Source organism: Pseudomonas sp. 86_A (assembly GCF_017491705.1).
GTDB classification, from domain to species: domain Bacteria; phylum Pseudomonadota; class Gammaproteobacteria; order Pseudomonadales; family Pseudomonadaceae; genus Aquipseudomonas; species Aquipseudomonas koreensis.
Genome location: NZ_JAFGYS010000006.1, coordinates 151,009 through 265,584 on the forward strand (window position 1 = coordinate 151,009; position 114,576 = coordinate 265,584).

Below are 114,576 nucleotides of genomic sequence, written 5' to 3' on the forward strand. Positions count from 1 at the left end.
AAACCGCGCTCAGGGCCAGCGCGAATTTTCCGCGCATCGACAGTCGGGCGCGGGCAGCGTCAATAAGGACCGTCTGCGCTTCACAATGAGCTGGCGGATTTGAGAATTGGCGCAAAGTCGGGTGGGGCAATGTGTTGCTTTGTGTTATTCCAAGGCGCGAGGATTTGAATCCATTGAGTGAGAGGCAGCCATGTTCAACGGCATTTTGATCGACAAAGACGACAGCGGTTACCACGCCAGCCTGCAGCAGATTGATGAAGCGCAGTTGCCGGAAGGCGACGTGACGGTGAAGGTTGCGTACAGCACACTGAACTTCAAGGACGGTCTGGCGATTACCGGCAGCAGCCCGGTGGTGCGCAAGTTTCCAATGGTGCCGGGGATCGACCTCGCGGGTACGGTCGAGGTCAGCTCGCATCCCGACTATAAGGTCGGTGATCAAGTGCTGCTCAATGGCTGGGGCGTGGGCGAAAGTCATTGGGGTGGGTTGGCGCAAAAGGCCCGGCTCAATGGCGACTGGCTGATTCCCCTGCCGAAAGCCTTCAGCGCCGCACAAGCAATGGCCATCGGCACTGCCGGCTACACGGCGATGCTGTGCATTCTGGCGCTGGAGCGTAACGGCGTGACTGCCGATCAAGGTGAAGTGCTGGTGACCGGCGCCAATGGCGGGGTCGGCAGCTTCGCCATCGCCTTGCTCAGCAAGCTGGGTTATCGCGTGGTGGCGTCCACCGGGCGGGTGTCCGAGCATGCGTACCTGAAGCAACTGGGCGCCAGCGAAATCATCGATCGCGCGACACTGTCAGCGCCGGGCAAGCCGCTGGCCAAGGAGCGCTGGGCAGGCGTGATCGATTCGGTCGGCAGCCACACGTTGGCCAACGCCTGCGCCAGCACCCGCGCCGAAGGTACCGTCGCCGCCTGCGGTCTGGCCCAAGGCATGGATTTCCCGGCATCGGTGGCGCCGTTCATTCTGCGTGGCGTGACCCTGGCCGGGATCAACAGCGTGACTCAGCCCAAGGCGCGGCGGATCGAGGCCTGGGAGCGTCTGGCCAGGGATCTGGACTTCGCCCTGTTGCCCTTGATCAGTCACGAAATCGCCCTGAGTGAAGCCGCCGACGCGGCGCCGAAACTGCTCGCCGGACAGCTGCGCGGCAGGGTTGTGGTCGACGTCAATCGCTGACAGAGTAGGGGTCATTGCGGCCCTGGGTGGCCGCACTTCTATGTTAGGGAGCGGCATTTTCGATGGACTTGAAACGACAGCAAATCCACGCCTTTACCGTTGCCGGCCTGCGCGTGCGAACCACCAACGCTGCAGAGCATCAACCCGAGACCGCGAAGATCGGCCCGATGTGGGGCGAGTTTTTCGACCAGGAACTGGCCGAAAACATTCCCGGCAAGTCAGCCAGTTCGCCGATTTATGGCGTGTACTCGGGCTACGAGTCGGATGTTTCGGGTGCGTTCGATGTCACTGCCGGCGTCGCCGTGAATGCTGCGGCAGAGGGCTACGAGTCGGTCCTGATCGAGGCGGGTGAGTATCTGGTGTTCGAGGCGCAGGGCGCGTTGCCTGATGCGGTCATTGCGACCTGGGGACGGATCTGGACGTTCTTTGAGGAGAATCCACAGATCAAGCGCCGCTTCGCCACCGATTTCGAGGCCTATACCGGCCCTGAATCCGTGGCGGTCTGCATCGGCATCCGCTAAGGCTGCGTTTCGCGCTCCAGCAACTGGCGCTTGCGCTCCACACCCCACCGATACCCCGAGAGATTGCCATCGCTGCGCACCACGCGATGGCAGGGAATCGCCACGGCCAGGCGGTTGGCGCCGCAAGCCTGCGCCACTGCGCGCATGGCGGTCGGCGCGCCGATGTGCTGGGCGATCTCGGCATAACTGGCGGTGCGGCCAGCGGGGATCTCCCGCAGCGCCTGCCACACGCGCTCCTGAAAGGCCGTGCCGCGCACGTCCAGTGGCAAATCGAGGCCCAGCGCGGGTGCCTCGATGAAGCCCACCACTTTGGCGATCAACTGTTCAAACCCGGCGTCGGCGCCAATCAGGTTGGCCTGGCGGAATTGATCCTGCAGGTCGCACACCAGTTGATGCGGATCGTCGCCCAGCAGAATCGCACAGACACCGCGCTCACTCTGTGCCACCAGAATCGCCCCCAGCGAGCACTCGCCGACGGCAAAGTGGATGTCGTTGTTGCGCCCGGCCGCGCGATAGTCACCGGGCTTCATGCCCAATACCTTGTCAGCCGCCTCGTAAAAGCGGCTGTTGGAGTTGTAGCCCGCGTCGTACAGCGCGGCAGTCACCGAACCGCCGGCCGCCAGCCGTTCACGTACTCTGCGCGAGCGATGCGCCGCCGCGTAACCCTTTGGCGTCAGGCCGGTAGCCGCCTTGAACACGCGGTGGAAATGGAACGGACTGAGGCCTGCAGCTTCGGCGAGTTGGTTGAGCGCGGGCACGCTGTCGCTGGTTTCGATCTGCCGGCAGGCCAGCGCCACGGTGGCGGCATGCTGCGCGGCGACGTCGGTCTGATCCTTCCGGCTGCGTTTGCTCGGGCGATAACCTGCGGCCTCGGCGGCTTCGGCGTTGTCGAAAAACTCGACGTTCTGCGGCTTGGGCAACCGCGAAAGGCTGCTGGGGCGGCAATAGATGCCGGTGGTTTTCACCGCATAGACAAACTGCCCGTCGGCCCGTGGGTCCCGTGCAACAACGGCGGCCCAGCGTGGATCGGTTTCAACGTTGATGAGGGGCGACAGCTTTTTCATGGCAAGTAGTCCGTTGACCTGTTTGATTCAGGTTAACCGGCGGCAATGGTGACAACACTCCGCGCCTTGCGGTCAAATTTTCAGATCACCCGGCGACGCGGAACGTCAGATTGATCCGCCGTTCGCCCAGCGCTGGATGCCGGCCAGGTTTGATCGGCAACACGCCGTGAAAGCGCAGGCGATCGACACCGCCCCAGACCACCATGTCGCCGTGCAGCAGGGGAATGCGCTGGCTCTTGTCGCTGCGGGCAAAACCACCGAACAGGAACATGGCCGGCAAGCCCAGCGACAGCGAAACGATCGGTGCGGCGTAGCCATGTTCGTCTTTGTCCTGGTGCAAGGACATCTTCGCACCGGGGAGATATTGGTTGATCAGGCAGGAATCTGCGTGGAAGTCGGCAAACCCGCCGCGTTGCGCGGCGGTTTGCGCCAGTTCGACCAGCAGCGGCGGCATCGCTGGCCACGGCCTGCCGCTCAACGGGTCGATGGCGCTGTAGCGATAACCGCTGCGATCGGTGATCCAGCCCAACGCTCCGCAACTGCTGGTGCCTACCGACATGCTGAAACCACCCGGAGTGACCATGTGGCGCAAGGGCGCGGCAGCGAGCAGGGTGTCCAGCGCCGGCAACACCTGATCGACCACCGGCAGGGCGAAGCCGCGCAACACCCAGGACTGTTCGCCGATCTGCTCGGCACGGGGTTCTTGCGCGGGTTCGTGGTCGGCGAACAGGTCGAAGGTGGTCGGCTGCATGATGCCCATGTTGCGTCGTCGAAGAAGATACCTGGGAGGATATTGCGTTACAGGGCTTTGCTGACGGCGATATCGCTGATCACATCTTCCGTCTGGCCGTGGATGGCGTCCAGCGCAGCCTTGGCTTCTTCCACGGTGCCATTCTCCAGTTGCGCGAACTCGAAGCGGCGCTCACCGTTGAGCTTGTATTTGATGACGTATTTGGTCGTTGGGGCCACGGGCGTAGTTACCTTTTGCGTTGGGCCGACTCAGCTGAGTTTGGAGCTGGAGCGGCGGATGATCTTGATCGAGTGGGTCAGGGTCGGTTTGCGCGTGACGCTGATGGCGCGGCGATTGACGGTGTCGATGGTGATGTTCCAGAAACCGGTGCTCGGCGCGGTGATGCGTGCAGGAAACGTGTCGAAAGCGCCGCCGTGGTAGGTGTGGCGTCCGCCGTTCTTGAAGGCGCGAAAGTTGGCGTCGTTCATCAAACGGATGTTGCAGGTCTGCGAGCATTGGATGACGACGATGTCGTCTTCATTGAGGTGCTCGCGCTGGTGAATGAATTTCATGGGCGCCTCCAAAAGGGCTTTTTCTACTAAATCAAAACGATAGCATGTGCGATTGGCGCAGTTTATCAGCCCGAACGGGTTATTATCCCGCCGTCGAGCGCCGCTTTGACAATTAAAAACAGTTATTCGCGATTCGATGCGGGTTTAATGGAGTGAGCCTCGGAGAAAAATGGCATTACTGCTGTCCGACGGTCTTTATGGGAGGTGTTTGTATGAAGTGGGGTGTGGTGTGTCTGCCGTTGATATTGGCCGTGGGTGGTTGCGCGAGTGTTTCCGAAATCAATGAAACGCTACCGACCATGAGCGTGATTTCCGGCAAGAAACCCCATGAATATGCTCAGTGCCTGGCAGAGAAGCTTGCCAGCAGCCGGGGTGCGCTGCAGATGCAGCCGCACAAGGATGGCGTTCGAGTGATCGTTCCCGGGAAATTTTCCACCGGCGCGGCCGCGGTGTTTGATATCGACGACCGTTCCGGCGGCAGCAGCATCAAGCTGCATGAGCGTATGTCCAATGTGCCGGTGCGTCCGCGTGACGTGCAAAACGCCGCCAATGCGTGTATTTCCGGCTGATAGACTACTGGTCATCAGCACCGATGCCGTCACAGCCATGCTGTGGCGGCATTTTCATTTCTGGAGTCGCGCATGAAGCGAGAGCAAGTACGGGAGCGCCACGCAGAAGGCCTGATTTCTGCCACGCATGTGATACAGAACCCGGCCAATTCGGGCGAATGGATCGTATTTTTCAAGAAGAGCGCCGGGCGCAGCTATTTTCTGGTGGACGATAACGACGAAGTCGAATCCTTCGCCCGGCTCGACGATCTGATCGAGGTCGTGCGCGGGCTCGGGATCAAATTCGCCGAGATCCACATGTAGGGTCTATTTGCAGACCACCACCACGTTGCGGTTCTTGTAGTTGCCGACATCGACCCCCAGGGTCTTGTCACTTTCCTTCGGCGCTGGCGTGCCATCGGTCCCGACAATGCGGTAGCCGGTGCCAGCGCAGGAGGCATCGGCTTTTTCGTAGCAGGTGGCCCAGGAGTTGGCCTCGCCGGAGCAGTCGATGGTCAGGCCCTGTTCGCCGTTGTTCAGGTAGGTGGTTTGCGAGGTGGCACAGCCGCCGAGGGCCAATACCGCGAGCAGCGGCAATAATCTGTTCATGTTCATAAGTGTTTCGTCTTCAGCGAGGGAGGGGCTAAACGCTCTGACAGCGCCGCGATGAAAAGGTTATAGCGATTGGCCACTTGTTTGCACTGAACTTTCGCACGATCAGAAAAAAGCCCTGCGCAAAGGCAGGGCTCAGTACGTGTCGGCGTCGATCAGTCCTGATCTTTGCCACGGCGTTTCGACGATGCCGGGGTGTCGGTGAACACCGACGCTACATCAGTCGCTAACTGCTCGCTGTCGAAAGGCCCGGCGATGTGTTCGCCATTGGTCGTGGTCAGATTCCACTTGCCGTCTTTCTTGTCGATCACATACCCGTTGATGATTTTTACCGCGGCCATCTATCTGTCTCGTTCGCTGGTTCAAAGGCGCCATGATACCGACAAATGCTCACATTGGGGGACGATGAGCGTATGGTGATGCAGCGCCTCTGCGCCTTTGAGCTACTCTGATTTCGCCGCTCGAAGACGGCAACGGAACTATCGGCGAGAATATTTCTCTATGTTGGCATCGGTTAGCCAGTGCGGGGCATTGTAAGGTGCACGCCGCCTGATTAGACTGCGCCGAAACTCGTACACACAGCCCTTTCAAGGACTTATATGATCAAGAAATGCTTGTTCCCAGCAGCCGGTTACGGTACTCGCTTCCTGCCAGCGACTAAAGCCATGCCCAAAGAAATGCTGCCGGTGGTAAACAAGCCACTGATCCAGTACGGCGTTGAAGAAGCTCTGGACGCTGGCCTGACGGAAATCTCCATCGTGACCGGTCGTGGCAAGCGCGCCCTGGAAGACCACTTCGACATCAGCTACGAGCTGGAAAACCAGATCAAGGGCACCGACAAGGAAAAATACCTGGTCGGTATCCGCAAGCTGCTGGATGAGTGCTCGTTCTCCTACACCCGTCAGACCGAAATGAAAGGCCTGGGCCACGCGATCCTGACCGGTCGCCCGCTGATCGGTGACGAACCGTTCGCCGTGGTGCTGGCGGACGACTTGTGCGTCAACCTCGAAGGCGACGGCGTACTGACCCAGATGGTCAAGCTGTACAAGCAGTTCCGCTGCTCGATCATCGCCATTCAGGAAGTCGATCCGCAGGAAACCAGCAAGTACGGTGTGATCGCCGGCGAGATGATCCGCGACGATATCTATCGCGTTCACAGCATGGTCGAGAAGCCAAAGCCGGAAGACGCGCCGTCGAACCTGGCGATCATCGGTCGCTACATCCTGACCCCGGACATCTTCGACCTGATCGAGCAGACCGAGCCAGGCAAGGGCGGTGAAATCCAGATCACCGACGCGCTGATGAAGCAGGCCCAGAACGGCTGCGTCATGGCCTACAAGTTCAAAGGCAAGCGTTTTGACTGCGGTGGTGCTGAAGGCTACATCGAAGCGACCAACTTCTGCTTCGAGAACTTCTACAAGACCGGCAAAGCTTACTGATACCGTCGATCTGCAGCGCCACGGGTGTGAGAACACTCAGGCGCTTGCACCCACAAACGCCCCGACCTGTTCGGGGCGTTTGTTTTTGTGCTGGAAAAACCCTGGAGTCCGGCAGCGCGTTTTACTGGCGGTGGCTCTGAGCGCGCTGGCTGCTTTTTCGAGGGGGAGGGATGCGGCAGCGTGATTCCTGTCCCGATTGCCTTCAGGCCGCGCATCAGAGGCCCGCAAGAGCGAACAACCTATTCGCCCTGAACGAAAAAAGCTCCGTATCTTGCGATACGGAGCTTTTTCTTTATGCGCTACGTCGATTGCGATCTCTCGAAACCGGCGCCTTCTATACGTTTACTGCTGCACGACATTCGCTGCGGCAGGGTCGACCTTCTTCGGCTTCATCAGGCTGAAATCGATCAAGGCCCGTTGCTCGCGCTCGTACGGGTTACCGATCATCAGCGGACGCGGCTTGAAGCTGTCGCTGACCAGACTCTTGCTGCGGTCAAGTTCATCGAAACTCAAACCGGCCATGTCCGCCCAGGTGTGAATCAGGTGCGAGCTGCTGTACGGACGCTGCAGGTCGGCGGCGAAGTTCCAGTCATGGGTCTCGCGCCATTTCGGCGAAGCCCAGGCCATGAACGGGATGGTGTACATCGGCGCGGTGGGTTTGTTCTCGTTACGGCCCAAGGTGTTGTGGCCAACTGAGTCGAATACGTCTTCACCGTGGTCGGAGAGGTACAGCAGGAAACCGTTCGGATCGGACTTGGCGTAGTCCTTGATCAGGCTCGAGACCACGAAGTCGTTGTACAGCACTGCGTTGTCGTAGCTGTTGTAGGTCGGAACCTGATCGTCACGCACGCCGGCCGGGACGCCTTCGCGATCCTGGAACTTGTCGAACGTTGGCGGATAACGGTACTGGTAGCTCATGTGCGTGCCGAGCAGGTGCACGACGATCAGCTTGCGCTGAGCCGGGTCGGTCAAGGCTTTATTGAACGGCTCGATCACGTCACCGTCGTATTGCGCGGCATTCTGGTTGCGGTTGTTGTTCAGGTAAACCTGCTCGTCGGCCTGTTCGGAGAACGTCGTGAGCATGGTGTTGCGCTTGGTCATGGTCTGCTGATTGGTGATCCAGAACGTCTTGTAACCGGCCTGTTTCATCATGCTGACCAGCGACGGCGTGGACAGGTATAGATCCGGGTTTTCTTCGTCGGCGAAGGTCAGGACCTGCTGCAGCGCCTCAATGGTGTAAGGGCGCGGAGTGATGACGTTATCGAACACCGCCAGCTGGTCCTTGAGCTTGTCCAGTTCCGGCGTGGTCTTGCGACCGTAACCATACAGACTCATGCGCTGACGGTTGGTCGACTCGCCGATCACCAGCACCAGGGTCGACGGTTTATCGGCATCGGCAGCCTTGAGGTTGTGCAGTGGCGGGACCTTGCTCGTGCTGTGCAGCATGTCTTGCATGCCGGCCAGGGTGTCGAGGTAACGGTGGTAAGCCACGGCCATTTGCCAAGGCACTGCCGGCTCGATACGGTCTTCGAACTTCTCGAAGCCACCGGCGAAACTGCCGGTGCGTTGGGTCTGCTTGATCAGCGGGTAGCCGACAACCGCGATCAGAATCGCCATCGCGGCGACAAACGCGCGGCCACGCGGCATGTACACCGGGCGCAGGCGGGTCCACAGGAAGTAGGCAAACGCGGTATGGGCGAGGAACGCCGGAATCATCCACCAGGCAAAGTACTGGGTCATGTACTCGCCGGCTTCAGACACGTTCGACTCGAACATGATGAAGATGACGCTTTGCGAAAATTCCTGCTGATAAATGAAGAAGTAGCCCAGGCTGGCCATCGAGCAGGCCCAGAGCACGATACCGATCAATGCGGCCAGCAGTTTGGTGCGTTTGGGGAACAGCAGCATCGGTGCGAGCCAGACCGCGCTCATCACGAAGGCCTGACGGAATCCGCTGAAACCGGAGGTGCCGGTCAGCTGGATCAGCAGTTGGGTGATGCCCGAGAAATACCAGAAGAACGCGAACAGCCAGAGAACACCGGCCCAGTCGAAACCTGTCGCAGTCGTTTTGCTGCGTTTGAACAATGCCATTCAGCACTCCAGCTCATCGTCACTAACCACCGCCGGGACGCTACATCAAACCGACGAACGGAAGCCGCGCGCAAACGCACGGCCAGAATGGGTCGGAGTATCACGAAGGCTGTGTGAAAAGTTCGTTAGTTGCTGATCAGGAGCAGGGGCGCATGATGTCGGGAACGACGGGCGCCGTTCCCGAAGCTGGCGGGGCAGGTCAGGCGTGCGGGTTGCGCTGGACAACCGGCAGAGGTTTGGGCTGAGCGCCCTGGGTCAGCGAGCGCAGCTGCGCCAGCTCCTGTTTCAATTGGTCGCGCTCGTCTTTCAACTGGCGCAATTCATCGCGACGGATCGTGACGTACAGGGTTTGTGGCGGCATTGCTGTGTGTACTGTGCCCATTGCTCACCTCGCAAATGGCTGTCTCAACTGCAAATCGTCCCCGGTTCAGGGCTACTGACTTGCTATCGGCGCCAATTTTGATTTCTTTTGTCCATGAATGGAACTTTTTTATTTTTCATGGTCGGTGTGTCTTCGGCACGTTTCCCGACGTTATCAGTCTGGATCGGGCACAATGCCCGGAAACTTCATCGCAACGCTCTGGACTAACCTCCATCAGTCGCGTTGGGCTATAACCAATGACACACATTTATCTGTAGTAAGGAGCATCAGCACATGCAACTCGGGATTATTGGACTGGGCCGCATGGGCGGCAATATTGCGCGGCGTCTGATGCTCAACGGGCATACCACCGTTGTTTACGACCGCAATACCGCCTTTGTCGACACCCTGGCCGCCGAGGGCGCCACCGGCGTTGCCGACCTGCCTGCGCTGGTCGCCGGCCTGGCCAAGCCACGCGCCGTATGGGTCATGCTGCCGGCCGGCGCGCCGACCGAAGACACCATCAACACCCTGAGCGACTTGCTTGAAGCCGGCGATACCATCATCGACGGCGGCAACACCAACTATAAGGATGACATTCGCCGGGCCAAGACCCTGGCCGAGAAGGGCCTGCACTACATCGACGTCGGCACCTCCGGCGGCGTCTGGGGCCTGGAGCGCGGCTACTGCATGATGATCGGCGGCGATGCCGAGACCGTTACCCGTCTGGACCCGCTGTTCGCTGCATTGGCGCCGGGCATGGGCGAGATTCCGCGCACCAAGGATCGCAAGTCCGATGATCACCGCGCCGAGCACGGCTACATCCACGCCGGTCCTGCCGGTGCCGGGCACTTCGTGAAGATGATTCACAACGGCATCGAGTACGGCATGATGGCCGCGTTCGCCGAGGGCTTCGACATCCTCAAGACCAAGTCCAGCGAGCGTCTGCCGGAAGATCAGCGTTTCGACTTGAACGTGGCCGACATCGCCGAAGTCTGGCGTCGTGGCAGCGTCGTGTCGTCCTGGCTGCTCGACCTGACCGCCGACGCGCTGGCGAGCGATCCGAAGCTCGACGGTTTCTCCGGTTCGGTGGCTGACAGCGGCGAAGGCCAATGGACCATCGAGGCGGCCATGGAGCAAGCGGTGCCGGTACCGGTGCTGTCGAACTCGCTGTTCTCGCGCTACCGTTCGCGTGGTCAGGGCACCTTTGGCGACAAGATTCTTTCGGCCCAGCGCTTCGGCTTCGGCGGCCATGTGGAGATACCGAAGAAATGACCCATACGATCCGCAGAAAATCCAAGGCAGAACCCGCTCCACCGACCACGCTGTTTTTGTTCGGTGCCCACGGCGACCTGGTCAAGCGCTTGCTGATGCCGGCGCTGTACAACCTCAGTCGCGACGGCTTGCTTGATGATGGTCTGCGGATCGTCGGCGTTGACCACAACGCCATCTCCGATGAAGCCTTCGCGCAAAAACTCGAAGACTTCATCCGTACCGAAGTGGCGGCGAAGGTCGGCAAGGGCGATCAGATGCTGGATCCGGCCTTGTGGGCCAAGCTCGCCAAAGGTATCAGCTACGTCCAGGGCGACTTCCTGGACGACAGCACTTATTCCGCGCTGGCGGCGAAAATCGCCGACAGCGGCACCGGCAATGCGGTGTTCTACCTGGCCACCGCGCCGCGTTTCTTCAGTGAAGTGGTGCGCCGTCTCGGCGCCGCCAGACTGCTGGAGGAAACCCCCGAAGCGTTCAGAAGGGTGGTGATCGAGAAGCCGTTCGGCTCCGACCTGCAAACCGCCGAGGCGTTGAACGCCTGTTTGCTCAAGGTCATGTCCGAGAAGCAGATCTATCGGATCGACCATTATCTGGGCAAGGAAACCGTGCAGAACATTCTGGTCAGCCGGTTCTCCAACAGCCTGTTCGAAGCGTTCTGGAACAACCATTACATCGACCACGTGCAGATCACCGCCGCCGAAACCGTTGGCGTTGAAACCCGTGGCAGTTTTTACGAGCACACTGGTGCGCTGCGCGACATGGTGCCCAATCACCTGTTTCAGTTGCTGGCAATGGTCGCCATGGAGCCACCGGCCGCGTTCGGCGCCGATGCCGTGCGTGGCGAGAAGGCCAAAGTGGTCGGCGCGATCCGCCCGTGGACCGTCGAAGAGGCGCGGGCCAATTCGGTTCGCGGCCAGTACAGCGCCGGCGAAGTCGATGGCAAGGCGTTGAACGGCTATCGCCAGGAAGCCAACGTGTCGCCCGACAGCAACACCGAAACCTACGTCGCGCTGAAAGTCATGATCGACAACTGGCGCTGGGTCGGCGTGCCGTTCTACCTGCGCACCGGCAAGCGCATGAGCGTGCGCGACACCGAGATTGTCATCTGCTTCAAACCGGCGCCGTACGCGCAGTTCCGTGACACCGAAGTCGACGAGCTGCAGCCGACTTATCTGCGCATCCAGATCCAGCCCAACGAAGGCATGTGGTTCGACCTGCTGGCCAAGCGGCCGGGGCCGGCGCTGAACATGGCCAACATCGAACTGGGCTTCGCCTACAAGGATTTCTTCGAGATGCAGCCGTCCACCGGCTATGAAACGCTGATCTACGACTGCCTGACCGGCGACCAGACGCTGTTCCAGCGCGCCGACAACATCGAGAACGGCTGGCGCGCGGTGCAACCGTTCCTGGACGCCTGGCAGCAGGACGCCAGCGTGCAGACCTACGCCGCCGGCGAAGACGGCCCGCAAGCCGCCAATGATCTGCTGACTCGCGATGGTCGCGTCTGGCATGGTCTGGGATGAGTCAGTCGATCCGTTTTGTGCTCAGTGACATGGACGGCACCCTGTTGCTGCCCGATCATAGCCTGAGTCAGCGCACTATCGATGCCGTTCGTTCGTTGCGAGAGGCCGGCGTGTTGTTCAGCCTGGCGACCGGGCGCCCGCCCAAAGCCATGCTGCAGCAGATCGAAGCCTTGGGCGTCGATCTGCCAACCGCAGCGTTCAATGGCGGCACCATCGTCAATCCGGACGGCAGTCTGCTGGTGGCGCATTACCTGCCGGCGACGACGGCGCTGACTGCCCTGTCGTTGTTTGCTGATCAACCGGATGTCGAAATCTGGGTGTTCAGTGGTGGCGACTGGTTGCTCAAGGATCCGCACGGGCCGATGGTGCCGCGCGAACAGCACGGCCTCGGTTATCCGCCAGTGGTGGTCGAAAGTTTCGAGCCGTACCTGGAACGCATCGACAAGATCGTCGCCACCAGCAACAACACCGATTTGCTGATCGAGCTCGAGGCGCGCCTGTTGGCCAAGGTCAGCGGCATGGCCCAGGTCTCGCGTTCGCAACCGGTGTATCTGGATGTGACGGCGCTGGAAGCGAACAAGGGCACTGCGCTGGCGACCATTGCCGCGCACCTCGGTATCGCACTGGAACAGACCGCAGCGATTGGCGATGGCGGCAACGACCCGGCGATGTTCAAGTGTGCGGGCTTGTCGATTGCCATGGGGCAGGCGGATGAGACAGTGAAGCGTCAGGCCGACGTCGTGACCGCGCCGAACACGGAAGACGGCGTGGCCCAAGCGATCGAAAAGTACATCCTTCCTGACTGAAAGCACGCAAAACCAAATGTGGGAGCGAGCCTGCTCGCGAAAGCGGTGTGTCATTCAACGAATCTGTTGTCTGACACTCCCTCTTCGCGAGCAGGCTCGCTCCCACAGGTTTATTCAGTGCTTGTCAGAGCCAGTAGCTCACGGCATACCAGCCCAACAAGCCCATCACAAAGGTGTACGGCAACGCCATCCACACCATTCGCCCGTACGACAAGCGTATCAGCGGGGCAATCGCCGACGTCAGTAGGAACAGGAACGCGGCCTGACCATTGGGTGTCGCCACGCTCGGCAAGTTGGTGCCGGTGTTGATCGCGATTGCCAGGGTTTCGAAGTGCTCGCGGCTCATGTGCCCGGAGAGGAATGCCTGTTTCACTTCGGTAATGTAGATCGTGGCGACGAACACGTTGTCGCTGATCGCCGAGAGCAGGCCGTTGGCGATAAACAGCATGCCCGGCTGTTGCTCCGCCGGCAGCGCCAGCACCCACTGGATCAGCGGCGCGAACAACTGCTGATCGTGAATCACCGCGACCACGGCGAAGAACACCACCAACAAAGCAGTGAACGGCATGGCGTCCCTGAACGCATTGCCCAGGCGATGTTCGTCGGTGATGCCGGTGAAGGCCGTGATCAACACGATGACCATCAGGCCGATCAGGCCGACCTCAGCGACGTGAAACGCCAGGCAACCAATCAGGATCAACGCAGCAGCCCCTTGCACCAGCAGGGCGGCACGCTGGCGTGCGGTGCGTTCGGCGTTGTCTTCAGCGGCATAGTTGGCCAGCACTGCGCGCACGTTGTCCGGCAGCAGGGTGCCGTAGCCAAACCAGCGCAGTTTTTCCAGCAACACGCAGGTCACCAGGCCTGCGGCCAGCACCGGCAGGGAGACTGGCGCGACTTTCTGGAAGAACTCGGCGAAGTGCCAGCCCATTTCATGACCGATCAACAGGTTCTGCGGCTCGCCGACCAGGGTGCAGACCCCGCCCAGTGCCGTGCCGACCGCGCCATGCATCAGCAGGCTGCGCAGGAACGCACGAAACTGTTCCAGATCATCATGGTGCAGCGCCGGCAGGTGTCGATCGTCACTGAACTGGCTGTCCTGGCGCGGATCGTTGCCCGAGGCCACGCGGTGGTAAACCGAATAGAAGCCAACGGCCGCGCTGATGATCACGGCGGTGACGGTCAAGGCATCGAGAAACGCCGAGAGAAACGCCGACAGGAAGCAGAACATCAACGCCAGAATCGCTTTCGAGCGCACGCCCAGCAGCAGCCGCGAGAACAGAAACAGCAGCAGATCCTTCATGAAATAGATGCCGGCGACCATGAACATCAGCAGCAGGATCACCGGGAAATTGTGCACGAGCTCGTCGTACAGCGCCTGCGGGGTGGTCATCTTCAGCAGCAAGGCTTCGATCAGCAGTAGGCCGCCGGGCATCAGCGGATAGCACTTGAGCGCCATCGCCAGGGTGAAAATGAATTCGATCACCAGCAGCCAGCCGGCAGCGACCGGGCCGACCGTGAACAACACCACGGCATTGAGGATCAGGAACCCGACGATGCACGCCTTGTACCAGCGGGGCGAATGCCCGAGGAAATTGTGCGCGAACGCCTGGGCCAGTGAACCGGACATCGGTTGCTCCTTGTATTAAGAAGCGCGCAAGTTGCCGCAAGAGCCAGGCAAGTTCAAGTGTTGCGGGGTTATTGATTCAGATAACGCGCGACCACGGCCCGGTAGTTGCCGTCCAGCGAGTAGCCGCCCACCAGAATGTGACCGTCGGCCTGCACTGCGAGCGAGTTGGCGGTGTCCAGGCTACGGCCCAAGCGCGTGCGTTGCCAGCCGTGGCCATTGCCGAACTGCGTGTCCAGGCGGCCGTCGGGCAGGTAACGCGCCACGATGAAGTCCGCCTCGATACCGCCAATCGTTGCGCCCGCCGCTATGATTCGGCCATCCGCCATGCACTGGGCGGCGCTCCACTGGCAGCCACTGGGGCCGATTTCCAGAAGGTGTGGGTGGCCAGCGTAGTTATGCGACGCCGGGCGACCGTTGGAATGCAGGCTCAACGCCATACAGCGGATCGGATCGCGACTGCTGCCAAAACAGTGCAGATGCTCCATTGAATAAAGCACCTGACTGACCATCGCGCTTTGCCCCTGGGCCTTGAAGGCGAGAAAGCCATCCACGGCAAAGCGCTCATCCAGACGCCCGTCAGGCAGATAACGCGCCACCAGGCCTTCCTGGGGGAAATCAATGGAGCCTGCGACAATGATGCGCCCATCCTCCTGTAGCAGGAGGCTGTTGAGCCAAGTATTGAGCAGCAGGTGACGGATCATCACGAAGCCGCGCTTATTGAAATCCGGATCGAGTGCGCCGTTTGCGGTCAGGCGAATCAGCATGCCGGCGTGATCGGCCAGTTCGAAGTGGTGATTGGCGATCAGCAGAATTTTCCCGTCGTCTTGCACGGCGATGTCGCAGGCTTCGGCGCCCGGCACGCCGGGTGGCAGCCAGGGGTCACGCGAACCGATGGACAGATCGCCGGGCAGGCACACGACTTGCCGGCCGTTGTCGCCAAATGTCGGATCAGGTGCGCCGTGGGCGTCGAACAGGGCGAGGGCGGGCAGCGTGCGATGGGCGTTTTCATAGTGCAGACCCCCCAGCAGGATTCGTCCGTCCGCCAAGACCTGCACCTTGGCGCCCATGGCTTCGAAGCCGGGGGCGAACTCGCCGATCACGCTGCCTTGAACACCGAAGCTCAGATCGGCAGAGCCGTCGGCGAGCATTCGCGCCAGCCCGAAACGGCTGCCGTCCGCGGTGCCGACCTTGGCGGCCACCAGCAGCCGGCCTTGAGCATCCAGCGCCAGCCCTTGGGTCATGCTGGACCGGCTCCCGGCAAAATACACCTGGGCGATGCCTGTGTGGGCAAAACGTCTGTCGAGTTGTCCGGCGTTATTCAGCGGCGTCAGGAGCGCAAAGGCGTTCTGGGTGGTCATGCATGCCTCTCCTTGCAAGTTGACCAGGCCCGAGGGGGCGGGTAACTGCATGAGCGAAACATTCAATCCCTGAATACGCCGAAGTACAACTGAGATAACTAACAGGTGGAGGGTCGCACTGTGCCAGAACAGTGTCTTTTTGAACCAAATGAAAGCGAGACAAGCAATGGCGCCTGACGCTTTAAAAGAAGTTGTACAAAAGTACCGGGAGATAAAACCTGGCAAATAACTAACGAAGAACGGGGCGGATGACCTTACAGTCACCCGCGTTGCCCTCTGATTAGTTTGGCATCGACCACGATTTCAGCGAATAACCTTCGTTCTTCAGTTCGGCACGTGCCTGTTGCAGCAGTTGCTCAAGTTGCGCAGGATCGGAGTAAGCACTGCTCGGAATCTGCTTGCGGCCGATGTGCGAGTTGGTCCGGTCGATAACGGTCAGGTTCAGTTCGCCGTTACCGTCTTGTTGGGCCCAGGCCACGCACTGGAAGGGTTTGAACGCGTGGTTGGCAATCAAAAGAGCTTCGTTGATACGGAGCGGGGCGGTCATGGGGTCTTCTCTCTGTCGTGCCCAATCAAGTGATGTGCCGTCGGTTGGGCTTACCGTTCGGCTGGTTACTTGTACTGATGCACGCAACCCGGTGGCAGGTCACACACGACACAAAGAAATTTCAACTTTATTTCGCCGGCTCAGGATTCCGACAGTTTTTGAAAGCTGGGTGAAAGATTCAACTCGATAGCTAACTAATAAACTCGTTTCTTATAACTCGTTAGCTTGTACATCTATAAGCAATCGATACAAGGCTCCGTCAATTTCTTGCTAATGTTACAGTCGGGTCTGCCAAATGACTGTTTTTACAATAATTTCCTTAAATTTGGCGCCAAGGAACAGTCATGATCGAAGCGCCTGCGTTACGACGTTTATTGGTGGTCGACCCGTGCGACGACTGTCACCGGCTGTTGCCCGGTTTGCGCGCGGTGGGGTGGGATGTTGACAGCTGTACCCTGGAAAATGCCGGCGACCGCAGTTGCGATGTCGGATTGCTGCGATTGCAGCCTTTTCATCTGGAACGACCCGAAGCGGTCAAGGAACTGATCAGCCGCAGCGGCACCGAGTGGATCGCCGTGTTGAATCAGGAAGTCCTGCGCCTGCAGAACGTCGGCGACTTCGTCTGCGAATGGTTTTTCGACTTCCACACCTTGCCGTTCGATGTTTCGCGGGTCCAGGTGACTCTGGGGCGGGCGTTTGGCATGGCGCGTTTGCGCGGGCAGGGGACGATTCACATCGATCAGCCTGAACACGAATTGCTCGGCGATAGCAAACCGATCCGCGAGCTGCGCAAATTATTGAGCAAACTGGCGCCGACCGAATCCCCGGTACTGATTCGTGGTGAAAGCGGCACCGGCAAAGAACTGGTCGCGCGCACCTTGCATCGCCAGTCACAACGCCATAACAAGCCTTTTGTCGCGATCAATTGCGGGGCAATTCCCGAGCACTTGATTCAGTCCGAACTGTTCGGCCATGAAAAAGGCGCTTTCACCGGTGCGCACCAGCGCAAGGTCGGACGTATCGAGGCGGCCAACGGTGGCACCTTGTTTCTCGATGAAATCGGCGATCTGCCCCTGGAACTGCAGGCCAATCTGTTGCGCTTTCTCCAGGAAAAACACATCGAGCGCGTCGGTGGCAGTCAGCCGATCCCGGTTGATGTTCGCGTGCTGGCGGCCACTCACGTCGACCTCGAAGCGGCTATCGAGAAAAAGCGTTTTCGCGAAGACCTGTATTACCGGCTCAATGTGCTGCAAGTAGTGACTGCGCCGTTGCGCGAACGCCACGGTGATCTGTCGATGCTGGCCAACCACTTTTCCCACTTCTACAGCCACGAAACCGGGCGCCGTCCACGCAGCTTCAGCGAGGATGCGTTGATCGCCATGGGCAAACACGACTGGCCGGGCAATGTGCGCGAACTGGCCAACCGAGTACGACGGGGCTTGGTATTGGCGGAAGGGCGGCAGATCGAAGCCCGGGATCTGGGATTGATCAGCCAGCATTCGATCAGCACACCGATGGGCACGCTCGAAGACTACAAGACCCGGGCCGAGCGCCAGGCATTGTGTGATGTATTGAATCGGCACAGCGATAATCTGAGTGTGGCGGCGAAGGTGCTGGGGGTGTCGCGGCCGACGTTTTATCGCTTGCTGCACAAGCACCAGATTCGCTAAAAGCAAAAGATCGCAGCCTGCGGCAGCTCCTACAGGTGTAATACCTGTTGAAGTTGCCGCAGGCTGCGATCTTTTCTGATCTGCTGCTTAGAAGTAGTACGGGAATTTCAGGCTGAAGGAAAAGTCGGGGGCATCCGGGGTCATGCCGATCGACAGGTTGGGCACGATAGTCAGGTTAGGCGTGGCGGCAATGGTCATGCCGACGTTGAAGTAACCCGCGTTGGCGTCACTGGACACCACCGATTGCCAATCCCCGCCATCGGGTTTGAGTTTGCTCCTGCGTTGCACCAGATCAGACATCGAAAACGACATACTCATCTTTTCGTTCAGTGCAAACGCAATACCGGCGCCGATCTGGAAGCTGTCGCCGATGCTGACCTTGCCCGGGGTTTTCTGGTTGACGGTCGAACTGATGTCGTCGAACGACTCCTCCAGGTTGTGGGTGTAGGACAAGCTGCCGAACAGCACTGCCGGGTCGAACGTCTTGACCAGCGAGACCCCGGGTGTGATCGACCAGACACCGTTACCGGTAGGCAGCGTGTCAGGCACGAACAGGTTGGAGTTGGCGTCGGTCTGGCGCAGCTTGATCCCGAACGGATCCTTGCCGGTTGGCGCCTTGACCCGCAGGGTCACCACGGCGTCCGGGGTGTTGACCGACTCGTCGAGGAACTTGTAAGCGATGCCGAAGTTGACGTCGCCGATGGTCGGGTCGCGCGAAACATCCTGCTCCGTCGTGACGTTCGACGCACCACCGTTACCCCCGCCGGACTGGTAGGTCGATTCGCGGTAAACCACCGGCACGTTCACGTCGAACTGCCAACGGTTGTCGAAGTTGTAGCGACCGGTCAGGTCCAGCGTCCAGGTATCGGCCTTGATCCGGTCGAGGTTGATGTTGCCCAGAAAGATCGAGTCCAGGGCCAGAAAGCCGTTGAGGATCAGTTGACGAGTGTCGTAGCGCGAGTAAGTCACGCCGGTCTCAAAGCTGAACTTGCCGCCGCCGAAGAAGCCGCTGGCCTCGTCGTAGAGGTTGGACACACTCTGTGCCGGTTGTGAATCGTCTGCCAGCGACTGGCCGTACGAAGCGCCACTCCCTCCGGCCGCGCCCCCCGACGCTGCCGCCGCGCCAGTCCCGGGAGCCCCGGTACTGGTGGCGACTTTCGGATTGCCTTTCATGTCAGACGGCGACTTGGCCAGCCGTTTGGGCTGCGGCGCCGCCGGTTGGTCTTCGACCTGACGGACCCGTTGTTCGAGCACCGCCAGGGCCTTCTGTTGTACTTCGTATCGTTGCTTCAGCTCCAGAAGCTCCTGTTTCAGGGTCTCCACATCTGCGTCGGGTGCTGCTTGCAGCATCGCCGCGGGTAGAAGAGTACTCAAACATACAGCGGCACGCAGTGATACTGATCGATACATGAATAAGCCGTCCCTTTAAGCCCAATGATCGAGAGTCAGCGTAGTTCAATATCCGATATTGCGTAGGGCCCTGAGTTGAGTCAGGTTGCAGTCCAGTGCGCCGGGGCTGATGCCGTTATTGTTAAGCACAACATTGAGTTGGGTCATGTTGTTGACCACGTTGGCGCTGCCCAGCAGGCGCGTGTTCTGCAGCAGGCCACCCTGGGCTACTTGTTGCAGGGCCGTGCCCTGATTCCCCGAGGCCTGGATCGCCATCTGCACGCCGCTGCCGGTGGCCGAAACGGCGACGCTGCCTGCAGCGTTATTGGCGCCGATGGTCTGCCCGGCCATCAGGGCCTGGCCTTGTGCGGGGGCCAGTGGAGGCGGCGTGTTGGCTTCTTTGACGTTGATTGCCACGTTGTTGTTGGCGGTGTTGCCGTCACCGGCGGCGCGTACGCTCTGGGTCACGCCCTGACTGCTGTTGAGTGCCGCGCCACCCACGACGCTGCCAGTGCCCTGAGTCGGGGTACTGCCATTGCCCTGTTCCTTGATGGTCGAGACGTAGAATTCCGGTTTGATCGTGGCGGCCTGGATTTGCATCGACGTCGCAGCGCCGATCAGATCACCGCTGGCGTTGCGCCAGGTACTGCTCATGACAATGCCGAAGCTGATGATCCGCCCCGGCATGACGTAACGACCGCGTAGCTCGGAGAGCTCATGATCATTGATTTCGATAGGTTTGAACCCTGCATTGGCATAGCCTGACGCGCTCGCTGCCAGGCAGGCGGCGGCCAGCCAGTATGAGGTTTTCATCTGCTGCTCCCGGGACATCCAGCCCCATTCTTTATAATCGGCGATTAAAAGAAGTCGCTCTGTATGAACCCGAAGTCCATCAATTCGGCATCTCTGACAGGGTTGAAGTTATCCAGATTGTTCTTTGCGGTCAGCGGCGTCGGTGGACTGCGTAATGCATTGGTTTTGTCATAACCGGGGCCGACGATAGCGAAGACAATGCCGTTCCAACCTTTGACAAAGTCATCATGGGCGTAGCGTTTGTGGCCTAGAACCGGATCTCCGATGTAAACCCAATCCTTGTCCGAACGCTGCAGCACCACAAAATGCTTGTAGCCGCGAATTTCCATCAGTACCACCACCGGGATTGTTACGTCGTCGAGTTTTTCCGGCGGGATCTTGTAGCCCCTGGCGCGCATGCCGATGCTTTCTACGTAGCGCTTCATGTCCAGCATGGAAAACCCTTGAGTACGAACAAGGTCCTGGTCAGCGTTGACCAGCATGCCTTTGATGATGTGCTCTTCATCGACGTCGAGCCAATAAGCCTGGCGCAGTACCGTGGCCAGTGCGGCGGCGCCGCAGCTGAAATCGGTTTTTTGTTCGACGATGTCGGCAAACTTGCGTTCACGGATGCTTTGCACGTGCTTGTAGACGAGTACGCCGCCGGGCAGGGCAGCGATAGGCATCTGGGCAGCCTGGGTCAGGCCGGACAGGCAAAGCAGGGCGATAAAGGCAGTCTTACGCATGATCGATACGCCTTTGCGGACTGAGGAAAAGCCCCGTTTCCGGGGCTTTCGTTTCGATCGCGATTACATGCAGGCTTTGCAACCTGCAGCGATGGACAGCGAGTTGCTTTGTTGGTTGCCAACACCAGCGGCGTTGTTGAAGCCACCGTTGCCGGACCAGTTGTTGCCGACGTTGGTCATGTTGGCGTTGTTGGTAACTGGGTTTTTCCAGCCGTCTGGAGTCAGCACTTGTTGAGTGGTGACGCCAGCCAGGCCGAAGGCACCCACGGCTTCGAAGGTAGCTTTCTGATCTTTGCTGCCGCCGCTACCGCCATGGCCTTTGTCGTTGCTGCCATAACCGCCACCGCCGTGGCTGTCACCCTTGATGGTAGCTTCGCCCACGGCGCCGAATACGCCGACGGCGGCGACAGTGCCAGTGAGGGTGTCTTTTTTGTAGGTCTGAGTGCCGTTGTTGCCGACTTGCAGACCGGTGGTGCTTTGGTTGGCGGCAGCAGCGGCTTGCGCTACACGACCACCGGACACAGCGATTGCCAGGTTGTTTTTCTGTTGGTTGAAGTTGCCGGCAGCGTTGTTCACGCCGATGTTACCTGAGCCATTGTTGCCGACGTTGTTCAGGCTGGCGTTGTTAGTGGTGGAGTAGTTGCCAACGGTGTTATTGCTGTTGACTTGAGTAGCGCTGGAAGCGGACACCGCAGAGCCGAAGATGAAACTTTCGTCGGCGGTTGCCAGGGCAGCGGCGTTGTCTTGCTGGTTGCCGTCACCGGCCACATTGTTTGCGCCGATGTTGCCGTTGGCGCCGTTCAGCGAGCCGCTGACGTTGGCGTTGTTCTGGGTGCCCTGGTTCAGGACGGTGTTGTCGGCGTTGTTTTGCACATCGAGCACTGCGGCACCGGCACCTGCACCGATTTGCAGCAGTTCTTCCAGGGTTGGGCCTTTTGGTGGAGGAGGGTTGTGACCATGACCGCCGTTGTTACCATGATCGTTGCCGCCTGCTTGAGCCGCCATTGCCATTACTGCTGCAAGAGCGAAAACCAGTGGTTTGAGAGCCATTGTAGTTTTCATGGTGTTACTCCGTCGTGCTTATTAGTTGGTTAAGTGTTGGTACTTTCTAATTGCACTGCTTTTTATATGGGTCAGTCTGCGACCCGGATGCTCAGGGTGTTAGCCATGCGGTTCCCCACCCCGGCACTCTGGTTCACCTGGATTACCCCTCGGCTGCCGGTGAAGGCCTGATCACTTGTCGTGACCTGGCGACTGCCGGGTGAGGTACCAGTTGCTCCTGAGCTTGGTAAAAGCGCCACGTTCTGCTGCGACAGGGCGCTGTCGTCAACGCTCTGCGGGGCAGCACTGATGCTGACGCGCGTCACGTTGGCCATCTGGTTGTTGGCACCGGCGCCCTGGTTCACACCGAGGATCCCGTTGCCATTACTGAACGAGTTGCCGCCAATGGTGGCGCTGGCGTTCATCGACGGGTTGGCAGGGGTATCGAGCTTCTGCCTGACGATGGTCGTGGCGCTGGCGTTAGTGCCGATGGCGATTGCTTTGGTATTGGTCTGTTGCATCTGGTCGCCGGCGGCCTGGTTGACGTTGAAGTTGCCGCGGTACTGCAGGCCGGTGTCCTGGATGTCGGCGTTGTTCACGGAACTCGGATCGGCCATCACGCTGGCGCAGCCGAAGAGGGCAAGCAGCAGAAGGGAACGATTCATCTCATTGGCCTCCAGCCATGCGGGTCAGCGGTGCCAGACCGGTGCTCAACGAGCGATTGATCGTGTTGGAAATCGTGCCGCCACCGCCGCCGCCGTGACCGGCACTCATGCCTGGCAGGCCGTTGGGATTGGTCAGGACATTCATGCCGGGCATGTTCGAATTCGGCGTGATCATGTTGCTGCGAATCGAACTGCCGCTGGCGACACTGGCAAAATCGCCATCGTTGAGTTCGGTGCTGGTCATGGCCTGATCGATGCGAGCAGAAGGGTTGGCATTGACCGTGGTTGGGTAGGGGTCTTTGCCGCCGCTGCGTCCGATGGCAATCGGTTGGACGTCGCGGTTGAGAACGATCACGCCATTGCCTTCGGCCTGAACGTTGAAACTGATGAATGTGCTGGCCGCTGATCCAATCAGCAGAAGGCAGGTCAGGCCTTTATTGATATTCCCCACGGCGGCAATTCCTTCTTCAGTGGGCTGGCTCTTGTCAGCGTTGGGAAGGAGAGAGCGAAAGCTGTGCCGCTTTTGAGTTGTCCTTGATTTTCAATGGGTTGGCGCTGGCGCGTGCAGCGTTGATACATCATCTGTCTCAGCGCTGAAACAGTCGCGCGGGCACTGGCGGGGTCAGGGGCGGCGCAATGCTCTGGAACAAGGGTTTGCCGAAGGCTGTTTCACCGGCGTAACAGATGGGCTGACAAAACGATGAAGGCCATTGAAATGGCTGCTTTGCGCAGGGGAGGGTGTATCAGGAATGGACACTTTGGCCCTGAGAGGGGCCATTCGAGTGGTCAGTCGGCCAACAAACGCGCCACGGCGGCGAAGGCTTGGGCACGGCGTTCATCCCAGTTGCCCTGAATGATCTGCAGCGGTTGCCCGTGTTGTACCAGCCAGTCGCGAGTGGCCTGATAGAACGCCATCCGCTCGATCAATTGCGGCTGGCAGCGCTGGCCATCGTCGGTCCAGTCGATCTGCTCCGGGGACAATAACAGGTGCAGGTCGTAATGCCGCGCCAGCAGCTCAGGTTCCAGCCACGCCGGGCAGGCGCCAAACAGGGTCTGGCTCCAGAGGATATTGCTCAGCAGGTGGGTGTCGAGAATCAGCAGCTCGGGCTGCTGCGCCCGCGCCTGGTCTTCCCATTGCAGCTGCCCGCGAGCGATCTGCGGGATGTCGTTGAGGCACGTATCGCGCGGGTTCTGCTCGATGAACCGGCGTACGTATTCATCCACCCGCACGCCGCCAAAGTGTGCCTGAAGGCCGGCAGCCAGCCAGCTCTTGCCGGTGGATTCCGGACCGGTGAGGACAACGACTTTCATCGCTGAAACGCCGGATCGGCGCGCCACTCACGCCAGCCTTGCACGGCAATCAGGGTGAACAGGGCATACAGTGCAGCGGTCAGGTACAAGCCCTTGTAAAGGAACAGGCCGACGAAAATCACATCCAGCACAAACCACAGCGCCCAGCATTGCAGGCGCTTCTGCGCCATCCACAACTGCGCAACCAGACTGAACGCCGTCAGCGCCGCATCGAGCCAGGGTTGCGCGGCATCGGTCCAGTGCGCCATGGCTGCGCCCAGCAGCAGGCTGCCGAGGGCGCCCACGCCCAGGCCGAGCAGGAGCGAGCGCCGGTCCAGACGCGTGACGTCGCGCCCGTCGTGCATCGTCCCGGCGCGGGTCCATTGCCACCAGCCGTAGACCTGCAGCGCGGCGTAGATCACTTGCAACAACATGTCCGAGTACAGCTTCACGTCATAGAAGATCCAGCTGTACAGCAACACCATGACCAGGCCGATCGGCCAGCACCACGGGTTCTGTTTGACCGTCAGCCAGACGGCGATCACGCCGAGGGCGGCGGCAAACAGTTCAAGCCCGGACATGGGGGTTCCTTGGGGGAATTGAGGAGGGAGCGGATTGTACCCAAAAACCTGTAGGAGTGAGCCTGTTCGCGATGGCGGTGGTTCAGCCACTCTGTGGTTGACTGATACGACGCTAACGCGAGCAGGCTCACTCCTACAGGGGAGCGGTGTTAGACGCGGAACTGGCGCAGCAACTGGTTGAGTTGTTCGCTCAATTGGCCAAGCTTCACGCTCGCCGCGCTCGACTGTTCCGCCGCCAGCGCCGTGCTGTGGGACAGCCCGGCCGCTTGGGTCACGTTCTGGTTAATGTCCTCGACCACATGCGCCTGTTGCAGCGTGGCACTGGCAATCGAAGCGTTCAGACCATTGAGATTGCGCAGCGCCTGGCCGATGGCGTTGAGGCTGGCACCGGCGAGGCCGGCCTGTTCGATGGTCAGTTGCGACGCCTTGCTGCTGTCGCCGATGACCTTGACCGCCGCCTCCGAGTGATTCTGCAGACGTTCGATCATGGCCTGGATTTCTGCCGTCGATTTCTGCGTGCGCTGGGCCAGCAGACGCACTTCATCGGCCACCACCGCAAAGCCTCGGCCCTGCTCACCGGCGCGGGCGGCTTCAATGGCCGCATTGAGCGCCAGCAGGTTGGTCTGCTCGGCAATCGAACGGATCACCTCCAGCACGCTGCCGATCTGCGTGCTTTCCGCCGCCAGCGTACGAATCACTTCGACCGCCTGATCAATGGTCCCGGACAGCTTGTCGATCTGTTGCAGGCTGCCATCGATGTTGATCTGGCCCTGTTGCGCCTGGGCTTCGGCGTCGCGCATTTCCGCGGCGGCGTGCTCGGCATTTTTTGCCACGTCCTGCACGCCGTAGGTCACTTCGTTGATCGCGGTCGCCACCAACTCCATCTGCTGCGATTGCTGCTGGCTGCGTTGCTGGGCCTGGGTGGCATCGTTGCCCAGTTCGCTGGACGACTGGCCCAGCGCACTGGCCGACACCTGCAAGTCACCGATGACCCGGCGCAACTTGGCGGTAAAGGCATTGAAGTGATGCGCCAGTTGCGTGACTTCGTCCTGGCCGTGGGTGTCGAGGCTGCGGGTCAGGTCGCTTTCGCCGCTGGCGATGTTGGCCATGGCGTTCACCGATTCCTGCAACGGGCGCACGATGCTGCGGGCAATCAGAATCACCAGCAGGGCCATGATCACGGCAATCACCAAGCCGATTACCGAAGCCTTGATCACCTGGCCCTGGAACTCGCTCTGCACGTCATCGATATAGACGCCGGAGCCGAGCACCCAGCCCCACGGCTCGAACAGTTTGACGTAAGAAGTTTTCGCCACCGGCTCGCTGGCGCCGGGCTTGGGCCAGCGGTAATTGACCATGCCCGCGCCCTTGCTTCTGGCGATCGCGACCATCTCGTTGAACACCGCAAAACCGTCCGGGTCGCGGATCGCCGAGAGATTCTGGCCTTCAAGCTTGGGGTTGGTCGGGTGCATGACCATCACCGGTGTGAGGTCGTTGATCCAAAAGTAGTCGCTTTGGTCGTAGCGCAGGCCGCGAATGGCGGTCAGCGCCTGTTTCTGCGCGGCGTCGCGGGTGAGGGTGCCGGCGGTTTCCAGGTCGTGATAGTAGGTCAGCAGGCCGCTGGCGGTCTGCACTACATGCTGGGTTTTCTGGGCCTTGGCGTGGTACAGGTCATCGTGGATCTGCTTGAGCATCAACACGCCCAAGGTCAACAACATGACCACCGCCACAATCAAAATGAGCCACAAGCGTCGGCTGATCGACACACTGCGCAAGCTGTTCATAACGCTGTCACTCCATTTCTTTTTCTTGTAATAAATCAACGCCAGCATCCAACCACGTTTGAGTGGTCGGGCATACGCGACCCAAGTCGTATAACGCCGCAGCACTATTAAGGCTTGTCTGTTAGGATTTCGGCCCCGCGCGCGAAAACCTGAATCCAAGTTGATATTTCACGGAATTTTGACCGTTTCGTGTGGATCCTGTGTGCGCGGAATCGGTACAGCAACAAACCGCTACGCTGAACGCAGTGAACGTAAAAAAATTATCGGAGCATGCCCGCGTGCATCGCTCTTTGGGGGATTGATGGATCTTTGGACCGCCTTGCAGGCACTGATTCTTGGAGTTGTAGAGGGGCTGACGGAGTTTTTGCCCATTTCCAGTACCGGACACCAGATCATTGTCGCCGACCTGCTCGACTTCGGCGGCGAACGGGCCATGGCGTTCAACATCATCATTCAGCTCGGCGCGATCCTCGCGGTGGTCTGGGAGTTTCGCCGCAAGATTCTCGATGTAGTGATCGGCTTGCCGACCCAGCCGAGTGCGCGGCGTTTCACCGCCAATCTGCTGATCGCGTTTCTGCCGGCAGTGGTGTTGGGGGTGATTTTTGCTGATCTGATTCATCAATACCTGTTCAACCCGATCACCGTTGCCACCGCGCTGGTGGTGGGTGGCGTGATCATGTTGTGGGCCGAGCGTCGGCAACATGCAGTGCACGCCGAAACCGTGGACGAGATCACCTGGAAAGACGCGCTGAAAGTCGGTTTCGCACAGTGCCTGGCAATGATTCCCGGCACCTCGCGTTCCGGTTCGACGATTATCGGTGGCCTGCTGTTCGGCCTATCGCGCAAGACCGCGACCGAATTCTCGTTTTTCCTGGCGATGCCGACCATGGTCGGTGCAGCGGTGTACTCGGGCTACAAGTATCGCCATCTGTTCGTACCGGCGGACTTCCCGGTGTTCGCCATTGGCTTCGTCACCGCGTTCATCTTCGCCATGATCGCCGTGCGCGGTCTGCTCAAGTTCATCGCCAGCCACAGCTACGCGGCGTTCGCCTGGTATCGGATTGTCTTTGGTCTGGTGATTCTCGCGACCTGGCAGTTCGGCTGGGTGGACTGGTCGGCGGCCAAGCCATGAGTGACTCCCGCGCACGTCGCCCGTCCGGCGGCGGTATTCAGCATCTGAAATTGAAACTGGCGGTGCTGCTGATCGTCTGCGCATTGCCGCTGTTCGGCGCGCTGTCGATGTGGCTGCAGGGAATTTCGCTGGTACCGCTGGCCGCCTATGGCGTGGTCAGCGTATTGACGTTTTTCATGTACTGGGCGGACAAGCGCAAGGCCCGCGTCGACGCCTGGCGCACCCCGGAAAACATCCTGCATGCATTGGAGCTGGCCGGCGGCTGGCCCGGTGCGCTGCTTGCCCAGCAGGTGTTCCGGCACAAGACGCGCAAGGTGTCGTTTCAGATTCTGTTCTGGGCGATCGTGGCGCTGCATCAGGTGTTCTGGATCGACCAGTTGTTTCTCGGTTCGAACCTGCTTTCATTGTTCTAAATCACCACAAATCCCGTGTAGGAGTGAGCCTGCTCGCGATGGCGTCGCATCAGTCAAAGAGATGTCGACTGATACACCGCTATCGCGAGCAGGCTCACTCCTACAAGGATCGGGTTTAGAGCAGTAATCCGATTCGGTTTTTCTTCGGCAACTTGCTCACCACCAACTGATGCGAGCGCGTCAGCAACCCGCGCAATTCTTCCGCGCCCAGCGGGTAGGGCGGGTGCATGATGATCCACTGCGCCCGCGCCAGATAAGGCGCCGGGTGAATGCCCGGGCGGTCGCAATGGCCGAGAAACAGATCCTTGTCGACCTTGAATGCCAGGGAATCCCCGCGCAGCCCCTGCAAGGCGAACATCTTGTTGCCGGCAATCGAGAACACCCGCACGCCGCCCCATTTGTAATCCTCCCGCGCGCCCGGCAAGGCGAGGCAGAAGGCGGCAACATCCGCTTCGTTCATCTTTCCTTTTGTCATAACAGTCGCTCCCCACACGCATTGAACGATTCGACCAAGTGATCGATCCACGCCCGCACCGCCGGCATTACCCCGCGCCGATGCGGATACACCGCCTGCAACCAGCCGGCAGGCAACGACCACTCGGGCAGCAGTTGCACCAGCGCGCCGCTCTCAAGGTCGGCCTCGCAATACATCATCGGCAGCAGGGTAAAGCCCTGGCCGGCCAGCACGCAGGCCTTGCGTACGATGAAATCATCGATGCCCAGCCGCGCTTCCATGTTCAATTCGACGCTGTTGCCCTGTTGATCGAGCAAACGCACGTGGACCATGCGGTCCGCTTCCAGCGCGCCGAGCACCGGCAGCGACTTCAGGTCTTGCGGGTGGCGGATTGTCTTGCCCTGGACAAAGGCCGGGCTGGCCACCACGACCATTTGTGCCTGGCGCAGACGACGGGTGACCAGCAGCGGATCTTCATCGCCCAGTTCACGCACGCGCAGGGCGACGTCGAAGCCTTCGGCGACCAGGTCAACGCGTCGATTGAGCAGCACCACCTCCAGTTGTACCTGGGGGAACTTGCCAAGGAATTCACTGATCACCCACGGCAGCATTTCCCGGGCCAGCCCGGTGGGACACGACACACGCAGGCGTCCTTTGGGCTCGCTGGACATGCTGGCGACGGCTTCATCGGCCATTTCCGCTTCGAGCAACATGGCTTGGCAATGGCGCAAATAACGCTCGCCGACGGCGGTCAGGTTCAACTGGCGGGTGGTGCGTTGCAGCAGGCGGGCGCCGAGACGTTCTTCGAGTTCGGCAATACGTCGCGACAGTCGCGACTTGGGGATGCCCAGCAAACGCCCGGCCGCCGCGAAACCACCGGCCTCAACCACCTTTGCGAAATAGTAGAGATCGTTGAGATCCTGCATGAAAAATCCACCGTTCTATCAGTGGGACGAACTATCGCATTGTCGGCGGCTAATCAGCTATTGGTTTCTTCCGTAGGATTGTCTCCATTCCGTCGCCACCGGCGATTCTTTCCAGGAGATTCCACATGAAACTGCTGCACATCGATTCGAGCATTCTGGGCGACAACTCGGCTTCCCGTCAGTTGAGCAGTCAAGTCGTCAAAGCCTGGCAAGCCGCCGAGCCTACCGCCGTGGTGACCTACCGCGACCTGGCCGCCGACGCCATCAGCCACTTCTCGTCGACCACCCTGGTGGCCGCCGGCACCACCGCTGAACTGCGCGACGCTGCGCAACAGCACGAAGCCGAGCTGAGCGCCTCGACCCTGGCCGAGTTCATCGCTGCCGACGCCATCGTGATCGCCGCGCCGATGTACAACTTCACCGTGCCGACCCAGCTCAAGGCCTGGATCGACCGTGTCGCCGTTGCCGGCCAGACCTTCCGTTACACCGAAGCGGGTCCTGAAGGCCTGTGCGGTGGCAAGAAAGTCGTGATCGTTTCCACCTCCGGCGGCATTCATGCTGGTCAGGCGAGCGGCATCGCTCACGAAGAATATCTGAAGCTGGTACTGGGCTTCCTCGGCATCACCGACATCGAAATCGTCCGTGCCGAAGGTCTGGCCTACGGTGAAGAAGTACGCAACAACGCGATGAGCGCTGCTCAGGCGAAGATCAGCGAGCAATTGTTCGCCGCTGCGTAAGCATTGCGTAAAGACCAGCTGCGGTTCAGGTAGCGCCTCAAAAAACTCTGTATTCTGGTTCTGCAAGGGCCAGATGCGGAGTTTTTTGTTTCTGACTGTTGCATAATCTGGCCCGGGTTATGCAGTCAAACGATCAACGTCTGAGTGCAACGCCGCGCCGGATTACCGAACCTCAGGGTTTCGGGCGTGTCGGAACACAAAGGATCTTTCGATTGAGTAACACAGGGTGGGCCATCCCATGATGCGTCTTTGTGCAACGTTACTGATTTGCCTGCTTGGCAGCCTCGGTTCAGTGCATGCCGCGCCCGGGCGACACCCCGTGTGGAGTGTCGGTTACCACGAAATGACATTCCTCGATCCGCTGGACCTGCAACCGATGCGCGCCATCGCTTTCTATCCTTCCAGCGACCGCGAGCACACCAGCCTGCTTGAAGGCTACAAGGTCGAGGCCGGCGAAGACACCAAGGTCGCCATCGGCCGCTTTCCGATGCTGATGTTGTCCCACGGCAACACCGGCACGCCCATCGCCCTGCATGACCTCGCCACCTCGCTGGCCCGCAAGGGTTTTGTCGTGGTCGCGGTGATTCATCCCGGCGACAACTCCAAAGACCACAGCCGACTTGGCACGCTGAGCAATCTGTACGGGCGGCCGATCCAGATTTCCGAAGCGATCACCGCCACCCTCGGCGACTCGATGCTTTCGCCGTTCGTCAACGCCGATCAGGTGGGGGTGATTGGTTATTCGGCCGGTGGCGAGACTGCGTTGATTCTCTCCGGCGCCCAGCCGGATCTGGATCGCCTGCGCCGTTACTGCCAGGAGCGCCCGGACGACCGCGATGCCTGCAACACTCAGGGCGAATTGATCGTCGATCGCGATGACTTGCAGCCGGTCGCCGATCCGCGTGTGCATGCGCTGCTGTTGATGGCGCCGCTGAGCCTGAAGTTTGGTCGTCACACCCTGGCCGACGTGCATGTGCCGGTGCTGCTGTACAGCGGCGACGGCGACAAACTGGTGGCCTTCGACAAGAACGCCGCGGCCCTGGCGCGCAAACTGCCGACCGCGCCGGACTTCAAATTGCTCGCCGGGGCAGGGCACTTCGTGTTCATGGCGCCGTGCAACGAAGAGCAGATCCGCGCCATGCCGGCGCTGTGCACGGACGCCGACGGCGTGGACCGCGAAGACATCCACCGCAACCTGATCTCCGAAGCCGGACAGTTCTTCTCGCGCACGCTGGGCCGGCCGAGCCGGGCGGGAATGCAGACCGCGGATCAATAACCCGATTCCACAAACACCGCTGATCCAATGTAGGAGTGAGCCTGCTCGCGATAGCGGAGTGTCAGTGAAGGAGATGTCGACTGACCCTCCGCTATCGCGAGCAGGCTCACTCCTACAAAGTATTTCGCCAGACCTTAGGTCTTGGCGCGGCGCCTGAGCAGCAAAGTCAATCCCAGCCCGGTCACCGACAGCATCGCGGCGCTGAAGAAAATCCACGAATACCCCAGGTTCAGCGCCACCGCGCCCATTAGCGGCCCGGCAATCGCCAGCGCCAGATCGAAAAACACCGCATACGCCCCCAGCCCCGAACCCCGGCTGGAATTGGGCACCTGTTTGATCGCCTCAACCCCCAGCGCCGGATACACCAGCGACAAGCCGACGCCGGCCAGCCCTGCGCCGATCAACGCGAACACGGTGGAAGGCGCCAGCCACAGCATCACCAGCCCGACGATTTCGATGCTCATGCAGGCAATCGCCGAATTGAATCCGCCAAAACGGCTGATGGCCGAAATGAACAGCAGCCGCGACAGGATGAAACACGCGCCGAAGACTGTCAGGCAATACGCCGCGCCACTCCAGCCCCGGTTAAGGTAATAGAGGGTGATGAACGTGGTCAGCGTGCCGTAACCGATGGACGCCAGGCTCAAACTGGCGCCAAACGGTGCAATGCGTCCGAACACCGCCCAAAAAGGCAGCCGTTCGCCGCGTACCACCGGCACCGAGGGTTTATTGCGGATCAACACCAGGGCGCCCGCCGCCAGTACCGACAGGGCGATGCCCAGGCTGATAAAACCGTAATCGGCGACCATGACCACACCCAGCGGCGCGCCAATCGCAATCGCGCCGTAGGAGGCGATGCCGTTCCAGCCGATCGACCTTGCGGTGTGCTCGGTGCCGAGCTGGCCCATGCACCAGCTGATGGTGCCGACCCCGATCAAGCCCTGTGCGATGCCGAGCAACAGCCGTCCGACGATCAGAATCAGCAGGCTGGGCAGCGGGAAGTCCTGCAGCAACGTCGAGATCAGGGTCAGCAACCCGCTGAGCACAATTCCTGACAAACCATAAACAATCGCGCGTTTGGTGCCGATGGTGTCGGACATGCGCCCGGCCATTGGCCGGCTGAGCAGGGTGGCCAGGTACTGCGAGCCGATCACCAGGCCCGCAATAACGGCGCTGAAACCCAGCTGTTCATGGACATAACCGGGCAGCACCGCAATCGGCAGGCCGATGCACAGGAAAGCGACGAAGGTGTAGAACACGATGGAGACGATCTGCAGGGTGATCGCCATGGAGCTTTGCGGGGGCAGTTGCTGCGCAGACATGAGGACTCGTTCGCGGGCGGCGGTAGGAGAGTCGGCATCATGGCGTGGCGCTGATATAAAAGGAAGCAGGCTAACTATTTTTCCTGGTCCGGGAGTGATGTGGTGCGGATGGCCTCATCGCGAGCAGGCTCACTCCTACAGTTGAAATGCGTCCCCCTGTAGGAGTGAGCCTGCTCGCGATGGTGTCGGTACCCTTATAGCTACTGGCTCTGGAATGCAAAAAGCCCCGTCACAAGGACAGGGCTTTTTATCTTGCAGCTAGCAACTCAGCACTTGACGCTGCTCTTAGAACACCACGCCCTGACTACGCAGGTAGTCATCGTAAGTGCCGCTGAAGTCAGTCACGCCATTCGGGCTCAGCTCGATGATGCGCGTGGCCAGGGACGATACGAACTCACGGTCGTGGCTGACGAAGATCAGCGTGCCCGGGTAGTTTTCCAGCGCCAGGTTCAGCGCCTCGATCGATTCCATGTCCAAGTGGTTGGTCGGTTCGTCCATGATCAGCACGTTCGGCTTTTGCAGGATCAGCTTGCCGAACAGCATGCGACCCTGCTCACCACCGGAAATCACTTTGACCGACTTGAGGATCTCATCGTTGGAGAACAGCATGCGCCCCAAAGTCCCGCGAATCATCTGCTCGCCCTGGGTCCACTGACCCATCCAGTCGAACAGGGTGACATCGTCTTCGAAGTCGTGCGCGTGGTCCTGCGCGTAGTAGCCCAGTTCCGCGGCGTCGGTCCACTTGACGCTACCGGCATCCGGAGTCAGTTCGTTGACCAGGGTGCGCAGCAGGGTGGTTTTGCCGATACCGTTCGGGCCGATGATCGCTACGCGCTCGCCAGCTTCAATCTGGAAGCTGAAGTCCTTGAACAGTGGCTTGCCGTCGAAGCCTTTGGCCATTTTTTCGACCATGACCGCCTGGCGGTGCAGCTTTTTGTTCTGCTCGAAGCGGATGAACGGGCTGACACGGCTGGAAGGCTTGACCTCGGCCAGCTGGATCTTGTCGATCGCCTTGGCGCGGGAAGTGGCCTGCTTGGCTTTCGAGGCGTTGGCCGAGAAGCGGCTGACGAACGATTGCAGCTCGGAAATCTGCGCTTTCTTCTTGGCGTTGTCCGACAGCAGCTGCTCGCGGGACTGGGTCGCCACGGTCATGTACTCATCGTAGTTGCCCGGGAACAGGCGCAGCTCGCCGTAATCCAGGTCAGCCATGTGCGTGCACACGCTGTTCAGGAAGTGACGGTCGTGAGAGATGATGATCATCAGGCTGTTACGCTGGGTCAGGATGTTTTCCAGCCAGCGAATGGTGTTGATGTCCAGGTGGTTGGTCGGTTCGTCGAGCAACAGCACTTCCGGATCGGAGAACAGCGCCTGAGCCAGCAATACGCGCAGTTTCCAGCCTGGCGAAACTTCGCTCATCGGGCCGAAATGCTGTTCCAGCGGAATGCCCAGACCCAACAACAGCTCGCCCGCACGGGATTCGGCGGTGTAGCCGTCCATTTCGGCGAACTCGGTTTCCAGCTCGGCCACGGCCATGCCGTCTTCTTCGCTCATTTCCGCCAGCGAGTAGATGCGATCGCGCTCGGCCTTGACCTTCCACAGCTCTTCGTGACCCATGATCACGGTGTCGATCACGGTGAATTCTTCGTAGGCGAACTGATCCTGACGCAGCTTACCCAGGCGTACATTCGGCTCGAGCATGACCTGACCGCCGGACGGATCAAGATCGCCGCCGAGGATTTTCATGAAGGTCGACTTGCCGCAACCGTTGGCGCCGATCAGACCGTAACGGTTGCCGCCGTTGAATTTGACCGAAACGTTTTCGAAGAGCGGCTTGGCGCCGAACTGCATCGTGATGTTAGCTGTAGAAATCAAGAGTTTTTCCTGCGAAGCATTCTTAAATAGCGAGGGTGCGGCCGGAGCGCTGGGCCCGAGTAGAAGTGCGCTGATGCGGGACAGTCCCGTCATCAACCAAGGGGGGCGCGTAAAGTTTGGCGGCGATTGTACTGGTCTGGCTCTTTAAACGATAGGGCGATGATGCCGCGCCTGCTGATTGGCGGATTCAGCGGACAGTTTTTCACAGATGCGGTTCACCATTGGTTACAAAGTATGGCTAAAATGCCATCCGATTATCCAATAGCCGCCAACGGCATGGGCTCAAGGAAGTGCCACCGGGATAGTATTTGTATTCATGCCACTGCATCAGACCCTGGGCCACCGGCCGGCAGGCGCGCAGTTTGTTCACTTTTGACGTGTGACGATTTCCGTGAAACTCATCATTGCCGCTATTTATGTCATTTCGATTGCATACGTTCACTTGCGTGGGCGTGTGCGTCACAAACTGGGCCGTCAACTGAGCGATCACTCGACGTTTCTGGCCCCGATCAACTGCTTCCTCTACCTGTTCTCGAAGAAGCCGAACAAGCCGTATCTTGATCCTGCCGAATTTCCCGACTTGAGCCCGTTGCAGGCGCACTGGGAAGAAATCCGTCAGGAAGGGCAGGACCTGCTGCGCGCTGGCGAGATCAAGCGCTCGAATCAGTACGATGACGTCGGTTTCAACTCGTTCTTCAAAAGTGGCTGGAAACGTTTCTACCTCAAGTGGTACGGCGAGAGCCATCCGTCGGCGATGAAACTGTGCCCGCGCACCACCGAACTGGTGCAGAGCATCGGCTCGATCAAGGCCGCGATGTTCGCCGAGCTGCCGCCGGGTTCGAAACTGGTCCGTCACCGTGATCCGTATGCCGGTTCCTATCGCTACCACTTGGGGCTGGACACGCCGAACGATGCGGGTTGCTACATCAATGTCGACGGTGAAAGCTACCACTGGCGTGACGGAGAAGCGGTGATGTTCGATGAGACCTACATCCACTACGCCGAAAACACCACCGACAAAAACCGCATCATTCTGTTCTGCGACATCGAGCGCCCGATGAAATATCGCTGGGCGGCGGCGTTCAACGCCTGGTTCAGCCGCACCGTGATGTCGGCGGCGGGTGCACCGAACGATGCGGGCGACCGCACCGGTGGGATCAACCGCCTGTTTACCAGGATCTACAAGGTTCGCCTGCGTGGTAAAGAACTGAAAAAGCGTAATCGCGCGCGTTATTACCTGGAAAAGTGGGCGATCTTCGGCGGTTTGCTGGCGATCTTCATTCTGATCTGAACGCCGCAATTCGCCTTTGCTGCTGATGAGTCTCTCAAATCCAACCTGTCAGCTTGCTGACAGGAACCGGTTCTGACTATTCCCCAGAAGCCTTTTTGGTCTTCCTCGCCGGCGCAGCCTTACTGGCAGGCTTGGCTTTTGCCTTGGGCTTGGCCGGCGCTTTGCCACCCAGGCTGCGTTTGAGCAACTCGGTCAAATCGATAACATCCGCAGTTTTGCGTTCCTCTTCGCCACCCACGGTTTCAACATCCTCGATCTTGCCTTCATGAGCCTTTTTCTCGACCAGGGCCATGATCTTGTCTTCAAATTCGTCCTTGTAGTCCTCGGGGCTCCAGTCGCCGCTCATGTCCTGTACCAGGCGCTTGGCCATGTCCAGTTCGCCCTTGGCCAGTTGGGGTTTGGTCACTTCGCTGCCCAGTTCCAGCTCATCGAGGCCGCGTACTTCCTGCGGCCAGCGCAGTTTGACCAGCACCAGCGCCGACTCCAGTGGCATCAGCGCCGCCAGGTATTGGCGAGTGTGCAGGACGACGCGGGCGAGGGCGACCTTGTTGGTTTTGCTCAATGTTTCCCGCAGCAGGGCGTAGACCTTGCCGCCGCGTTTGTCCGGGGCGAGGTAATAGGGCGTGTCGATGTTCTGCAGCGGGATCTGCTCGGCATCGACGAAGGAAAAGATGTCGATGGTCTGGGTCGAGACCGGATGCGCCGAGCGAATTTCCTCCTCGCTGAGCACCACGTAGCGACCCTTCTCATAGGCCACACCTTTGACGATGTGCTCTTTGGTGACTTCCTTGCCCGTGACCTTGTTTACCCGTTTATAGCCCACCGGATCCATGCTGCGGCTGTCGAGCCAGTCAAAGTCCACGCCGTGCGAGGACGTTGCCGACACCAGCGCGACGGGGATGTGTACCAGTCCGAAGCTGATCGCGCCTTTCCAGATTGCCCGAGCCATGGTCAGTTCTCCAAGTGATGATCAGGTGACCTGCGGCGCGGGGCGAAAGTTTCCAGTGATTGCGCGGCTCTCAAGGGATCTGGTCAAGCCGTGTTACATGTTGTTTAACGGCCATGGGTTAACAAATCCGAACCCGCGGCGTAGCGTGGACTCGAAGGCTCTATCCCCTGTGCATCGAGAGGCCGCCCATGAAGCGAATTCCGTCAGGCATCATCATTCTGCTCCTAGGGGCCGGTCTGGCGCATGCTGACATCGCAGCACCGTCCGCTCCGCTGCTGCTGGCACAAAGTCCCGCTGGCACCAACAACAACCCCTACAACAGTCCGATTCGCCGGGCCAACCCCAACAGCATGCAAGGCACGCAGCCCAATGCACCGGCGATTCCCGGGCCGAACACGGCACCGGTGCAACGTTCACCCACGGTCGGCAACGGCGGCATTGGCAACGGCCAGCAGCAACGTTCGGTGCCGAGCACACCGCCGAAATTCATTCCCAACCCACCGCCACGAGACGCAGACAGCAACCGTTGAACGGCAGGCCTGAGCGCCTGTCAGCCTTTAAAACGAACAAAAGGAATCGTGCATGTTGCGTAAAACCCTTCTAGCCACGCTGTGCGCCGGCGCGCTGATCAGCACTGCAGCGCTCGCCGCCGCCCCCAAAGAGCTGCAAAGCGAGCAGGGCACCCTTGAAGTCACAACGATCACCCAAGGCCTGGAACATCCCTGGGCATTGGCGTTTCTACCGGATCGCCAGGGCATGCTGGTCACCGAGCGCCCGGGCAACCTGCGGCTGATTGGCGTCGATGGCAAGCGTTCGGAACCGATCAGTGGTGTGCCGAAAGTCTGGGCCAAGGGGCAGGGCGGGCTGCTCGACGTGGTGCTGTCGCCGACCTTCAAGCAGGATCGGCTGGTCTACCTGTCGTACGCCGAAGGCGGTGGCGCCGGGGACAAGGCCGGAACGGCGGTGGGGCGCGGGCGGCTGTCGGACGACTTGAAGACAATCAGCGATTTCAAGGTGATCTTCCGTCAGGAGCCGAAGCTTTCGACCGGCAATCACTTCGGCTCCCGGCTGGTGTTCGACCGCGACGGCTACCTGTTCATCACCTTGGGCGAAAACAACGACCGGCCGACCGCGCAGGATCTCGACAAACTGCAAGGCAAGGTCGTGCGGATTTTCCCCGACGGCAAGGTGCCGGATGACAACCCGTTCGTGGGCCAGTCCGGCGTGCGCCCGGAAATCTGGTCCTATGGCCATCGCAACCCGCAAGGCGCGGCGCTCAATCCGTGGAACGGCACTGTGTGGGAGAACGAACACGGCCCCCGTGGTGGCGATGAGGTGAACATCATCGAGCGCGGCAAGAACTACGGTTGGCCGCTCGCGACCCACGGTATCAACTACTCGCTGCAGCCGATCCCGGAAGCCAAGGGCAAGAGTGTCGAGGGCGCTGTTGATCCGCATCATGTGTGGGAGAAGTCACCGGGTGTTTCCGGAATGGCGTTCTATGACGCTGATCGCTTCAAGCCTTGGCAGCAGAACCTGTTTATCGGTGCACTGGTCAGTCAGGAGCTGATCCGCTTGCAGTTTGACGGGGACAAGGTGGTTCACGAAGAACGTTTGCTGGGCGATCTGAAACAGCGGATTCGTGATGTGCGGCAGGGGCCGGACGGGTATCTGTATGTGCTGACGGATGAGGAAGAGGGTTCGTTATACAAGGTCGGCCTGAAGTAACCTCACTTCAAATTTTCACAGATGTCCTGTGGCGAGGAAGCTGGCTCGCGTTGCGTTGCGCAGCAGCCTCAAAATCTTGTGAGCGCTACGCACTCATGCGGAAGCAAGCTCCCTCGCCACAAAAAAAGCCTTTAGAGCCTAACGATAGTGGGCGTAGCGCGGGCATACAAAACCACCGCCGCACGCAATTTCCCGCGGCCAAACCGGCTCATTTTCTCAAACTCGCCATGGCTGACCGGCACATGCTGGCAGTCCATGGGTTGCCGGTGCTGGCTGTGATCGACGTCAGGGTCGTGGAGGTACACAAAATCCTCGTCGCAGTCGGTGACCATCACCCAATGCGGCGACTTGGAGCGGGTCAGGCGATAGCTGCTGATCAGCACCAGAGGCTGGCCGCCGGCCTCCAGCAGGCGCGGCAAATCCAGATGTGTGCCGATCTTGCGTTCGATGTCGGTTTCCTCCAGTTGCGCGGTGAACTCCTCGTGCACCAGGCGCATGACGTCTTTTTTATGCGCATCGCGCACGCCATCGAGAAACAACGGCCCGGCCATACTCAATTGCAGACGCACGCGAAAGCCCCGGCGCCATGCCGCCAGCGCCAATCCCTGTGGGCTGCAACCACCGTGGCCGGAGGTCATGAACACCGTGGTCGCTTCGCGCCAAAGCTGCAGTTCCTCGCGCCGCTCCAGCAACCGTCCGGGTTGCAGCGCACCCATGGCCATCAGCAGGCACGCCGGACCACAGGTGAACTCAGTGGTTTGCGGGTAATAGGGCACCTTGATGCTGCGTGAATCATGGTGTTGAACAATGCGTTTTTCCAGGCGCAGCGCGTCGGCATGGTCTTCGTAGTAGTCGTGAATCAACGCAAAGCGCCGATAACCGTTGCGCTCGTACAAGGCAATCGCGGCGGGGTTGTCGAGGCGCACTTCCAGGCGCAGGTACGCACAATCGTGCTCGACCGCGCAAGCCTCGATGCGTTGCAACAACTGTTTGCCCAATCCGATGCCGCGCGCTTCGGCGGCAATGGCGATGGAATACAGCCGCGCCAGCGAGGTGCCGCGATGAAACAGCACCAGCGCGTAGCCAAGCAATTGCCCCTCATGTTCGGCCACCAGCAACTGCGCATGGGCGCGGGTGATCATCCATTGAAAGCTGCGGCTGGTCAGCCGGTCGGTGGTGAAACATTGCATTTCCAGGGCCAGCAGTGCCGGCAGATCTTCAACTACCGCCAAACGAAAAACAGCATTCATATGACCACCGTAAAAGTTGCGTAACGAAACGGGACTTTCGAAAAACTTCGTGCTTAATAGAAATGGTCTTGTTCTCCAACGGATCAATCTCTATGTCAGCGGTACAGGGTCATTGGCGCGAAGTATCCGAGCAAAGTTTGCCGGCGGCAACTTTTTTAAATCCAGCCATCAGAACTTCCAGTCAAGTGTTGATCATCGTCGAACGCAAGGAGGACTGGGCCTCGTACTTTCCCAGCGAGGACATCGTCACGGCCCAGGAATACCTGGAGCAAACCCGCGACAGCGAGCCGGGCAAGCGTGTGCAGGTGATCAACCTGTGCCGCAGTTACAAGTATCTGGGGCACGGTTACTACTGCTCGCTGCTGGCGGAAGCCCGCGGGCACAAGGTGATTCCATCGGTGCGCACCATCAGCGAACTGACGAAAAAATCATTGTACGGGCTGGCCTTGGACGACTTGGATAAAACCTTGGAAAAAGCCCTCAGCCATCACCTTTACAGCGATACCGAAGGCTTCACTCTGACACTTTACTTTGGCAAGACGCATATCGAGCCCCTTCAGGATCTGGCCCGTCAGTTGTTTGAAGTGTTTCCGTGCCCGATTCTGTTAGTTGAGTTCCGTCGTAATAACGGTTGGCACATCGAAGGCATTAAGTCCGGTGCCCTGCACAAGTTGCGTGACGATCAGGAAGATCAATTCGCCAATGCGCTGGACGGTTTCAGCCGTAAAGTCTGGCGGGTGCCGCGCTCGCCGCAAGTGGCGCGTTATGACCTGGCGATCCTGCACGATCCGCAGGAGGCCTTGCCGCCATCCAATGCCAAGGCACTGGAGAATTTCGTCCGGGTCGGCAAACGCATGGGCATTGATGTCGAGCTGATCGAGCGCAAGGATTATGCGCGCTTGGCCGAGTACGACGGCTTGCTGATTCGCGAGACCACCAGTGTCGACAACCACACCTATCGCTTCGCCAAGAAGGCGGAAAGCGAAGGGCTGGTGGTGATGGACGATCCGACGTCGATCCTGCGCTGCACCAACAAGGTCTACCTGACCGACCTGCTCAACAGCCATCAACTGGGCATGCCCGCCACCGAAATTCTCTACAAGGAACGACCGGAAGATTTCGAGCGGGTCGGCGAGCGCCTCGGCTTTCCGCTGGTGCTGAAGATCCCCGACGGCTGCTTCTCGCGTGGGGTGATCAAGGTCGAAAGCCAGCAAGCGCTGCTTGAAGCCACCGCCGAACTGTTCGAACACTCGGTGTTGCTGCTGGCTCAGGAGTTCTTCTACACCGAGTACGACTGGCGGATCGGCGTGCTCAACCGCAAACCGATCTTTGCCTGCCAGTACTTCATGTCCAAGGGCCACTGGCAAATCTACAACCACAAGGCCAAGGGCCAGGACATCAACGGCGAGTGCCGCACCCTGGCCGTTCACGAGGCGCCACGGGCGGTGGTGGAACTGGCGGTGAAGACCGCCAACCTGATTGGCGACGGTCTCTACGGCGTAGATTTGAAACAGGCTGGCGACAAAGTGGTGGTGATCGAAGTCAACGACAACCCGAACCTCGACGCGGGCATCGAAGACGCCTATTTGCAGGACGATCTGTATTCACTGGTACTGGAAGAGTTCGTGCGCCGGCTGGAGCTCAAACGCCGCGGCCAGGCCTGGTGAAGCGCCGATGATCAGCAGTTTTGCACTGAGTCACGGCGCGTTGCAGCGGGTCGAGCGGCTGGACGCCGAGGTGATGCTGTTCAGCAACCCGGATGCCGCCGAGCGCGACTTGCTCCAGAGTCACTACAAGGTTGACGAACACGCGCTGGCCTCGGCGCTGGACCCGGACGAAGTCTCGCGAATCGAGTTTCACCCGGACCACTTGTTTCTGATCTGGAAGCGCCCGGAAAACTACTCCGGTGGTGGCAGCCTGGCGTTTGAAGTGTCGTCCTGCGGCCTATTGTTTGCCCCCGGCCAATTGCTGGTGATCGCCACCGACGACACGCCGCTGCACGGCATCGGCACGCGTCAGCCACTGAATGCGCCGCTGGATGTGTTGCTCGATTTGCTGTTCAACAACATTCACCACTACCTCGGCCATCTGAAGGTGATCAAACTGGTGGCCCGCGAGCTGCAACAGAAGTTCAACGCCTCGATGCAGAACCAGCATCTGGTGCAGATGTTCAACCTCAGCGAAAGCCTGATCTATTACATCAACGCCTTGCACAGCAACGGCGCGGTGCTGACGCGGCTGCGCAATCATGCCGATAAACAGCATTTCGGCAGCGAAGCGATCGGATTGATCGACGACCTGATCATCGAAAACAACCAGTGCTACAAGCAGGCGGAGATTTACTCCACAGTGTTTTCCGGGCTGATCGATGCGCGCGGCAACCTGATGAACAACAGCATGAACAACCTGCTGCGCAAACTGACGTTGATCAACGTGGTGTTTTTGCCGTTGAACCTGATTGCCAGTATTGGCGGCATGTCTGAGTTCAGCATGATGACGGCCGGCACGCCGTGGTGGATTTCCTACCCGGTGTTCCTGCTGGTGATGTTATTGGGGGCAGGGGGGATGTTGTTTGGGCTGCGGCGGTTGGCCAAGTGATAAAGTGGTGACTGTACCGGCGCCATCGCGAGCAGGCTCCAGCTACACCCGAAGGTCCGGATCAACTCACTGGGTTGGCCGTCGCGACTTTCTTGCGCTCCCGAACCCCACGCACCACCAGATACAACAACGGCCCAACCGACACAAACACCGCCGTCAGCAACAGATACGGCACCACCGACCAGACCGACATCCCCCGTGCCCGCGCATCCTTGACCATCCACACCCCGGCCAGCGTCGCCAGCAGATAAAGATCAATCACCACCTGCGCCGTATCCGGACGCGACATCAGGCTGATGCCGAAGTCGATCAACGACTGTTCGGCCTGGAGCATCACCGACACGGTGTAGCCGGTAAACGCAATCAACGCAGTGAGGGGCAGGGCGACAGACATCATGCATTCCTTCCTTGGGGTGATGAGCAGAATCGCCAGCCTACCTTGGCATCCTCAAATAAGCCATTGACTCGCCGGCCGCCGCCGGGCTAATTTCAGACCCATGACTTCCACCGTATTGCGCTGCCTGCCAAGCATTATTACCGCCATTCCTCATTTGGCGGGCTAGCTCACGACTGCAGCACCCAACCCGCCCTAGAGGCGGGTTTTTACTTTCTGTCTCCGGGGTTTTAACCACAATGGCCCCCTGTAGGAGCTGCCGAAGGCTGCGATCTTTTGACTTTGTTTTGCTCAAATCAAAAAGCAAGATCAAGAGATCGCAGCCTTCGGCAGCTCCTACACAGATCGACCGGAGATGACGATGAAATACAGCCCCGACCAGCAAGCCCTGCTTGAGCAGTACGTGAAAAAGATCCTGGCCGCGCCGGTCTACGACATTGCCGTGCGCACGCCGTTGCAGTCGGCGCCGGCGCTGTCCGAGGCGCTGGGCAATCGGATCCTGCTCAAGCGCGAAGACCTGCAACCGACGTTCTCCTTCAAGATCCGTGGTGCCTACAACAAGCTGGCTCAACTGAGCGATGCGCAGAAAGCACGCGGGGTGATCACCGCTTCGGCGGGCAATCATGCCCAAGGTGTGGCACTGGCGGCGCGAGAACTGGGGATCGCGGCGACCATCGTCATGCCCTCGACCACACCTGAGCTTAAAGTGCTTGGGGTGCGCAGTCGTGGCGCCGAGGCGCTGCTGCACGGCGAGAGTTTTCCGTTTGCCTTGGCCCATGCGTTGCAACTGGCCGAGCAAACCGGACGCACCTTTGTCTCGCCTTTCGATGACCCTGACGTGATCGCCGGCCAGGGCACGGTGGCCATGGAAATCCTCCGTCAGCATCAGGGGCCGCTGGATGCGATCTTCGTTCCGGTGGGCGGTGGCGGCCTGATCGCCGGCGTCGCCGCTTACGTCAAATACCTGCGGCCGGAAGTGCGGATCATCGGGGTCGCATCGGAGCACTCGGCCTGCCTGAAGGCGGCGTTGCAAGCGGGTGCGCGCGTGGTATTGCCCAGTGTCGGGACGTTTGCCGATGGCGTGGCGGTGGCGCAGATGGGCGCTTATGGGTTCGAAGTGTGCCGGTTTTGCGTGGACGAGGTGGTCACCGTCAGCAATGACGAGCTCTGCGCCGCGATCAAAAACATCTACGACGATACCCGCTCGATCACCGAACCTTCCGGCGCATTGGCGGTGGCCGGGATCAAACAGTACGTGGCGCACAGCGGCGTTCGCGAGCAGACTTTCGTCGCGATCGACTCCGGCGCCAACATCAACTTCGACAGCCTGCGCCACGTCGCCGAGCGCGCCGCCGTATGCGGCGTCCCGGCGTGAAGGCTCAGGGCAACAGAGGGCGCAGGAAACTGCGCTCGTAGCTGATGATGAATTTTTTCTGCACCAGCGATTCCACCAGCGCCGTGCTTTCCGGGTCGGTCAGCGCGATGTGCCGGTAGCTTTCGTAATCGGCCAGCGAAGGAAAACTGAACAGGCAATAAGCGATGTTGCTCGCGCCTTCGGAGGGCAGGAAATAGCCGTGATGAGTGCCGCCCAATCGCTCGACAATGCCCAGCCAGGCCTTGGCGTAGGCCTCGAATTCGCTCAGTTGGTACGGATCGATCACGTAACGCACATGGCAGGTAATCACGTTTGACGCTCCCTGTTCAGGTCATTCTGCGATGGCGGTGCCGACCTTGTCCGACGCAGACCAGATGCGGTAGCGCACCTCGACGTCTTTGGGGGCGTAAATCACCAGTGGCAGCTTGCTGTTGTAGCGCAGCATGAAGCCGTCACCGACGACCGGGACAAAGGCGCGCTTCTTCTGGCTGCCGGGGCAAGCCATCAGGGTGCTCATCGGGCCAATGACTTTTTCCAGGCGGTAGAACGGATAGCCCCAGCCTTCGAGGTTTTTCTCGTCCAGAGCACCGCCCAGCCGCTGGCGATTGCAGTCGACTTCCAGGGTTTTGCCGGCGAGTACTTCAACCTGAAAGTTCTCCTCCTGATCCTGCTTGGGCAAATAAATGACTTGGCGGGTAAAACCGTTTTCAGCCTTGGGATACGGCGCGACGTCTTCAAGCTTGGCCGCGTGGGCGAGGGTGGACAGGCCGGCAACGAGCAGACCAATTGTCGCGCGAGCGCGTAAAGAACCCATGAAAGCCTCCTGGCGGGTGTAGGGTGAACGACGGGCATTCTTACTGTCATCAGTGGCGAATGCAAACCCGTGCCGACTTGCAAATTGCAGTGCCCAAGCGGGGCGATCTTGCATTTTGCAACTGGCCAACTACTGGCCACCACGCCAAGTGCTTGATTTCATGAGGGGCAAAACGACCTGATGAAAGGCACGCTTTATGCGTCTGTTTGGTGCAGCGCACCGCGTTCGGGCGCCTACACTCCAATGGGCATTTCGCAGTACAACCGTTTGCCGCACCAGGGAATCAGCGGGGGCACACCCGTGCAGGGGCAGCAAAAGCGGTCAACGTGAAGAGTTGATTGGCAGTTTCATCAATAAGGAGAGGTTCACCATGTTTCTGTCTGCCTTGGAACTACGCAATATCATTGAAAGCAGTTTTCTGCCTAAACGCTGCCAGTGCACGCTGTCGCCGGACCTGTCGATGACCGTCAAGGTGTTCGGCGATAACCAGACTGACCAGGTCGATCTACACGTCAGCGGCATCGACGCCAGACATTTGAATGGCAGCCGCGAGATCAACGATTTGATCGCCGGACTGCGCTCGGACCTGAATCAGCAAACGACGCAGCCGCGATACAGTCTGCGATCCAGAGTTGTTTAACTCACCGTTTCCCCCAGTTCGACCGTCACGCGCCGGGCCTGCACAAAGCCGAGGCCCAGCGCGAACTCGACCAGCACCGCGAGCAAAATCCCGGGGCCGGCATGGCCGTTGAGCCATTCGCCAAAACCCAGCACCGCCAAACCAAAACAACCGACGATAAACCCGTTGCTCAGGGCATTGCGACCCAGCGACGGCGGCGCGTTGCGCGCCAGATAAAACATCACACCCAACGCCACAAACAGCACCGCACTGCGTCGCGCAACAAAACCGGCAGCACTGGAATACTCGATACTCCAGATCGCCAGCAACACCTCCGGGAAAAAGCCCCAGACCAGCGCCAGCACAAAACACAACAAAGACGTGATGATCGACAACGTGCGAAACGACAACTGCATGGCGAGTCCTTGCGGCAGTGAGAACGGATCCCGAGCATAACCCGCGAACCCTTCACCGCCTACCGCAAAGCCGCAAATCAGAGCCTTCTGTCAGTTCTGGAAGTTACAGGCGTCAGACATTTTCCGATAGGTGATTTCCTCGGGCTTACCGGCATTGTCGATGTATTTCATGTCAGCGGTGATGACCTTGCACTGCGCAGTCTGTGGCTCGGTCATGGAGATCACTTTGTTCACCTGCAACGGCATGCCGTATTGGTAGGGAACAGGCTTGGTGGTAGCGGTGGTGTCATTGGCCTGAGCCAGCCCGGCGAACGCGGTGCAGGCGAGGGCGGAGGTGAGCAACAGCGTGCGAATGTTCATGGATCGGACTCCCGTGCGACGCAATGAGCGTTCGGCGAAATGCGGCCGAACCTGCCGCACTCGGCGCCAGCCAAGGGCTGAGGTGTGCGGTTCAGTACAGTCTTGGACTGCGGCGTTAAGCGATGGTTAACCTGGCTGAACGCCGGCTGTCAGGCAGAGGGATGATTTCTCTGGGATGCGGGGCCGATTCCTACAAGGGCAGATGCCTTGTCTGCTTTCGGCGGTTGGAGTGGGGCGGGTATGGTTTGTCGTCGCTGCAAAATCAGCGGCTCGGGTTTGGTCACCTGAGAAGAGTTCATTGCATATGTGCCATCATTTGCACTACGGACACTCATGTTCGTAAAGTGCATTGCTGTGGCGGCTGTGTGCAGGACGCCTTCGGGCGAGCTGAGTTTGAACTGTTCTCGGTTGACCAAGCCTGTACACGGCCGCCTCCCATCGTTTGGTCACGGTGCTGGCGGTTACCCTCTAATACAGTTGAGTAATCAATATGCCTACACTAAATCCACTTCCAAACCGCTATCACCCGCTCAACAGCGGCGTCACCGATAGCGCTCCAATGGTCATCGACACCCAAGCCAACCCCCAAGACATCCTCGAAGCCGCCGTCCAGCGAATTCGCGCCTGCAGCGACCTGCTCGAAACCCTGCATTGCGTGTGCTTCCGCCATGGCGATGTTCAGGACATTCCACACATCACCCATGCGCTGTACCTGCTGGCGCAGGACGGCAATGATTTGCTGCAGGTGGCGCAGCAGCAGATGCTGGATTGGAAGGCGCCGGTTTGATTCGCAAATGACAGACGTAGACACGGGTAGGGAGTGAGACTCGCCCGTGTTCAACGCACGGCTCCGGTAGTCCGATATCGGGGATCCAGCGTCGTGGATGCCCACACTAATTGAATTTGGTTATTCGGGAAGAAATAGACATGCAACGTGTCTTCTCCTGGGTTGCGCGAAGGTAAAGGCACTTGAGCTTCGTGCCTTTCGATTTCCATTCCTTGTTCTTCCTGAGTTTTAGACAGGCTCAAAATCCAAACAACTTTGGCGGAATCACCGCTGATGCTCCAACAACAGGTCACCCCTCCGTTACCGCCCCAATGATCATTCACCCAATAGCTTCCGACAGGGCGGTCTGTGTGATTGTGAGAGGTAAGGGCTGCGCCGGGCGTGCGGATATGGTTATTAACGAGATACGTCACGAAGGCACCGATCAGCACTGCCACGCTGAGCAATATTTTCATATGACGAAAATACTGAAGCTTCGAAGAGTCGAGCACTACCACTGCCCCCCTATGCTTTGCGACGTCTTGTTGGACGGTCGGGATTCAAATGGGCTGTAAAGGTCGGGACTCCATCCAAGACGAACGTGATTGCCCGGATCGAAGCGTACATGCAGGTACTGGTCACCAGGCTTACGCTTTGGAAGCGCAAGCTCAATTTCATGATGTCCCTCGATAACACCTTGTAATTGCTGCTGTCTCGTAATGTCCAGTATCCAGGTGACCTTTGCGGTGTCATCTTTGAATTGGGCACAGCACATAACTCCGCCCCCGCTTTTGGCGAAGAGGTTACCACCCCAAAAACCATTTACCCAGAAGCTGAAAATCGGGCGTTCCATGTAGTTTTCCGAAGTCATCATTGCAGCTGGCTCGCGGAAGAGCGCAAGGATTTTCGGAATGGCATAGCAAAGCAGCAAAGCCAGCACACTCAGAGTTATTCGTTTTCGTCGCCAGCTTCGCTGTCGGCGTGTATGTGCAGAAACATCTATCAAATCAATGAAGTCCGAATTCGGCGAGATTGGCGTTAGGGCCGCTATAACTCTGCCTGTGTTACGTTGATGCTCCTGACGACTCCGTTGAAGGTTTGCGCATCATCTGTTCCAAATAATCCGGGGCCATCCCTTTGGTTTTATTCAGGCTCGGCATGTCAAATTCTCGAACGCGGAAATACTTCGGTATTGGGGCACCCGTGCCTTTAGGAATCTGTTGGATCATGAATTGATCGTTTACGTAAAATTCGAGCAGATCTTCCACGTCGAAGCTGAGACCTTTTGGGACGGGAGCGAACCACTCGTCCAACAGCGCTTTTACTGGGGCGGAAGGGAAGCTGGTTTTCAATCTCCAGGCTTCCCGATCTACGTCTTCAAGCCAGCTGAGTTCGGCACGAAGGGCGGCCTTACCTTGTTGCGTTTGCTTGAGCGCTTGATCGCGTTTTGCTGCTTGCGCCTCGCTTTCGCTGCTCATCCCAAACGCACGGGCGATTGATCCTTGCTTGCCCAGAATGGGGCGTTGAAGGCGCTCTTCCTCGTCGTCGTAAGCTTTGTGCTGGCCCCGATACAATTCCCACAGACCCCGCAACCTTTGAATGTATAAACGTCGGTGAGCCAAAAAGCTTTCAGCGGAGACTTTCTTGTTACCTGCATTGCTCATGTAATTTTTGCTTGCACCAATAGCGCTGGTGCCATTGATATGATCATTGAGAACAAAATATTCTGCCGCGTCCGCGTCAGCTTCATGCAGTTCATTTAGAGAAAGAAATGGCACTCCGGCGCGATAAGCAGCTTGGTACATCTCGTGTAGGCTCACCAATTGAAGCTCGGTGCTATGAGGGACTTCTCGTTTTTTTAACCCGCCTCCAACGTCATAACTTGTGCCTGGTACCAACCGTTCTTCCCATTTCGGGGTCGAGGTACCGGTTCCGATCAGTCTAGAGCGTCGGGAGTCTTGACATTCGTGTGCAGCCACGAGGTGGAGAGCAGACTTAACTGGGCCTGCCAAACATTCTCCATCATCGACAGTATTTACGAATGGGACCAAGTATTCCAGGACGATGGAGCTTTCGCCGCTTCGATCCACAGAGTCGAACAAGCCGGCAAAAATAACTTCAAGTTTGACACCTTTAAGAGTGGTCGTGCCAGGATCGCACTCTTCAAACAGCTTATGAATAAATGCACGGGACAAGCTTGCGCCGAAATCAAACCCAAAAACTGAAATTGCCACACGCTTAACAGGGACGCCCGTCTTGGCTTTTGTTGACTCAAGAGTATCTTCAACAACTTTAAATGCAGCTTCAAGCCGTGTGTCAACACCTGTTTTCAGGTAAGTCGCTGTTATTTCGTTATCGCGCGTAATTGCGAAAATATCAAACGCTGCTGGTGCGGCAGCTTTGATCGCGCCTGTAATGATGTTGCCGACCTTGAGGTTGTTAAGTAAGGCTTCCCACCATTTTTTACCTGTCAGAACATCTTTGACAGCGTCTAATGGGCTGTTCTTTGCTGTGTCTTCAGGCGATTTGATTGCGCTATCCATAGCTTTGCTCAAGGCGCCATCCAGCCCTGCGCCGCTCAATTCGGCACCACCGCCAAGCGTGGAGTCAAACTCCGTAGCCAAGCCGGATATGTAAAACCTTCTAATTACTTCAGCCGTTTCGGTTTTTTTCTTCTTGTCATCGGGATGAGCGATGAATAATCGGGCTACGTTGCTCAGGCAGTTTTCCTTGAGGTCACTAATTAAATTTCGACCGAACCCATCAAAGAAAAAGCTTAAATGTAATGTTGTTTCGCAAGGCAAAACTGATTTTTTTTGGCCCGCTTCGCAGGCACTTGCTTTTGTACTTATTGACTGCGCGCGATCCAGGTTATTGGTGCCACTCATTTTCTGCCTCCTTGCACTGTATTGCTTTCCAAATCAGGGACTTCGTCGAATGGACTGATAAGGTTGGGGCTCCACTTTAGTTCCACGATGTTGCCAGGAAGAAAGCGGACATGAAGATAGACGTCATTTCGCTTGCGCTCAGGAAGAGGTAATGTTCGCTGATGCTCTTCTTTTTTTACTCCCTGACGGAGTTGCTCTCCGGTACGGCTCAGAATCCAGGTGACTTTAACAGTAGGACCCTCGATCCTCTGACAGCACATTACTCCGCCGCCACCCATTGCAAAAAGATTGCCTCCCCAGAAGTCGTTTATCCAAAAGCTGAGAATGGGGCGATCCATATAGTTTTCAGACGTCAACATCGCGCCTGGTGTACGAAACTGGTTATAAAGATACGAGCCTATAAATGGCATCAGTAATACGAATATCCCGATGGCAAGATTGCGGCGTCGCCAGATTTTTTGCCGCTTGGTATTCATGGCCATGGTCATTTACGAAAATCCTTCATCCAGCAATGCATCTTGAATATTCAAAAAAATGTGGGACAAACAGAGTTACTGATTTGCAGGTTCATCACCCAACTCACTCCGACAACTCTCTCATCACCACCCCAAGCGGCAGCTTCTCTCCAACCGCTCGCGCTTTGGCCTTTTCCCACATCGGCCAGTTTCCTGGGAATTCGCGATCCATCAGGTGCAGGCTGGCAAATAGGCTGACGTCCTCGGGGTCGGTCAAACCTTCTTCGCGGCCCGCGTCCAACGCTTCTTTGACCTGTTTCAGCCGTGCACCGTGGCAGGTGCTGCTGAATACTTCAGGCGCTTCTTTTTCCAGCTCGGTGGTGAGGCTGTAGGGCAGGGGATCAATCTCCATGTCCGTCCACAGCTTGCCATCCAGAAAGATCGGGTCGTATTTGCCGGGTTGTTCGAGGTTGAGTCCTTTCAGACACTCCCATTGATCCTCTTCTGTGGGCACCCACCATTCTTGCAGTGGACCAAAAAGCCACGCATGCCACGAAAGATCGTCACGGGCGTACAGCATCGGCAGGACTTCCGGTGCGTAACTGCGGATCATCAGCACTTCGCCCGCCTCATTTTTTGCCAATAACGCATCGCTCAGATGAGCGGCGAGCTTTTCGGCGGAACACTCGGTGCGAATCCAGCTGGCGATGGCGGTACAGCCGGTGAAGTATTCGTGGGCGAAAAAGGCCTCGAACTCCATGTGGCTGACGTCGACCAGCCACGGGCCGTAGTTGCGCAGTTCGGCAAACTCCGGTTGCACCATCAAGGGCCGTCGTGACGGGTCTGAACTGAGAAACTGCAACCGGGCGGGTTCTGCCAGCAGACCGATTTCAACGATGGCGAATAGCGACTGAGCTTTTTTTTGCGCTTCGCTCCAGGCGTTCGCGGCATCACTCTTCGTAATCAATTGGCCCCCGACTGCAGCGCCAGTTTTTCTCGCATGGCTTTCTTCAAGCATTCAACGCAGATGCCTTTGGGCGCTTGGAGCTTAGGCGTCGTCGCTAATGATTCAGCCTGCATCATTTGATTGATGCGGGTTTGCATCAAGCGTCCGGCGTTATCGATCGCGGCCAGCCCGGGAATGAACGGAGCGAGGATCTGGATGCCGGTACCGGCGCCCGGTCCACCACCAGAGTTCACTTTGACCTCGGCCCCACTTATGGTCACCCCACCGGCATCGACCTTCACAAAGCTCCCGCCAGCCTTGGCGGTCAGCTCCATGCCACCCTCGATCACCACTTTTTCACCCGCGTGATAGTGAATCTCGGTCCCAGCCTCGACAAACTGCGCCGTACCGACCTTCACATGCTGCGTCACGCCCACCGTCAGGTGATCATCTGCGCGCATCTCGCTGATGCGATCCAGATGGGTAATCCGGTGTTCCTCGACCTTGAATTCGCTCAGGGTGTTGGCCTCAACCGTGTCATGCCGCTCATTCCCCACGCGGATTTTCTGGTCGTGCTCGATGTTTTCATCCCAATCGCGCTGGGCGTGAATGTAGATCTGCTCCGCGCCTTTTTTGTCTTCGATACGAAACTCGTTATAACCCTTGCCGCCCGGTGAACTGAGGGTCTTGAAGGTGCTGCGGGTTTTGTTTGCCGGAAGGTCGTAGGGGACGACGTTTTCCTTGTGGTACAGGCAGCCGGTGACGAGTGGCTGGTCGGGGTCGCCTTCGAGGAAGGTGACGAGGACTTCCATGCCGATGCGCGGGATGGCGATGCCGCCGTAGGCGGCGCCGGCCCAGCCGCTGGCGACGCGCAACCAGCAGGTGGTTTTGTCGTCGGACTGGCCGTCGCGGTCCCAGTGGAACTGGACTTTGATGCGGCCGTACTGGTCGCAGTGGATTTCTTCGCCGGCCGGGCCGGTGACGACCGCGGTCTGGCTGCCGAGGACTTTGGGTTTCGGGTGTTCGAGGGCAGGGCGGTAGTGCGCGTCCCACGGGGTGGCGAGGAAGCTGTTGCGGTAGCCCTGGTGGAAATCGCTTTTGTTGTCGGTGACGTCGCTGGTGACGTTTTCACCGAGCACCTGCGGTTGTTTGCCTTCGTGGAAGACTTCCAGCAGCAGCCACAAGTCGTTCCATTCGCCGCGCGGGTGTTCGGCCAGGGTCAGGAAGTGGCCGCTGGTCAGGGTCGGTTCGTCACCTTTGCCTTCGGCGAGTTTGTAGTCGCTGCGATGACGTTCCAGGGCGCGGGTCGAGAGGAATTTGCCGCGCTCGCGGGTGGTGAAGCGGCCGGGGTAGTCATAGTCCTCAAGATCCGGGGCGAACTCGGATTTGACCGCGCCTTCGGGGAGGATCTTCGGTTTTTCGAAGTCGTAGTCGCGGCGGCTGACGCGGGTGGTGCGGGTTTCCAGGCGCAGGTTGAAGCGCTTGATCACCGGTTTGTCGGCGCTCATGCCGGAGTCTTGCTGGTAGCTCACGGCCTTGAGTTTGCGGAACACCGTCTGATCGTCGCCGAACACCAGTTTGTGCCCGCTGCTGCTGTGCTGGAAGTGGAAGTGAATGCCTTCCTCTTCGCACAGACGCTGGATGAAATGCAGGTCGGACTCGTCGTACTGCACGCAGTAGTCGCGCTGCGGGTACTCCGCGTTGAGCTGGAAGCTGTAGGCGTCGGCCAGAATGCCGCGATCTTCCAGCACCTGGGCGATGATCTTCGGCACGCTGAGATTCTGGAAAATCTGCTGGTCGTGGTTGTGCCGCAGATAGGCCAGTTGCGGCACCAGGCTGAGGCTGTAACGGGTCAGGGTCTTGCCGGAATCGCCTTGCTCGATGCGGTACACCAGGCCGTGGATCTGGCCTTCTCCGGTGGCGCCGAAGGTCAGGACGCCGGGCTTGTGCAGCAGCTCTTCGAGTTTGAGGTCGGGGCGGGCGCTGACCAGTTCGAGATCGAAACGGAAAGGCTCGTTGAGGGCTTCGCGACCGGTGAAGCTGAGCACTTGCAGGTCGGCGGAGGCGCCTTCGAGGGTAAGGGTAATGTGGGTAGCGTTGGCGTCCAGCATGCCTTGAATTCCGTCCATTGAATAAGCAGGTGACGGATGATGGAGGATTAAATCGCCTCGTTCAAGGCGCAAATGCCGTAGGGACGGGGTCCGCAGGGTATAGGGAAAACCCCTAGGACGACGTTTATACCCAATGAAACCGGGGATTTCGCGGTCGTGAGCCACTGGTCGACGCGCGGTTTGAGCCCGTCGCAGGCTGAAGAATAGCCGGTCAGTTTCAGACTAAAGTCGCCTTCAGCCTGTCAAAGCCATCTGCCATCATTGCTCTTCACCCCTGCGTGTCCACTTCTTCCCGGCTGTTTTTGACCCGGGACGGGAGCTATTTTTCTGGCTAACTGCGCCCCGGCGCAAACGCTGCACTGTTGGAGTTTTTCATGCGTCCCCCATTTCCCCTCCTCACCCCGCGCCAGTCGTTTGGCGTCGGAGCCGTCGTGCTGTGCGCCGGTTTTGCCGCACAGGTTCAGGCCAGCGGTTTTCTCGACGACACCACGGCGAAAATCGAATCGCGCACGGTGTATTTCAACCGCGATTTCCGTGATGGGCACACCTCCAGCGACCAAGGCGCTTCCAAGCGTGAAGAGTCGGCGCAGGGCTTTATTCTCAACCTGCAATCGGGCTACACCGAGGGCACGGTCGGCTTTGGTATCGATGCGCTGGGCATGCTCGGCTTGCAGCTCGATTCCAGCCCTGATCGCAGCAACAGCGGCTTGCTGCCGTCCAGCGGCGAGAACCCGCGCGGCTCGAAGGGCCAGTACGCAAAAATGGGCCTCACCGCCAAGGTCAAGGTTTCGGACACGGTGTTGAAGTACGGCGCGCTGCTGCCGGATCTGCCGCTGCTCAAGTACAACGACGGTCGTCTGCTGCCGACGATGTTCAACGGTGCGATGCTGACCTCTAAAGAAGTGAAGGATCTGACCTTCATGGCCGCGCGTCTGGACAAGTACACCGCACGGGATTCCACCGACTCGCAAGACATCCGCGTGCACTGCAAGAACAAGCGCTACGCCTGCAACACCACCGCCGATCATTTCGACATGTACGGCTTCGACTACAAGATCAACGATCGCCTGACCGCGCAGTATCACTACGCGGAACTGGAAGACATCTACCGTCAGCACTTCATTGGTTTGCTCGGCAATCAGCCGTTGGGCGACGGCGTGCTGAAGGCCGATCTGCGCGTGATCAAGAGTGCCGACAGCGGTGCGGAGCGGGCCGGTTCCATCGACAACCGCGCCTTGAGCGGCATGCTTTCGTACGGCATCAGCGGCCACACGTTCAGTGCCGGCTGGCAGCGCATGAACGGCGACAACTCGATGCCGTACCTCGATGGCAGCAATCCGTATCTAGTCAACTACGTGCAGGTCAACGACTTCGCCGCCGCGCAGGAGCGTTCCTGGCAGTTGCGTTACGACTATGACTTCAAGGCCATCGGCATCAACGGCCTGAGCTTCCTGACCCGTTATGTGAACGGTGACCACGTCAAGGTCCCGGGCAACGATCAGGAAGGCAAAGAGTGGGAACGCGACAGCGAGTTGAAGTACGTGATCCAGACGGGCACGTTCAAGGATGTGAGTCTGCGTCTGCGCAATGCGACTTACCGCACTAACTATGAAAAGTTTGCGCGGGATGTGGATGAGACGCGGGTGATAGTGAGTTACAACTTTTCGGTGTTGTAACCCATAGAACTGTGGCGCCGGGGAGACCGCAATCGCGAGCAGGCTCACTCCTACAGGGGGGGCGATGGCGAACACGCTATCCGCATCTACCAAAATCCTTTGTAGGAGTGAGCCTGCTCGCGATTGGGCCCGAAACTCAGCCCTACAACCAATGCCAGAACCGGCTCCAGAAGCCGCGATTCAGATCGTCCTTGCACCCGGCATATTGCCGTGCATACACGTCGGAGCGCGCCTGCACCTTGCGTGCGGTGGGCATCAGCCACGCTTTACTGGCGTAGGTCTTGTTGCGGAAACCGCCCCAGCCTTCGTGGTAGTTGAGGTATTGGTTGTAGGCGTCGTACTTGTACACGCCGTTGATCGAGGTGGTCTTGTCCATGTACCAGCCGACGAAGTCGATGGCGTCGTCGAAGTCTTCGCGATCGGCGCCGTGTCGGCCGGTGCTTTTCTGGTAGTCGGACCAGACTTCATCCTTGGCCTGAGCGTAGCCCGATGCTGTGGTGACCCGGCCCCACGGGATCACCCACAACAAGTATTTGCGCGGGGTCTTGGCGTCGTAGCGGTAGCCGGACTCCTGATACATGATCGCGAAGGGCACCTGGATCGGTACGCCCCAGCGCTTTTGCGTGACTTGCGCTGCGTCGTACCAATCGCTCTTCTCGCGGAAGATGGCGCACAGGTCTTCAGGTGAACGCGGCGGCGAGGTGCCGCAGCCGCTAAGTAATCCCGCCAGTATCAAAAGTCCCGCCGTCCGCCCCGAAATCAAACCGTCATCCCCTGCGCGCAAAAGGGCGACAGTCTACGCGCTCAGCTCAATTGGTGACGATAGGGCAAATCCGGACCGGTCTTGCTGCACGTCAGGGCGGCCGCCTGTACGGCAAACCTGAGCATCGTGTCGATCTGCTCGCGGTTGAGTTGTTGCACACCCTCCACCGAGTCCAGACCCTGTTCGGTCAGCCAAGTGATCAGTGCGGCCTGAAAGGTATCGCCGGCACCGACGGTATCGGCGATCTCCACTGAACAGGCCGGTACCGACCATGAACCATGGGCGCGGCTGAATACGGTGGCGCCGTCGCCGCCACGGGTCAGGAACACCAATTGGCAGCGATGCTGCAGCCAGCCTTCGATGACGCGTTGTGGATCCTGCTCGGGATACAGCAGGCTCAGGTCTTCGTCGCTGACCTTGATCATGTCGGCCAGCCGTACCAGCGTCGCCACGCGCTCGCGCCACAGATCGATGTTCGGCTCGGGGTTGAGGCGCACGTTGGGGTCGAGGGTGATCAGGCGCTTGCCGCTTTCGCGCTGCACCAGGGTCAGCAGGGTGTCGGCAATCGGCTGCACCACCAGCGAGAACGAGCCGATGTGCAGGCCACGGACGTCAGCGCCGAGCGGCGGCAGATGCGCCACGCTCAACTGGCGATCAGCGCAGCCCTCGCCGCGAAAGCTGTAATGCGGCGAGCCATTGGTGCCGACCGCCACCATTGCCAGCGTGGTCGGCGCGGCGAAGTCCAGCAGATAGTCCGGGCGCACACCTTCTTCGCGCAGCACTTGCTGCAAACGCCGGCCCAGGTAGTCCGTGGACAGCCCGGCAAACAGCGCCGAGTCCACACCCAAACGGCGCAAGCCGACCGCGACGTTGAACGGCGAGCCGCCGGCAATCGCCTTGAAATTCACTTTCGAGACCAGACCGCTGGCATCGTCTTCGCTGAAGAAATCAAACAGGGCTTCGCCACACACCAAATACATAATTGTTTGCTCTTTAAAGGGTTGCGACATGCTGTTGATAGCGTTCATAGGCCTGCTGGAACGCCGCAACATTGGCGGCGATCGGCAGGGTTTCACTGCTCAGGTCAAGCTTCACGCAGCGTTCGCACAGGGTCGAAAGGGTGTCTTCGTGGCCGTTCGACCAGGATTTGCACCACGCCGCCTGAATCGCTGCGCCGAGTGCTGCGGCTTCGCTTTGCTCGGTGCAGATCACCGGGGTGTTCATGATGTCGGCCACGATCTGTCGCCACACCGCGCTTTTCGAGCCGCCGCCGATCAGGCAAATGCTGCGGCTTTGTAAACCATTGTGGCGCAACAGATCCAGTCCATAACGCAAACCAAACGTGGTGCCTTCGACGACGGCGCGACACAGGTTGGCCTGGGTTAGGTTGCTCAGGGTCAGACCGTGCAGGCTGCCGGAGGCATGGGGCAGGGCGGGGACGCGCTCACCGTTGAGGAATGGCAACATGCTCACGCCTTCGGCGCCAATAGGCGCTTGGGCGACGAGGTCGTTGAACTGTTCGAGATCAAGGTCGAACAGCTCGCGGATCGCACCCGTGGCGTTGGTCAGGTTCATGGTGCAGATCAGCGGCAGCCAGCCGCCGCTGGACGAGCAAAACGTCGCAACCGACGCATCCGCGCTGACCTTCGGCGCCTCGGCGTAGGCGTACACCGTGCCGGAGGAGCCGAGGCTCATGGTGATCGCCCCGGGCTGGATGTTGCCGGTGCCGATGGCGCCCATCATGTTGTCGCCACCGCCGCTGGCGACCAGCGCATTCGGGTTGAGGCCGAGTTGTTCGGCAATCGCCGGCAGCAGTGTGCCCACCGCTTGATGCGCGTCGATCAGCTCCGGCAACGCCGCTTGCAATCGACCCGTGGCGTCGATGTCGCGCAGCAGTTGCAAGTCCCACTGACGGCTGCGCACGTTGAAATAGCCAGTGCCGGAGGCATCGCCGTATTCGCTGCAGGCGCGGCCGGTGAGCCAGAAATTCAAGTAATCGTGGGGCAGCAGGATGCGCGCAACGCGGGAGAACACCTGCGGGTGTTGTTCTTTGGTCCACAGCAGTTTCGACACGGTGTAGCCCGGCGCGATGACCACGCCGAGGCGCTCAAGCGAGCCTTTTTCGCCGCCCAGGTGTTTGAGCAAACGGTCGTTTTCGTCAGCGGTTTCGGTGTCGCACCACAGCTTGGCCGGGCGCAGCACCTGGCCCTGATCGTCGAGCAGTACCAGGCCGTGTTGCTGGCCGGAGACGCCGACGCCAAGGATCGCCTGGCCGTCGACTTCGGCCGCGAGCAAGGCGCGGCGGGTGGCGAGGGCGAAGGCGTCCAGCCACTGCTGGGTGTCCTGCTCGCGCCGGCCGTTGGCGCTGCTGATCATGGTGTGGGTGGCAGCGCCCTGGCCGAGCACCTGGCCGCTGGCGGCATCGAGGATGATCGCCTTGGTGCCCTGGGTGCCGCAGTCGATGCCGAGGAAGAGTTGTTGGGTGCTCACAGTGAGGTCCTTAGGGTGTCAGGTCTGCCAAGGTGAGGCCGACATTCGCGAGCAGGCTCGCTCCCACATTTTGAAATGCGTTCATCTGTGGGAGCGAGCCTGCTCGCGAAGGCGGCAGTAAAGTCACCGCATCACTCAAGCCAAGACCCGCTCCAACGTGCGCGTCACACCCACCTCGCGCAAGCTGTTGCAGCACCATTCAAACGCCGCAACAAACTCCGCCGAGCGCGGAATCACCGTGCCGAAGATCTCTTCGACCGCCAGCAACCGTTGAGTGATCAACGCATCATCGGCCACCAGCCCCTGACAGAACGCCGCGCGCGGATCGGGAATCGAATAGCGGTCGCCGTTCTCGTCCACGCCCTTCAAGTACAGCGCCCAGGCGGCTACTACCAGCGCTGCACGCTTGGTTTCACGCCCGTCGGCAATCAAGCGATTGATCGTCGGAATGGTGAACTTGGGAAACTTCGACGAGCCGTCCGAACACACCCGTTCCAGTTGATCGGCGATTGCCTGATTGGAAAATCGCGCCACCAGCGTGTCTTTGTAGTCGGACAGATCGATGCCCGGCACCGGCGCCAGTTGCGGGGTGACGTCGAGGTCCATGTAGGCGCGCATGTAACGCACGAACAGCGGGTCGTTCATGGTCTCGTGAACGAAGCGGTAGCCCTTCAGAAAACCCAGATAAGTCAGCGCCAAGTGGCTGCCGTTGAGCAGTTTGATCTTCATCTCTTCGTACGGCGAAACATCGTCGGTGAACTGCACGCCGACCTGTTCCCAGGCTGGCCGACCGTTGACGAATTTGTCTTCCAGCACCCACTGCACGAACGGCTCGCAGACCACCGGCCAGGCGTCGTCCACCGCGTGTTTGTCGGCCAGTTGCAGACGGTGGGCGGTGCTGGTCATCGGCGTGATGCGGTCGACCATGGCGTTGGGGAAACTGACGTGCTGTTCGATCCAGTCGCGCAGCCCGGCGTTACGCAGGGTGGCGAAGGCCAGCAGCGCCTTGCGGGTCACCGCGCCGTTGTGCGGCAGGTTATCGCACGACATGATCGTGAACGCCGGCGTGCCTGCGCCACGGCGTTTCTCCAGGGCCGCGCAGAGGAAGCCGAACACGGTGGTCGGTGCACCCGGGTGCGCCAGATCGTGCTGGATCTGCGGCAAGTGCGCCATGAATTCGCCGGTGCTGTCGTCGATGCAGTAACCGCCCTCGGTGATGGTCAGCGAGACGATGCGGATCTGTGGGTCGGCGAGTTTGTCGATCAACGCCTGCACGCCGTCTTCGGCCAGCAGCATGTCGCGAATCGCGCCGATCACCCGCACTTCGGTGTCGTCGCTGTCGCCAAGTTCGAACAGGGTGAACAGATAGTCCTGCTCCTTGAGGTCATCGCGGGCGCGGCGGTCTTCAGCGCGCAGGCCGACGCCGCAAATCGCCCAGTCCAGGGCCTGGCCGGTGTTCATCAGCGCATCGGTGTAATACGCCTGATGCGCGCGGTGGAAACCGCCGACGCCAATGTGCGCGATGCCCTGACGGGTATCGCCGAGGCTGTACGCCGGCAGTTGCACCTCGGGGGCGAGGCGGTGCAGGTTGTGTTTGTTCAGTTTCATCGGGCAAGTCTCGAAGTTCAGGCCGCCGCGCGCAGCGGGCGGGTCAGCGCCACGCCGTCGGCGTCGAACAGGTGGCAATGGCTGGCGTCCAGGTGCAGGTTCAGTTGCTCGCCGTAGCGGCTCGCGAGGTCACCACGCACGCGCATGGTGAGGGCTTCGCCGGCGTTGGTGGTGACGTGGCAGAAGGTGTCGCTGCCCAACCGTTCGCTGACATCGGCGGTCACTTGCAGGGTGCAGTCGCCCGGTTGCGCAAGTTCCAGATGCTCCGGGCGAATGCCCAGGGTCACGGCGCTGCCGACGCTCAGGTTGGCGGCGTTGAACGGCAGGGTGATGCGGGTGCCGGCATCCAGCGAGACTTCGCAGCCCTGGCCGTCGACGCGGGCGATCTTGCCTTTGAGGAAGCCCATTTTCGGCGTGCCGAGGAACCCGGCGACGAACAGGTTGGCCGGGTTGTGATAGAGGTCCAGCGGCGAGCCGACCTGCTCGATCTTGCCGCCATTGAGCACCACCACCTTGTCGGCCATGGTCATTGCTTCGACCTGATCGTGGGTCACGTAGATCATGGTCGCCTGCAGGTCCTTGTGCAGGCGTAGCAGCTCCAGACGCATCTGCACCCGCAGCGCGGCGTCGAGGTTGGACAGCGGTTCGTCGAACAGGAAAATCTTCGGATTGCGCACGATCGCCCGGCCGATGGCGACACGCTGGCGCTGGCCGCCGGACAGTTGTTTCGGCTTGCGCTCCAGCATCGGCCCGAGTTCGAGAATCCGCGCCGCTTCGCCGACTTTCTTCTCGACTTCAGCCTTGGGTACGCCGGCCAGATCGAGGGCGAACGACATGTTCTTTTTCACGGTCATGTGCGGATACAGCGCGTAGGTCTGGAACACCATGGCCAGATCGCGCTTGGCCGGGCTGACTTCGGTGATGTCGCGGCCATCGAGCTCGATGGTCCCGCCGCTGACTTCTTCCAGCCCGGCGATCAGCCGCAGCAGGGTGGATTTACCACAGCCGGAAGGGCCGACGAAGACCACGAATTCCTTGTCGTTCACCTCAAGATCGATGCCCTTGATGATGGAGAAACCTTCGAAACCTTTTTGCAGATTCTTGATTTTCAGGTTGGCCATGAGGATGGGCCTCCGCTTTGTTGTTATGTGTATGAGCCTTGCAGGCTTTTTTGTAGGAGTGAGCCTGCTCGCGATGCGGCCGTGTCAGTCGGCATCTTTGTTGAAAGACACTCCGCTATCGCGAGCAGGCTCACTCCTACAGAGGACGGGGTTGGGTTCGGGATGTTCATTTCACGGCGCCGAACGACAGGCCGCGCACCAATTGTTTCTGGCTGATCCAGCCGAAGATCAGGATCGGCGCACAGGCCAGGGTCGAGACCGCCGACAACTTGGCCCAGAACAAGCCTTCGGGGCTTGAGTAGGAGGCGATCAACGCCGTCAGTGGTGCGGCTTTCGACGAGGTCAGGTTCAGCGACCAGAAGGCCTCGTTCCAGCACAGGATCAGCGACAGCAGCACGGTCGAGGCCAGGCCTCCCTTGGCGATCGGCAGCAGCACGCGAACCATTTCCTGCCACAGGGTGGCGCCGTCGAGGCGGGCGGCTTCGAGGATGTCTTTGGGGATGTCCTTGAAGTAGGTGTAAATCATCCAGACCACGATCGGCAGGTTGATCAGGGTGTAGATCACGATGAGTGCGATGCGCGTGTCGAGCAGGCCGAAACTCTTCGCCAGCAAGTAGATCGGCATCAGCACGCCCACCGGTGGCAGCATCTTGGTCGAGAGCATCCACAGCAGAGTGCCCTTGGTGCGCTGGGTTTCGTAGAACGCCATTGAGTAAGCGGCGGGTACCGCGATCAGCAGGCACAGGGCCGTCGCGCTGAACGAGATCACGACCGAGTTCCAGGCAAAACTGAAGTAGTCGCTGCGCTCGTTGATGTGCAGGTAGTTCTCCAGGGTTGGCGTGAAGATGAACTGCGGCGGCGTGGCGAAGGCGTCGATTTCGGTCTTGAAACTGGTCATCACCATCCAGAAGATCGGGAAGAAAATCACGATCGCGATGGCCCAGGCCAGGGTGCCGAGCAGCAGGCTTTGCAGCCGGCGGGATTGTTGAAGAGTCATGGCGGGCCTCAGGCTTTGTCAGTCAGGTTTTTGCCGATCATCCGCACCAGAATGATCGCGGCGATGTTGGCGATGACCACGGCAATCAAGCCGCCCGCCGAAGCCATGCCGACGTCGAACTGCACCAGCGCCTGGTTGTAGATCAGGTACGCGAGGTTGGTCGAGGCGTAGCCGGGGCCGCCGTTGGTGGTGGTGAAAATCTCGGCGAACACCGACAGCAGGAAGATCGTTTCGATCATCACCACCACGGCAATCGGTCGTGCCAGGTGCGGCAGGGTCAGGTGCCAGAAGATCGCGATCGGGCCTGCACCGTCGAGGCGTGCGGCTTCTTTCTGTTCCTGGTCGAGGGACTGCATGGCGGTCATCAGGATCAGGATCGCGAAGGGCAGCCACTGCCACGAAACAATGATGATGATCGACAGCAGCGGGTAGTGCGCCAGCCAGTCCACCGGTTCGGCGCCAAACAGCCGCCAGACGTAGGCGAGGATCCCCGAGACCGGGTGGAAAATCAGGTTCTTCCAGATCAACGCTCCCACCGTGGGCATGATGAAGAACGGCGAAATCAGCATCACCCGCACGATGCCGCGACCGAGAAACTCGCTGGCCTCAAGCAACGCACTGATCAACACACCGAACACCACACTGATCAGCAGCACGCTGCCCACCAGCAACAGGGTGTTGGTGGCGCCGGGCAGGAAGCCCGAGTCGGTCAGAAAATATGTGAAGTTCTCCAGCCCGACGAATTCGTTCACCCCCGGGTCGAGCAGGTTGTAACGAATCATCGAAAAGTAAAGGGTCATGCCCAGCGGCACGATCATCCACAGCAGCAACAGGGCCACCGAAGGGCTGACCAGAAACCAGCCGGGATTGCGTACGCGGACCTTGCGCGCAGGTTGCGACAGGTCGAGGTGGGCTTTGGCAGTTGAAGTATTCATGGTGGTGGTCACTTACTTGAGATAAAGCGAGTTCTCTGTGGCGAGGGAGCTTGCTCCCGCTCGACTGCGCAGCAGTCGTAAACCCGGCAAACGCGGTGTGACGGATGTATCGCGTTGGCAGTGTTTGGGGCCGCTTCGCAGCCCAGCGGGAGCAAGCTCCCTCGCCACAATTGGACGCGGTGGCGGTTACTTGGGATAACCGGCGCGCTTCATCTCGCGTTCGGTGGTTTGCTGCGCGGCAGCCAGGGCTTGATCCACCGTGGTCTGGCCGATCAGCGCCGCCGAGAACAGCTTGCCGACCTGGGTTCCCACGCCCTGGAACTCAGGAATGGTCACCAGTTGAATGCCGATGTAAGGCACCGGTTTCAACGTCGGTTTGCTTGGGTCCGCCGCTTTCAGCGATTCCAGCGTGACCTTGGCGAACGGCGCCGCGCTCATGTACGCATCGCTGTAGGTCGAGGCGCGGGTGCCCGGTGGTACGTTGGCGATGCCGTCGGTCTTGGCCACCAGTTCGCCGTATTCCTTGGAGGTGGCCCAGGCGCTGAAGGCTTTGGCTGCATCCTTGGCCTTGGAGCTGGTCGGAATCGCCAGGGCCCAGGAGTAGAGCCACGCCGAACCCTTGTCGGTGACCTGATGCGGGGCGAAGGTAAAGCCGACGTGATCGGCGACCTTGCTCTGGGCCTTGTCAGTGACGAACGAGCCGGCGACGCTGGCGTCGACCCAGATCGCGCACTTGCCGCTGTTGAACAGCGCCAGGTTCTCATTGAAACCGTTGCTGGAGGCGCCCGGCGGGCCGGATTTCTTCATGGTGTCGACGTAGAAGTTCAGGGCGTTCTTCCATTCCGGTCCGGTGAATTCCGGCTGCCATTTCTCATCGAACCAGCGCGCGCCATAGGCGTTGGCGACGGTGGTGATCAGCGCCATGTTCTCGCCCCAGCCGGCCTTGCCGCGCAGGCAGATGCCGTACTGCTCTTTATCCTTGTTGGTGAGTTTCTCGGCGAAGCCGGCGATCTGTTCCCAGGTCGGGCGCTCGGGCATGGTCAGCCCGGCATCCTTGAACAGGTCGGTGCGGTAGTAGGTGATCGAGCTCTCGGCGTAGAACGGCAAGGCGTACAGCGAGCCCTTGACCGACAGGCCTTCGCGCACTGACGGGAACACGTCGTCGAGGGCATAACTGGCCGGCAGATCCTTCATCGGTTCCAGCCAGCCCTTGGCGCCCCAGAGCGCCGCTTCGTACATGCCGATGGTCAACACGTCGAACTGGCCACCCTGGGTGGCGATGTCGGTGGTCAGGCGCTGGCGCAGGACGTTTTCCTCCAGCACCACCCAGTTGAGCTTGATGTCCGGATGCTCGGTCTCGAAGGTTTTCGAGAGCTTTTGCATGCGAATCATGTCGCTGTTGTTGACGGTGGCGATGGTCAGGGTCTGGGCGCCAAGGCTGACGCTGCTGAGGGTCATGCAGGTGAGGGCAAGCAGAGCTTTTGCAGTGGGTTGCATCGTGCACTCCTTTTCTGCGTCTGTTGAGAAGCAGAAGGACAGTTATTGTTTTTGTGTCTTCCTGTGCAGGAAGAATGTGTGCTGATTACAGCCCTCAATCGACAGGCTGACAAATCATCCGTCGCACTCAAATCAATACTTTTTTGCACTGGGGTTTGTGGGTGTAAACGCAGGGAAGGGCTTTTCAGCGGGGCGGGGATATCGAATCAGTACAGGTTTCATACAAGACTGTAGGAGTAAACCTGCTTGCGATAGCGGTATGTCAGAACAGGCAGCGGTGAATGACATACCGCTATCGCGAGCAGGCTCACTCCTACAGGGGGGCGGGGGTGTCAGCCGTGGTTTTGTTCGGTCAGGCGTTGAACGGCGAGGCGGCGATAGTGTGACGGCGTCATGCCCTTGAGCTGCTGGAAGCGCCGGTTGAAATTGGAGATGTTGTTGAACCCTGACTCGAAACACACCTCGGTCACCGGTTTGTCGCCGTCGGCCAGCAGTTCGCAGGATTTGCTGATGCGCAGGCGATTGACGAACTCGATGAAGTTGCGCCCGGTGGCCTGTTTGAACACGCGGCTGAAATAGGTCGGTTTCATGCCCAGGTGCTCGGCGACTTCTTCCAACGTCAGCTCCCGCGCGTAATGGTCGAAGATGAAATCGACGGCGCGGTTGGTACGGTCAATGTTGTGCTCGTCGGCCAGTTGCGTGTTGGTGGCGCCGGACAGCAACTGATAGTCGTCCGTCGCCGCCAGCAGTTCCATCAGGATGAAAAAGTGCCCGAGGCGGGTGATGCCGCGAGTGTCGGCAATTCGCTGCATCAGCGTCATGGCCTGACGGATCGTATCCTTGTCACGAAACTCGATGCCGTACTGCGCGCGCTCCAGCAGGGGGGCCAGGGTCTTGAGTTCGGCGAACACCTGATGCCCGCTGTCGAACAGTTCGTCGGTGAAATTGACCAGCATGTCGCGCTTTTCCACCACCTCGTCCTCGGCCACCTGGCTGATCCAGTTGTGCGGCAGATTGGGGCCGGTGAGAAACAGCGTTTGCGGGTAGAAGTTGCCGATGTAGTCGCCGATGAACACCTTGCCGGAGCTGGCGACGATCAGGTGCAGCTCGTATTCCTTGTGAAAGTGCCAGCGCACCAGCGGGCAGGGGAAACCGTGCTGGCGGTAGATGATGGACAACCCGTCATGGTCATCCATCAACTCGTAGGAAGGGTCGGTCACACGGGCAGTTCGGGTCATGTCGGGGCACTTTTCTTGTTATCGCTCGTCGATCATGCCCCTTTCTGCGCCTGCTGTGCCAGCCCCGGTTCAGCCGGATTCGTGCAGCGACCGCCCGTACACGGCTTTCATGCTGTTGGCGACCCAGCAATATCGAACGATGTCTGACTGGTCGAAGAAATCGGTGCTGATGATGCTGCAACGGGTTACCCAGTCCCGGGTGGTATGGAACCAGTCATTGATCTTGTGCTTGATGTCCGCCGGGCCGCCCAGCAGCGAATAGCAGGTGACGGGCAATGACCAGAGGAAGGTTTCGTAGGGCGCGTCTCGCAGGGTGGTCTCGATGTGCCGTTCCAGCGTGGCCGTGTCGGTGAACACCTGACGGGTCCATTTGTGCGGGATGTATGGCCAGAAATACTGGTCGTCGAGACCTCGCGAATGTGGTGCGGCCAGCACGATCCGGCGTCTGCTGCTGGCACGCTTGAGCTCACCCACCGTGCACACCGCGTCGGCGAACGGAATCAGCTGCGAACCGAGGCGCCGCAGCAAGAAGTCGTTCAGCTGTTGGTGATCGAACGGTTTGTCGCCATCGCCGAGCTGGTGGAAATCCAGCACCACGAATTCGTCGGCGTTCTGCTCAAGGAATGCCGCCAGCGCCTCGACCAGTTCGTCGAGGTGCCGGTGCGACTCATAGCCGTTGTGGTGAAAATAAAAGGTCGGCCGTCCCGACTCTGTGGTGTAGCCCAGGCGCAGGTCGAATGCCCGGGCGCCCTTGTCCAGTTGCCAGGCAAATGAATCGTTCTGGCAGGTGATCCAGTTGCCCGGCACCAGTTTGTGATTGGGCGCCTTTTTGTCCATGCCGCTGTTATGGCTGCCGGGCCAGACGATATCGGTCAACTTGAGCTGTTCGATATCCAGTACATGACTCATCCATTTACGCGTGTTGAATGCTGCTGCAATGCTGCTCATCGTGACGTCCTGTCCATGCTCCCCCGATCCTTGGGAAAGCTATTGATATGGCCGAGGCCGCCTGGGGCGGCATCGTGATGTTCACCGATTGTCGGCGAACGCGAATCACAGCATACGAATAGCGAGAAAACTGTCCAGCAGTGGCAACATCCGCTAATGAATAGCCAATGTATGGCATCGCCTGGCGTAAATCAGAGGCGGCGGGCCTTGATCAGGTTCGCCGTACGGCAGAACGAGACCAGCTGCGATTCTTCAATGAAGTCGACATTGACGATGTTGCATTTGAGCAGCCAGTCGCTGTTGGCGGGGTCGAACCATTTGTCCAGGTGGGTATGAATGTCCACCGGGCCACCCAGTGCCGAATAACTGGTGGCCGACAGCGACCAGGGACGATAAGAGGAGGGCGGAAACTCCATGACTTTGGTGATGTATTTTTGCAGATCACTGGCGCTGGGCGTTTGTGTGCCGATCCAGGCATGTTCGATCTGGTCATTGAACCATTCAAAGTCCAAGTCGTGATGCCAGTCGGCATGCATCAGGACTCGCTGCGTACGGCTGATGTCTTTCAGTTGACGCAGGCTCGAGTAACGGTTCTTAGCCGGAATGATTCGGTCGCGCAGAAAGTGCATCATCAGCTTGTTGAACCAGGCAAAGTCAAAAGGCTGGTCGCCGCCTTTCAACTCGTGAAAGTCCAGCACAATGAACTCGTCCGGATTGTCCGAAAGAAAGCGGTTGATGTCCGTGACCAGATCGCCCAAGGTGCGCGACGACAGAAAACCATTGTGCTGAATTCGCAGCTTGTCGATGCCATCGCCCTTGCTGGTCAACACCAGACGAATATCGAGCGCTCGCGCCCCATTGTTCAATTGTTGATGAAACGATTTGTGCTGACAGGCCACCCAGTGCGCACCCGGGATCAGTGCGTAGGAAGCCTGCCAGTCGCAGCCGGCGTTGTGCGTACCGGGTAATGCCAGCTTGTATAGCGGTAGGTCTTCGATTCCCGGTGTTGTGGCCATCCAGTTATTAAGGGCGTTATTACCCAGGGTGCTTTTAATTTCCATGCTTTCCATGTCCGTTATTCCTTGAATAAATAATAAATAACCCACTACCGTTATTGGGTGAGTTATTTATTATTAATGGATAAGGCGTTGAATGGGCAAGGCGCGGATTAATGCTAGATATATGTTGTTTTTTATGACTCTTTAATGGTGTGGTCGTTGCGGTTTTTTGCCTCAATCCACTGTGACATGTATTGAGTGCTCTTGTGGTGATGATGGCGCAACATGCTGCCGGTAAAGTTGGCTTTTCTAAGTTGATTCAAGTTCTTCATGCACTGTTGTAACTTGTCGATCAGCGCCGGCCCATGAACGGTTTTGCGGTAACGCTCGGTCAATAATGTCTGACCGGCCAATTGCGCCTCGTTCCATCGCATTTCATCCTGATACAACTGCACGGCCTGATCCGCCAGCGCCTGCGCGCTGCAGGCCACCGCGCCGGGCCAGGGCAGGCCGCCGTGCATCGCTTCGGCGCCGATCGGCGTGGTGACCGACGGTGTGCCGCAGAGCATCGCATCGACGATTTTGCCTTTGATTCCGGCACCGAAACGCAACGGCGCCAGGCACACGCGCGCGGCTGACATGACTTGCAGGGCGTCTTCGGCCCAGTTCATCACGTGGAAACCCTGCGCCGGATTGTGCAGCGCGGTGGCTTTGGGCGGAGTGTAGGCGCCGTAGACGTGCAATTGCGCCTGGGGTAGACGTGCGCGAATCAACGGCCAGAGGGTGGTTTTCATCCAGAGCACGGCGTCCCAGTTCGGAGCGTGCCGGAAGTTGCCGATGCTGAGGAAGTGCGCGCGCTCCGCAAAGGACCGAGGCGCGTTTTGCGGCAGGTCGATCATCAGTGGGCATTCGTGCAGGAGGTCGCGCGGCAGGCCGAATTCCTCCACCAGCAGCTGGATTTCAACCTCGGAAATCATCAGGTTCAGATCGCAGCGATACAGCGCGGCGATTTCCCGTTTGGCCATGTCACTGTCGGCCATGAGCTCGAATTCTTCGTGCAACGCCGGTGCAAACAGCGGCGTGAAATCCTGATCATCCGGGGCGACTTTCAGACGCTCCTTGAGCCGCTGGTGGCGGGCATGTCGCAGGCTTTGCAGGTCGGACGTTTCGAGGACTCGCAGCGCGTTCGGGCACTGTTTCTCGACGCGCCAGCCGAACTGCTCTTCCATCATGAACTGGTCGAACAGCACGATGTCCGGGGCCAGTTCGCTGACGAAGGTATCAAAGCTGCTGTTGTTCAGTTCGATCGCGACTTCGCGAATGCCCAGCGCACTCAGGTCAGCCTTGTGTTCACCCGGGCCGGCCGGGCTGCTGAAGGTGATGTCCCAGCCTTGTTCGAGAAAGGTGTCGAGGATCTGCATCACGTGCCCGCTGGCCGCCGAAGAACGGGGTTCGGGCCAGACGTAGCCGATGACCAGAACTTTGGTGGCAGGGGGCTGACTCATGGCGTGGATCCTTGATGCGCGGGCACGGGGCCTGGAAAAAAGCGCAATTAAACCACACCGGGTTGCGGTGCCGCGAAAGCATCGCGGCACCGGTAATGGCTCAGACCGGGTTGAGGCGCAGCAGCACTTCCCACTCGATAGGGCGCTTGTTACTTCTTTCCAGTGCCTTTCTCATGGTGTTGATGTTCTGCAGGTACATCTCCGGCTCCTTGGTCAGTTGATTGAGCAAAGCGGTGGTCACCATAAAGGACTCGGCATTATCAAAGGGCTTCAACAACTGATGTGTGGACGGGTCCTTGATATGTCCCGACGCCAGATTGAGCAGGTCTTTGACATCCAGTCGCTGATAGTTTCCCTGGCGCCCGGAAACGGGGACATGGGCGTAGGCGTGATCAGAGGTGTCGGGCGCTCCGTGAAACAGTTCATGAATCAAGTCGTCCGCCAATACCTCATGGCTGTAACCCTCTGTGCGGAACTGTTTGTTGAAGGTATCCCTGTAAACCACCATGAATTTTTTTCTGCTGGCTTCGCCTGACGGCAGGTTTTTCCACTCTTTATACAATTCCGGACTCAAGCCGGCGATCGTGTTTTCATCCACTTTTTCGATGAAAAAGTTTTCTGGCGTGACGTTGGCGATGTCCCTTTTGACATCTTGAAGATGGCCTAACAGTTTGTTTCTGGCATGTACCGAGTTATCGCCCAAGAGCATTTTCACGACCGGCCCCGAATCTGTCGTGAAGCCCGGCTCAATCAGCGTTTTGATCGCATTGTCGATTTTTTTCCGGGAAACCGGCAGGGCATCTTTGAGCAGTTTTCGGGTGTAGCTGGCCGGCATCAGCGTATCCAGATTGAGCAGGTGCCAAAGCTTGTGCGGCTCGAAGTGCTTGAGTTTCGGTCCCCAGGGTTTGCCGTGGCGGCTGAGTGCATACCATTGTTCGTTGTGGCGAATGCCCCAGATACTGAAAAAGTCCGCCGAGGCGGGTGTCTGACGCCATTTGCCGAGACGAATCAGGTCCGGATCGACCACCGGGCGCAGACCGCCATACGGCGCGCTACCGGTCAGTTTGCGCAAGTCCGAAACGCTGTTTAGCAGTGAGCCAGCGTTTTGCAAACGCTGAGTTCCTCGGTACAGCAACCTGGCGCCACCGCGCAGTAAGTCGGGTACACCGTCAAGCGGGTTGAACAGGCCGTTGAGCAGCAGTACGCCAGCTTTCGCCATCCGGGCAGCCTTTACGGCAGTGGTTCCAGCCTTGGCCGCAACAAGCGCGATTTTCGCCGCCACGCCCACCACCAACAAGACAGTCATGGCGGCTTCGATCACGCACAATCCCAGGCCATCACGCCGACGATCACGGTCATCGGAGCCAAGGTCTTCAATGCAGGATTTGAAAGGCACGACGATGTTGAGAAACGTGTCGAATTGCTCTTCACGGTCCTGACGGCGCTTTTCGAGCCGGGTTTGTCCCCAGCATTCCTTTACCAGCTCATCGTAAGTGGCGATGGGGCGATGTTTCAGTACAAAGTTGGCAAGCCGATCGGCCTCCCCGGTGTAGAAACACTCGTAACTGCCTTTGGTTCCAAGGGCGGCAGAGCCGCGATTGGCGGGAAGTACTGCCAGCTTTTCGATAACGCCGTGGCTCGACGAAACAAGGCCGGGCGGAACACCGTGGGTATAGCTCTCGAGGTCGGTGGGCAGCGGGTAGACCGGTTGCGGCGTAAAGTTACGGGTCATGCTGTCGAAAAAATCTTCTCGCGACTGCATTTTCAAAAGACCCTTGTCCTTGATCAGTTCCGCCAGTTGCGGGTTTTCACGGCATACCCCGTGCAGCGTGAACAACTCGTAACAATAAAGCCGGTTTTCATACTCGGTACACAGCACCACGGCATAGCGGCCCGTCGCGGCATCCTTGTCTTTCTGGTTCTCCAGAAAAATCAGGTCACGCAGCTCACCAGGCGGTGAAATGATTGTCGCGATAGGGTCCAGAACACCCGGTGAGGCGACTGATGGCCGTAAAGTGAAGCAGCTCACCTTGCCCTTCAGCAGGCGCGTGCGATCAAGCAGCGGCAAGGACGACAGTGTCAGTTTCACTTGCGTCGCCATCGCCTCGGCGTGACTGACATACGCCCGGTTGAACTGCAGATGAAAGACCCCGTCCGGTGATACGAGGCGTGATCGCAGTTGCGCAAACTGTGTGAAGACGCTGTCAGCTCGTTTCAGATCCCAGTCGCCTGTCGCCAGATCGTTGGACATGTGCAGGTCAACCAGAGACATCGCCAATGGCTCGGCATTGACGTCCTGAAAGGAGAGGTTGCTTTTCTGGTAGAGCACGTCCTCGTCCAGAAAATCACAACCTGGAGCGGCAAACTCGAGAATGCTCCGGGCGACGGCTTTGCGGGTCGGTAAAGGAACGGACAGGGCCCGGGCGGTTTCGGCAGCCTGCTGCGAGTAGCGATTATAGGCAGCCAGCGCGGTTTCCAGGGCTTGCAGAGTGGATGCCTTGACCTCGTCCAGCGTGACAATTCTGTTGAGCAACGCCCAGTCGATCACGGGATCCACGGCGGCCAGTGCATTGAGCGTCTGTTGGGGTTCGCTGAATGAATCGTACTTCGTCAATTGCTGCAGTCGCAGATACGTTATGGTGCGCGATGAGCCTGGCGCGTTGATTTCCACGACACCGACGGCGCGGCACAAATCCACCCACTGCGGCGTGCCCAGCACCAGGCTGGCAGGCACATCCCGGACCAGAAATTCCGGTGCCACGCCCGCCAGCAGCAAGTGCGCAGCCAGCGCCACGTTCTGCCGGGTGAAGCGATGGTGTTCGACCAGATGCTCTTCGAACCGTGTCAGGACAGCCGCAACGGGCTGCTCGATGTGCTCGGCGGCGTAGAGGTTGAAACCCAGAATATGGTTGCGCGGCTCCGGTTCTCCAATACTCGGGTGCAGATCCAGAAGCGTGGCCGTCAGCAGCATTTGCTGCAGTTGCTCATCGTCCATCGGTTGGTCTTCACTGGCACCGTACCAGTCCAGCGCCTTGACGTAAGCTCGGGCCCAGATCACCCCGATGGGGCTCGACACGATCTTGTGTAACGCATCGTTCGCTTCCGCACGCAGGAACGCGGGACGTCCGCCAAGCACTGCGTCCGACAGAACGTCCAGCAGCAAGGCACCCCCCGTGTAGCCTTTGGTCAATGCCCGAATCTGTGTCCGTTGTGCCGGGGATAACAAGGCCGAAGAATCACTGGTGGCCGAGAGCAAGTCCCAATAATGACCACCCGCCGGACTTGCGGGGTATTCAAGTTGTAGAAAACCAAGGAGCGCCTGTGCATCGGCAACGGATTGTGGAATGGTGTAGCGATGAAACTTTAACCATTGCAATAACTCGATACGATCATCCGAAGTAATGGTGCCGCCGGTTAAAGTGGTCATTTCAACCAATACATTAATGGCCTCGTTCACATCGGTATCGGGTATGGCTGAGCCGCTGAATCTTTGGCGGCGGCCAGCAAGTTCAATAATGATCTCGCCGTGCTCGGTGATGTGTATTGCTGAATAACCGGTCAGCCGTAGTTTTGCCAGAAATGCCTGGAAGGCCGGGTGCCGTTCGAGTTTTTTCAAACTGGCAATGCCTGGCTGAAGTGCCTGGTGAAGCGTCGAGCCAATCTCCAGCGTGAGGCTCGCACCCTCCAGGTTTACAGCTGCCGAGGGCGTTGCGTAAGTTGTGCGTTGCTGAAGTTTGTAGATGATCTCTTGACGTTCACCGAAGTCGCCTGAATGACTTTTGTCGACCAAGGGCAGATCAGTGAAAGGGCGGGACAGTGGTTTTTTAAAGTTGTTGATATTCGCATCACTCATGTCAAATCCATTTGAGGTTTGGTTTAAAGTGATGCGAATCTATGGGCGATGTTTTTAGATGGCAATGTATAGAGTGTGTGGGGTTATTGCTCTCGTGGCCAAGTTGCTCTATTGGTGATTGCCTGACTTTTTAGTTGCTTGGCCATTAAGGGGGGTTAGTTATTCAAAACTTGTTTTACTTTGTCGCGCAATTGATCAATGGAGAACGGCTTTCCGATCACATGCATGTCCCCGGGTACGTCAATGCTTTCGGCATAACCGCTGGCAAACAGAATGGGCAGGTTCGGGCGCAGTTCACGCGCTTTATTGGCGAGTTCACGGCCATCCATTACAGGCAAACCTTGGTCGGTCATCATCAAGTCGATGTGCTGGTCCAGGTTGCTAAGAATCTTCAGCGCCTCAAAACCGTCTGCGGCTTGCAGGACAAGGAATTCCAGCTCCTCCAGCACATCGACGATGAGGAAGCGCACGATGTCGTCGTCTTCAACTACTAGGATGGTGGGCGCTGGAGTGGACATAGGTTAGCTCTCAAGAAATGAAATCGGAAACGGCGACCGGTCGAAAATGCCGGGCTCTTGCATGAGTAAGTGGCGCATAGCCACAAGTTCCCGAATCGGCAGAAAAAAGATTAGCTGTATTTCGGGCGGCAAGGATAACCGTTGGACGGTCTTGAGGCGTGGGTAAAAGTAGGAAATTGCTGCTAAATCTGTGAGAAAAATGGATCCATGCCGCTGTTTTGGGGCAAACTCCCCGGTTTCGACAGTTCGACAAGGCCGCCCCATGCCCACTCCGTCTTCGATTGATGAATCACGGTTTCGCAAACTTCTGACCCGCAACATCAGTCTGCCATTGGGCGTCGGCGCGATCAGTGCGGTGTTTTTCATTTCTTTGATCACGTACCTGCTGTCGGTGATCCAGTGGGTGGAGCACACCGACCGTGTGATCAACAACGCCAACGAAGCGGTGAAGCTCACCGTGGACCTGGAAACCGGCATGCGCGGCTTCCTGCTCAGCGGCGACGAGCACTTCCTCGACCCGTACGAGACCGCCAGACCGCGGATCAACGTGGCGCTCAACACCTTGCTCGAACTGACCGCCGACAACCCGATACAGACTGACCGGTTGCGGCGTCTGCAGGCATTGCAGACCGAGTGGAGCAACTACGCGCAATCGATGATCGATCTGCAGCGCTCCAGCGGTGACTACAAGGGCGCGGTCAAGGCCGGGCGTGGCAAGCGCCTGACCGACGAGATCCGCAAACAATTCGAAGACGTGATCGACATGGAGCAGCAGTTGCGTGCCTCGCGCAACGAGGACGTGCGCCGCACCACGATCTGGAGCATCACCCTGTATCTGCTGTTTATTGCCAGCATCAGCGGTTTGCTGGCTTATGTTGGTCGTCGCGACCTGGTCAACCTGTCGGACAGCTACAGCGCCACCCTCGCTGCGCAGCAAGCTAGTGCCGAACGCCTGGAGCGTCAGGCGTGGATGCGCAGCGGCCAGACCGAATTGGCGGAGCAGGTGCTGGGGCAACTGACGCTGAATCTGCTGGGGCGCAACATTCTGCAATTCTGCGCGCAGTATCTGGGCACGGCAGTCGCGGCGCTCTACGTGCGCGAAGAGCATGGCGGCCTCAAGCGCGTGGCGGCCTACGGCTTCTCGCGCGAGCAGGAAGAACAAGGTCAGGCGATCTACAGCGGTGAAGGCATTGTCGGCCAGGTGGCCCAGGAAGGGCGCCTGATTCGCCTGGATTCGGTGCCATCGGACTATTTCAAAGTCAGCTCAGGTCTCGGCGAAGGCCTGCCGCGCAGCGTGCTGGTGGTGCCGACCAGTAATGATGACCAGATCAACGGCGTGATCGAACTGGGCTTCCTGCGCCCGCTGACCCAACGCGACGTCGAATTGCTTGAGCTGATTGCCGGCAACATCGGCACCTCGATCGAGGCCGCGCGCTATCGCCAGCGTTTGCAGGAAGTACTGGCCGAAACCCAGCAGCTCAACGAAGAGTTGCAGGTACAGCAGGAAGAGCTCAAGACCGCCAACGAAGAGCTGGAAGAGCAATCGCGGATTCTCAAGGAATCTCAGGCGCACCTGGAGACCCAGCAGGTCGAACTGGAACAGACCAACGAGCAGTTGGCCGAACAGGCGCAAACCCTGGCCGAGCAACGCGACGCCATGGACCTGAAGAACACCGAACTCAATCAGGTGCAGGTGCAGCTCGAAGAGCGCGCCGAAGAACTGCAGCGTTCGAGCAAGTACAAATCCGAATTCCTCGCCAACATGTCCCACGAACTGCGCACGCCGTTGAACAGCTCGCTGATCCTCGCCAAGTTGCTCGCGGAAAACCCGCAGGACAACCTGACGGCCGAACAGGTCAAGTTTGCCGAATCGATCTATTCGGCCGGCAATGACCTGTTGAACCTGATCAACGACATTCTCGACATTTCCAAGGTCGAGGCCGGCAAGCTCGAAGTGATCCCGGAAAACACCAGCGTTGCACGTCTGGCGGACGGCCTGCGCAGCGTGTTCGAGCCATTGGCGGCGGACAAGCAGCTGACGTTCAGCGTCGATCTGCAACCGGGCGCCCCGGCGGTGCTGTACACCGACCGCCAGCGTCTGGAGCAGGTGATCAAGAACCTGCTGTCCAACGCGGTGAAGTTCACCGAGAACGGCACGGTCAGCCTGACCATCGCCGGCCAGCCGGACGAGCGCATTGCCTTTATCGTGCGCGACTCCGGGATCGGCATCGCGGCCGATCAACTGGAAAGCATTTTCGAAGCCTTCCGTCAGGCTGACGGCACCACCAACCGCAAGTACGGTGGCACCGGGCTCGGCTTGTCGATTTCGCGGGATCTGGCGGCCTTGCTCGGCGGCTCGATCAGCGTCAGCAGCGCGCCGGGGCAGGGCAGCGTGTTCACCCTGGTGTTGCCACAGCAATACCTGGAACCGGGCGAAACACCGTCCGCGCCGTTGACCTTTACGCCGCCGCCAGTCGCCGCCCCGGTACCGCTGGCGCCGTCCTCGATCGCAGTGTCGCCGATGGCGCCGGTGCACATCCCGCGTTTTGCCGACGACCGTGGCAAGGCGCCGTTTGCTACCCGCTGCATTTTGGTGGTGGAAGACGAGCCAAACTTCGCGCACATCCTTTACGACCTCGCCCATGAGTTGGGTTACCAGTGTCTGGTCGCCCACGGTGCGGACGAAGGTTACGACCTGGCCCGCGAGTTTATCCCGGACGCGATCCTGCTCGACATGCGCCTGCCGGATCATTCCGGGCTGACCGTGCTGCAGCGACTGAAAGAACACGCCGAGACCCGGCACATTCCGGTGCACGTCATTTCGGTTGAAGATCGCGTCGAAGCGGCCATGCACATGGGCGCCATCGGCTATGCGGTCAAACCGACCACCCGTGAAGAGCTCAAGGACGTGTTCGCCCGCCTGGAAGCCAAGCTGACGCAGAAGGTCAAGCGCGTGCTGTTGGTGGAAGATGACGACCTGCAACGTGAAAGCATTGCCCGCCTGATCGGTGATGACGACATCGAAATCACTGCCGTCGGCCTGGCGCAGGAGGCGCTGGAGAAACTGCGCACGACGATTTACGACTGCATGGTGATCGACCTGAAGCTGCCGGACATGCTCGGCAACGATCTGCTCAAGCGCATGTCTACCGAGGACATCTGCTCGTTCCCGCCGGTCATTGTCTACACCGGCCGCAACCTGACTCGCGATGAAGAGGCTGAGCTGCGCAAGTATTCGCGCTCGATCATCATCAAGGGCGCACGCTCGCCGGAGCGCTTGCTGGACGAGGTGACACTCTTTCTGCACAAAGTCGAATCGCAGTTGTCCCATGAACGGCAGAAGATGCTCAAGACCGCCCGCAGCCGCGACAAGGTCTTCGAAGGTCGCAAGGTGCTGCTGGTGGACGACGATGTGCGCAACATCTTCGCCCTGACCAGTGCGCTGGAGCACAAGGGCGCCGTGGTGGTGATCGGCCGGAATGGCCGTGAGGCGATTGATAGGTTGAATGAGGTCGAGGACATCGATCTGGTGTTGATGGACGTGATGATGCCGGAGATGGATGGTTTTGAAGCCACCATTGAAATCCGCAAGGATCCGCGCTGGCGCAAGCTGCCGATCATTGCGGTAACGGCCAAGGCCATGAAGGACGATCAGGAGCGCTGCCTGCAGGCGGGCGCCAACGATTACCTGGCCAAGCCCATCGATCTGGATCGTCTGTTCTCGTTGATTCGCGTGTGGTTACCGAAGATGGAACGCATTTAGTGGATAGCAGTCACTCCGCAGAGCGCAACAGCGAAATCGAATTACGCTTGCTGATCGAGGCGATTTACCTCAAGTACAGCTACGATTTTCGCGATTACTCGGGCGCTTCGATCAAGCGCCGGGTGCAGCACGCCTTGAGCCAGTTCGAGTGTGCGACCATTTCCGCGTTGCAGGAGAAAGTGCTGCACGATCCGACCGCGTTCATGCAGTTGTTGCAGTTGCTGACGATTCCGGTCAGCGAGATGTTTCGCGATCCGTCGCACTTTCTGGCGATCCGCAAGGAAGTGGTGCCGCTGCTGCGCACCTATCCATCGCTGAAGATCTGGATCGCCGGGTGCAGCACCGGCGAAGAGGTCTATTCGATGGCGATCCTGCTGCGCGAAGAAGGCCTGCTTGACCGTACGATCATCTACGCCACCGACATCAATCCGCGCTCGCTGGACAAGGCCAAGCAGGGCATCTTCTCGATGGAGAACGTGCGCGCTTACACCGCCAATTACCAGCAGGCCGGTGGTCAGCGCTCTTTCGCCGATTACTACACGGCGGCCTACGGCTACGCGATTTTCGATAAGAGCCTGTGTGAGAACGTGACCTTTGCCGATCACAGTCTGGCGACCGACAGCGTGTTCTCCGAAACTCAGTTAATTTCCTGCCGCAACGTACTGATTTACTTCAATAAGAAACTTCAGGACCGTGCCTTCGGTCTGTTTCATGAATCGCTGTGCCACCGTGGCTTTCTGGTGCTGGGCAGCAAGGAAACACTGGATTTTTCCAGTTACGCCAACCAGTTCGAGCCACTGGTCAAACAAGAACGGATTTACCGCAAACTATGAACGATGCCGTGGATTTGCCTCGCGTCGAGGCGATTGTGGTCGGGGCTTCCGCCGGTGGCGTCGAGGCGCTGCTGAGCCTGCTCGGGCCGCTGCGCCAGGGATACGTGCTGCCGATCATCGTCGTGTTGCACCTGCCGGAGGAACGCCGCAGTCATTTGGCTGAAGTGTTCTCCCGACGCCTGATGCTGCCGGTGGAAGAGGCGACCGACAAGCAAGACATCATGCCCGGCACGGTTTATTTCGCGACACCCGGTTATCACTTGTCGGTGGAGCAGGATCGCAGTCTGTCGCTGAGTCTTGAAGACCGCGTGCACCACTCCCGGCCATCGATCGACTACCTGTTTGAATCGGCCGCTGACGCCTACGGGGAGTCATTGGCCGCCGTACTGTTGACCGGCGCCAATAACGATGGCGCTCGCGGCCTGAAGCAAGTCAAACAGCGCGGCGGGCTGACCATCGTTCAGGACCCAGACGATGCACAGGTCGCCACCATGCCTCTGGCTGCGCTGAAGCTTCAGCAGCCGGACCATGTCCTACCCATTCACGGCATCGGCCGTCTGCTTGTCGAGCTGGAACGAATCGCATGCTGAGTAATATCCAGGCCAAATTGCTGATCGTCGACGATCTGCCGGAGAACCTGCTGGCTCTCGAGGCACTGATCAAACGCGAAGACCGCACCGTTTATAAGGCGCTGTCGGCGGACGAAGCCCTTTCGCTGCTGCTGCAACACGAGTTCGCCATGGCCATCCTCGACGTGCAGATGCCGGGTATGAACGGTTTCGAACTCGCCGAGTTGATGCGTGGCACCGAGAAAACCAAGAACATTCCGATCATCTTCGTCAGCGCCGCCGGCCGTGAACTGAACTACGCGTTCAAGGGCTACGAGAGCGGGGCGGTGGACTTCCTGCACAAGCCGCTGGATATCCACGCGGTGAAGAGCAAGGTCAACGTGTTTGTCGACCTGTACCGCCAGAGCAAGGCCATGAAGCAACAGGTTGAAGCCCTGGAGCAGGCCCGTCGCGAGCAGGAAGCGCTGCTGCAACAACTGCAGAGCACGCAGCTGGAGCTGGAGCAGGCGGTGCGGATGCGCGATGACTTCATGTCGATCGTCGCCCACGAAGTGCGCACGCCGCTCAACGGCCTGATACTCGAAACCCAGTTGCGCAAAATGCACCTGGCGCGGGATAACGCCGCAGCGTTCACTCTCGACAAGATGCACGCGATGGTTGACCGCGACGAGCGCCAGATCAAAAGCCTGATTCGGCTGATCGAAGACATGCTCGACGTCTCGCGGATTCGTACCGGCAAGCTGTCGATCCGCCCGAATCGTTTCGATCTGACGCAACTGGTGAGCAACCTGCTGCAGAATTTTGCCCAGCAAATGGAGGCCGCCGAAACCGAGGTGACCTTCACCGCCCCTGAACCGGTGGAGGGCTGCTGGGATGAGTTTCGCATTGAGCAGGTGGTATCGAACCTGCTGACCAATGCCTTGCGCTACGGCGGTCGCAGCCCGATTCAGGTGCGGGTTTACCGCGAAGGTGACGAGGCGCGCGTCGAGGTTCAGGACCGTGGGATCGGCATCAGCGAAGAGAACCAGAAACGTATTTTCCAGCAGTTCGAACGGGTCTCCGCCAAGACGGTAGTGGCTGGTCTCGGACTGGGTCTGTTCATTTCCGAGCAGATCGTCGCCGCCCATGGCGGTTCCATCGTCGTCGAGAGTCAAATCAACGAAGGCGCCCTGTTTCGCGTTTGTCTGCCAATCCAGGAAAACGGCACATCCGACGCAACCTCTGAGTGACCGCACGGTCGTATCAGCAGCTATTGACCGAACAAAGGCTTCCCATGAGCGTAGATGCACAAGATGTAGTACTCGTCGTCGAGGACGAACCGGTTATCTTGATGATCCTGACAGATTACTTGTCGGGGCTGGGATACCGCGTGTTGCAGGCCGAAAACGGCGAGCAGGCGTTCGAGATTCTTGCGACCAAACCTCATCTGGACATGTTGATCACCGATTTCCGTCTGCCGGGCGGAATCTCCGGCGTGCAGATCGCCGAACCGGCCGTAAAGCTGCGTCCGGACCTCAAGGTGATCTTCATCAGCGGCTATCCGCAGGAAATCCGCGAGACCGGCAGCCCGATCACCAACAAGGCGCCGATCCTGGAAAAACCGTTCGATCTGGACGTGTTGCAGGAAAAGATTCAGGAACTGCTGGCCTGATCCAAAACACCGACACGCCCCTGTAGGAGCTGCCGCAGGGTGCGATCTTTTGATCTTGTTTTCAGAATCAAACGATCGCAGCCTTTGGCCGCTCCTACAGTTGTTTTGGGCGGTCAGTTATTGATCATCTCGCGGACTTTGGCAGTCAGCAGATCAAAGGTGAACGGCTTAGTGATCATCTGCATGCCGGAGTCGAGGAAGCCGCCGCGCACGGCAGCGTGTTCGGCGTAACCGGTGATGAACAGCACCTTCAGCCCCGGGCGGTACTGCCGGCCGATTTCCGCCAGTTGTCGCCCGTTCATGCCGGGTAGACCGACGTCGCTGATCAGCAGGTCGATGCGCTGCGTCGAGTTGAGGATCGGCATGGCGCCATCGGCATCGCTCGCTTCGACAAACGCATAACCCAACTCACTGAGCACCGCGCTGACCAGCACGCGCACGGCGGGGTCGTCTTCGACGATCAGTACGGTTTCGCCATCCAGCGCATCCGGGGCTTGCTGGACATCGCAAACCGGGTGGTCGAGCTCTTCGCCGCGAAAGCGCGGCAGGTACAGTTTGACCGTGGTGCCTTGATCGATTTCGCTGTCGATCGAGACGTGACCACGGGACTGTTTGCTGAAGCCGTAAATCATCGACAGGCCCAAACCGGTGCCTTGGCCGATCGGTTTGGTGGTGAAGAACGGATCGAATGCGCGGTTGATCACGCTCTGCGGCATGCCGCTGCCGTTATCGGTGACGCTGAGCATCACATAATCGCCCGGTTCAAGGCTGGGGTAGGCCTCGGTGAACTCGGGGTGCAGGACCTGGTTGCTGGTCTCGACCACCAGCTTGCCGCCGTCGGGCATGGCGTCGCGGGCATTGAGCACCAGATTGAGCAGGGCGCTTTCCAATTGATTGGGGTCGGCTTCGGCCACCCACAGCTTGTCGTTCAGACGCATGTCCAACTGAATGCTTTCGTTGAGGCTGCGTTGCAGCAGCTCGCCCATCGATTGCACCAGCGCGTTCATCTCCACCGCTTTGGAATCCAGCGATTGCCGGCGGGAGAAGGCCAGCAGACGGTGGGTCAGGCCGGCCGCGCGGTTGGCCGAGGTCACGCCCAGGTCGATCAGGCTGTCGAGGTCGTCCAGACGGCCGCGCGCCAGGCGCCGGCGCAGCAGTTCCAAGCTGCCGATGATCCCGGTGAGCATGTTGTTGAAGTCGTGGGCGATGCCGCCGGTGAGCTGGCCGACCGCTTCCATTTTCTGCGACTGGCGCAGTGCTTCTTCGTTGTGCCGAAGTTGCGCGGTGCGTTCCTCGACCTGCTGCTCAAGGGTTTCGAGGGTCGACTGCAGGCGCCGTTCGCTTTCACTCAGGTCGATCAGACGGTCGCGAGCTTCGTATTGTCGTCGTCGCCCGCGCAGGGCGGTGGACACCAGGCTGACCAGGGTCGCCGGATGAAACGGACGCTCAAGAAAGGTGACATTGCCCAGCAGTTTGCTCAGGCGCGAGGAGGGGCCTTGTTCCGGGCCACCGTGGTGGGTCAGCAGGACGATCGGCAGATCCGACCACGCCGGCTGTTGTTCCAGATACTGCAGCAGGGTTTCCAGTTCCGGTCCGAGCAGGGCTTCGGTGGCAATCAGCAACAGCCCGGCGCCGGGCTCCAGTTCAGCGCACAGCGCGCCCAGATCAGCAGCGATGACCCCGCCGTATCCGGCCTCATTGAGGATCATCAGCGCAACCTGGCTGTCACGCCCCATGGGCGCCAGAATCAGTGCCCGTTCTGCCAGCGGTACGGTAACCGTCACAAGGTTTCTTCCTGCAACAGCGGCTTGCTCTCGCCGAAATAGGTCGGTACGCCGCGCAACACGCCCTGGAACGCTTCCAGCGGTTCACCGATGGTCATGCCTTGCGCGGAAATCCGGTATTCGCGGATGGTCGATTCATGGCTGCCAGTGCGCTTCTTGATCACCGAAATGGCCCGGCGAACCTTGCCCAAGGCTTCAAAATAACGCAACAGGATCACCGTGTCGGCCAGGTAAGTGATGTCGACCGGCGCCTGCATGTCGCCGACCAGACCGTGCTGGGCAACGGTCATGAAGGTCGCTGCGCCCTGGCGGTTCAGATACAGCAACAACTCGTGCATGTGCAGCACCAGTGCGTTCTCTTCCGGCATCGCCGCTTGATAGCCGTTGATGCTGTCGATCACCACGGTCTTGATTTTTTGCTCGTCGACGCAGCGGCGCACCCGGTGGGAAAACTCGCCAGGGGACAGTTCGGCAGCGTCCACTTGCTCGATCACCAGATTGCCGGTGGCCTGCAGCGCTTTCAGGTCGATGCCGATGTTGTTCATGCGCTCGAACAGCAAGCCCAGTTCTTCGTCGAAAATAAACAGCGCGGCCTTTTCCCCGCGTTCCACGGCGGCGGCGGCGAAGACCATCGAGATCAGCGATTTGCCGGTACCCGCCGGGCCGAGGATCAGCGTACTGGAGCCGGTTTCGACGCCGCCGCCCAGCAGCGCGTCCATTTCCTTGATGCCGCTGCGCAGTTGCAGGCGCGGGTAGTCGCTGCGGTGCTCGGCGGCCACCAGGCGCGGGAACACATGCACGCCGTCGCCCATGATGGTGAAGTCGTGGAAACCACCGCGATACTTCTGGCCGCGATACTTGACGATGCGCACGCGTCGGCGTTCGGCGCCATAGTTGGGGGTCAGTTCTTCGAGGCGGACCACTCCGTGGGCAACGCTGTGCACGGTCTTGTCGAGGGACTCGGTGGTCAAGTCGTCGAGCAGCAGGACGGTGGCGTCGTAACGTACGAAGTAATGTTTGATCGCCAGAATCTGTCGACGGTAACGCAGCGAGCTTTGCGCCAGCAGGCGAATCTCCGACAGGCTGTCGAGCACCACGCGGGTCGGTTTGAAGCGTTCGACCACTTCGAAAATCTGCTTGGTGGCTTCGCCCAATTCAAGGTCGGAGGAGTACAGCAGGCTTTGCTGATGCTCGGCGTTGAGCAGACTTTCCGGCGGGGTCAGCTCAAAGATTTCGATGTTCTCGTTCAGTTCCCAGCCGTGGGAGGCCGCGCCCTGACGCAATTCACGCTCGGTTTCCGACAGCGTGATGTACAGACAGCGTTCGCCGGCGCGGGCGCCGGCCATCAGAAAATGCAACGCGACGGTGGTCTTGCCTGTGCCGGGTTCACCCTCGAGCAAAAACACGTGGCTCCGGGACAGACCGCCGGCCAGGATGTCATCCAGGCCGGCGATGCCGGTGGCGGCTTTTGCACTGATCAACTCGTTGGACGTAGACAAAGAATGCCCTCTCATGACTAGGGGAATCGAGGCAGCAGGCTGTACCAGCCGTTGTGCTCTACCTGATTACTTGACCGCTGTCGGTCATCACGGTTCCGAGGTTTCGATATCAAAATGTCATTGAACGCAGAGGTGGCGGCTCAAAGTCCTTGTTGCAAGGCGGGGTCGTCGGGGTTCATCTGTTCCAGTTGTGCGAGCAGAATCTGTACGTTCTGCAACTGCCCGCTTTCCTTCCAGTAATTGATCAACAGCACCCGGGCCTTGCGGTCGGCGGGGTGGCGCTGCACGACTTCCTGCAACTGTTTCTGCGCCGCTTCCAGTTCTTCAGCGGCGTGCAGGGTGGTGGCGAGGTCGTAGCGGAAGTCCTTGTTGTCAGGCTCCAGTTCGACGGCTTTGGACAAGCCGAGCAGGGCGAATTCGCGTTGGCCGTGATGCAACAGCCACAAACCCAACGCGTGCTGCAGGTAAGCGGAATCCGGTTGGGCCTGTAACTGTTTGGCGAGCAATTGGCGGGCGGCATCGCTTTGGCCCTGGCGGTCGAGGACATCGATCTGCATCACCAGCGCCTGCAGGTTGCCCGGCTCCAGGCGCAGGGTGTTATCGAGTGCCTGCTGGGCCTGTTTCAGTTCGGCGTTGTGCAGATACAGTCGCGCCAGTTGCGCGTAGGTGGCGGCGCTTTCCGGTTGGCCTTTGAGCACCTGTTCCCAACCGTCAATCGCCTGTTGCAGCGGGGCGAAATACAAGCCCAGTTCATCCGGCGTCAGGCCCAGCAGGGCGTTGATCGCGGCGAAGCGCACGCTTTGGTCTTCATCGTCGAGCATCGGTCCGAGCAGCAAGCTGCGCTGGCCACCGGGCACCAGTCCCACGATGCTTTGAATCGCTGCCAGGCGCACTTCGGGCGCTTCGTTTTGCAGATGGGCGTCGGCCAGTTTCAGCGCCTGCGGGCTTGGGTAGTTGGGCACCTCGGCCAACAGCCAGACGCTGCGTTTGACTGACAGGTCCGGGCGCGCAAGCTGCTGATACAACTGCCGCGCCGCCCCCGGTTGACCGGAACGGGCCGCGGTCAGGGCTTCGCTGTAGCCACGTTGGATCGCCTCGGGCACCACCGGGGCGGTGGAGCGCAGGGATAACCAGGCAACGACGATGAGCAGCACGAGGCCAAGGCTGATGAGCAGGTAACGGCGGGACTGAGGCATGCGATTTCCGTGAACGGGTGTTCTTTAGCAGAGGGGCAAGCTTCGGTCAGACAAGGCCATCAGTCAAACCCGGGATTGCGAATTGACCGGTAGGCGCTGCCGCAGGCACAAAAAAAGCCCCGCGACCGAATGATACGCGGGGCAAAAAATTGGTTGGTTGCGGCCAACCAAAGGAGCTCTGTAGAAATGCTTACTTGCTGGCGACCGTCTCTGGCTGCCAGCCACCGCCCAAGGCCTTGTAGATCGCGACGATGCCGCGATACAGATCGACTTCGGCCTGGGCCTGGCTGTCTTCGGCATTCAACCGTTCGCGCTGGGCGTCGAGCAGCACGAGGAAATCGGTGGTGCCTTCGCGGTAGCGGATTTGCGCCAGATCAGCAGCCTTGCGGCTCGATTCACTCTGGCGAATCAGCGAGATCAAGCGTTGCTGACGTTTGCCGTAATCGCTGAAGGCGTTTTCCGATTCTTCCAGGGCCAGCAGCACTTGTTGCTCGTAGGTCGCCAGTGCGCCTTCGGCATCCGCATCGGCGCCGCGCAAGCGGGCACGCACGCTGCCAAGGTCGAACGCCGCCCAGGTGATGCTCGGGCCCAGTGCCCAGGCGTTGGCCGCCGAGGAACCGATCTGCGAACCACGCCCGGCCGTCCAGCCGAGGAACCCGCTGAGGCTGACCCGAGGGAACAGGTCGGCTTTCGCCACGCCGATCCGCGCCGTGGCCGACGCCAGTTTGCGCTCGGCACTGAGGATGTCCGGGCGCCGTTGCAGCAGCTCGCCGGGGTCACCGATCGGCAGCGCCTTGGCAATCGCCGGCAGGTCTTTCGGACTCAGGTCGACGCTCAGCTTGTCCGGACGCTCACCCAGCAGGGTGGCGATACGGTTCTTCTGCCGAACCTGTTCGGCCTGCAATTGCGGCACGCTGGCTTCGACCGAGGCCAGGCGCGCATCGGCCCGTTCGACGTCGAGCTGATCGCCCACGCCGGCATCACGCAGGCTGATGGTGATCTTGCGCGACTCCTGCTGGTTTTCCAGGTTGGCGACGGCGATTTTCTCGCGCAGTTGTGCGCCGCGCAGTTGGCCGTAGGCATCGACCAGTTCGGCAATCATGGTGACTTGCAGTTGGTACAGATCCGCCTCAACCGCTTGCTGCTCGGCGTCGGCCGATTCCAGATTGCGCTGGATACGCCCGAACAAGTCCAGTTCCCAGGCCATGTCCAGCCCCAGGTCGTAGCGTTCACTGTTGACCCGTTTGGTGGTCTGGCCAGGGATTTGCCCCTTGGCCAGATCACTGCTGGCGCGGCTGGTGATGGTCGGCATCGCATCGTTGCTGACGTCGTCGCGGATCGCCCGAGCGGCTTTCCAGCGGGCGAATGCCACGCGCAGTTCACGGTTGCCTTGCAGCGATTGAGTCACCAACTGGTTGAGGGTCGGATCGTCGAATTGCTGCCACCAGATGCCTTCGAATTTCGAACGGTCGAAGTTCTTCTGGCCGGCGGCGCCGTCGGTGGCGGACGTGATGTGCGCCGCCTCCGTCGTCGGGGTCTTGTAGTCAGGGCCGACGGCGCAGGCACTCAGGGCCAGCACCAGCAGGCTCGGCAGGAAGACTTTCAGACTCATGGGTGCGCCTCCAGTGGCTTTTGAAGATTGTGCGCCTTGGCCGCTTTGCGAGCTTCGCTGCGCTCCACGAAGTTGCGGATCAGCACATAGAACACGGGGGTCAGCAGCAGACCGAAGAAGGTCACCCCGAGCATCCCGGAGAACACCGCCACACCCATGGCGTGACGCATTTCGGCACCGGCACCGCTGGAGAACACCAGTGGCACCACACCCATGATGAACGCGAAGGAGGTCATCAGGATCGGCCGCAGACGCAGACGGCAGGCTTCCAGTACCGCAGCCAGCGGGTCGAGACCTTCCAGCTGTTTATCCTTGGCGAATTCGACGATCAGAATCGCGTTCTTACACGCCAGACCCACCAGTACGATCAGGCCGATCTGGGTGAAGATGTTGTTGTCACCACCGGAGATGATCACCCCGGTAATGGCCGACAGCAGGGTCATCGGTACGATCAGGATCACCGCCAGTGGCAGGCTCCAGCTTTCGTACTGAGCGGCGAGCACCAGGAACGCCAGCAGTACGCAGAGCGGGAACACGAACAGCGCAGTGTTGCCGGACAGAATCTGCTGGTAGGTCAGGTCGGTCCACTCGTAGGTCATGCCGTTCGGGAGTTCATCCTTGAGCAGTTTCTCGATGGCTTTTTCCGCTTGGCCCGAGCTGTAGCCGGGGGCTGCTGCACCGTTGATTTCTGCAGTGATGAAGCCGTTGTAGTGCATCACGCGATCCGGGCCCGAGGTGTCGCTGACCTTGATGAAGGTCGCCAGCGGGATCATTTCGCCCTTGTTGTTGCGCACTTTCAGCTGGCCGATCTGATCGGATTCGAGGCGGAACTGTTGTTCAGCCTGAACGTTGACCTGATAGGTGCGCCCGAAGCGGTTGAAGTCGTTGGCATACAGCGAACCCAGGTAGATCTGCAGGGTGTCGAAGATGTCGCTGACGGCCACGCCGTGGGTCTTGGCTTTTTCGCGGTCGATGGCGGCATCGACCTGCGGCACGTTCACCGTGTAGCTGGTGAACAGCCCGGCCAGTTCCGGCACGTTGTGGCTCTTGGCGATGATGTTCATGGTTTCCTTGTACAGCTCGTCGTAGCCCAGGTTGCCCCGGTCTTCGATTTGCAGGCGGAAACCACCAATGGTGCCCAGGCCTTGTACCGGCGGTGGCGGGAAGATCGCCATGTACGCTTCCTGAATATTCGCGTACTGACCGTTCAAGGCCCCGGCGATGGCACCGGCGGACATGCTTGGGTCTTTACGTTCGTCGAACGGTTTCAGGGTCACGAACACGATGCCGGCGTTCGGGCTGTTGGTGAAGCCGTTGATCGACAGGCCGGGGAACGCTACGGCGCTTTCCACGCCGGGCTGTTTCAGCGCCAGGTCGGACATGCGCTTGATCACGTCTTCGGTGCGATCCAGGCTCGCGGCGTCCGGCAGTTGCGCGAAGGCCACCAGGTATTGCTTGTCCTGGCCTGGGACGAAACCGGTCGGGGTGTTGGCGAAACCGAAGAACGTCAGCACCATCAGGCCTGCATACAGCAGCAGGGCGATGCCGCTGCTGCGGATCACACGGCGCACCGTGCCTACATAACCATGGCTGGCGCGGTCGAAGAAGCGGTTGAACGGACGGAACAGCCAGCCCCCGAAGATCTTGTCGAGCACCTTGGAGAAGCGATCTTTCGGCGCGTCATGCCCTTTTAGCAATACGGCAGCCAGTGCCGGCGACAGGGTCAGCGAGTTGAACGCCGAGATCACCGTCGAAATCGCAATGGTCAGTGCGAACTGTTTGTAGAACTGCCCGGTGAGGCCGGAGATGAACGCCGCCGGCACAAACACCGCACACAGCACCAGCGCCGTGGCAATGATCGGGCCGGTCACTTCGCCCATGGCCTTTTTGGTCGCATCGAAGGGGTTGAGCCCCAGTTCAATGTTGCGCTCGACGTTCTCCACCACCACGATGGCGTCGTCCACTACGATGCCGATGGCCAATACCAGACCGAACAGCGACAGGGCGTTGAGCGAGAAACCGAACAGGTGCATCACCGCAAACGTACCGATCAACGATACCGGCACCGCCACCAACGGAATGATCGAGGCGCGCCAGGTCTGCAGGAACAGGATCACCACCAGCACCACGAGGATCAGCGCTTCGAAGAGGGTGTGAACCACCGCTTCGATCGAGCCGCGCACGAAGATCGTCGGGTCATAGACGATGCTGTAGTCCATGCCTTGCGGGAAGCTTTTCTTCAGTTCTTCCATCTTGCCGCGAACTTCGTTCGAGATCTCGATGGCGTTCGAGCCTGGGCGCTGGAAGATCGGGATCGCTACAGCGGGCTGGTTGTTCAGCAACGAACGCAGGGCGTACTGGCTGGAACCCAGCTCGACGCGCGCGATGTCCTTGAGCCGAGTGATTTCACCGTTGTCGCCTGCGCGAATGATGATGTTCTCGAACTCTTCCTCAGAAACCAGACGGCCCTGGGTGTTGACCGACAGCTGGAAGCTCTGGGCATTCGGGGCAGGGGGCGCACCGAGTTGACCGGCAGCCACTTGACGGTTCTGCTCACGAATCGCCGTCACCACATCGGTGGCGGTCAGGTTGCGCGACGCGGTCTTGTTCGGATCAAGCCAGACCCGCAGCGAGTAGTCGCCCATGCCGAACAGCTGCACGTCACCAACACCACCCAGACGCGCCAGCTCATCCTTGATGTTGAGGATCGCGTAGTTGGACAGGTAGAGCATGTCGTAGCGCTTGTCCGGCGAGGTCAAGTGCACAACCATGGTCAGGTCGGGCGAGGCCTTGTCGACGGTGATACCGATGCGCGTCACTTCTTCGGGAAGTTTCGGTTCGGTACGGGTCACCCGGTTCTGCACCTGCACCTGCGCGTTGTCCAGGTCAGTGCCCAGAGCGAAGGTGATGGTCAGGGTTATCTTGCCGTCAGCGGTGGACTGCGAGGACATGTACAGCATGTTCTCGACGCCGGTGATGGCCTGCTCCAGCGGCGCGGCCACGGTTTCACCGATGACTTTGGGGTTGGCACCCGGGAAGTTGGCGCGCACCACCACGGTGGGCGGCACGACTTCCGGGTATTCGCTGATCGGTAGCTGGAACAGCGAAATCGCACCGGCGATCAGGATCAACAGCGAGAGCACCGCTGCGAAGATCGGCCGTGAAATGAAGAATTGGGAAAAATTCATCGGAGTTGTCGTCCCTTAACCGCGTGGGGTCGTAGCAGCCAGCTTCACAGCCGAACCCTGTGCACCTTTGGCGGGTGCGACTTTGGGCAGGTTGCTGGCTTCCAGCGCTTGACGTTGTTGAGCGAGTGCCGCGATGGTCTGTTCGCTGGCCATCGGCACCACTTCAGGGGTGACCGGGGAGCCAGGACGAACCCGTTGCAGACCCTTGACGATGATCGTGTCGTCCTTGTTCAGGCCGGTACGAACGATGCGCAGGCCTTCGATTTTCGGACCCAGTTCGACGGCGCGGTAGGCGGTCTTGTTGTCTGCATCCATCACCAGCACGAACTTCTTGCCCAGATCGGTGCCGACGGCTTCGTCATTGATCAGCATGGCGTTGTAGGTGCCGCTGCCGACCAGTTTCAGCCGTGCGTACAGGCCCGGGGTGTAGGTGCCGTCGCTGTTGTCGAACACGGCGCGACCACGGATGGTGCCGGTTTTCGGGTTGACCTGGTTGTCGACGAAGTTCATCTGACCCAGGTGCGGGTTGCCGTCTTCGTTGGACAGGCCCATGTACACCGGGGTGGTGGCGCCGCGCTGGCCGTTACGGGCAAGTTGGGTGTATTTGAGGAACACGCGCTCGTCGGCGTCGAAGTAGGCGTAGACCTTGTCGGTGGAAACCACGCTGGTCAGCGGTGTGGTGTCGGCGGTCACCAGGTTGCCGGCGGTGATCTCGGCGCGGCTGACGCGACCGCTGATCGGTGCCGTGACGCGGGTGAAGCTGAGGTTCAGTTTAGCCAGATCCAATTGCGCTTGCAGGGCACCGACGGCGGCGCGAGCCTCTTGTGCAGCGCTGGTGCGCGAGTCGGCCAGTTCGGCAGAGATGGCGTTGCTGGCACGCAGACGTTCACCGCGACCGGCTTCGTTTTCACTGCGAGTGGCGTTGGCGCGGGCCTGGGCGACCAAGGCTTCGAGGCGGCGCACCTCAGCCTGGAACGGGCGGGGGTCGATCTGGAACAGCAGGTCGCCTTTCTTGACCAGCGCGCCTTCGGTGAAGGCCACGTCGTCGATCTGGCCGGAGACCCGAGGACGGATTTCAACGGTTTCCGGCGCTTCGAGGCGCCCGGTGAATTCGTCCCACTCGTTAACCGGTTGTTCCAGCACTTTGGCCACGCTGACTTTGGCAGCGGGCATCGTGGCGGCAGTCTCCGGAGTCTTGCCGCAAGCGCTCATCACCAGCACGGCCAGCATGGCCAAGGGGAAGCGCAAATGTTTGAGTGACTGTTCCATGGAATCATCCGCCAATGTATTGAAGATGGGCGGATGATGCTCGGCGGGCTGTGATGGCACGAATCGAATGAAGCAAAGGTAACTATCATTCGGAATGATATAAGACCGATTCGAGCCCTCTAGCATGCACCTTTCGTTAGGGGGCTATCAATTGGTTTGATGACAAAGGTGTGTTGCGTCATCGACAAAGGTCAGACATAGCCGCCGGAAATTTTGCCTCAAAGGCCTCTGGCGCGGTGTTCTCTGGGCACCATTGTGCGGGTATACCTGTGCTATAACGCAACCACTGCATCAAAAAAGATGCTGCCAACTTCCTGTCCCTCCCTCAGTTTCCGATCGGGTATTCGATGATATTTGTTGATCGAAATAGAGTTTCTCCACCCCCAGGTTTGCTTGATTACCATCGACGTGAAATTGAGCGGTTGAGGCCGATCTTTGAATCGTTGCAGGGAGCGCACTCACAAAAAGTCATTGATTTGCGAATGCCTCGAGCGTTGCTGGGTCAGGTGCGTGAAAAGCTCTTTGAGCTGTTTAAGGGAAGATGTGCGTTTTGCGAAAGTTCTGGTAGCGAAATCGTACACTTTCGGCCCCTCAAACGCGCAGCCCGGCTTGATGGCAGCATCGACCCTGAGCACTACTGGTGGTTGGCAAGTGATTGGGGAAATCTGTATCTGAGCTGCCCAAGATGCAATATGAGTAAACGGAATCTGTTCCCGATTTTGGGAGAGGTTGCCGCCCCTATGAGTGATAGGCAGTCCCTGTTGTGCGAACTTCCGGTATTGATAGATCCATGCTTGGACAATCCCCAGGACCATCTGAAGTTTCTCAGCAATGGCCAAGTCATAGCCCTTACGGATCGCGGGGCGGCTACGATCAAAATATTTCAGCTCAATCAACGTGGGCTTATCGCGACGCGTAGTGAACTTGCCGTCGAAACACTCACTGTTGCTCAGGAATTAATGTCACGAGGATCCCAGGCGAGCCACGACGAAACGAGGATTCGTGGTTTTTTCTCTTCAAGCACGAGCTTTTTTGCCGTCAGACAAGCGGCGCTCGATGAGCTTTTCACCGAAGTTTCCACGCCACCCGTCACGCCACCTGCACCACCAGTCGAAGTGCCTGAGGCAATAAAGGCAATTCCCGATGCTATCTGGCTTGAAACAATCGAAATCCAGAATTTCAAGGTGATCAGTGACCTGAAATTGTCATTCCCGCCATTACAACCTGACGGTGAACACGCAGTGCAACCCTGGTTGATGGTGCTTGGCGAAAACGGTGTCGGTAAGAGCAGCTTGCTCCAGGCCATAGCCTTGACCATGATGCCTGCCAGTGAGCGCGATAAAACTGATGCAAGCAGCTGGCTTCGAAAGGGCAAGAGCATCAGTCATGGTTTTGTCCGTTTGCTGTTTTCGGATGGCAACCAGCGAGAGATGGTGCTTGAGAAGGGTAAGAAGACCTTTCACATCACGGGGGATGCACCTGATTTGCCGGTCCTCGCCTATGGTTCCACTCGACTGCTTCCTGACGACAGCACCGCTGCACCTGCCTCGCCAGACACGATCAGTGTCCGCAACCTGTTCGACCACATTTACCCGCTGGCACATGTTGAACGTTATCTCTGTGACAAGAAAAAAATCAGTGATACACAGTTCAACCTGTTGGCCACCAGCCTCAAAGAATTGCTGCCCGTCAACGCTGACGCTCTGCTCACACGCAAGAGCAAACACATGGAAAGTAAAATCGACGACAGGTCGGTGTCGCTGCGTGAATTGAGTGACGGGTACAAGTCTGTACTGGCTTTGGCGATGGACATCATGTTCCATCTGACCAACAGTTCGTTTGACATGGAGTCCGCGCAAGGCGTGGTCATGATTGATGAGCTGGAGCTGCATCTTCACCCCCGTTGGAAAATCCAGATCGTGGAGCGATTGCGTCAGCTGTTTCCACGCGTGCGTTTCATTGCAAGTACCCACGACCCGCTGTGTGTGCACGGCTTGAAAAGCGGCGAGTTATGGGTCATGGCCAAGCATCCCAAAGACCAGAGTTTCCTGCTTGAACAAATTGATGTCCCACCTGGGAGTCGAGCAGATGAAGTGCTAACCGGTCCGTGGTTCGGTCTTGAATCGACGATCGATACCGAGACCTTGTTGCTCATGTCCGAGCATAGTGAGTTGTTACAGCAGGCCCGGCCGAACGTGGAGCGCCTCGCCGAGTTGGAGGCCAGGCTGCGTCAGCGCATGGTCACTTTTGGCAGTACGCGTGCACAGCGTGCTGCAATGGCGGCGGCTGCAGTGCTCGACGTCGGTATGCCGGAGTCCCAGGCGAATCAGTTAATCAAGCATCGCCTGCAAAACATTCTGGAAGGCAAGTCAGGAAAGCGGCAGGAGCACAGCGATGCGTAAACTGCAACGACCACCGGTAGCCCCCGATTTCGATCACATAGCTTCAACTATTAGAGCCCGCGTCGCCTCGGCTGCCACGCAAGGGGCAAAACCCAACTTCTCGAGCCTGTGGTCTGACTACAAGGACGTATTCAGCGAAGCGCAAGGTGGTCGGTGTGGGTACTGTGAAGGCCAGGTGTGGGGCCTGCATTATGGGGATGTGGAGCATATTCAGCCCAAGGCAGAAATCCACACGCTCGAGGACCAACCCGAGGACTGGGGGAGGGAAGTCCCCTGGAAAGGCTCGGTGATCGGACGAAAGAGTAAAGGCGACGTCATCATGCCGGGTTACTGGTGGCGAGCCTATTCCTGGGACAACTATCTACTCAGTTGTCAGGTGTGCAATCAGCAATGGAAGGCGAACTTCTATCCGGTGAAAGGGGAGCACACGGTCGTGCCGACTTCGGCCGCAGGCAGGACTTTGCTGCTGTCGCCGTTTGATGAGCATTTCAAACCTGAAGAGCACTTTTCCTTTGGTCGCCTGGGTGAAATTTCCGCTTTAACCGAAGAGGGCAGGGCAACGATCTCAACCTGTGGCCTGGATCGCCCCAGCCTTCGACTGGCCCGCTACAAAATCGCGCACGCCACGCATGAGCATCTCGACGAGATCGCGCGCAATGTCACTGAGCGGGATGTCTTGCGCGTGCTGGAATGCGTTGCGATGGCGGGGCACGCAACCAGTCTTTACTGCGGCATGGTGAGGGTTATCTACACACAGCGCACAACGCTTGAATGGGACACATTGTCCACGTTGATCTCGGGGCTGAGGGAAAGCGCCAACGCTGATCGATCATTGTGCGACTGTTGAGCCCGAAGACCCCCCAAATCATTGGCGAGCGTCATGCGGCGGGGATTTCTAACGAAAGCAGGGCTCTATCCATGCCTTAGCGGTAATGGCACCATGCAATTACTTTCAAGGGACGGAATGACACCAGTGGCGCCAACCTATTTCACCCCAGACCAATTCCAATGCATGCGCACCTGGCATGGCAGACCTTTCGATAAAACTGATGCTTCTCACCGGCAAGCCTACCGTCAATTGCGCGAAGCCTATGACATCACCAAGCAGTGGGCGAGCGCATTGCAACAGCGTGTATTCCCCGATAGCACAGCCCCCCGAGTTATTCGCAGACCCATAGGCCAGTGGCACAAAAAATTTCTGGGCTACAACTGGGCACGTATCTACCCTCGCAAGGATGCTCCGTTGGGTCTGGCTTATACCGTAGGGATTGATGCGACCAAAGGCTTTGTTGTCAAACTCGATCTGGTCGACACAAAAATTGCAGATGCTGCCTTGCGCGAGCGTTATGAGAAGTTGCGTGGCCCTTTTGGGGCTTCACCCATTGTCGCGGTCTTGCCTGCTGAAGAAGGCCTGAAACGGGGGTTTCAGGGCATTGTCGATTGGAGCGCAGCGGCTATTACACACTTTGGATTTGGATACGATGACATGGCCGATCAACTTGGTTTGACCACTGCACCCACCGTGGCTGAAGTACTGGAGCACTTTAAAATCAGCAAGGACTTCAGAAGGCGGCAGCCAGAATGGAGCCTTGAGACAACGCAGTTGTTTGTACGGTTGGCCATTGCGATACATGAAGTGGGTTTTGATTGGTGGTCTACGAAGTCCACTAATGCCCAGTTGGTATTCGGCTCCAAGCAGAAGAATGCAATAAGGGGATCATCGGTTGGGGTGCTGTTCGTGCAAGCGAATCGTGTGTCGGTCAGGTGGGTCTCATTCGGCGATCTGAATACGATATCGGAAAACCAGGACCTGAGTGAGGAGTTGGTGGCATCGGTCGAAGCGGTAAACGCCCAAAAGACGGGCGCCTGGCCCCAGCAAATTCAACAATCCAATCGTCCAGGTTTCTGGCCGGATGATTACAGCAGCGAAGAAGAGACCTCCGTAGAGGAGGGCGAGCAGCCAGTTGGCCTCGAAACGACCGAGGGGGCTGGCGCCCCGCGCAATGAAATCTATTTTGGCCCTCCTGGCACTGGTAAAACCCGCATGTTGCAGGCATTGCTCAGTGGCAAGTACACGTCCGCCGGGGGGGCAAAGCGCTATGAGTTTGTCACCTTCCACCAGTCCTACGGTTACGAAGAATTCGTTGAAGGACTTCGCCCGGTGCTTGTCGATTCCAAGGGGGCGACGGTTGATGAAAATGCTGAATCAGCCGGTTCAAAGGATGTCCGCTACGAAATCAAAAAGGGTGCCTTTCTTCGGCTGTGCGAAAAGGCCCAGGTCGATCCACACCAGCAATACGCAATGGTGATTGACGAGATCAATCGCGGCAACATTAGCAAGATTTTCGGCGAATTGATCACGTTGATCGAAGTCGACAAGCGCAAGGGTGGCGAGTATGAGGTGACACTGACGTTGCCCTATTCAGGCAACTCATTCAGCGTCCCCTCAAATGTCGACGTCATTGGCACGATGAACACCGCTGATCGCTCGTTGGCGCTGGTTGATACGGCGTTGCGCCGACGTTTTGAATTCGTTGAATTGATGCCCGATCCGCTCGTGTTAACCGAAATCGAGGTTGTCAGAGCTGGGCATGAAATCCACCTTGATCGCTTGCTAATGGCACTTAACGCACGCATCGAGGCGTTGTATGACCGTGAACATACCATCGGGCAGGCGTATTTCACGCCCTTGAAAAACCTTGCCCCTGAGGCGCGTTTCGAAGCGCTCGCCAACATTTTTCGGACGCGCATCATTCCGCTGCTGGAAGAATACTTTTTTGAAGACTGGCAGAAAATTCGCTTGGTACTGGGCGATAACCAGCAGCCTGACGAGGCGCTTCAATTTGTCCATGAGTTGAAAGCCGACAGGGGTTCCAAAGCTCTGTTCGGCTCCAATCACGATCTGGATGAATACTCGCTGCGGCCTCAGTACCGCTTGAATAAGACGGTGTTTGATAGCCCGCAAGCCTATGTCGGCATTTATGCGACGTTTGCTGAATGACAGCGATACAGATTTTCGAGTTCGACACGCTGGTCGCCTCGGATGATGACTTCAAGGGCAAGACCGTCCCCCCGAGGGTATTCGCCTGGTTGGAGGAGCAATGCCTGACCCCTGACGCGCGCGCTCCGGTCTGGTTGAAATTGACCAGTCGGCAGGGCCGGCGCGCGATTCAGTTCAGCAATTACGTTGGCGTACTTCGTGCTCCCTGCGGTTATCAAATAGAGATTCTGCCCAAGATCGGTCGCAATATGTCTGCGGACAGGTCACGCAGAAAACTGATCGATATGCTCAAGTGCCTGCGGGGTTTTCGCCATATCCAGACATTGAACGCTGATCTTCAAATGGAGCACATGCCGCTGCTCGAGGTGTTTCTTCAACAGTTTCTTGAGGCTGTACGGCATGTCGTAAAGCGAGGCTTACGCAGCGACTACAGCACTCGGCAGGCTAACCTTTCCAGCCTGCGCGGCAAGCTGTTGATGGCCCCTCACTTGGCGCAGAATCTGCTGCGTCGTGATCGATTCTTCACCGAATTCGACGAGTTCATCCAGAATCGGGCAGAAAACAGGCTCATTCATAGCGCCCTGCGCAAAACGCTGAATATGTGCAAAGCACCCGATAATCAGCGGTTGGCGCGAGAGTTGAGTTTTGTTTTTGCCGAAGTGCCCCTGTGTAGCGATATCGCCCAAGACCTCAAGCGTATCCGGCTTGATCGAGGCATGACTTATTACGAGCCCGCACTTGATTGGGCGCGATTGATCTTGCAGGGCGACAGTCCGGTAACAGGCGCGGGCAAACACGACTCGCCTTCCTTGCTGTTTCCCATGGAGGCGCTGTTCGAAGCCTATGTGGCGAAGCATCTGAATGTTCAAGTTCGTCAGGGTTTCACTCTGCGGACCCAGACCAGCAAGCACCATCTTGTGAGCCACCAGCAACAAGACTGGTTTAGCCTCAAGCCAGATCTGCTGATCGAGCACGGCGCGCAGACTCTTATGGTGCTCGATACTAAATGGAAGATTCTGGACAGTCTCAAAGGAAACGGTCGTGAGAAATACCTGCTCAGCCAGACCGATTTTTACCAGCTACATGCTTATGCACATGCCTACCTGAACGACGCCGGGAATGTGGTGTTGATCTACCCATGGACAGATTCATTTTCTGAACCCTTGCCCGTGTTCGACTTCAGCAGCTCTGATGACCTGAAGCTCTGGGTTCTCCCGTTTTGTATCGAGAGCAACAAGTTGTTGCTCCCCGAGCAGTCTCCCCTTGATCGATGCTTTTCCCGCTGACAGCAATACGTGCCAAATCGAACATGTCCATGTGGGGACGGTGAACTTGACAGTCGTGATGGCAAAATGCAATTTTTGGGGCTGAATTGGATCCAGCCGAAAACCAACAGGGAACGATATGAGTAAGGCTCAAGATTTCTCCAGGCTTTATGTCCGCGTAGCCAGCGACATTGCCACCGCGCTGGATGATGTCTCCAGGCTGGATGTGAGTAATGACAAAGGCAATGTCCACCTTGCCAGCGTCAAGGAAAAACTCGGCGAAATGAAGTCGCGTTTTGACGGCGAGATTTCCTATCTGGAAAAACACGCCGAGTGGGACAACTTCACCATTGCTTTCTTTGGCGAAACCAACGCCGGCAAAAGCACCATCATCGAGAGCCTGCGCATCCTCTTCGAAGAGAAAAAACGTCAGGCCCTGATTCAGCGCAATCAAGCGACCGCTGCTGATATTCAAACGGTGTTCTCGCACAAAAGTGATGAGCTTATCGAGGAACTCAGTACTCGCTATGTGAGTTTCTGTGAAGACATTGCTGCGTTGGGCGACGACATCGGTGCGCTGGTCAATCAGACCCAGCGCGATCTGCAGACGACCCGCCAGCAGCTAGAACACACTCAGCAGGATTACACCTATTGCAAGGAGCGATTGAACCTTGCCGTGAGCGATCTCGATAACACTCGCCAGGCATTGCAGGGTGCCGAAACACGCCTGGCTGAAAGCCATAAGCACCACGCGCAAACTCAAAGCGAACTTCAGCAAACAGGCTTGCAACTTCAGGGCGTGCGTGGCGACCTTCAGCGCATTGAGCAACAGCTGGTGGAGAAGGGCGGTCAGTTGCAGGCCACTCAGGCACAATTGAGCGAGTGCCAGCGTCACAGTGAGGCAGCCCGTATATCGCTGGAGCAGCGGGCAAAAATGAAGCTGGTATTCGGATTGTTGGGAGGGGTTGTGATCGGGGGCATTGCAGGTGCCTTGGGCTATGTGCAGTTGCTGTGAGCCTTGGCATTGATGGCCGAGTAATCACCTTCCCTTCGTAGAATCCGGACCTACTCATGCACGAACAACATTCCTTGAGCGAGTTGGTTAGCGACAGGTTGCCAACGCTCCTCAAACTACAGAAAGAACTTGAGCGCCTGCAGCGTTGTGCAGGCCAGGTCGATGGCGAAATTGTTGGCACCGGCCAGGCAGACTTCACCCAGGACAACGTGATCTACCAGTTCTGCCATCAGGGCAAGAACTTTCACCTCATCGATGTACCCGGTATCGAGGGTAACGAGTCGAAGTACGAAACGATGGTTCAAGCGGCCATTGCCAAAGCCCATTTGGTGTTCTACGTCAACGGCACCAATAAGAAACCAGAGGCCGAGACCGCCCGAAAGATCAAGCACTACCTCAATCGTGATGCCAAGGTGTATGCCATTTGCAATTTGCGTGGCAAGGCGGACTCCTACGAATTCGACAGTGACCGCGAATCTCTTGAGCGTACTCATAAAGATGCCGTCGCGACCCGCGAACAGACCCGTGAAGTGCTGGAAGATATCTTGGGTGGTGAACTGGTCAGCGGCTGCCAAAGCCTGCAAGGATTGCTCGGTTTTACGGGTGTAGCATTCGATGAACGCGGCCTGACCAGCATTCATCCCGCTCGCACCGACCTGCTCAAGTCGCAGCGTGCCTACAAACAAGACTTTGTCAGCCAAAAAGCGATGCGTAGCTTCAGCCAGTTGGATCAGTTGCACCAGGTCATCGGCGATGGCTGCGTCAATTTTGAGCTCGACCTCGTCGAAAGCAACAAGCGTAAAGTACTGCGCCTGCTGCAAGACACCATCGCAGATCTGCAAAAGCAACGAGACGAGCATCAGGCAGTCTGTGCCAGGATCGGTGTGGAAGTTCTGGAGTGCCAGGAGGTCATTCGCAAGAGCTTCCAGGACCAGGCGACCAGCTTCAATTCCAAACGCAATAGCGCACTGGATCGCTTTTTCAATGATCTGACTTCGGCGGCGCGCGAGGCTGTCGAAGTGCACTTCAGCGACAAGGACGATGTCGAGCGTGTCATTCAGCGTCACGTTAGTGAAGGACAGGCACAACTGTCCGAAAGGCTGGAGGAGATCCAGGAGCAATTGCTTGAAGATCTGTCCCAGACAATCGAGCGGGCAGTCAAACGCCTGCAGGAAAACGCCGAACGAGTGAATTTCCAGCAGCGTTTGAGCGAGGCGGCGAACAATTCCATTTCGCTGTCCAGTGCCATGGACGCCATCAGTTTCAATTTCTCCGACGTAGGCAGCTTCTTGCTGAGTGTCGGAGGTTATGCCCTGAGTGGTTTTAGTATCGGTACGCTTTTTCCGGTGATTGGCAACATCGTCGGAGCGATTGTGGGCGGCATACTCGGCCTGTTCGCCGCAGGCATGAGTTACCTCTTCGGTGGCCGCGGCAAAAAGATTGCGGAAGCGCAGGAGCAAGTTGCCAAGGCCATCAAGGCCGAGCGTGGAAAGGTCACGAAGACCTTCAAGCGTGATACAGAAGAGATGCTGGCGAAGATCAAGGACAAAATCGAAAGCTCTGTATTGAGCCAACTAACTGACGAACGCCGCAAGATGGCCGACGTCACCTGCTTGTTCGATGAAAAGATCGCTTCAATTCAGGCACTGAAAAACGAAGTGGGAGATAGACCCTATGGAACAATTTAAACAGTTCAACGCCAGCAAGACCGAGGTGATCAAGTCGCTCGACAACCTCCAGAGACTGGTGGGCGCACTTGAAGCACTTGGACTGGACGTCTCTCAGGACATCGAAAAAATCAAGAAGGCGATTGGCGACGTACAGTCCGATGCCTTGCGTATTGCTTTGCTGGGGGCATTTTCCGACGGCAAGACCAGCGTCGTTGCCGGGTGGCTGGGTCAGGTCATGAAAGACATGAAGATCGATACCAATGAGTCCTCGGACGCCTTGGCGATCTATCGTCCCGACAATCTTCAGGACCGTTGTGAGATTGTGGACACCCCGGGTCTGTTCGGCGATAAGGAAAAGGCAGCTGAAAACGGCGCGCTGGTGCAATACGGCGATATCACCAAAAACTACATTTCCGAAGCGCATCTGATCTTCTACGTGGTCGATGCCACCAACCCGCTCAAGGAAAGCCATCAGGACATCGTCCGTTGGGTTCTGCGCGATCTCAACAAATTGAGCTCGACCATCTTCGTCATCAATAAAATGGATGAAGTTGCCGATCTGCGTGACGCCGAAGAGTTCGAGCAGCAAAGCACCATCAAAAAGAACAATCTGCTGGATAAACTGCAGCGTTTTGTCGACCTTTCTGCGGCCGAGCGCGACGCGATCAACGTGGTCTGCGTAGCCTCCAACCCTAATAGCCGTGGACTGGAATTCTGGCTGGAGCAAAAAGACCTGTATGACGAGCGTTCGCGGATCAGCGAACTCAAACTGGTTACGCAGCAGGTACTTGACGGCAGCGGCCGTGAAACCCTGATCAAGAAGACCGGCATCGATGTCGTGCGTGATGTGCTGGGCAAAAAAATCGCCCTGGCTCAGGACGAGTTGATCAAGTTCAAGCTACTGGCCGATAACCAGCAACGTGACTCGGCGCGAATCCAGGAGGACATTGCCGAGGGCAAACGAAAAATTCTTGCAACGGTGGGCAACCTGTACGAAGAGTTGAATAACCTCGAAACCGATTTGCTTAACAGCATTCGTACGTTGCCGCGCGATCAGGTTCGTGCCTTCCTCGAATCGCAGATTGGTTTCTCGAACAATGATATCGGCGAAAAACTGCGTTTTCGTATCGACCACTTGTTCAGCACCGCATTCAACCAGTCCTCAAGCATCATGAGCGGCATCAGTGCCAAGATCGAACATCAACTCGATAGCTCCTCGGACTTCGCCGACAGCATCACCGCATCGGCATTGTCAGCGTCGAGCCGTGCGCTGACAGCCGTATCGAAAATTCCTGTTGAAAGCATCAAGAACGGCGTATTCCTGGCCCGAGAGACGCTGAAAAGCCTGACCGGCTACGTCTACAAATTCAAACCTTGGGAAGCAACCAAGCTGGCCGCTAACATTAGCCGTTGGGCCGGGCCTCTTGGGGCAGGTATTCAGGTATTGACCGACGTCATCAGCGTTGCCCAGCAGCAACGTGCGGAAGCCGAGCTGAAACAATTGCAGGGTGATTTGGCCGAAGTGGTCAAAAGCTACTTTGCCGAGCCTATGAAGTTGCTCATGGATCCCGAAAAAGTCATGGACATTTTCGCGCCGCAAATCAAGGCGTTCGAGAAGATCCTGGCCGAGCAGGAAGCAAGCCTCGATGATCTGCGCAACCGTCAGATTCAACTGGCAGAGCTTGAGACACACTTGAGCCAGGCGTTTGGTTCGCAAAACGTCTTCGAAGGCGAGTACGGGGTGGTTTGATCCGGTGAGCCTGGCCAGCGGCTGTTGACCAGGCTTTATCCACGCGTCAGAGCAATCCTTCGTTGTTCAGCTTCCAGCGCGCGTAGAAGAGGGCCGCAACAGCTGGAATCAATGCCGAATAGCCCGGCTTGACCGCGCTTTTCAGATTGGTCACCGCTGCCTTGATACGTTCGGTTGGTACCAGGCTGCTGAGCGATGGCAGGAGCGACTCAGAAGTGAGTACCAATTCTTTACTGTCACTCGTCCGTGCAGAACCGGTTTTGCGATAAGCCGGTGCGGGCGATTCAGGGGCCGAGAAGTACGAGGTAACGGTCAGACTCGCTGCCAAGGCATCGACCTGTTCGAAATAACCCTTTTCTGACATGCCATGCATTTGCTGAATAATGTCCTGCATCGATGCGAGTACATGCCCTTCGCCGAAGGAGGAATGGAAGCATTTGCTGATCAACAGCGCCTCCATTTCGATCACTTGCGCACAGTCGTGCAGCTCGCTTACCAACCCGTAATGTTCAGCCAGCATGAGCAGGATTTGAACATACTTGAGACCTTTTCCTCGTGCCAGATTGACCAGGCAGTGACCACCCAGTAGCTGGAATTCTTTGGTTAGCAGATACAGCGAATGCTCTGTTTCCAACTTTGTCCATCTGCTGCTACGCAGATGCTTGACGACCTGGCTGCGAATTCCGTCGCTGGTCAGTTCGAGCAGGTCGTAGAGAAGGTGGTCGGCCACGACTGGATCGGGATTCTCGATGATCAACTCAGGTTGCATTGCAGAGGGCAGGCCACTTTTGTAGCCATGGAAGCCTGATGCCCGGAGCACTCGCTCAAGACATGGCCAATAGTCTGTATGGCCAAATCCGTGCATTGGCACGTTCTCGCAATGGTCAATCGCCTGACGGCCGGCACTGCTTTCCCCAAGATTGAACAGCAGAACCTTGTCTTCGCCCGACCAGGCATTGTAGAGCTTGCCATCGATGCGTTTGCCAATGGCTTGCGCTTCTTCCCCCGACAGCTTGCTCGCGGCAGCCATCAGAAGGACATCGCCTACTACCAGGTTGTCATCGGCAGGTTTATCTGGCAAGTCGAGCAAAGCACTGATGACGACACGTCCACCGAGCGAATGTCCGACCAGATTAACTTTCGAAACGTAGGGATGGTTTTTCAGCAGATAGGTCTCAAGCTGCGACAGCAGCGTTTTACCCATGGAAGTGGCGCGCTTGCGACTGGTGTTGAAGTGGAACGCACGATCAGCCATCGCGAGCCCTGCGCCCGCCAGAACATTGAAACGGCCGGCCGCAAGGATGCCTTTGCTCGAGAAATCATCGAACTGAGCCCAATGACCTGACGGCCAGAAGGCGAAGATATTGATGCAATTGTGCAAAGAGGACGGTATGCACTTGCGTAGCGCGCATCGATCCTCCATGTCGTGGCCGGCAGAATAGCCGTGAATGAAAACGTTCGCGACGTCTCCGGAACGGTGGGGAAGGGTCAGAAATTTGAACTTGTGGCTCACGCAACGTCCTTGGCAAAAGCTATCGGTGCGCGAATGATGGCATTTGGCTAGTCTGTTGTAAAATCAGGCGCAAGCAGGTAGTTGCGCTAGTGCAACGCGTATTTTTTGGGCTTTCCTTCTCGGGTCGGAGACTGTCCGGATCCCCAAAAAACATTCTGACTTGTTCTAGGAGGGCAGTTTCAGTTTGAAAAAATCTTGATATGCCCCCAATCCCCCCAATCACATGCCGTACACGAGCGATCACGAATGGAGATTCCTGACGAAATCCAGTATGGCTCTGGATGCGTAACCGGAACTTATCGCTAAAGAGGCGGGCATGATGCCTCTGCCAACCACTGGTTTGATGCTGATATGAATCGACTGCCCTAATCGGAGATCAGTACGAAACACTCGCGCCGTGCCCCCGTTACTTCTTCGCTATGGTCGAGCGCTTCACTGGTTCTTTACGACTCAAAATGCGCCGCGCGGCATGGACTGCGCGGTCGGAGAGCATTTCCATGCGCGGCGACTGCAACTCCCACGCGTGCCAATAGAGCTCGACATCGGTGAAATGCCCCGGTGCCACATCCACCAGTTCGCGACTTTTCAGCAAATCGCTGACCTGCATATACGGCACCATGCCGTAGCCGAGTCCACGGCGTATGGCTTTCAGGCGTGCTTCCGGAAGTGACAGGTAGTGCGTGGGGTAAGCGTCGGCGGGCAGGCCGAAGCGTGACTGCATGAAATCCGACTGCAAGGTGTCCTTGCGTGAGTAGGCAAATACCGGCGCCTTGCGCGCCGCCGCGCGGGTCAGGCCCTTGGCAAACCAGCGTTGCTGAAATGCTGGCGATGCGACCAACTGGTAGCGCATCGACCCGAGCAGCTCGGCGAAACATCCGCGCATAGGCTGGGAGCGCGTGCCGATGCAGCCGATGACCTGGCCGCTTTCCAGCAGGGCATAGGTGTGATCCTGATCGTCGACCACGACGTCGAGCAAAATATTCTCGCTGACGAAGATCTCGGCCAGTGCCGGAAAGAACCAGGTCGCCAGTGTGTCGCCATTGACCGCAATCACCACGCGCAGGTGATCCTGTTCATCGCCGGTCAGCTCGTTGAGCAGTTCTTCTTCGAGCACGGTCGCGCGGCGCAGATAGAGCATCAGTTTTCTTCCCGCCAGCGTTGGCTCGCAGGGGCGCCCGCGCACCACCATCGAGCTGCCGAGGCGAACTTCAAGCGCATGTATGCGCTGCGACACGGCCGACGGCGTCACATTGAGACGCTCTGCCGCCTTTTCGAAACTGCCGCTGTCGACCACCGCGAGGAACGCCTGCATCTGTTTTGCGTCGAGTTGCATGGCCGCCATTCCCGTTAAGTATTTCTAATGGAGTCTGAAAGATACTTCGTTTTTCTTCACCTCGATATCCAACTGCTCAATCATGACTCCACGGCGTCATCGAGATTGCGGATGACCACGCAGAAACGGTTTTGGCTATCCAGGTGAGTGTTATGAAGAAGCAAATGTGCAGCGACCGGTACCGGTCATGAAACTCAATATGATCATTGCTGTGAGCGCGGTTGCATTGGTCTGCAATTACGTCTGGCAATCCCATGATTTGAAACTGGGCCCTTATGAGTACCAGGCGTCGGCGAAGACACAGTTAGCCAGACACACGCATTCAGGGGCACGGCAGCTGGCACTGAACGGCGCCAACAAGAAATGCGCGTCGCTGGGCAAGCAAGTCGATGTGTTTGATGTGCAGTCGCGCTTGCCGGTGGATCCGGCGAATGACGTGGCGAACGTGACGTTCAGTTGCAAGTGATGCGATCACTGCAAGCCGAATCAGTCGAAAAAAACTTTTATTGATGGGCGGTACAACCATGAAACTGATAATGATTGCCTTGTTCGCATCGCTGTTGAGCGCGTGCGTCACGTCTGTTCATGACTGGTCCCGGCCGGGCGCCAGTGTTGCTGATATCCAACACGATAAAGCTGAATGCCAATACCAGGCCAAAGCGGCGACCGCCAGCTACCACTCAAGCCCCGCCGCGAACGATACAACCCATGGCATGGGCAGTGCCGTGGGGGACGGGATCGTCATTGCGGAAAAACAGATCGACCTGACGAATGATTGCATGCGGGTCAAAGGCTACTCGGGCCAGTGAAAAAGGTCGCTCGATTTTCGGCTGCTGGTTGTGAATCACCCCTGCAACCGCTTACCGTTGCGCCAGCGCAGAGCGTTACAGCAAACCCACTGATGGGGCACAGATCGAGTGCGCGCGTTCATCGAAGAGTAAAACGACGTTTAAATGAGTAATTCTACGACTACAGCCAGCGGCAATTGGTACGCGGTAATCGCCTTGGCACTGGCTGCGTTTGTGTTCAATACCACCGAGTTTGTACCGGTTGGCCTGTTGAGTTCGATCGGCAGCAGCTTCGCCATGTCGACGGCGCAGGTCGGCCTGATGCTGACCATTTATGCTTGGGTGGTGTCCCTGACGTCGCTGCCGATCATGCTGCTGACGCGTAACGTCGAGCGGCGAAAATTGCTGATCGTGCTGTTCGGCATGTTTATCGCCAGTCACATCCTGTCGAGTCTGGCGACCAGCTTCGGTGTGCTGCTGGTGAGCCGGATCGGCGTGGCCTTGGCGCATGCGCTGTTCTGGTCGATCACCGCGTCACTGGCCGTGCGCCTGGCACCACCGGGCAAACAGGTTCAGGCCCTCGGTTTGCTGGCCACCGGTACGTCGCTGGCGATGGTGCTGGGTATTCCCCTTGGACGCTTGCTGGGCGAGGCCATGGGTTGGCGCACCACCTTCATTGTCATCGCTGGGTTTGCGGCCGCGCTGGTGCTTTGCCTGACACGGGTTTTGCCGTTGCTGCCCAGCCAGAATTCCGGCTCGCTCAAAAGCCTGCCGATCTTGTTGAAGCGGCCTGCGCTGATGGCGATCTATCTCCTGACGGCTCTGGTGGTGACTGCCCAGTTCACCGCCTACAGCTACATCGAGCCGTTCGTACTGACGGTGGCCAACATGAGCGGTGATGTGGTGACGCTCCTGCTGTTGTTATTCGGCGGCGCCGGCATTTTTGGCTCGCTGCTGTTCAGCTACCTGCACAGCTATAACCCACAGCGCTTTCTGATCATCTGCGTATCGTTGCTCGCCTTGTGCCTGGCTTTACTGCTGCCATTGAGTGGCAACGTTTCGTACCTCGGCGTGCTGAGTGTGTTCTGGGGCATGGCGATCATGGGCTTCGGCCTGGCGTTGCAGTCGAAAGTCCTGGTGTTGGCGCCGGACGCCACCGACGTGGCGATGGCGCTGTTTTCCGGGATCTACAACATCGGTATCGGCGGCGGGGCACTGGTCGGGAGCTGGGTGGGTAGCCAGTTCGGCTTTGCTTACATCGGGTTGGTTGGCGGGATGCTGGCGGCGTTGGCGCTGTCGTTTTACGGCTTGTCGCTGTATCGCGTCGCCCGGTCCGGTGCTTGAGTTCAAGGACTACAGGCCCCAGTCGGGCGGGTTTTCATTGAGAACGTTGCCTGCTTAATGTGCAGGCAACTCGAGACTGTCCGGGTCGCCAAAAAACATCTGAATCCGCGACCGCAACCAACGCTCCCCCGGATCGTTATCCTGCGACCCACGCCACGCCATGTGCAGCTCAAACGTGCGCGTCGGCAGCGGCGGGTCTTCAGCGCGTACGCCACCGGCAGCTGTCAGCGCATCGGCGGTGTAGTCGGGCACGGTGGCGACGATATCAGTGCCGGCGAGCAACGTGCTCAAGCCATTGAACTGCGGCACGGCCAGCACCACATGGCGCTTGCGGCCGAGTTTCTCCAGCTCTTCATCAATAAAGCCACTGAGGTCGCCGGCAAACGACACCAGCGCATGTGGCCGCGCGCAGTAGTCGTCCAGGCTTAACGGGCCTGGCACGGTGTCGGCGCGCAGCAGTTTCGGCTGGCTGCGACGCAAGACCTTGCGTTTGGCGTTGGCCGGCAGGTCGGTGGTGTAGCTGACGCCGATGGAGATTTCGCCGGAAGCGAGCAGGCCCGGCATCAGGATGTAGTTGACGCGACGCACCACCAGCACGATGCCCGGGGCTTCGGCGCGCAGGCGTTTGAGCAGCATCGGCAGCAGGGCGAATTCGACGTCGTCGGACAGGCCGATGCGGAACACCGAGGTGCTGGTGGCCGGATCGAATTCCGCTGCACGGCTGACTGCCGTGGAGATCGAGTCGAGCGCCGGCGAGAGCAGGGCGAAGATTTCCACGGCGCGAGCGGACGGTTCCATGCTGCGTCCGGTACGCACAAACAGAGGGTCATCGAACAGACTGCGCAGGCGCGAGAGCGCCGCACTGATCGCCGGCTGTCCGAGAAAAAGCTTTTCGGCGGCACGGGTCACGCTGCGTTCGTGCATCAATGTTTCGAACACGATCAGCAGGTTCAGGTCGACACGACGCAGGTCATTACGATTCATCTGGAGTCCTGGCAGAGTCATCAAGCTTGACGAGAGCGACCATATGAGAACAATGGCCGGCATGAATATTACGGGGAAAGGCTGGTACTCTGCACCGGTAAATTCAGCTTTAGCGAGCCGGTTGCGGCGTTTTTTTCATCGATTTTGCGAACGCTGTCCATACTGCGGAATCAATGACAGGCATGTCGACTATTAATAGCCACTGATAGTCTTGGGTCAAAAGCCCAGATAGAGTTCATGGCATTAGAGGTTACTTTGACGAGGTTTGCGATGTCCCGCACGATCCGTTTTCACAAGTTTGGTCCGGCCGAGGTGCTCAAATGCGAAGAGCATGCGGCCGCTCAGCCAGGTCCTGGCGAAGTGCAGGTGCGTGTCGAGGCGATCGGCATCAGCTGGTACGACATTCTCTGGCGTCAGAACCTGGCCTCGTCCCAGGCACGTCTGCCTTCCGGTCTTGGCCATGAAATGGCCGGCGTGGTCACGGCGGTCGGTGAGGGCGTAGAGGATCTGTCGATTGGCGACAAGGTAGCCAGTTTCCCGGCCGAGAGCCCGAACGACTATCCGGTGTATGGCGAGCAGATCGTCTTGCCACGTACCGCGTTGACCCGTTATCCGGACGTGCTCAGCCCGATCGAAGCCAGCGTGCATTACACGCCGCTGTTGATCGCCTATTTTGCTTACGCCGATCTGGCGCGGGTCAAACCGGGGCAGTTTGCTCTGGTCACTGACGCCAGCCATTGCGCCGGTCCGTCCTTTGTCCAGTTGGGCAAGGCGCTGGGTGTGCGGGTGATTGCGGCGACCAAAACCGCGGAAGAACGTGAATACCTGTTGTCCCTGGGTGCCGAGAAAGTCATCGTCACCGAGGAAGAAGACCTGTTGATGCGAATCAACAAGATCACTGACAACCGCGGTGTCGACGTGGTGTTCGACGGTCTTGGCGGCCCGCAGATGTCGTTGCTCGGTGATGTACTTGCACCGCGCGGCAGCCTGGTCCTTTATGGCTTGCAGGGCGGCAACCAGACACCGTTCCCGGCTTGCGCGGCGTTCCAGAAAAACATCCAGTTCTTCGTGCACTGCATCGGCAATTTCACCGGCAAGCCGGAGCTGGGCATCACTCAGGATCACGTCGCGTTGCAGCGTGCTTTGCGTGACATCAACCAGTTGACCGCTGACCGCGTGCTGCTGCCGCTCAAGACGCGGGTATTTCCGTTCAACGAGTTCGTTGAAGCCCATCGCTACATGGACGAATGCCCATGCCGCGAACGGGTCGCCCTGCAGGTCGAGCCCGCGTAACACCTTCCCTCCAGAGTCCGTGCCTCCACGGACTCTTGCGTTTTACCCATAGCGAATGACCAACCTGCCAGGCTCAGAGCCTGGTCGGTGTGCGTCTGAATCAGTTTTTGCGCTCTGTCTGTACCTTCTCAACGTCCTATAGGCCCTGATCATTGAGTGATTGATTTCATCTCGATTAATGAATCCTGTGTGTACGTTGCATCTCTCTGGCAATGTTTAAAACTTCTCTCATTGGCAGGCCGCCAAATTCTGTTTAATGGGTGTAGGGTATTTCCTATATAGGTTCTGCTTTTCTTGTACTCAATAGTCGTGGGACGCTGTAAGAAGTTTCCTCAGATGTTTTTTTATCGGAAAAAATTCAATGCTGACGGGGGTTTGCGTCGCTCTACGAGGTCGCGAGGCGGTATTTGCTTCGTCAAGTGTTTCAAATAACTTCAAAAGCATAAGTGTTAGTATTTGATCGTCTATTACTTATTGATGAATTTATTGCGCCAGTATCACTGCTGATGCGCGATATGACTTTTTTAGGCCGGGTAAAGTACTGATGAGCACGATCCATGATCAGGCAATGAACTATGTCTACCAGCAAGTATTGCAACGACTGCTGAGCTTCTTCTCCAGAGCCGAACGGACAGCGCTGCAGCTGCTGATTCAAAGACTGGTGGTCGCCGCCGGCGGCATGGAGCGCATGGGGGACTACAAGGTCATGGTCACGCCATCCGGTACCCGTGACAGTTGTTATACCCTGGCGTTGTTGCGCGCCGCGCAGTTGAGCATCGCCGGGCGTGCACCGGCCACCTTCCAGTTACGTGTCGCCACATTGCGCTGGAGCGGGGCCGGGACTGCGGCACTCGACAACCTTCACCGCAGTTTTGGCGCCTTGTTCCTCTACGATGATCCCAGGGTCGAATTGCTGATGGTCGATCACCGTCAAGTGCTGCCATTCAATCACCTGGCCCTCATCAGCAGTGAGAACGCCGAGGCCAATCGCATCAACGTGCTGATGATGGGGCACCGACGGGCCAGGGACGAAAACTTTGCCCTGTGGGACGATGCCTGTCTGGCCTGGGCCGAGTTTTACGGCCAGATTTGCCGTTGGGGAAGGGGTGTCGACGCATGGGTTTGCAGCGATTCGCCGAGTCGCCAGAAGCAATTCATCGAACATCTGGATCTTGCTGTGCAAAAGGCCGGAATCGGCGTGCTGGCGCCTCATGCCGGTACTTTCGATGAACTGTTTGCCTTGCTCGACGGGTTGGGCGGGGACTTGTATCGAGGGTTTTACAGCGATTCCGAACGGCTGTGCTGGCGCCCGGAGGACGGGTTCGAGTCTTGCCGGCGCACAACCTTTGTCGATATTCACGACATGGTGCTGGGTAACCTGGAGGAGCGCTGGCCCTTGCTCAGCGAGTTTCTCGGGTTTCAGCCCGAGGAGTGGGCGTTCAACCAAGGCGAGGGTGAGTACGCGGATCCGCTGATCGAGGCTCATTTGTATGGTCTGCAAGCCGAAGTCATTAGCGGGCGCAGCTATGAAGCCGGTTTTTCGGAGCATGTCCGGCGGACACTGGCGAACATGCAGCACAGGCAGGTAACTGAATCGGTTTGCGAGCAACTGATGACACGACTGGGCCATCTGCAGGCCATTGATGAACTGCGCGAGCAGGCGACGAGCAGCCTGCACAGGGCGTACGGCCTGAACGAAGCGCAATCGATCTGCCTGTTGTTCTCGCCCTTTATCGAGCAGGGCGCTGGTCTGGAGCGCTTCCTGCGCAGCTGTCATCCCGGCATGTTGGTCGCCATGCCTGATCTGCACCGCGCCATGCAGGGCCTGCACGGTCCGGAGCAGGTCCTGCAATGGATGACCGATGTCAGTGGTCTGCCTGTCAGGTTGATCGGCCGTCTTTATGCCATGCAACCGCTGGGTGGAAATGCCTTGCGAGCCATGGACGTCCCACTCGGCGCGACCAGCGCGGAAGACATGGATTCCGGTATCAGTGAGCGGTTGGCGGAACGTTGATATAAGCGATTATTCCCGCCGCGTTTTGTATTCAGGCGCATGAAGGTTGCGCGGGATCCGGTTTGGTTTTGCTCGGATTTCACAAGCGTGATCTGCACCTGAACCTGGCGCTTCAGGATAAACACGAGTGGGGCGGGACGCTCGAGAGGCAGGGAGATGCATTGCGATGGGTACCTCTGAAATGAACGTTGAAAACTGTCGGATAGATCCCGTCGCGCTGCGGTCAAACTGCCAGTAAACTGCGTTGTATTTCCTGAACCACTCTATTTCAGAGGTTTTGCATGACTATCAGTCCTTTTGCGGGCAAACCGGCACCGGCAGAATTGTTGGTCGATATCCCGCGACTGGTAACGGCTTACTACACCGGCCAACCGGATGCGTCGATTTCCACCCAGCGCGTGGCGTTTGGTACCTCCGGCCACCGCGGCAGCTCCTTCGATCTGAGTTTCAATGAATGGCACGTGCTGGCGATCAGCCAAGCGATCTGTCTGTACCGTGAAGCGCAAGGCATCACTGGCCCGCTGTTCGTCGGCATCGACACCCATGCGCTGTCGACTCCGGCCGGGGCAAGTGCGCTGGAAGTGCTGGCCGCCAACGGCGTGACCGTGATGATTGCCGAAGGTGACGAGTACACGCCGACACCGGCGATATCGCACGCGATCCTTTGCTACAACCGTGGTCGCACGTCGGGGCTGGCCGATGGCGTCGTCATCACGCCATCGCACAATCCGCCGCAAAGCGGTGGCTACAAATACAACCCTACCAACGGCGGCCCGGCCGACACCCACATCACCAAGTGGATCGAAGCCAAGGCCAACGAGTTGCTCGCCAACAAACTGGCTGGCGTTAAACGCATCAGCTACGAGCAGGCGCTCAAGGCCAGCACCACGCACCGTCACGACTACGTCAACACCTACGTCGCCGACCTGATCAATGTGATCGACTTCGATGCGATCCGTGACGCCAAACTGCGTCTGGGTGTCGATCCGCTGGGCGGAGCAGGGGTGCGCTACTGGTCGGCCATTGCCGAGCATTATCGTCTTGATCTGGACGTGGTGAACAAACAGGTCGACTCGACGTTCCGGTTCATGACCGTCGACTGGGACGGTCAGATCCGCATGGACCCATCGTCCAGTCATGCCATGCAAGGCTTGATCGGCCTCAAGGAACGTTTTGACGTCGCTTTCGCCTGCGACCCGGACCACGATCGCCACGGCATCGTCACCCCGTCGGGCGGTCTGCTGGCGCCGAACAATTACCTGGCGGTGGCTATCGATTACCTGTTCCAGAATCGTCCGCAATGGCGTGCTGATGCTGGCGTGGGTAAAACCGTGGTCAGCAGCGGTCTGATCGATCGCGTTGCCAAACGCCTGGGCCGTCGCCTGTACGAAGTGCCGGTCGGTTTCAAATGGTTCGCCGACGGTTTGTTCGACGGCTCGCTGGGCTTTGGCGGGGAGGAGAGCGCCGGCGCGTCGTTCCTGCGCAAGGACGGTGGCGTGTGGAGCACCGACAAGGACGGTCTGATCCCGGCCTTGCTGGCGGCTGAAATGACGGCTCGTACCGGTCGCGACCCAAGCCAGATCTATCGCGGCTTGACTGATGAACTGGGCGAGCCATTCTCGGTGCGCGTAGACGCCAAGGCCAACCCCGAGCAGAAAGCGCTACTGAGCAAACTGTCGCCGGATCAGGTCACTTCGACTGAACTGGCAGGCGAGAAGATTCAGAGCATTCTCAGCCATGCGCCAGGTAACGATCAGGCCATCGGCGGTTTGAAAGTGATGACCGAAAACGGTTGGTTCGCGGCGCGTCCGTCCGGCACCGAAGACATCTACAAGATCTACGCCGAAAGCTTCATTGGCGACGACCACCTCAAGCAACTGGTGGCCGAAGCGCAAACCCTGGTGGATGGCGCTATTTCCACCCAGTGATCTTCGTGGTGGTGAGCTTTTTCTGTGGTGAGGGAATGAATCCCCCTCGCCACAAAAAAAAGGGGCGACCATGATGGTCGCCCCTTTTTTTCGCCTGCAGTTCAGGCCGTCAAGCGAGATCCACCAGCACGATTTCGCTGTCTTCGAGCGCCGTCACGGTCAGCAGCGTTTCACGCTCAATCGCAACACCGTCTCGAGCTTGTGCGCGCAAGCCATTGACGTCAATCACGCCGGTGGCCGGAACCAGATACGCACGCCGGCCTTCATCCAGTCGATACTCCGCTGTTTCCCCTGCCTTGATATTCGCCGCCACCAAGCGTGCATCGGCGCGAATGCGCAGGCTCTGGTCATCGCCGTCCTTGCCGCTGGCCAATGTCACGAAGCCTTCGCGCTGGCCTTTGGGGAACGGTTTGGCACCCCATGATGGCGGCGCGCCGGTTTCGGTCGGCAGAATCCATATCTGGAAAATCCGCGTTTCCTTGTCTTCCAGGTTGTATTCGCTGTGCGCAATGCCTGTGCCCGCGCTCATGACTTGCACGTCGCCAGCCTCGGTGCGGCCCTTGTTGCCAAGGTTGTCCTGATGGGTAATCGCCCCTTCGCGCACGTAAGTGATGATTTCCATATCGCGGTGCGGGTGCTGCGGGAAGCCAGTACCTGCTGCGATCACGTCATCGTTCCACACCCGCAGGTTGCCCCAGTTCATACGTTGCGGGTCGTAGTACTCGGCGAACGAAAAGTGGTGGTGGGCATCCAACCAGCCGTGGTGAGCGACGCCCAGCGTGTTGAAAGGTCTGAGTTCAAGCATGATCGTCTCCTCAAAAGGTTCGTCATGGGGCGAAACGCCTGAGCCACGAAGCGAGACCGTCGGTTAATGACAGGCATCATCTATCAGTCAACAATCGATAAAAAGCGTAAAAAGTGCAGCATTCTGATCGAATTCACTGATGGGAATCCGGCTCGAAACAGTCTCATCCGACTTTCAGTTCATCGCCTAAACCAATGACCTGTAAGCATTTCGCTAGAACTCGTGGGCAAATACGGCGACCATAGCCGCACAGCCTTACACACTGGAGCCCCTCAGCGTGACGCAACACACTCCCGATCTTCCTCCCGAACTCCGTCCACTGGCCGAGATGCCCTGGTTCAAGCGTCTGGCCGCACGTTTCTTCGGTCATGGCCTGACACGCTTGCGCGCGCAGCATCGCGCGTCATGGCTGCACGGCCAGGCCGACGGTTTTCGCAGTGGCCACACCGCTGGCGTGGAGTACGGCTTCAAAGAGGGGAAACTCGAAGGACTGGAAGAAGGCCGGCAGGTCCTGCTGATTCGTGACAGCCGTAACACCGAGCATCGTCCGCCCAGCGTCGACAACCACCTGTTCGACGACTGGCGTCTGCCGCTGAGTGCCGAACTGAAGAAACGCATGAAGGCCGATGTAGCGCGCCTGCTGCCTGAACACGCCCAGCCAAGCA

101 protein-coding genes and 1 pseudogene (1 of these 102 only partly in view) are annotated in these 114,576 nt (G+C 58.7%); 41 read left to right on the forward strand and 61 right to left on the reverse strand.

Annotated elements, in window-relative coordinates:
- Window positions 1-190 precede the first annotated feature (190 nt).
- Together J5M57_RS11110 and J5M57_RS11115 are read left to right on the forward strand one after the other, a co-directional pair.
- Window positions 191-1,174 carry an MDR family oxidoreductase gene (locus J5M57_RS11110; RefSeq protein WP_207848526.1) on the forward strand — a complete coding sequence of 328 codons (984 nt, stop codon included), beginning with the start codon at window positions 191-193 and terminating at the stop codon, window positions 1,172-1,174.
- A gap of 62 nt (window positions 1,175-1,236) precedes the next feature.
- Window positions 1,237-1,695 carry a GyrI-like domain-containing protein gene (locus J5M57_RS11115; protein ID WP_207848525.1) on the forward strand — a complete coding sequence of 153 codons (459 nt, stop codon included), beginning with the start codon at window positions 1,237-1,239 and terminating at the stop codon, window positions 1,693-1,695.
- Here J5M57_RS11115 and ada read toward each other — a convergent pair.
- The 4 genes from ada to J5M57_RS11135 all read right to left on the reverse strand — a co-directional run bounded on the left by ada (window position 1,692) and on the right by J5M57_RS11135 (window position 4,061).
- Window positions 1,692-2,759 carry a bifunctional DNA-binding transcriptional regulator/O6-methylguanine-DNA methyltransferase Ada gene (gene ada / locus J5M57_RS11120; protein ID WP_207848524.1) on the reverse strand — a complete coding sequence of 356 codons (1,068 nt, stop codon included), beginning with the start codon at window positions 2,757-2,759 and terminating at the stop codon, window positions 1,692-1,694. The genes J5M57_RS11115 and ada overlap by 4 nt on opposite strands.
- An 85-nt stretch (window positions 2,760-2,844) precedes the next feature.
- The gene (alkB, locus tag J5M57_RS11125) at window positions 2,845-3,510 is read right to left on the reverse strand and encodes a DNA oxidative demethylase AlkB (RefSeq protein ID WP_207848603.1); all 666 of its coding nucleotides are present in this window, start codon (window positions 3,508-3,510) and stop codon (window positions 2,845-2,847) included.
- 47 nt (window positions 3,511-3,557) lie between these two features.
- Window positions 3,558-3,728, reverse strand: coding sequence for a hypothetical protein (locus J5M57_RS11130; RefSeq protein WP_099093332.1), 171 nt, complete (start codon window positions 3,726-3,728; stop codon window positions 3,558-3,560).
- A gap of 30 nt (window positions 3,729-3,758) precedes the next feature.
- On the reverse strand, window positions 3,759-4,061 hold the full coding sequence (locus J5M57_RS11135; protein ID WP_024164475.1) for a DUF1883 domain-containing protein: 303 nt from the start codon (window positions 4,059-4,061) through the stop codon (window positions 3,759-3,761).
- Window positions 4,062-4,273: 212 nt separating this feature from the next.
- On the opposite strand from J5M57_RS11135, the gene J5M57_RS11140 reads away from it, so the two are divergent.
- Both J5M57_RS11140 and J5M57_RS11145 read left to right on the forward strand, forming a co-directional pair.
- Entirely contained in the window at window positions 4,274-4,630 is a 357-nt protein-coding gene (locus J5M57_RS11140) for a hypothetical protein (RefSeq protein WP_169841599.1), read from the forward strand.
- Window positions 4,631-4,702: 72 nt separating this feature from the next.
- Complete coding sequence (locus J5M57_RS11145; RefSeq protein ID WP_007964656.1) at window positions 4,703-4,933, forward strand: hypothetical protein; 231 nt, start codon at window positions 4,703-4,705, stop codon at window positions 4,931-4,933.
- Between the two features lie 3 nt (window positions 4,934-4,936).
- Here J5M57_RS11145 and J5M57_RS11150 read toward each other — a convergent pair whose 3' ends face one another.
- Both J5M57_RS11150 and J5M57_RS11155 read right to left on the reverse strand, forming a co-directional pair.
- Window positions 4,937-5,224: a hypothetical protein gene (locus tag J5M57_RS11150; protein WP_082920317.1), complete on the reverse strand. Its 288-nt coding sequence runs from the start codon at window positions 5,222-5,224 to the stop codon at window positions 4,937-4,939.
- A gap of 152 nt (window positions 5,225-5,376) precedes the next feature.
- Window positions 5,377-5,562, reverse strand: coding sequence for a hypothetical protein (locus J5M57_RS11155; RefSeq protein ID WP_007964653.1), 186 nt, complete (start codon window positions 5,560-5,562; stop codon window positions 5,377-5,379).
- Between the two features lie 258 nt (window positions 5,563-5,820).
- Here J5M57_RS11155 and galU point away from each other — a divergent pair, with 258 nt between their 5' ends.
- Entirely contained in the window at window positions 5,821-6,660 is an 840-nt protein-coding gene (gene galU, locus J5M57_RS11160; RefSeq protein ID WP_007912230.1) for a UTP--glucose-1-phosphate uridylyltransferase GalU, read from the forward strand.
- 342 nt (window positions 6,661-7,002) lie between these two features.
- Here the strand turns inward: galU and J5M57_RS11165 are convergent, their stop codons facing one another.
- Both J5M57_RS11165 and J5M57_RS11170 read right to left on the reverse strand, forming a co-directional pair.
- Complete coding sequence (locus J5M57_RS11165; RefSeq protein WP_207848523.1) at window positions 7,003-8,751, reverse strand: phosphoethanolamine transferase CptA; 1,749 nt, start codon at window positions 8,749-8,751, stop codon at window positions 7,003-7,005.
- A gap of 199 nt (window positions 8,752-8,950) precedes the next feature.
- The gene (locus tag J5M57_RS11170) at window positions 8,951-9,133 is read right to left on the reverse strand and encodes a DUF6026 family protein (protein ID WP_003225385.1); all 183 of its coding nucleotides are present in this window, start codon (window positions 9,131-9,133) and stop codon (window positions 8,951-8,953) included.
- Window positions 9,134-9,382: 249 nt separating this feature from the next.
- Between J5M57_RS11170 and gnd the strand changes: the two genes are divergently transcribed.
- Genes gnd through J5M57_RS11185 form a run of 3 tightly spaced genes read left to right on the forward strand, consistent with a single transcriptional unit; the run spans window position 9,383 to window position 12,713 of the window.
- Window positions 9,383-10,387, forward strand: coding sequence for a phosphogluconate dehydrogenase (NAD(+)-dependent, decarboxylating) (gene gnd, locus J5M57_RS11175; protein ID WP_308425080.1), 1,005 nt, complete (start codon window positions 9,383-9,385; stop codon window positions 10,385-10,387).
- A complete protein-coding gene (zwf, locus tag J5M57_RS11180) occupies window positions 10,384-11,907 on the forward strand; it encodes a glucose-6-phosphate dehydrogenase (RefSeq protein WP_207848522.1) in 1,524 nt (507 codons plus the stop codon). The genes gnd and zwf overlap by 4 nt, the downstream gene beginning before the upstream one ends.
- On the forward strand, window positions 11,904-12,713 hold the full coding sequence (locus J5M57_RS11185; RefSeq protein WP_207848521.1) for an HAD family hydrolase: 810 nt from the start codon (window positions 11,904-11,906) through the stop codon (window positions 12,711-12,713). The genes zwf and J5M57_RS11185 overlap by 4 nt, the downstream gene beginning before the upstream one ends.
- Before the next feature lie 124 nt (window positions 12,714-12,837).
- On the opposite strand, the gene nhaB is transcribed toward J5M57_RS11185, so the two are convergent.
- The 3 genes from nhaB to J5M57_RS11200 all read right to left on the reverse strand — a co-directional run bounded on the left by nhaB (window position 12,838) and on the right by J5M57_RS11200 (window position 16,245).
- Window positions 12,838-14,340, reverse strand: coding sequence for a sodium/proton antiporter NhaB (gene nhaB, locus J5M57_RS11190; RefSeq protein WP_207848520.1), 1,503 nt, complete (start codon window positions 14,338-14,340; stop codon window positions 12,838-12,840).
- Between the two features lie 68 nt (window positions 14,341-14,408).
- Window positions 14,409-15,698 (reverse strand): hypothetical protein, encoded by a 1,290-nt coding sequence (locus tag J5M57_RS11195; protein WP_207848519.1) that lies wholly within the window; start codon window positions 15,696-15,698, stop codon window positions 14,409-14,411.
- A 280-nt stretch (window positions 15,699-15,978) separates the two neighbouring features.
- Window positions 15,979-16,245 (reverse strand): hypothetical protein, encoded by a 267-nt coding sequence (locus J5M57_RS11200; protein WP_207848518.1) that lies wholly within the window; start codon window positions 16,243-16,245, stop codon window positions 15,979-15,981.
- A 344-nt stretch (window positions 16,246-16,589) separates the two neighbouring features.
- Between J5M57_RS11200 and J5M57_RS11205 the strand changes: the two genes are divergently transcribed.
- A complete protein-coding gene (locus J5M57_RS11205) occupies window positions 16,590-17,915 on the forward strand; it encodes a sigma-54 dependent transcriptional regulator (protein ID WP_083369017.1) in 1,326 nt (441 codons plus the stop codon).
- A gap of 87 nt (window positions 17,916-18,002) precedes the next feature.
- On the opposite strand, the gene J5M57_RS11210 is transcribed toward J5M57_RS11205, so the two are convergent.
- The 9 genes from J5M57_RS11210 to J5M57_RS11250 all read right to left on the reverse strand — a co-directional run bounded on the left by J5M57_RS11210 (window position 18,003) and on the right by J5M57_RS11250 (window position 26,203).
- A complete protein-coding gene (locus J5M57_RS11210; protein ID WP_064587682.1) occupies window positions 18,003-19,325 on the reverse strand; it encodes a hypothetical protein in 1,323 nt (440 codons plus the stop codon).
- A 45-nt stretch (window positions 19,326-19,370) separates the two neighbouring features.
- Window positions 19,371-20,117, reverse strand: coding sequence for a hypothetical protein (locus J5M57_RS11215; RefSeq protein WP_169841605.1), 747 nt, complete (start codon window positions 20,115-20,117; stop codon window positions 19,371-19,373).
- A gap of 44 nt (window positions 20,118-20,161) precedes the next feature.
- Window positions 20,162-20,842: a C39 family peptidase gene (locus J5M57_RS11220; RefSeq protein WP_169841606.1), complete on the reverse strand. Its 681-nt coding sequence runs from the start codon at window positions 20,840-20,842 to the stop codon at window positions 20,162-20,164.
- Between the two features lie 63 nt (window positions 20,843-20,905).
- Window positions 20,906-21,904 carry a heme utilization protein gene (locus J5M57_RS11225; RefSeq protein WP_207848517.1) on the reverse strand — a complete coding sequence of 333 codons (999 nt, stop codon included), beginning with the start codon at window positions 21,902-21,904 and terminating at the stop codon, window positions 20,906-20,908.
- Between the two features lie 71 nt (window positions 21,905-21,975).
- Complete coding sequence (locus tag J5M57_RS11230; RefSeq protein WP_207848516.1) at window positions 21,976-22,548, reverse strand: adhesin; 573 nt, start codon at window positions 22,546-22,548, stop codon at window positions 21,976-21,978.
- Window position 22,549: 1 nt separating this feature from the next.
- Window positions 22,550-22,999: a hypothetical protein gene (locus J5M57_RS11235; protein WP_169841609.1), complete on the reverse strand. Its 450-nt coding sequence runs from the start codon at window positions 22,997-22,999 to the stop codon at window positions 22,550-22,552.
- 335 nt (window positions 23,000-23,334) lie between these two features.
- Window positions 23,335-23,859 (reverse strand): AAA family ATPase, encoded by a 525-nt coding sequence (locus J5M57_RS11240; protein ID WP_207848515.1) that lies wholly within the window; start codon window positions 23,857-23,859, stop codon window positions 23,335-23,337.
- On the reverse strand, window positions 23,856-24,419 hold the full coding sequence (gene pnuC, locus J5M57_RS11245; protein ID WP_207848514.1) for a nicotinamide riboside transporter PnuC: 564 nt from the start codon (window positions 24,417-24,419) through the stop codon (window positions 23,856-23,858). Before pnuC ends, J5M57_RS11240 begins: the two co-directional genes overlap by 4 nt.
- Before the next feature lie 149 nt (window positions 24,420-24,568).
- Window positions 24,569-26,203: a methyl-accepting chemotaxis protein gene (locus J5M57_RS11250; RefSeq protein WP_169841611.1), complete on the reverse strand. Its 1,635-nt coding sequence runs from the start codon at window positions 26,201-26,203 to the stop codon at window positions 24,569-24,571.
- A 301-nt stretch (window positions 26,204-26,504) separates the two neighbouring features.
- On the opposite strand from J5M57_RS11250, the gene J5M57_RS11255 reads away from it, so the two are divergent.
- Both J5M57_RS11255 and J5M57_RS11260 read left to right on the forward strand, forming a co-directional pair.
- Window positions 26,505-27,335 (forward strand): undecaprenyl-diphosphate phosphatase, encoded by an 831-nt coding sequence (locus tag J5M57_RS11255; RefSeq protein ID WP_207848513.1) that lies wholly within the window; start codon window positions 26,505-26,507, stop codon window positions 27,333-27,335.
- On the forward strand, window positions 27,332-27,748 hold the full coding sequence (locus J5M57_RS11260; protein ID WP_207848512.1) for a DUF1294 domain-containing protein: 417 nt from the start codon (window positions 27,332-27,334) through the stop codon (window positions 27,746-27,748). The genes J5M57_RS11255 and J5M57_RS11260 overlap by 4 nt, the downstream gene beginning before the upstream one ends.
- A gap of 115 nt (window positions 27,749-27,863) precedes the next feature.
- On the opposite strand, the gene J5M57_RS11265 is transcribed toward J5M57_RS11260, so the two are convergent.
- Window positions 27,864-28,223 (reverse strand): MmcQ/YjbR family DNA-binding protein, encoded by a 360-nt coding sequence (locus J5M57_RS11265; RefSeq protein WP_207848511.1) that lies wholly within the window; start codon window positions 28,221-28,223, stop codon window positions 27,864-27,866.
- Window positions 28,220-29,128 carry a LysR substrate-binding domain-containing protein gene (locus J5M57_RS11270; RefSeq protein ID WP_064587670.1) on the reverse strand — a complete coding sequence of 303 codons (909 nt, stop codon included), beginning with the start codon at window positions 29,126-29,128 and terminating at the stop codon, window positions 28,220-28,222. Before J5M57_RS11270 ends, J5M57_RS11265 begins: the two co-directional genes overlap by 4 nt.
- Window positions 29,129-29,253: 125 nt before the next feature.
- Here J5M57_RS11270 and J5M57_RS11275 point away from each other — a divergent pair, with 125 nt between their 5' ends.
- On the forward strand, window positions 29,254-29,865 hold the full coding sequence (locus J5M57_RS11275) for an FMN-dependent NADH-azoreductase (protein WP_064587669.1): 612 nt from the start codon (window positions 29,254-29,256) through the stop codon (window positions 29,863-29,865).
- Between the two features lie 238 nt (window positions 29,866-30,103).
- Window positions 30,104-31,141, forward strand: a complete 1,038-nt coding sequence (locus J5M57_RS11280; RefSeq protein WP_207848510.1) for a dienelactone hydrolase — start codon at window positions 30,104-30,106, stop codon at window positions 31,139-31,141.
- 134 nt (window positions 31,142-31,275) lie between these two features.
- Here the strand turns inward: J5M57_RS11280 and J5M57_RS11285 are convergent, their stop codons facing one another.
- A complete protein-coding gene (locus tag J5M57_RS11285) occupies window positions 31,276-32,463 on the reverse strand; it encodes an MFS transporter (protein WP_207848509.1) in 1,188 nt (395 codons plus the stop codon).
- Between the two features lie 285 nt (window positions 32,464-32,748).
- A complete protein-coding gene (locus J5M57_RS11290; RefSeq protein WP_207848508.1) occupies window positions 32,749-34,335 on the reverse strand; it encodes an ABC-F family ATPase in 1,587 nt (528 codons plus the stop codon).
- A 391-nt stretch (window positions 34,336-34,726) separates the two neighbouring features.
- Between J5M57_RS11290 and lpxO the strand changes: the two genes are divergently transcribed.
- A complete protein-coding gene (gene lpxO, locus J5M57_RS11295) occupies window positions 34,727-35,626 on the forward strand; it encodes a lipid A hydroxylase LpxO (RefSeq protein WP_064590004.1) in 900 nt (299 codons plus the stop codon).
- A 76-nt stretch (window positions 35,627-35,702) separates the two neighbouring features.
- Here the strand turns inward: lpxO and J5M57_RS11300 are convergent, their stop codons facing one another.
- Window positions 35,703-36,575, reverse strand: coding sequence for a Ku protein (locus J5M57_RS11300; RefSeq protein ID WP_207848507.1), 873 nt, complete (start codon window positions 36,573-36,575; stop codon window positions 35,703-35,705).
- 188 nt (window positions 36,576-36,763) lie between these two features.
- Here J5M57_RS11300 and J5M57_RS11305 point away from each other — a divergent pair, with 188 nt between their 5' ends.
- Both J5M57_RS11305 and J5M57_RS11310 read left to right on the forward strand, forming a co-directional pair.
- Window positions 36,764-37,105: a hypothetical protein gene (locus J5M57_RS11305; RefSeq protein WP_207848506.1), complete on the forward strand. Its 342-nt coding sequence runs from the start codon at window positions 36,764-36,766 to the stop codon at window positions 37,103-37,105.
- Between the two features lie 52 nt (window positions 37,106-37,157).
- Window positions 37,158-38,303, forward strand: a complete 1,146-nt coding sequence (locus J5M57_RS11310; protein ID WP_207848505.1) for a PQQ-dependent sugar dehydrogenase — start codon at window positions 37,158-37,160, stop codon at window positions 38,301-38,303.
- A 131-nt stretch (window positions 38,304-38,434) separates the two neighbouring features.
- On the opposite strand, the gene rimI is transcribed toward J5M57_RS11310, so the two are convergent.
- Window positions 38,435-39,553: a ribosomal protein S18-alanine N-acetyltransferase gene (gene rimI / locus J5M57_RS11315; protein WP_064587662.1), complete on the reverse strand. Its 1,119-nt coding sequence runs from the start codon at window positions 39,551-39,553 to the stop codon at window positions 38,435-38,437.
- Between the two features lie 92 nt (window positions 39,554-39,645).
- Between rimI and J5M57_RS11320 the strand changes: the two genes are divergently transcribed.
- Together J5M57_RS11320 and J5M57_RS11325 are read left to right on the forward strand one after the other, a co-directional pair.
- Entirely contained in the window at window positions 39,646-41,220 is a 1,575-nt protein-coding gene (locus J5M57_RS11320; RefSeq protein WP_064587661.1) for a RimK family protein, read from the forward strand.
- Window positions 41,221-41,227: 7 nt separating this feature from the next.
- Window positions 41,228-42,151: a magnesium transporter CorA family protein gene (locus J5M57_RS11325; RefSeq protein ID WP_064587660.1), complete on the forward strand. Its 924-nt coding sequence runs from the start codon at window positions 41,228-41,230 to the stop codon at window positions 42,149-42,151.
- 61 nt (window positions 42,152-42,212) lie between these two features.
- Here J5M57_RS11325 and J5M57_RS11330 read toward each other — a convergent pair whose 3' ends face one another.
- Window positions 42,213-42,548: a DUF2834 domain-containing protein gene (locus tag J5M57_RS11330; protein ID WP_207848504.1), complete on the reverse strand. Its 336-nt coding sequence runs from the start codon at window positions 42,546-42,548 to the stop codon at window positions 42,213-42,215.
- Between the two features lie 352 nt (window positions 42,549-42,900).
- Between J5M57_RS11330 and ilvA the strand changes: the two are divergent.
- Window positions 42,901-43,902 (forward strand): annotated as a pseudogene (ilvA, locus tag J5M57_RS11335) (threonine ammonia-lyase, biosynthetic); the annotation flags it as partial.
- A gap of 22 nt (window positions 43,903-43,924) precedes the next feature.
- On the opposite strand, the gene J5M57_RS11340 reads toward ilvA, so the two are convergent.
- Entirely contained in the window at window positions 43,925-44,230 is a 306-nt protein-coding gene (locus tag J5M57_RS11340; RefSeq protein WP_064587658.1) for an NIPSNAP family protein, read from the reverse strand.
- A 21-nt stretch (window positions 44,231-44,251) separates the two neighbouring features.
- Complete coding sequence (gene eco / locus J5M57_RS11345) at window positions 44,252-44,734, reverse strand: serine protease inhibitor ecotin (protein ID WP_207848502.1); 483 nt, start codon at window positions 44,732-44,734, stop codon at window positions 44,252-44,254.
- Between the two features lie 370 nt (window positions 44,735-45,104).
- Between eco and J5M57_RS11350 the strand changes: the two genes are divergently transcribed.
- Window positions 45,105-45,374, forward strand: coding sequence for a DUF1652 domain-containing protein (locus J5M57_RS11350; RefSeq protein ID WP_169841625.1), 270 nt, complete (start codon window positions 45,105-45,107; stop codon window positions 45,372-45,374).
- On the opposite strand, the gene J5M57_RS11355 is transcribed toward J5M57_RS11350, so the two are convergent.
- Complete coding sequence (locus tag J5M57_RS11355) at window positions 45,371-45,769, reverse strand: hypothetical protein (RefSeq protein WP_207848501.1); 399 nt, start codon at window positions 45,767-45,769, stop codon at window positions 45,371-45,373. The genes J5M57_RS11350 and J5M57_RS11355 overlap by 4 nt on opposite strands.
- A gap of 90 nt (window positions 45,770-45,859) precedes the next feature.
- A complete protein-coding gene (locus tag J5M57_RS11360) occupies window positions 45,860-46,129 on the reverse strand; it encodes a DUF2790 domain-containing protein (protein WP_207848500.1) in 270 nt (89 codons plus the stop codon).
- Window positions 46,130-46,619: 490 nt separating this feature from the next.
- On the opposite strand from J5M57_RS11360, the gene J5M57_RS11365 reads away from it, so the two are divergent.
- Window positions 46,620-46,916 carry a hypothetical protein gene (locus J5M57_RS11365; protein WP_169841628.1) on the forward strand — a complete coding sequence of 99 codons (297 nt, stop codon included), beginning with the start codon at window positions 46,620-46,622 and terminating at the stop codon, window positions 46,914-46,916.
- Window positions 46,917-46,966: 50 nt separating this feature from the next.
- Here J5M57_RS11365 and J5M57_RS11370 read toward each other — a convergent pair whose 3' ends face one another.
- The 6 genes from J5M57_RS11370 to J5M57_RS11395 form a co-directional block, all read right to left on the reverse strand.
- Window positions 46,967-47,371 carry a DUF3304 domain-containing protein gene (locus J5M57_RS11370; protein WP_207848499.1) on the reverse strand — a complete coding sequence of 135 codons (405 nt, stop codon included), beginning with the start codon at window positions 47,369-47,371 and terminating at the stop codon, window positions 46,967-46,969.
- Window positions 47,372-47,406: 35 nt separating this feature from the next.
- Window positions 47,407-47,835 (reverse strand): hypothetical protein, encoded by a 429-nt coding sequence (locus tag J5M57_RS11375; protein WP_347709557.1) that lies wholly within the window; start codon window positions 47,833-47,835, stop codon window positions 47,407-47,409.
- A gap of 124 nt (window positions 47,836-47,959) precedes the next feature.
- Window positions 47,960-49,783, reverse strand: coding sequence for a DUF2235 domain-containing protein (locus tag J5M57_RS11380; RefSeq protein ID WP_207848498.1), 1,824 nt, complete (start codon window positions 49,781-49,783; stop codon window positions 47,960-47,962).
- Window positions 49,780-50,271, reverse strand: a complete 492-nt coding sequence (locus J5M57_RS11385) for a DUF3304 domain-containing protein (protein ID WP_243435154.1) — start codon at window positions 50,269-50,271, stop codon at window positions 49,780-49,782. The genes J5M57_RS11380 and J5M57_RS11385 overlap by 4 nt, the downstream gene beginning before the upstream one ends.
- Window positions 50,272-50,362: 91 nt before the next feature.
- Window positions 50,363-51,256, reverse strand: a complete 894-nt coding sequence (locus J5M57_RS11390; RefSeq protein ID WP_207848497.1) for a DUF4123 domain-containing protein — start codon at window positions 51,254-51,256, stop codon at window positions 50,363-50,365.
- Complete coding sequence (locus J5M57_RS11395; protein WP_207848496.1) at window positions 51,202-53,295, reverse strand: type VI secretion system tip protein VgrG; 2,094 nt, start codon at window positions 53,293-53,295, stop codon at window positions 51,202-51,204. The genes J5M57_RS11390 and J5M57_RS11395 overlap by 55 nt, the downstream gene beginning before the upstream one ends.
- Window positions 53,296-53,669: 374 nt before the next feature.
- On the opposite strand from J5M57_RS11395, the gene J5M57_RS11400 reads away from it, so the two are divergent.
- Window positions 53,670-54,971 (forward strand): OprD family porin, encoded by a 1,302-nt coding sequence (locus J5M57_RS11400; RefSeq protein WP_207848495.1) that lies wholly within the window; start codon window positions 53,670-53,672, stop codon window positions 54,969-54,971.
- A 142-nt stretch (window positions 54,972-55,113) separates the two neighbouring features.
- Here the strand turns inward: J5M57_RS11400 and J5M57_RS11405 are convergent, their stop codons facing one another.
- The 14 genes from J5M57_RS11405 to J5M57_RS11470 all read right to left on the reverse strand — a co-directional run bounded on the left by J5M57_RS11405 (window position 55,114) and on the right by J5M57_RS11470 (window position 73,442).
- A complete protein-coding gene (locus J5M57_RS11405; RefSeq protein ID WP_207848494.1) occupies window positions 55,114-55,734 on the reverse strand; it encodes a hypothetical protein in 621 nt (206 codons plus the stop codon).
- Between the two features lie 41 nt (window positions 55,735-55,775).
- Complete coding sequence (locus J5M57_RS11410) at window positions 55,776-56,714, reverse strand: carbohydrate kinase (protein ID WP_207848493.1); 939 nt, start codon at window positions 56,712-56,714, stop codon at window positions 55,776-55,778.
- A gap of 13 nt (window positions 56,715-56,727) precedes the next feature.
- Window positions 56,728-58,224: a xylulokinase gene (gene xylB, locus J5M57_RS11415; protein WP_207848492.1), complete on the reverse strand. Its 1,497-nt coding sequence runs from the start codon at window positions 58,222-58,224 to the stop codon at window positions 56,728-56,730.
- Window positions 58,225-58,359: 135 nt separating this feature from the next.
- A complete protein-coding gene (locus J5M57_RS11420; RefSeq protein ID WP_207848491.1) occupies window positions 58,360-59,832 on the reverse strand; it encodes a mannitol dehydrogenase family protein in 1,473 nt (490 codons plus the stop codon).
- Window positions 59,833-59,849: 17 nt separating this feature from the next.
- On the reverse strand, window positions 59,850-60,953 hold the full coding sequence (gene ugpC / locus J5M57_RS11425) for a sn-glycerol-3-phosphate ABC transporter ATP-binding protein UgpC (RefSeq protein WP_064587643.1): 1,104 nt from the start codon (window positions 60,951-60,953) through the stop codon (window positions 59,850-59,852).
- A 166-nt stretch (window positions 60,954-61,119) separates the two neighbouring features.
- Window positions 61,120-61,950: a carbohydrate ABC transporter permease gene (locus J5M57_RS11430; RefSeq protein ID WP_003225143.1), complete on the reverse strand. Its 831-nt coding sequence runs from the start codon at window positions 61,948-61,950 to the stop codon at window positions 61,120-61,122.
- Window positions 61,951-61,958: 8 nt separating this feature from the next.
- Window positions 61,959-62,885, reverse strand: coding sequence for a sugar ABC transporter permease (locus J5M57_RS11435; protein WP_169841641.1), 927 nt, complete (start codon window positions 62,883-62,885; stop codon window positions 61,959-61,961).
- Window positions 62,886-63,071: 186 nt separating this feature from the next.
- A complete protein-coding gene (locus J5M57_RS11440) occupies window positions 63,072-64,382 on the reverse strand; it encodes a sugar ABC transporter substrate-binding protein (protein ID WP_207848490.1) in 1,311 nt (436 codons plus the stop codon).
- A 332-nt stretch (window positions 64,383-64,714) separates the two neighbouring features.
- Window positions 64,715-65,620 carry an AraC family transcriptional regulator gene (locus J5M57_RS11445; protein ID WP_064587639.1) on the reverse strand — a complete coding sequence of 302 codons (906 nt, stop codon included), beginning with the start codon at window positions 65,618-65,620 and terminating at the stop codon, window positions 64,715-64,717.
- A 69-nt stretch (window positions 65,621-65,689) separates the two neighbouring features.
- Window positions 65,690-66,568, reverse strand: coding sequence for a phospholipase (locus J5M57_RS11450; RefSeq protein ID WP_207848489.1), 879 nt, complete (start codon window positions 66,566-66,568; stop codon window positions 65,690-65,692).
- 191 nt (window positions 66,569-66,759) lie between these two features.
- Complete coding sequence (locus J5M57_RS11455) at window positions 66,760-67,629, reverse strand: phospholipase (RefSeq protein WP_243435640.1); 870 nt, start codon at window positions 67,627-67,629, stop codon at window positions 66,760-66,762.
- 131 nt (window positions 67,630-67,760) lie between these two features.
- On the reverse strand, window positions 67,761-69,071 hold the full coding sequence (locus tag J5M57_RS11460; RefSeq protein WP_207848488.1) for a glycosyltransferase: 1,311 nt from the start codon (window positions 69,069-69,071) through the stop codon (window positions 67,761-67,763).
- Between the two features lie 100 nt (window positions 69,072-69,171).
- Window positions 69,172-72,924 carry a hypothetical protein gene (locus J5M57_RS11465; RefSeq protein WP_207848487.1) on the reverse strand — a complete coding sequence of 1,251 codons (3,753 nt, stop codon included), beginning with the start codon at window positions 72,922-72,924 and terminating at the stop codon, window positions 69,172-69,174.
- Window positions 72,925-73,079: 155 nt separating this feature from the next.
- Window positions 73,080-73,442, reverse strand: coding sequence for a response regulator (locus tag J5M57_RS11470; RefSeq protein ID WP_169841646.1), 363 nt, complete (start codon window positions 73,440-73,442; stop codon window positions 73,080-73,082).
- Between the two features lie 262 nt (window positions 73,443-73,704).
- Between J5M57_RS11470 and J5M57_RS11475 the strand changes: the two genes are divergently transcribed.
- The 5 genes from J5M57_RS11475 to J5M57_RS11495 are packed head-to-tail and all read left to right on the forward strand — an operon-like array spanning window position 73,705 to window position 80,258.
- Window positions 73,705-77,205, forward strand: coding sequence for a response regulator (locus tag J5M57_RS11475; protein WP_169841647.1), 3,501 nt, complete (start codon window positions 73,705-73,707; stop codon window positions 77,203-77,205).
- Entirely contained in the window at window positions 77,205-78,038 is an 834-nt protein-coding gene (locus J5M57_RS11480; RefSeq protein WP_169841648.1) for a protein-glutamate O-methyltransferase CheR, read from the forward strand. The genes J5M57_RS11475 and J5M57_RS11480 overlap by 1 nt, the downstream gene beginning before the upstream one ends.
- Window positions 78,035-78,628 (forward strand): chemotaxis protein CheB, encoded by a 594-nt coding sequence (locus J5M57_RS11485; RefSeq protein WP_169841649.1) that lies wholly within the window; start codon window positions 78,035-78,037, stop codon window positions 78,626-78,628. The genes J5M57_RS11480 and J5M57_RS11485 overlap by 4 nt, the downstream gene beginning before the upstream one ends.
- A complete protein-coding gene (locus J5M57_RS11490) occupies window positions 78,622-79,836 on the forward strand; it encodes a hybrid sensor histidine kinase/response regulator (protein WP_064587631.1) in 1,215 nt (404 codons plus the stop codon). The genes J5M57_RS11485 and J5M57_RS11490 overlap by 7 nt, the downstream gene beginning before the upstream one ends.
- 44 nt (window positions 79,837-79,880) lie before the next feature.
- On the forward strand, window positions 79,881-80,258 hold the full coding sequence (locus J5M57_RS11495; protein WP_083369051.1) for a response regulator: 378 nt from the start codon (window positions 79,881-79,883) through the stop codon (window positions 80,256-80,258).
- A 113-nt stretch (window positions 80,259-80,371) separates the two neighbouring features.
- On the opposite strand, the gene J5M57_RS11500 is transcribed toward J5M57_RS11495, so the two are convergent.
- The 6 genes from J5M57_RS11500 to mexE all read right to left on the reverse strand — a co-directional run bounded on the left by J5M57_RS11500 (window position 80,372) and on the right by mexE (window position 90,806).
- Window positions 80,372-82,042: a response regulator gene (locus J5M57_RS11500; protein WP_169841652.1), complete on the reverse strand. Its 1,671-nt coding sequence runs from the start codon at window positions 82,040-82,042 to the stop codon at window positions 80,372-80,374.
- Window positions 82,039-83,541, reverse strand: coding sequence for an ATPase domain-containing protein (locus J5M57_RS11505; RefSeq protein WP_207848486.1), 1,503 nt, complete (start codon window positions 83,539-83,541; stop codon window positions 82,039-82,041). The genes J5M57_RS11500 and J5M57_RS11505 overlap by 4 nt, the downstream gene beginning before the upstream one ends.
- Window positions 83,542-83,681: 140 nt before the next feature.
- Complete coding sequence (locus J5M57_RS11510) at window positions 83,682-84,737, reverse strand: tetratricopeptide repeat protein (protein ID WP_207848485.1); 1,056 nt, start codon at window positions 84,735-84,737, stop codon at window positions 83,682-83,684.
- Window positions 84,738-84,927: 190 nt separating this feature from the next.
- Window positions 84,928-86,349 carry a TolC family protein gene (locus J5M57_RS11515; RefSeq protein WP_207848484.1) on the reverse strand — a complete coding sequence of 474 codons (1,422 nt, stop codon included), beginning with the start codon at window positions 86,347-86,349 and terminating at the stop codon, window positions 84,928-84,930.
- Window positions 86,346-89,537: an efflux RND transporter permease subunit gene (locus J5M57_RS11520; protein ID WP_083369056.1), complete on the reverse strand. Its 3,192-nt coding sequence runs from the start codon at window positions 89,535-89,537 to the stop codon at window positions 86,346-86,348. The genes J5M57_RS11515 and J5M57_RS11520 overlap by 4 nt, the downstream gene beginning before the upstream one ends.
- Window positions 89,538-89,552: 15 nt before the next feature.
- Entirely contained in the window at window positions 89,553-90,806 is a 1,254-nt protein-coding gene (gene mexE / locus J5M57_RS11525; RefSeq protein WP_207848483.1) for a multidrug efflux RND transporter periplasmic adaptor subunit MexE, read from the reverse strand.
- A gap of 482 nt (window positions 90,807-91,288) precedes the next feature.
- Here mexE and J5M57_RS11530 point away from each other — a divergent pair, with 482 nt between their 5' ends.
- From J5M57_RS11530 to J5M57_RS11560, 7 genes are all read left to right on the forward strand, one after another.
- Window positions 91,289-93,208, forward strand: a complete 1,920-nt coding sequence (locus J5M57_RS11530; protein ID WP_207848482.1) for an AAA family ATPase — start codon at window positions 91,289-91,291, stop codon at window positions 93,206-93,208.
- Window positions 93,201-94,055 (forward strand): hypothetical protein, encoded by an 855-nt coding sequence (locus tag J5M57_RS11535; RefSeq protein WP_207848481.1) that lies wholly within the window; start codon window positions 93,201-93,203, stop codon window positions 94,053-94,055. The genes J5M57_RS11530 and J5M57_RS11535 overlap by 8 nt, the downstream gene beginning before the upstream one ends.
- A gap of 93 nt (window positions 94,056-94,148) precedes the next feature.
- A complete protein-coding gene (locus J5M57_RS11540) occupies window positions 94,149-96,209 on the forward strand; it encodes an AAA family ATPase (RefSeq protein ID WP_243435152.1) in 2,061 nt (686 codons plus the stop codon).
- The gene (locus tag J5M57_RS11545; RefSeq protein ID WP_207848480.1) at window positions 96,206-97,495 is read left to right on the forward strand and encodes an McrC family protein; all 1,290 of its coding nucleotides are present in this window, start codon (window positions 96,206-96,208) and stop codon (window positions 97,493-97,495) included. The genes J5M57_RS11540 and J5M57_RS11545 overlap by 4 nt, the downstream gene beginning before the upstream one ends.
- Before the next feature lie 118 nt (window positions 97,496-97,613).
- Complete coding sequence (locus tag J5M57_RS11550; RefSeq protein ID WP_207848479.1) at window positions 97,614-98,489, forward strand: hypothetical protein; 876 nt, start codon at window positions 97,614-97,616, stop codon at window positions 98,487-98,489.
- A gap of 56 nt (window positions 98,490-98,545) precedes the next feature.
- Window positions 98,546-100,177, forward strand: coding sequence for a GTPase (locus tag J5M57_RS11555; protein ID WP_207848478.1), 1,632 nt, complete (start codon window positions 98,546-98,548; stop codon window positions 100,175-100,177).
- A complete protein-coding gene (locus J5M57_RS11560; RefSeq protein WP_207848477.1) occupies window positions 100,164-101,909 on the forward strand; it encodes a LeoA/HP0731 family dynamin-like GTPase in 1,746 nt (581 codons plus the stop codon). The genes J5M57_RS11555 and J5M57_RS11560 overlap by 14 nt, the downstream gene beginning before the upstream one ends.
- A 46-nt stretch (window positions 101,910-101,955) precedes the next feature.
- Here J5M57_RS11560 and J5M57_RS11565 read toward each other — a convergent pair whose 3' ends face one another.
- Both J5M57_RS11565 and argP read right to left on the reverse strand, forming a co-directional pair.
- Window positions 101,956-103,422, reverse strand: coding sequence for a DUF726 domain-containing protein (locus J5M57_RS11565; protein ID WP_207848476.1), 1,467 nt, complete (start codon window positions 103,420-103,422; stop codon window positions 101,956-101,958).
- A 406-nt stretch (window positions 103,423-103,828) separates the two neighbouring features.
- On the reverse strand, window positions 103,829-104,755 hold the full coding sequence (gene argP, locus J5M57_RS11570; RefSeq protein ID WP_207848475.1) for an HTH-type transcriptional regulator ArgP: 927 nt from the start codon (window positions 104,753-104,755) through the stop codon (window positions 103,829-103,831).
- A gap of 187 nt (window positions 104,756-104,942) precedes the next feature.
- Here argP and J5M57_RS11575 point away from each other — a divergent pair, with 187 nt between their 5' ends.
- The 3 genes from J5M57_RS11575 (at window position 104,943) to J5M57_RS11585 (ending at window position 106,887) form a co-directional block, all read left to right on the forward strand.
- Window positions 104,943-105,221, forward strand: a complete 279-nt coding sequence (locus tag J5M57_RS11575; protein ID WP_207848474.1) for a hypothetical protein — start codon at window positions 104,943-104,945, stop codon at window positions 105,219-105,221.
- A gap of 70 nt (window positions 105,222-105,291) precedes the next feature.
- Window positions 105,292-105,564, forward strand: coding sequence for a hypothetical protein (locus tag J5M57_RS11580; protein ID WP_207848473.1), 273 nt, complete (start codon window positions 105,292-105,294; stop codon window positions 105,562-105,564).
- A 144-nt stretch (window positions 105,565-105,708) separates the two neighbouring features.
- Complete coding sequence (locus J5M57_RS11585) at window positions 105,709-106,887, forward strand: sugar transporter (protein ID WP_207848472.1); 1,179 nt, start codon at window positions 105,709-105,711, stop codon at window positions 106,885-106,887.
- Between the two features lie 54 nt (window positions 106,888-106,941).
- Here J5M57_RS11585 and J5M57_RS11590 read toward each other — a convergent pair whose 3' ends face one another.
- Entirely contained in the window at window positions 106,942-107,871 is a 930-nt protein-coding gene (locus tag J5M57_RS11590; RefSeq protein WP_007963542.1) for a LysR family transcriptional regulator, read from the reverse strand.
- Between the two features lie 270 nt (window positions 107,872-108,141).
- On the opposite strand from J5M57_RS11590, the gene J5M57_RS11595 reads away from it, so the two are divergent.
- The 3 genes from J5M57_RS11595 (at window position 108,142) to pgm (ending at window position 113,106) form a co-directional block, all read left to right on the forward strand.
- Window positions 108,142-109,164: a zinc-dependent alcohol dehydrogenase family protein gene (locus J5M57_RS11595; RefSeq protein WP_064587617.1), complete on the forward strand. Its 1,023-nt coding sequence runs from the start codon at window positions 108,142-108,144 to the stop codon at window positions 109,162-109,164.
- Between the two features lie 544 nt (window positions 109,165-109,708).
- On the forward strand, window positions 109,709-111,178 hold the full coding sequence (locus J5M57_RS11600) for a hypothetical protein (RefSeq protein WP_207848471.1): 1,470 nt from the start codon (window positions 109,709-109,711) through the stop codon (window positions 111,176-111,178).
- Window positions 111,179-111,459: 281 nt separating this feature from the next.
- Window positions 111,460-113,106: a phosphoglucomutase (alpha-D-glucose-1,6-bisphosphate-dependent) gene (pgm, locus tag J5M57_RS11605; protein ID WP_083369064.1), complete on the forward strand. Its 1,647-nt coding sequence runs from the start codon at window positions 111,460-111,462 to the stop codon at window positions 113,104-113,106.
- Window positions 113,107-113,215: 109 nt separating this feature from the next.
- On the opposite strand, the gene J5M57_RS11610 is transcribed toward pgm, so the two are convergent.
- Window positions 113,216-113,911 carry a pirin family protein gene (locus tag J5M57_RS11610; RefSeq protein ID WP_207848470.1) on the reverse strand — a complete coding sequence of 232 codons (696 nt, stop codon included), beginning with the start codon at window positions 113,909-113,911 and terminating at the stop codon, window positions 113,216-113,218.
- Window positions 113,912-114,188: 277 nt separating this feature from the next.
- On the opposite strand from J5M57_RS11610, the gene J5M57_RS11615 reads away from it, so the two are divergent.
- Window positions 114,189-114,576 carry the 5' end (the start) of a UvrD-helicase domain-containing protein gene (locus J5M57_RS11615; protein ID WP_207848469.1) on the forward strand. 2,087 nt of this gene lie beyond the right edge of the window, so only the first 388 of its 2,475 coding nucleotides appear in the window; the start codon lies at window positions 114,189-114,191; its stop codon lies off the right edge, out of view.

Excerpts from the sequence above, each read along its gene's own strand:
- J5M57_RS11320 (WP_064587661.1), top strand. The coding sequence starts at position 39,646 with ATGTCAGCGGTACAGGGTCATTGGCGCGAAGTATCCGAGCAAAGTTTG.
- J5M57_RS11265 (WP_207848511.1), bottom strand. The coding sequence starts at position 28,223 with ATGACAAAAGGAAAGATGAACGAAGCGGATGTTGCCGCCTTCTGCCTC.
- J5M57_RS11510 (WP_207848485.1), bottom strand. The coding sequence starts at position 84,737 with ATGCCTCAGTCCCGCCGTTACCTGCTCATCAGCCTTGGCCTCGTGCTG.
- J5M57_RS11400 (WP_207848495.1), top strand. The coding sequence starts at position 53,670 with ATGCGTCCCCCATTTCCCCTCCTCACCCCGCGCCAGTCGTTTGGCGTC.
- J5M57_RS11610 (WP_207848470.1), bottom strand. The coding sequence starts at position 113,911 with ATGCTTGAACTCAGACCTTTCAACACGCTGGGCGTCGCTCACCACGGC.
- J5M57_RS11330 (WP_207848504.1), bottom strand. The coding sequence starts at position 42,548 with ATGATGTCTGTCGCCCTGCCCCTCACTGCGTTGATTGCGTTTACCGGC.
- J5M57_RS11560 (WP_207848477.1), top strand. The coding sequence starts at position 100,164 with ATGGAACAATTTAAACAGTTCAACGCCAGCAAGACCGAGGTGATCAAG.
- J5M57_RS11530 (WP_207848482.1), top strand. The coding sequence starts at position 91,289 with ATGCCTCGAGCGTTGCTGGGTCAGGTGCGTGAAAAGCTCTTTGAGCTG.
- J5M57_RS11255 (WP_207848513.1), top strand. The coding sequence starts at position 26,505 with ATGGATCTTTGGACCGCCTTGCAGGCACTGATTCTTGGAGTTGTAGAG.
- J5M57_RS11475 (WP_169841647.1), top strand. The coding sequence starts at position 73,705 with ATGCCCACTCCGTCTTCGATTGATGAATCACGGTTTCGCAAACTTCTG.
- J5M57_RS11300 (WP_207848507.1), bottom strand. The coding sequence starts at position 36,575 with ATGGCTCGGGCAATCTGGAAAGGCGCGATCAGCTTCGGACTGGTACAC.
- J5M57_RS11285 (WP_207848509.1), bottom strand. The coding sequence starts at position 32,463 with ATGTCTGCGCAGCAACTGCCCCCGCAAAGCTCCATGGCGATCACCCTG.
- J5M57_RS11520 (WP_083369056.1), bottom strand. The coding sequence starts at position 89,537 with ATGAATTTTTCCCAATTCTTCATTTCACGGCCGATCTTCGCAGCGGTG.
- J5M57_RS11535 (WP_207848481.1), top strand. The coding sequence starts at position 93,201 with ATGCGTAAACTGCAACGACCACCGGTAGCCCCCGATTTCGATCACATA.
- J5M57_RS11585 (WP_207848472.1), top strand. The coding sequence starts at position 105,709 with ATGAGTAATTCTACGACTACAGCCAGCGGCAATTGGTACGCGGTAATC.
- J5M57_RS11450 (WP_207848489.1), bottom strand. The coding sequence starts at position 66,568 with ATGAGCAGCATTGCAGCAGCATTCAACACGCGTAAATGGATGAGTCAT.
- J5M57_RS11495 (WP_083369051.1), top strand. The coding sequence starts at position 79,881 with ATGAGCGTAGATGCACAAGATGTAGTACTCGTCGTCGAGGACGAACCG.
- J5M57_RS11490 (WP_064587631.1), top strand. The coding sequence starts at position 78,622 with ATGCTGAGTAATATCCAGGCCAAATTGCTGATCGTCGACGATCTGCCG.
- J5M57_RS11215 (WP_169841605.1), bottom strand. The coding sequence starts at position 20,117 with ATGAAAACCTCATACTGGCTGGCCGCCGCCTGCCTGGCAGCGAGCGCG.
- J5M57_RS11435 (WP_169841641.1), bottom strand. The coding sequence starts at position 62,885 with ATGAATACTTCAACTGCCAAAGCCCACCTCGACCTGTCGCAACCTGCG.
- zwf (WP_207848522.1), top strand. The coding sequence starts at position 10,384 with ATGACCCATACGATCCGCAGAAAATCCAAGGCAGAACCCGCTCCACCG.
- J5M57_RS11305 (WP_207848506.1), top strand. The coding sequence starts at position 36,764 with ATGAAGCGAATTCCGTCAGGCATCATCATTCTGCTCCTAGGGGCCGGT.
- J5M57_RS11360 (WP_207848500.1), bottom strand. The coding sequence starts at position 46,129 with ATGAACATTCGCACGCTGTTGCTCACCTCCGCCCTCGCCTGCACCGCG.
- J5M57_RS11230 (WP_207848516.1), bottom strand. The coding sequence starts at position 22,548 with ATGAATCGTTCCCTTCTGCTGCTTGCCCTCTTCGGCTGCGCCAGCGTG.
- J5M57_RS11515 (WP_207848484.1), bottom strand. The coding sequence starts at position 86,349 with ATGAGTCTGAAAGTCTTCCTGCCGAGCCTGCTGGTGCTGGCCCTGAGT.
- J5M57_RS11390 (WP_207848497.1), bottom strand. The coding sequence starts at position 51,256 with ATGCTTGAAGAAAGCCATGCGAGAAAAACTGGCGCTGCAGTCGGGGGC.
- J5M57_RS11365 (WP_169841628.1), top strand. The coding sequence starts at position 46,620 with ATGCCTACACTAAATCCACTTCCAAACCGCTATCACCCGCTCAACAGC.
- J5M57_RS11445 (WP_064587639.1), bottom strand. The coding sequence starts at position 65,620 with ATGACCCGAACTGCCCGTGTGACCGACCCTTCCTACGAGTTGATGGAT.
- J5M57_RS11170 (WP_003225385.1), bottom strand. The coding sequence starts at position 9,133 with ATGGGCACAGTACACACAGCAATGCCGCCACAAACCCTGTACGTCACG.
- J5M57_RS11355 (WP_207848501.1), bottom strand. The coding sequence starts at position 45,769 with ATGCAGTTGTCGTTTCGCACGTTGTCGATCATCACGTCTTTGTTGTGT.
- J5M57_RS11370 (WP_207848499.1), bottom strand. The coding sequence starts at position 47,371 with ATGAAAATATTGCTCAGCGTGGCAGTGCTGATCGGTGCCTTCGTGACG.
- J5M57_RS11280 (WP_207848510.1), top strand. The coding sequence starts at position 30,104 with ATGATGCGTCTTTGTGCAACGTTACTGATTTGCCTGCTTGGCAGCCTC.
- J5M57_RS11325 (WP_064587660.1), top strand. The coding sequence starts at position 41,228 with ATGATCAGCAGTTTTGCACTGAGTCACGGCGCGTTGCAGCGGGTCGAG.
- pgm (WP_083369064.1), top strand. The coding sequence starts at position 111,460 with ATGACTATCAGTCCTTTTGCGGGCAAACCGGCACCGGCAGAATTGTTG.
- J5M57_RS11140 (WP_169841599.1), top strand. The coding sequence starts at position 4,274 with ATGAAGTGGGGTGTGGTGTGTCTGCCGTTGATATTGGCCGTGGGTGGT.
- J5M57_RS11115 (WP_207848525.1), top strand. The coding sequence starts at position 1,237 with ATGGACTTGAAACGACAGCAAATCCACGCCTTTACCGTTGCCGGCCTG.
- J5M57_RS11225 (WP_207848517.1), bottom strand. The coding sequence starts at position 21,904 with ATGAAAACTACAATGGCTCTCAAACCACTGGTTTTCGCTCTTGCAGCA.
- J5M57_RS11595 (WP_064587617.1), top strand. The coding sequence starts at position 108,142 with ATGTCCCGCACGATCCGTTTTCACAAGTTTGGTCCGGCCGAGGTGCTC.
- J5M57_RS11550 (WP_207848479.1), top strand. The coding sequence starts at position 97,614 with ATGAGTAAGGCTCAAGATTTCTCCAGGCTTTATGTCCGCGTAGCCAGC.
- J5M57_RS11470 (WP_169841646.1), bottom strand. The coding sequence starts at position 73,442 with ATGTCCACTCCAGCGCCCACCATCCTAGTAGTTGAAGACGACGACATC.
- J5M57_RS11380 (WP_207848498.1), bottom strand. The coding sequence starts at position 49,783 with ATGAGTGGCACCAATAACCTGGATCGCGCGCAGTCAATAAGTACAAAA.
- J5M57_RS11310 (WP_207848505.1), top strand. The coding sequence starts at position 37,158 with ATGTTGCGTAAAACCCTTCTAGCCACGCTGTGCGCCGGCGCGCTGATC.
- J5M57_RS11430 (WP_003225143.1), bottom strand. The coding sequence starts at position 61,950 with ATGACTCTTCAACAATCCCGCCGGCTGCAAAGCCTGCTGCTCGGCACC.
- J5M57_RS11440 (WP_207848490.1), bottom strand. The coding sequence starts at position 64,382 with ATGCAACCCACTGCAAAAGCTCTGCTTGCCCTCACCTGCATGACCCTC.
- J5M57_RS11145 (WP_007964656.1), top strand. The coding sequence starts at position 4,703 with ATGAAGCGAGAGCAAGTACGGGAGCGCCACGCAGAAGGCCTGATTTCT.
- ada (WP_207848524.1), bottom strand. The coding sequence starts at position 2,759 with ATGAAAAAGCTGTCGCCCCTCATCAACGTTGAAACCGATCCACGCTGG.
- rimI (WP_064587662.1), bottom strand. The coding sequence starts at position 39,553 with ATGAATGCTGTTTTTCGTTTGGCGGTAGTTGAAGATCTGCCGGCACTG.
- J5M57_RS11135 (WP_024164475.1), bottom strand. The coding sequence starts at position 4,061 with ATGAAATTCATTCACCAGCGCGAGCACCTCAATGAAGACGACATCGTC.
- J5M57_RS11555 (WP_207848478.1), top strand. The coding sequence starts at position 98,546 with ATGCACGAACAACATTCCTTGAGCGAGTTGGTTAGCGACAGGTTGCCA.
- mexE (WP_207848483.1), bottom strand. The coding sequence starts at position 90,806 with ATGGAACAGTCACTCAAACATTTGCGCTTCCCCTTGGCCATGCTGGCC.
- J5M57_RS11590 (WP_007963542.1), bottom strand. The coding sequence starts at position 107,871 with ATGAATCGTAATGACCTGCGTCGTGTCGACCTGAACCTGCTGATCGTG.
- J5M57_RS11110 (WP_207848526.1), top strand. The coding sequence starts at position 191 with ATGTTCAACGGCATTTTGATCGACAAAGACGACAGCGGTTACCACGCC.
- J5M57_RS11275 (WP_064587669.1), top strand. The coding sequence starts at position 29,254 with ATGAAACTGCTGCACATCGATTCGAGCATTCTGGGCGACAACTCGGCT.
- argP (WP_207848475.1), bottom strand. The coding sequence starts at position 104,755 with ATGCAACTCGACGCAAAACAGATGCAGGCGTTCCTCGCGGTGGTCGAC.
- ugpC (WP_064587643.1), bottom strand. The coding sequence starts at position 60,953 with ATGGCCAACCTGAAAATCAAGAATCTGCAAAAAGGTTTCGAAGGTTTC.
- J5M57_RS11200 (WP_207848518.1), bottom strand. The coding sequence starts at position 16,245 with ATGACCGCCCCGCTCCGTATCAACGAAGCTCTTTTGATTGCCAACCAC.
- alkB (WP_207848603.1), bottom strand. The coding sequence starts at position 3,510 with ATGCAGCCGACCACCTTCGACCTGTTCGCCGACCACGAACCCGCGCAA.
- J5M57_RS11460 (WP_207848488.1), bottom strand. The coding sequence starts at position 69,071 with ATGAGTCAGCCCCCTGCCACCAAAGTTCTGGTCATCGGCTACGTCTGG.
- J5M57_RS11465 (WP_207848487.1), bottom strand. The coding sequence starts at position 72,924 with ATGAGTGATGCGAATATCAACAACTTTAAAAAACCACTGTCCCGCCCT.
- J5M57_RS11270 (WP_064587670.1), bottom strand. The coding sequence starts at position 29,128 with ATGCAGGATCTCAACGATCTCTACTATTTCGCAAAGGTGGTTGAGGCC.
- J5M57_RS11420 (WP_207848491.1), bottom strand. The coding sequence starts at position 59,832 with ATGAAACTGAACAAACACAACCTGCACCGCCTCGCCCCCGAGGTGCAA.
- J5M57_RS11545 (WP_207848480.1), top strand. The coding sequence starts at position 96,206 with ATGACAGCGATACAGATTTTCGAGTTCGACACGCTGGTCGCCTCGGAT.
- J5M57_RS11575 (WP_207848474.1), top strand. The coding sequence starts at position 104,943 with ATGAAACTCAATATGATCATTGCTGTGAGCGCGGTTGCATTGGTCTGC.
- J5M57_RS11580 (WP_207848473.1), top strand. The coding sequence starts at position 105,292 with ATGATTGCCTTGTTCGCATCGCTGTTGAGCGCGTGCGTCACGTCTGTT.
- eco (WP_207848502.1), bottom strand. The coding sequence starts at position 44,734 with ATGGGTTCTTTACGCGCTCGCGCGACAATTGGTCTGCTCGTTGCCGGC.
- J5M57_RS11240 (WP_207848515.1), bottom strand. The coding sequence starts at position 23,859 with ATGAAAGTCGTTGTCCTCACCGGTCCGGAATCCACCGGCAAGAGCTGG.
- J5M57_RS11410 (WP_207848493.1), bottom strand. The coding sequence starts at position 56,714 with ATGTATTTGGTGTGTGGCGAAGCCCTGTTTGATTTCTTCAGCGAAGAC.
- J5M57_RS11155 (WP_007964653.1), bottom strand. The coding sequence starts at position 5,562 with ATGGCCGCGGTAAAAATCATCAACGGGTATGTGATCGACAAGAAAGAC.
- J5M57_RS11385 (WP_243435154.1), bottom strand. The coding sequence starts at position 50,271 with ATGACCATGGCCATGAATACCAAGCGGCAAAAAATCTGGCGACGCCGC.
- J5M57_RS11195 (WP_207848519.1), bottom strand. The coding sequence starts at position 15,698 with ATGACCACCCAGAACGCCTTTGCGCTCCTGACGCCGCTGAATAACGCC.
- nhaB (WP_207848520.1), bottom strand. The coding sequence starts at position 14,340 with ATGTCCGGTTCACTGGCCCAGGCGTTCGCGCACAATTTCCTCGGGCAT.
- J5M57_RS11185 (WP_207848521.1), top strand. The coding sequence starts at position 11,904 with ATGAGTCAGTCGATCCGTTTTGTGCTCAGTGACATGGACGGCACCCTG.
- galU (WP_007912230.1), top strand. The coding sequence starts at position 5,821 with ATGATCAAGAAATGCTTGTTCCCAGCAGCCGGTTACGGTACTCGCTTC.
- J5M57_RS11395 (WP_207848496.1), bottom strand. The coding sequence starts at position 53,295 with ATGCTGGACGCCAACGCTACCCACATTACCCTTACCCTCGAAGGCGCC.
- J5M57_RS11205 (WP_083369017.1), top strand. The coding sequence starts at position 16,590 with ATGATCGAAGCGCCTGCGTTACGACGTTTATTGGTGGTCGACCCGTGC.
- J5M57_RS11150 (WP_082920317.1), bottom strand. The coding sequence starts at position 5,224 with ATGAACATGAACAGATTATTGCCGCTGCTCGCGGTATTGGCCCTCGGC.
- J5M57_RS11350 (WP_169841625.1), top strand. The coding sequence starts at position 45,105 with ATGTTTCTGTCTGCCTTGGAACTACGCAATATCATTGAAAGCAGTTTT.
- J5M57_RS11455 (WP_243435640.1), bottom strand. The coding sequence starts at position 67,629 with ATGGAAATTAAAAGCACCCTGGGTAATAACGCCCTTAATAACTGGATG.
- pnuC (WP_207848514.1), bottom strand. The coding sequence starts at position 24,419 with ATGTCCGGGCTTGAACTGTTTGCCGCCGCCCTCGGCGTGATCGCCGTC.
- J5M57_RS11165 (WP_207848523.1), bottom strand. The coding sequence starts at position 8,751 with ATGGCATTGTTCAAACGCAGCAAAACGACTGCGACAGGTTTCGACTGG.
- J5M57_RS11250 (WP_169841611.1), bottom strand. The coding sequence starts at position 26,203 with ATGAACAGCTTGCGCAGTGTGTCGATCAGCCGACGCTTGTGGCTCATT.
- J5M57_RS11220 (WP_169841606.1), bottom strand. The coding sequence starts at position 20,842 with ATGCGTAAGACTGCCTTTATCGCCCTGCTTTGCCTGTCCGGCCTGACC.
- J5M57_RS11600 (WP_207848471.1), top strand. The coding sequence starts at position 109,709 with ATGAGCACGATCCATGATCAGGCAATGAACTATGTCTACCAGCAAGTA.
- J5M57_RS11540 (WP_243435152.1), top strand. The coding sequence starts at position 94,149 with ATGCAATTACTTTCAAGGGACGGAATGACACCAGTGGCGCCAACCTAT.
- J5M57_RS11210 (WP_064587682.1), bottom strand. The coding sequence starts at position 19,325 with ATGTATCGATCAGTATCACTGCGTGCCGCTGTATGTTTGAGTACTCTT.
- J5M57_RS11485 (WP_169841649.1), top strand. The coding sequence starts at position 78,035 with ATGAACGATGCCGTGGATTTGCCTCGCGTCGAGGCGATTGTGGTCGGG.
- J5M57_RS11260 (WP_207848512.1), top strand. The coding sequence starts at position 27,332 with ATGAGTGACTCCCGCGCACGTCGCCCGTCCGGCGGCGGTATTCAGCAT.